The 90,595-nt window shown below is 72.4% G+C and carries 80 protein-coding genes, 2 tRNA genes, 2 pseudogenes and 1 riboswitch (1 of these 85 cut by a window edge); of the genes and pseudogenes, 52 read left to right on the forward strand and 32 right to left on the reverse strand.

Annotation, left to right across the window (positions count from 1 at the left end):
- Window positions 1-984, forward strand: the end of a protein-coding gene (gene ppc / locus ABZY33_RS09535) for a phosphoenolpyruvate carboxylase (RefSeq protein WP_356490944.1). Its footprint begins 1,755 nt before the window's first position; 984 of the gene's 2,739 nt are visible here — the last part of the coding sequence; its start codon lies beyond the left edge, outside the window; the stop codon is at window positions 982-984.
- Between the two features lie 13 nt (window positions 985-997).
- Here the strand turns inward: ppc and ABZY33_RS09540 are convergent, their stop codons facing one another.
- From ABZY33_RS09540 to ABZY33_RS09570, 7 genes and pseudogenes are all read right to left on the reverse strand, one after another.
- Window positions 998-1,456, reverse strand: a complete 459-nt coding sequence (locus ABZY33_RS09540) for a hypothetical protein (RefSeq protein ID WP_356490945.1) — start codon at window positions 1,454-1,456, stop codon at window positions 998-1,000.
- A 62-nt stretch (window positions 1,457-1,518) separates the two neighbouring features.
- Window positions 1,519-2,124, reverse strand: coding sequence for an aminoacyl-tRNA hydrolase (gene pth, locus ABZY33_RS09545; RefSeq protein WP_356490946.1), 606 nt, complete (start codon window positions 2,122-2,124; stop codon window positions 1,519-1,521).
- Window positions 2,125-2,208: 84 nt separating this feature from the next.
- Window positions 2,209-2,793: a 50S ribosomal protein L25/general stress protein Ctc gene (locus ABZY33_RS09550; protein WP_356490947.1), complete on the reverse strand. Its 585-nt coding sequence runs from the start codon at window positions 2,791-2,793 to the stop codon at window positions 2,209-2,211.
- Window positions 2,794-2,967: 174 nt separating this feature from the next.
- On the reverse strand, window positions 2,968-3,945 hold the full coding sequence (locus ABZY33_RS09555) for a ribose-phosphate diphosphokinase (protein ID WP_356490948.1): 978 nt from the start codon (window positions 3,943-3,945) through the stop codon (window positions 2,968-2,970).
- 120 nt (window positions 3,946-4,065) lie between these two features.
- Window positions 4,066-5,520, reverse strand: a complete 1,455-nt coding sequence (glmU, locus tag ABZY33_RS09560) for a bifunctional UDP-N-acetylglucosamine diphosphorylase/glucosamine-1-phosphate N-acetyltransferase GlmU (RefSeq protein ID WP_356490949.1) — start codon at window positions 5,518-5,520, stop codon at window positions 4,066-4,068.
- Between the two features lie 118 nt (window positions 5,521-5,638).
- A tRNA-Gln gene (locus ABZY33_RS09565) sits at window positions 5,639-5,709 on the reverse strand.
- 10 nt (window positions 5,710-5,719) lie between these two features.
- Window positions 5,720-5,962 (reverse strand): annotated as a pseudogene (locus ABZY33_RS09570) (hypothetical protein); the annotation flags it as partial.
- Between the two features lie 191 nt (window positions 5,963-6,153).
- On the opposite strand from ABZY33_RS09570, the gene ABZY33_RS09575 reads away from it, so the two are divergent.
- Entirely contained in the window at window positions 6,154-7,479 is a 1,326-nt protein-coding gene (locus ABZY33_RS09575; RefSeq protein WP_356490950.1) for a histidine kinase, read from the forward strand.
- Window positions 7,480-7,914: 435 nt separating this feature from the next.
- Here the strand turns inward: ABZY33_RS09575 and ABZY33_RS09580 are convergent, their stop codons facing one another.
- Both ABZY33_RS09580 and ABZY33_RS09585 read right to left on the reverse strand, forming a co-directional pair.
- Complete coding sequence (locus ABZY33_RS09580) at window positions 7,915-8,430, reverse strand: SUKH-3 domain-containing protein (protein ID WP_356490951.1); 516 nt, start codon at window positions 8,428-8,430, stop codon at window positions 7,915-7,917.
- Window positions 8,430-8,984 (reverse strand): YwqJ-related putative deaminase, encoded by a 555-nt coding sequence (locus ABZY33_RS09585; RefSeq protein WP_356490952.1) that lies wholly within the window; start codon window positions 8,982-8,984, stop codon window positions 8,430-8,432. The genes ABZY33_RS09580 and ABZY33_RS09585 overlap by 1 nt, the downstream gene beginning before the upstream one ends.
- A 267-nt stretch (window positions 8,985-9,251) precedes the next feature.
- Between ABZY33_RS09585 and ABZY33_RS09590 the strand changes: the two genes are divergently transcribed.
- The 4 genes from ABZY33_RS09590 to ABZY33_RS09605 all read left to right on the forward strand — a co-directional run bounded on the left by ABZY33_RS09590 (window position 9,252) and on the right by ABZY33_RS09605 (window position 15,113).
- The gene (locus ABZY33_RS09590) at window positions 9,252-10,247 is read left to right on the forward strand and encodes an SMI1/KNR4 family protein (protein WP_356490953.1); all 996 of its coding nucleotides are present in this window, start codon (window positions 9,252-9,254) and stop codon (window positions 10,245-10,247) included.
- Window positions 10,248-10,254: 7 nt separating this feature from the next.
- A complete protein-coding gene (locus ABZY33_RS09595; RefSeq protein ID WP_356490954.1) occupies window positions 10,255-13,032 on the forward strand; it encodes an SUKH-4 family immunity protein in 2,778 nt (925 codons plus the stop codon).
- A 78-nt stretch (window positions 13,033-13,110) separates the two neighbouring features.
- A complete protein-coding gene (locus tag ABZY33_RS09600; RefSeq protein ID WP_356490955.1) occupies window positions 13,111-14,097 on the forward strand; it encodes an LCP family protein in 987 nt (328 codons plus the stop codon).
- A 122-nt stretch (window positions 14,098-14,219) separates the two neighbouring features.
- The gene (locus ABZY33_RS09605) at window positions 14,220-15,113 is read left to right on the forward strand and encodes a cellulose-binding protein (protein WP_356490956.1); all 894 of its coding nucleotides are present in this window, start codon (window positions 14,220-14,222) and stop codon (window positions 15,111-15,113) included.
- A 19-nt stretch (window positions 15,114-15,132) separates the two neighbouring features.
- Here the strand turns inward: ABZY33_RS09605 and ABZY33_RS09610 are convergent, their stop codons facing one another.
- Window positions 15,133-15,558, reverse strand: coding sequence for a helix-turn-helix domain-containing protein (locus tag ABZY33_RS09610; RefSeq protein WP_356491017.1), 426 nt, complete (start codon window positions 15,556-15,558; stop codon window positions 15,133-15,135).
- A 107-nt stretch (window positions 15,559-15,665) separates the two neighbouring features.
- On the opposite strand from ABZY33_RS09610, the gene def reads away from it, so the two are divergent.
- Entirely contained in the window at window positions 15,666-16,265 is a 600-nt protein-coding gene (def, locus tag ABZY33_RS09615) for a peptide deformylase (protein WP_356490957.1), read from the forward strand.
- Window positions 16,266-16,296: 31 nt separating this feature from the next.
- Here the strand turns inward: def and ABZY33_RS09620 are convergent, their stop codons facing one another.
- Both ABZY33_RS09620 and ABZY33_RS09625 read right to left on the reverse strand, forming a co-directional pair.
- Window positions 16,297-17,907 carry a cation acetate symporter gene (locus ABZY33_RS09620; RefSeq protein ID WP_356491018.1) on the reverse strand — a complete coding sequence of 537 codons (1,611 nt, stop codon included), beginning with the start codon at window positions 17,905-17,907 and terminating at the stop codon, window positions 16,297-16,299.
- A 20-nt stretch (window positions 17,908-17,927) separates the two neighbouring features.
- A complete protein-coding gene (locus tag ABZY33_RS09625) occupies window positions 17,928-18,257 on the reverse strand; it encodes a DUF485 domain-containing protein (protein ID WP_356491019.1) in 330 nt (109 codons plus the stop codon).
- A gap of 496 nt (window positions 18,258-18,753) precedes the next feature.
- Between ABZY33_RS09625 and ABZY33_RS09630 the strand changes: the two genes are divergently transcribed.
- From ABZY33_RS09630 to ABZY33_RS09645, 4 genes are all read left to right on the forward strand, one after another.
- Window positions 18,754-19,542 (forward strand): ABC transporter ATP-binding protein, encoded by a 789-nt coding sequence (locus ABZY33_RS09630; RefSeq protein WP_356490958.1) that lies wholly within the window; start codon window positions 18,754-18,756, stop codon window positions 19,540-19,542.
- The gene (locus ABZY33_RS09635) at window positions 19,539-22,121 is read left to right on the forward strand and encodes an FtsX-like permease family protein (protein ID WP_356490959.1); all 2,583 of its coding nucleotides are present in this window, start codon (window positions 19,539-19,541) and stop codon (window positions 22,119-22,121) included. The genes ABZY33_RS09630 and ABZY33_RS09635 overlap by 4 nt, the downstream gene beginning before the upstream one ends.
- Window positions 22,122-22,689: 568 nt before the next feature.
- A complete protein-coding gene (gene mfd / locus ABZY33_RS09640; protein WP_356490960.1) occupies window positions 22,690-26,223 on the forward strand; it encodes a transcription-repair coupling factor in 3,534 nt (1,177 codons plus the stop codon).
- 167 nt (window positions 26,224-26,390) lie between these two features.
- A complete protein-coding gene (locus ABZY33_RS09645) occupies window positions 26,391-27,080 on the forward strand; it encodes an HNH endonuclease family protein (RefSeq protein WP_356491020.1) in 690 nt (229 codons plus the stop codon).
- 105 nt (window positions 27,081-27,185) lie between these two features.
- On the opposite strand, the gene ABZY33_RS09650 is transcribed toward ABZY33_RS09645, so the two are convergent.
- Window positions 27,186-28,007, reverse strand: a complete 822-nt coding sequence (locus ABZY33_RS09650; RefSeq protein WP_356490961.1) for a DUF4190 domain-containing protein — start codon at window positions 28,005-28,007, stop codon at window positions 27,186-27,188.
- 202 nt (window positions 28,008-28,209) lie between these two features.
- Here ABZY33_RS09650 and ABZY33_RS09655 point away from each other — a divergent pair, with 202 nt between their 5' ends.
- From ABZY33_RS09655 to ABZY33_RS09680, 6 genes are all read left to right on the forward strand, one after another.
- Complete coding sequence (locus ABZY33_RS09655; protein WP_356491021.1) at window positions 28,210-30,303, forward strand: N-6 DNA methylase; 2,094 nt, start codon at window positions 28,210-28,212, stop codon at window positions 30,301-30,303.
- Between the two features lie 100 nt (window positions 30,304-30,403).
- Window positions 30,404-31,033, forward strand: coding sequence for a hypothetical protein (locus ABZY33_RS09660; protein WP_356490962.1), 630 nt, complete (start codon window positions 30,404-30,406; stop codon window positions 31,031-31,033).
- A 65-nt stretch (window positions 31,034-31,098) separates the two neighbouring features.
- The gene (locus ABZY33_RS09665) at window positions 31,099-32,598 is read left to right on the forward strand and encodes a serine/threonine-protein kinase (protein WP_356491022.1); all 1,500 of its coding nucleotides are present in this window, start codon (window positions 31,099-31,101) and stop codon (window positions 32,596-32,598) included.
- 65 nt (window positions 32,599-32,663) lie between these two features.
- Complete coding sequence (locus ABZY33_RS09670; protein WP_356490963.1) at window positions 32,664-33,533, forward strand: glycoside hydrolase domain-containing protein; 870 nt, start codon at window positions 32,664-32,666, stop codon at window positions 33,531-33,533.
- Window positions 33,534-33,666: 133 nt separating this feature from the next.
- Window positions 33,667-34,344: a SurA N-terminal domain-containing protein gene (locus ABZY33_RS09675; protein WP_356490964.1), complete on the forward strand. Its 678-nt coding sequence runs from the start codon at window positions 33,667-33,669 to the stop codon at window positions 34,342-34,344.
- Between the two features lie 37 nt (window positions 34,345-34,381).
- Window positions 34,382-35,395, forward strand: a complete 1,014-nt coding sequence (locus ABZY33_RS09680; RefSeq protein WP_356490965.1) for a nucleoside triphosphate pyrophosphohydrolase — start codon at window positions 34,382-34,384, stop codon at window positions 35,393-35,395.
- 41 nt (window positions 35,396-35,436) lie between these two features.
- Here ABZY33_RS09680 and ABZY33_RS09685 read toward each other — a convergent pair whose 3' ends face one another.
- Window positions 35,437-36,675, reverse strand: a complete 1,239-nt coding sequence (locus tag ABZY33_RS09685; protein WP_356490966.1) for a cytochrome P450 — start codon at window positions 36,673-36,675, stop codon at window positions 35,437-35,439.
- A 179-nt stretch (window positions 36,676-36,854) separates the two neighbouring features.
- Between ABZY33_RS09685 and ABZY33_RS09690 the strand changes: the two genes are divergently transcribed.
- From ABZY33_RS09690 to ABZY33_RS09735, 10 genes are all read left to right on the forward strand, one after another.
- Window positions 36,855-37,412, forward strand: a complete 558-nt coding sequence (locus ABZY33_RS09690; RefSeq protein WP_356490967.1) for a recombinase family protein — start codon at window positions 36,855-36,857, stop codon at window positions 37,410-37,412.
- Window positions 37,413-37,451: 39 nt separating this feature from the next.
- The gene (locus ABZY33_RS09695; RefSeq protein ID WP_356490968.1) at window positions 37,452-38,834 is read left to right on the forward strand and encodes a transposase; all 1,383 of its coding nucleotides are present in this window, start codon (window positions 37,452-37,454) and stop codon (window positions 38,832-38,834) included.
- A 161-nt stretch (window positions 38,835-38,995) separates the two neighbouring features.
- Complete coding sequence (locus tag ABZY33_RS09700; RefSeq protein WP_356490969.1) at window positions 38,996-40,054, forward strand: transglycosylase family protein; 1,059 nt, start codon at window positions 38,996-38,998, stop codon at window positions 40,052-40,054.
- A gap of 181 nt (window positions 40,055-40,235) precedes the next feature.
- Window positions 40,236-40,381, forward strand: a riboswitch (cyclic di-AMP (ydaO/yuaA leader).
- Between the two features lie 4 nt (window positions 40,382-40,385).
- Window positions 40,386-41,093: a transglycosylase family protein gene (locus tag ABZY33_RS09705; RefSeq protein ID WP_356490970.1), complete on the forward strand. Its 708-nt coding sequence runs from the start codon at window positions 40,386-40,388 to the stop codon at window positions 41,091-41,093.
- A 261-nt stretch (window positions 41,094-41,354) separates the two neighbouring features.
- The gene (eno, locus tag ABZY33_RS09710) at window positions 41,355-42,635 is read left to right on the forward strand and encodes a phosphopyruvate hydratase (RefSeq protein WP_324772650.1); all 1,281 of its coding nucleotides are present in this window, start codon (window positions 41,355-41,357) and stop codon (window positions 42,633-42,635) included.
- A gap of 122 nt (window positions 42,636-42,757) precedes the next feature.
- Window positions 42,758-43,252 carry a septum formation initiator family protein gene (locus tag ABZY33_RS09715; RefSeq protein ID WP_356490971.1) on the forward strand — a complete coding sequence of 165 codons (495 nt, stop codon included), beginning with the start codon at window positions 42,758-42,760 and terminating at the stop codon, window positions 43,250-43,252.
- Window positions 43,253-43,311: 59 nt separating this feature from the next.
- Entirely contained in the window at window positions 43,312-43,842 is a 531-nt protein-coding gene (locus ABZY33_RS09720) for a DUF501 domain-containing protein (protein ID WP_356490972.1), read from the forward strand.
- A complete protein-coding gene (locus tag ABZY33_RS09725) occupies window positions 43,839-44,783 on the forward strand; it encodes a Ppx/GppA phosphatase family protein (RefSeq protein ID WP_356490973.1) in 945 nt (314 codons plus the stop codon). The genes ABZY33_RS09720 and ABZY33_RS09725 overlap by 4 nt, the downstream gene beginning before the upstream one ends.
- Window positions 44,784-45,210: 427 nt before the next feature.
- Complete coding sequence (locus ABZY33_RS09730) at window positions 45,211-46,620, forward strand: NAD(P)/FAD-dependent oxidoreductase (RefSeq protein ID WP_356490974.1); 1,410 nt, start codon at window positions 45,211-45,213, stop codon at window positions 46,618-46,620.
- Window positions 46,621-46,843: 223 nt separating this feature from the next.
- A complete protein-coding gene (locus tag ABZY33_RS09735; protein ID WP_356490975.1) occupies window positions 46,844-48,154 on the forward strand; it encodes a cyclopropane-fatty-acyl-phospholipid synthase family protein in 1,311 nt (436 codons plus the stop codon).
- 79 nt (window positions 48,155-48,233) lie between these two features.
- Here the strand turns inward: ABZY33_RS09735 and ABZY33_RS09740 are convergent, their stop codons facing one another.
- Complete coding sequence (locus ABZY33_RS09740; protein WP_356490976.1) at window positions 48,234-50,774, reverse strand: ABC transporter permease; 2,541 nt, start codon at window positions 50,772-50,774, stop codon at window positions 48,234-48,236.
- A gap of 133 nt (window positions 50,775-50,907) precedes the next feature.
- Window positions 50,908-51,678, reverse strand: a complete 771-nt coding sequence (locus ABZY33_RS09745) for an ABC transporter ATP-binding protein (protein ID WP_356490977.1) — start codon at window positions 51,676-51,678, stop codon at window positions 50,908-50,910.
- A gap of 375 nt (window positions 51,679-52,053) precedes the next feature.
- Between ABZY33_RS09745 and ABZY33_RS09750 the strand changes: the two genes are divergently transcribed.
- The 3 genes from ABZY33_RS09750 to ABZY33_RS09760 all read left to right on the forward strand — a co-directional run bounded on the left by ABZY33_RS09750 (window position 52,054) and on the right by ABZY33_RS09760 (window position 54,538).
- Window positions 52,054-52,136, forward strand: a tRNA-Leu gene (locus ABZY33_RS09750).
- A 188-nt stretch (window positions 52,137-52,324) separates the two neighbouring features.
- Window positions 52,325-53,500: a 4-hydroxybenzoate 3-monooxygenase gene (locus tag ABZY33_RS09755; RefSeq protein ID WP_356490978.1), complete on the forward strand. Its 1,176-nt coding sequence runs from the start codon at window positions 52,325-52,327 to the stop codon at window positions 53,498-53,500.
- A 144-nt stretch (window positions 53,501-53,644) separates the two neighbouring features.
- On the forward strand, window positions 53,645-54,538 hold the full coding sequence (locus ABZY33_RS09760; RefSeq protein WP_356490979.1) for a Bax inhibitor-1/YccA family protein: 894 nt from the start codon (window positions 53,645-53,647) through the stop codon (window positions 54,536-54,538).
- Window positions 54,539-54,609: 71 nt separating this feature from the next.
- Here ABZY33_RS09760 and ABZY33_RS09765 read toward each other — a convergent pair whose 3' ends face one another.
- Window positions 54,610-54,840, reverse strand: coding sequence for a DUF4287 domain-containing protein (locus tag ABZY33_RS09765; RefSeq protein ID WP_356490980.1), 231 nt, complete (start codon window positions 54,838-54,840; stop codon window positions 54,610-54,612).
- 87 nt (window positions 54,841-54,927) lie between these two features.
- On the opposite strand from ABZY33_RS09765, the gene ABZY33_RS09770 reads away from it, so the two are divergent.
- A complete protein-coding gene (locus ABZY33_RS09770) occupies window positions 54,928-55,239 on the forward strand; it encodes a hypothetical protein (RefSeq protein ID WP_356490981.1) in 312 nt (103 codons plus the stop codon).
- Window positions 55,240-55,322: 83 nt separating this feature from the next.
- Here the strand turns inward: ABZY33_RS09770 and ABZY33_RS09775 are convergent, their stop codons facing one another.
- From ABZY33_RS09775 to ABZY33_RS09785, 3 genes are all read right to left on the reverse strand, one after another.
- A complete protein-coding gene (locus tag ABZY33_RS09775) occupies window positions 55,323-56,150 on the reverse strand; it encodes a hypothetical protein (protein ID WP_356490982.1) in 828 nt (275 codons plus the stop codon).
- A 245-nt stretch (window positions 56,151-56,395) separates the two neighbouring features.
- A complete protein-coding gene (locus tag ABZY33_RS09780; RefSeq protein WP_356490983.1) occupies window positions 56,396-57,616 on the reverse strand; it encodes an acetyl-CoA C-acetyltransferase in 1,221 nt (406 codons plus the stop codon).
- 496 nt (window positions 57,617-58,112) lie between these two features.
- Window positions 58,113-59,153, reverse strand: a complete 1,041-nt coding sequence (locus ABZY33_RS09785; RefSeq protein ID WP_356490984.1) for an SGNH/GDSL hydrolase family protein — start codon at window positions 59,151-59,153, stop codon at window positions 58,113-58,115.
- 140 nt (window positions 59,154-59,293) lie between these two features.
- Here ABZY33_RS09785 and ABZY33_RS09790 point away from each other — a divergent pair, with 140 nt between their 5' ends.
- A complete protein-coding gene (locus ABZY33_RS09790; protein WP_356490985.1) occupies window positions 59,294-60,697 on the forward strand; it encodes a cystathionine beta-synthase in 1,404 nt (467 codons plus the stop codon).
- 286 nt (window positions 60,698-60,983) lie between these two features.
- Here ABZY33_RS09790 and ABZY33_RS09795 read toward each other — a convergent pair whose 3' ends face one another.
- Window positions 60,984-61,844, reverse strand: a complete 861-nt coding sequence (locus tag ABZY33_RS09795; protein ID WP_356490986.1) for a MurR/RpiR family transcriptional regulator — start codon at window positions 61,842-61,844, stop codon at window positions 60,984-60,986.
- A gap of 114 nt (window positions 61,845-61,958) precedes the next feature.
- Here ABZY33_RS09795 and ABZY33_RS09800 point away from each other — a divergent pair, with 114 nt between their 5' ends.
- Window positions 61,959-62,474: a hypothetical protein gene (locus ABZY33_RS09800; RefSeq protein WP_356490987.1), complete on the forward strand. Its 516-nt coding sequence runs from the start codon at window positions 61,959-61,961 to the stop codon at window positions 62,472-62,474.
- A 67-nt stretch (window positions 62,475-62,541) separates the two neighbouring features.
- Here the strand turns inward: ABZY33_RS09800 and ABZY33_RS09805 are convergent, their stop codons facing one another.
- Window positions 62,542-64,089 carry an aromatic amino acid ammonia-lyase gene (locus tag ABZY33_RS09805; protein WP_356491023.1) on the reverse strand — a complete coding sequence of 516 codons (1,548 nt, stop codon included), beginning with the start codon at window positions 64,087-64,089 and terminating at the stop codon, window positions 62,542-62,544.
- A 190-nt stretch (window positions 64,090-64,279) separates the two neighbouring features.
- Between ABZY33_RS09805 and ABZY33_RS09810 the strand changes: the two genes are divergently transcribed.
- The 7 genes and pseudogenes from ABZY33_RS09810 to ABZY33_RS09840 all read left to right on the forward strand — a co-directional run.
- Complete coding sequence (locus ABZY33_RS09810; RefSeq protein ID WP_356490988.1) at window positions 64,280-65,467, forward strand: ATP-binding cassette domain-containing protein; 1,188 nt, start codon at window positions 64,280-64,282, stop codon at window positions 65,465-65,467.
- On the forward strand, window positions 65,464-66,114 hold the full coding sequence (locus ABZY33_RS09815; protein ID WP_356490989.1) for an ABC transporter permease: 651 nt from the start codon (window positions 65,464-65,466) through the stop codon (window positions 66,112-66,114). The genes ABZY33_RS09810 and ABZY33_RS09815 overlap by 4 nt, the downstream gene beginning before the upstream one ends.
- A 5-nt stretch (window positions 66,115-66,119) precedes the next feature.
- Complete coding sequence (locus ABZY33_RS09820; protein WP_356490990.1) at window positions 66,120-66,797, forward strand: ABC transporter permease; 678 nt, start codon at window positions 66,120-66,122, stop codon at window positions 66,795-66,797.
- A gap of 11 nt (window positions 66,798-66,808) precedes the next feature.
- Window positions 66,809-67,753 (forward strand): ABC transporter substrate-binding protein, encoded by a 945-nt coding sequence (locus ABZY33_RS09825; RefSeq protein WP_356490991.1) that lies wholly within the window; start codon window positions 66,809-66,811, stop codon window positions 67,751-67,753.
- 10 nt (window positions 67,754-67,763) lie between these two features.
- Window positions 67,764-69,185, forward strand: a complete 1,422-nt coding sequence (locus ABZY33_RS09830; RefSeq protein ID WP_356490992.1) for a cytosine permease — start codon at window positions 67,764-67,766, stop codon at window positions 69,183-69,185.
- A gap of 57 nt (window positions 69,186-69,242) precedes the next feature.
- A complete protein-coding gene (locus tag ABZY33_RS09835; protein ID WP_356490993.1) occupies window positions 69,243-69,677 on the forward strand; it encodes a hypothetical protein in 435 nt (144 codons plus the stop codon).
- 30 nt (window positions 69,678-69,707) lie between these two features.
- A pseudogene (locus tag ABZY33_RS09840) lies at window positions 69,708-69,920 on the forward strand (transcriptional regulator); the annotation flags it as partial.
- 61 nt (window positions 69,921-69,981) lie between these two features.
- Here the strand turns inward: ABZY33_RS09840 and ABZY33_RS09845 are convergent.
- The 5 genes from ABZY33_RS09845 to ABZY33_RS09865 all read right to left on the reverse strand — a co-directional run bounded on the left by ABZY33_RS09845 (window position 69,982) and on the right by ABZY33_RS09865 (window position 73,716).
- Complete coding sequence (locus tag ABZY33_RS09845; RefSeq protein ID WP_356490994.1) at window positions 69,982-70,356, reverse strand: hypothetical protein; 375 nt, start codon at window positions 70,354-70,356, stop codon at window positions 69,982-69,984.
- Window positions 70,357-70,382: 26 nt separating this feature from the next.
- Window positions 70,383-70,940, reverse strand: a complete 558-nt coding sequence (locus ABZY33_RS09850; protein ID WP_356490995.1) for a roadblock/LC7 domain-containing protein — start codon at window positions 70,938-70,940, stop codon at window positions 70,383-70,385.
- Window positions 70,941-71,005: 65 nt separating this feature from the next.
- Complete coding sequence (locus ABZY33_RS09855) at window positions 71,006-71,767, reverse strand: transcriptional regulator (protein ID WP_356490996.1); 762 nt, start codon at window positions 71,765-71,767, stop codon at window positions 71,006-71,008.
- Window positions 71,764-72,177: a hypothetical protein gene (locus tag ABZY33_RS09860; RefSeq protein ID WP_356490997.1), complete on the reverse strand. Its 414-nt coding sequence runs from the start codon at window positions 72,175-72,177 to the stop codon at window positions 71,764-71,766. Before ABZY33_RS09860 ends, ABZY33_RS09855 begins: the two co-directional genes overlap by 4 nt.
- 171 nt (window positions 72,178-72,348) lie before the next feature.
- A complete protein-coding gene (locus ABZY33_RS09865; protein ID WP_356490998.1) occupies window positions 72,349-73,716 on the reverse strand; it encodes a diaminopimelate decarboxylase in 1,368 nt (455 codons plus the stop codon).
- A 113-nt stretch (window positions 73,717-73,829) separates the two neighbouring features.
- Between ABZY33_RS09865 and hutU the strand changes: the two genes are divergently transcribed.
- From hutU to hutI, 4 genes are all read left to right on the forward strand, one after another.
- Complete coding sequence (hutU, locus tag ABZY33_RS09870; protein ID WP_356490999.1) at window positions 73,830-75,488, forward strand: urocanate hydratase; 1,659 nt, start codon at window positions 73,830-73,832, stop codon at window positions 75,486-75,488.
- Between the two features lie 68 nt (window positions 75,489-75,556).
- Complete coding sequence (locus ABZY33_RS09875; protein ID WP_356491024.1) at window positions 75,557-76,768, forward strand: allantoate amidohydrolase; 1,212 nt, start codon at window positions 75,557-75,559, stop codon at window positions 76,766-76,768.
- Complete coding sequence (locus ABZY33_RS09880) at window positions 76,759-78,120, forward strand: formimidoylglutamate deiminase (protein ID WP_356491025.1); 1,362 nt, start codon at window positions 76,759-76,761, stop codon at window positions 78,118-78,120. Before ABZY33_RS09875 ends, ABZY33_RS09880 begins: the two co-directional genes overlap by 10 nt.
- Window positions 78,121-78,187: 67 nt before the next feature.
- Window positions 78,188-79,357 (forward strand): imidazolonepropionase, encoded by a 1,170-nt coding sequence (gene hutI, locus ABZY33_RS09885; protein WP_356491000.1) that lies wholly within the window; start codon window positions 78,188-78,190, stop codon window positions 79,355-79,357.
- Between the two features lie 11 nt (window positions 79,358-79,368).
- Here hutI and ABZY33_RS09890 read toward each other — a convergent pair whose 3' ends face one another.
- Entirely contained in the window at window positions 79,369-81,033 is a 1,665-nt protein-coding gene (locus tag ABZY33_RS09890) for a hypothetical protein (RefSeq protein ID WP_356491001.1), read from the reverse strand.
- Window positions 81,034-81,161: 128 nt separating this feature from the next.
- Between ABZY33_RS09890 and ABZY33_RS09895 the strand changes: the two genes are divergently transcribed.
- Window positions 81,162-81,383, forward strand: a complete 222-nt coding sequence (locus ABZY33_RS09895; RefSeq protein WP_356491002.1) for a hypothetical protein — start codon at window positions 81,162-81,164, stop codon at window positions 81,381-81,383.
- Window positions 81,384-81,401: 18 nt separating this feature from the next.
- Here ABZY33_RS09895 and ABZY33_RS09900 read toward each other — a convergent pair whose 3' ends face one another.
- From ABZY33_RS09900 to ABZY33_RS09910, 3 genes are all read right to left on the reverse strand, one after another.
- Window positions 81,402-81,809, reverse strand: coding sequence for a type II toxin-antitoxin system VapC family toxin (locus tag ABZY33_RS09900; protein WP_356491003.1), 408 nt, complete (start codon window positions 81,807-81,809; stop codon window positions 81,402-81,404).
- Window positions 81,806-82,102 carry a type II toxin-antitoxin system prevent-host-death family antitoxin gene (locus ABZY33_RS09905; RefSeq protein ID WP_356491004.1) on the reverse strand — a complete coding sequence of 99 codons (297 nt, stop codon included), beginning with the start codon at window positions 82,100-82,102 and terminating at the stop codon, window positions 81,806-81,808. Before ABZY33_RS09905 ends, ABZY33_RS09900 begins: the two co-directional genes overlap by 4 nt.
- Before the next feature lie 91 nt (window positions 82,103-82,193).
- Window positions 82,194-82,988 (reverse strand): SDR family oxidoreductase, encoded by a 795-nt coding sequence (locus ABZY33_RS09910; RefSeq protein WP_356491005.1) that lies wholly within the window; start codon window positions 82,986-82,988, stop codon window positions 82,194-82,196.
- Window positions 82,989-83,074: 86 nt separating this feature from the next.
- Between ABZY33_RS09910 and ABZY33_RS09915 the strand changes: the two genes are divergently transcribed.
- Entirely contained in the window at window positions 83,075-83,926 is an 852-nt protein-coding gene (locus ABZY33_RS09915; RefSeq protein ID WP_356491006.1) for a helix-turn-helix transcriptional regulator, read from the forward strand.
- A 73-nt stretch (window positions 83,927-83,999) separates the two neighbouring features.
- On the opposite strand, the gene ABZY33_RS09920 is transcribed toward ABZY33_RS09915, so the two are convergent.
- Window positions 84,000-84,899, reverse strand: coding sequence for an RNA polymerase sigma factor SigF (locus tag ABZY33_RS09920; RefSeq protein WP_356491026.1), 900 nt, complete (start codon window positions 84,897-84,899; stop codon window positions 84,000-84,002).
- 252 nt (window positions 84,900-85,151) lie between these two features.
- Between ABZY33_RS09920 and ABZY33_RS09925 the strand changes: the two genes are divergently transcribed.
- The 6 genes from ABZY33_RS09925 (at window position 85,152) to ABZY33_RS09950 (ending at window position 90,517) form a co-directional block, all read left to right on the forward strand.
- Window positions 85,152-85,523: an STAS domain-containing protein gene (locus ABZY33_RS09925; protein WP_356491007.1), complete on the forward strand. Its 372-nt coding sequence runs from the start codon at window positions 85,152-85,154 to the stop codon at window positions 85,521-85,523.
- Between the two features lie 200 nt (window positions 85,524-85,723).
- Entirely contained in the window at window positions 85,724-86,203 is a 480-nt protein-coding gene (locus ABZY33_RS09930; RefSeq protein ID WP_356491008.1) for an ATP-binding protein, read from the forward strand.
- A gap of 165 nt (window positions 86,204-86,368) precedes the next feature.
- Window positions 86,369-87,082, forward strand: a complete 714-nt coding sequence (locus tag ABZY33_RS09935) for an LPXTG cell wall anchor domain-containing protein (RefSeq protein WP_356491009.1) — start codon at window positions 86,369-86,371, stop codon at window positions 87,080-87,082.
- Between the two features lie 230 nt (window positions 87,083-87,312).
- Window positions 87,313-88,032 carry a hypothetical protein gene (locus tag ABZY33_RS09940; RefSeq protein ID WP_356491010.1) on the forward strand — a complete coding sequence of 240 codons (720 nt, stop codon included), beginning with the start codon at window positions 87,313-87,315 and terminating at the stop codon, window positions 88,030-88,032.
- Complete coding sequence (locus tag ABZY33_RS09945; protein ID WP_356491011.1) at window positions 88,029-89,147, forward strand: hypothetical protein; 1,119 nt, start codon at window positions 88,029-88,031, stop codon at window positions 89,145-89,147. Before ABZY33_RS09940 ends, ABZY33_RS09945 begins: the two co-directional genes overlap by 4 nt.
- Window positions 89,144-90,517: a hypothetical protein gene (locus ABZY33_RS09950; protein ID WP_356491012.1), complete on the forward strand. Its 1,374-nt coding sequence runs from the start codon at window positions 89,144-89,146 to the stop codon at window positions 90,515-90,517. The genes ABZY33_RS09945 and ABZY33_RS09950 overlap by 4 nt, the downstream gene beginning before the upstream one ends.
- The last annotated feature ends 78 nt before the right edge of the window (window positions 90,518-90,595 follow it).

Raw genomic sequence — 90,595 nt, forward strand, 5'->3', positions numbered from 1 at the left:
CGCCGGCTGCGCGACGTCGCCCACCGCTACGGCGTCCGGCTGCGCCTCTTCCACGGCCGCGGCGGCACCGTCGGCCGCGGCGGCGGCCCCTCGCACGACGCGATCCTCGCCCAGCCCTGGGGCACCCTGGAGGGCGAGATCAAGGTGACCGAGCAGGGCGAGGTCATCTCCGACAAGTACCTGGTGCCGTCGCTGGCCCGCGAGAACCTGGAGCTGACCGTCGCGGCCACCCTCCAGGCCTCCGCCCTGCACACCGCGCCGCGCCAGTCCGACGAGGCGCTGGCCCGCTGGGACGCCGCCATGGACGTGGTGAGCGACGCCGCGCACGCCGCGTACCGCAAGCTCGTCGAGGACCCGGACCTGCCGACGTACTTCGTCGCGTCGACCCCCGTGGACCAGCTCGCCGACCTGCACCTGGGCTCCCGGCCCTCCCGCCGCCCCGGCTCCGGCGTCTCCCTCGACGGCCTGCGCGCCATCCCGTGGGTCTTCGGCTGGACCCAGTCCCGGCAGATCGTCCCCGGCTGGTTCGGGGTGGGCTCCGGCCTCAAGGCACTGCGCGAGGCCGGCCTGGACTCCATGCTCGACGAGATGCACGAGCGCTGGCACTTCTTCCAGAACTTCATCTCGAACGTGGAGATGACGCTCGCCAAGACCGACCTGCGCATCGCCCGGCACTACGTCGACACGCTCGTCCCGGACAACCTCAAGCACGTCTTCACCGCCATCGAGGCCGAGCACGAGCTGACCGTCCGCGAGGTCCTGCGGGTCACCGGCGAGAGCGAACTGCTCGACGCCCACCCGGTGCTGAAGCAGACCTTCGACATCCGCGACGCCTACCTGGACCCGATCTCCTACCTCCAGGTCGCCCTGCTCAAGCGCCAGCGCGACGCGGCCGCCGCGGGCCAGGAGCCGGACCCGACCCTCGCCCGCGCCCTGCTGCTCACCGTCAACGGCGTGGCCGCCGGCCTGCGCAACACCGGCTGACCCGGCCGGACAGCTAGGCGCTGACGGCGACGAACGCCGCCGTCAGCAACGCGACACCGGCGCCTGACGTGATCCACGCCAGGCGCCGGTTCAGCATTCCGCCCGCGAGCACGATCGACGCGAGCAACAGCGCCCCGCCCAGCGGCATGAACGCCGTGAAGAACCCGGCCACCCCCGAACGCACGGCCTGCCGGCTGCCCGGCTTGACGACGACCGCGATGCGGGCGCCCTTCTTCACACCGACAGAGCGCCGCATCCACACGTCCGCGCCGTCCCGCGCCGACGCCAGCGGCCCGCTGCACCTGCTGCCCTCGCACCGCTGCACGAGCAGCTCACCGTGGGTTCGTCCCGTGGGGAACACCACGTGCTGCGCGGCGCCCCACGACGCCCAGAACCCCGCCACCACCAGGAGCAGGGCGATCACCGACGCCACGATCCGCCGGGAGACCGACGCCGCCACCGCTGAAGCCATGGCGGTGATCCTTGGCCATGGATACGCGTACGGTCAACTCCCCGGCCGAACCGGGAGAGTTGTCAGGAGTTGTACGCCGACTGCGCGCGCTCCAGGCCCTCCGTGACGAGCGCCTCCACCGCGTCGGCGGCGCGGTCCACGAAGTAGTCCAGCTCCTTGCGCTCCGCCGAGGAGAAGTCCTTCAGCACGAAGTCCGCGACCTGCATCCGCCCCGGCGGCCGCCCGATCCCGAACCGCACCCGGTGGTAGTCGGGCCCCATCGCCTTGGTCATCGACTTCAGCCCGTTGTGCCCGTTGTCGCCACCGCCCAGCTTCAGCCGCAGCACCCCGTAATCGATGTCCAGCTCGTCATGGACGGCCACGATGCGCTCGACGGGCACCTTGTAGAAGTCGCGCAGCGCCGTCACCGGACCACCGGAGACGTTCATGTACGACATCGGCTTCGCCAGGACCACCCGGCGGCCGGCCGGGCCGGGCGGACCGATCCGGCCCTCGACGACCTGGGCCTGCCCCTGCCCCTTCGCTGCACGCTTGAACTTGGCACCCATCCGCCGCGCCAGCAGATCGGCCACCATGAAACCGACGTTGTGCCGGTTCATCGCGTACTCGGGCCCGGGGTTGCCGAGCCCGGCGATCAGCCAGGGAGCGTTCTCGTCGGACATGCACATTCCTCCGCTAGAGGCCCACTAGAGACAGCTGTACGGGGTGGCGGACCGTGCCCACCACCCCGTACCAGGTCATACGGCGAATGCTCAGGCCTCCGCGGCGGCCTCGTCGGACTCGGCCGGGGCCTCCTCGGCCTGCGCGGACAGGACCTGGAGGACGACCGCGTCGGCGTCGGTGGCCAGCGTGGTACCGGCCGGCAGCTTGATGTCCTTGGCGTGGACGGCGTCACCGGAGTCGAGACCCTCGATGGAGACGGTGACCGACTCGGGGATGTGCGTGGCCTCGGTCTCGACGGAGAGCGTGTTCAGCACGTGCTCCAGCAGGTTGGCACCGGCGGCCAGCTCGCCCTCGGTCAGGACCGGAAGCTCGACGGTGACCTTCTCGCCGCTCTTCACGAGGAGCAGGTCGACGTGCTCGATGAAGCCCTTCAGCGGGTCGCGCTGCACGGCCTTCGGGATCGCCAGCTGGGTCTTGCCGTCCAGGGCGAGCGCCAGCAGGACGTTCGGGGTACGCAGGGCGAGCGACAGCTCGTGGCCCGGCAGCGTGACGTGGATCGGGTCACCACCGTGACCGTAGACGACACCGGGAACCTTGTTCTCGCGGCGAATGCGACGGGCGGCACCCTTGCCGAACTCCGAACGGGACTCGGCGGCCAGCTTGACCTCGGACATGCTCTTCAACTCCTCGTAGAACTGGGGAAACCAGAAAAGGTGGGTCACCCGGCCACGAACGGCCTGCTACGAAGAGCGCGTCGATAACGGATCGCCGTACAGAAAAGTACGGCCTCCCTCGCCGAGCAACTCGCGCAGTCTACTCGGCGGGGGAGGCCGCACCCAAATGGATCTTTACGCCTCGCCCTCGAAGAGGCTGGTGACGGAGCCGTCCTCGAAGACCTCACGCACCGCGGAGGCGATCGTCGGGGCGATCGACAGGACCGTGATCTTGTCGAGTTCCAGCTCGCTCGGGGTCGGCAGCGTGTTCGTGAAGACGAACTCGCTCACCTTCGAGTTCTTCAGCCGGTCCGCCGCCGGACCCGACAGCACACCGTGCGTCGCCGTCACGATGACGTCCTCCGCACCGTGCGCGAACAGCGCGTCCGCCGCAGCGCAGATGGTGCCACCCGTGTCGATCATGTCGTCGACCAGGACACAGACCCGGCCCTCCACGTCACCGACGACCTCGTGCACGGTCACCTGGTTGGCGACGTCCTTGTCCCGGCGCTTGTGCACGATCGCCAGCGGCGCACCCAGCCGGTCGCACCAGCGGTCGGCGACCCGCACCCGGCCCGCGTCGGGGGAGACCACGGTCAGCTTGGAGCGGTCCACCTTCGCGCCCACGTAGTCCGCCAGGATCGGCAGCGCGAACAGATGGTCCACCGGGCCGTCGAAGAAACCCTGGATCTGGTCGGTGTGCAGATCGACCGTGAGAATCCGGTCCGCGCCCGCGGTCGCCATCAGATCCGCGATCAGCCGCGCCGAGATCGGTTCACGTCCCCGGTGCTTCTTGTCCTGCCGCGCGTAACCGTAGAACGGCACGATGACGGTGATGGAGCGGGCCGACGCACGCTTCAGCGCGTCGATCATGATGAGCTGCTCCATGATCCACTTGTTGATCGGAGCCGTGTGGCTCTGGATCAGGAAGCAGTCGGCACCGCGAGCGGACTCCTGGTAGCGGACGTAGATCTCGCCATTGGCGAAATCGAAGGCCTTGGTCGGCACGATCCCGACACCCAGCTGGTGTGCGATCTCCTCGGCAAGCTCGGGGTGGGCACGGCCCGAGAAGAACATCATCTTCTTCTCGCCCTGCGTCTTGAGCCCGGTCACAGCACTAGTCTCCTCAGACGAGTTCGTCCGCCGCAGCTGCCCGCGCGTCCCTATAGCAGCGAGCCAGGCGAATCGTGAGCATCTATCACGGTACGCCGTGTCGGACGCACCTGTTTCCGGTCAGCCTTCGCTGCCCGGCTCCCGCGTGGTCGCCTCCGCCGCCTTCGCGGCCGCGCTCCCGGGCCGCTTGCGCGCCACCCAACCCTCGATATTCCGTTGCTGGCCCCGGGCCACGGCCAGCGAACCGGCGGGCACGTCCTTGGTGATGACCGAGCCGGCGGCGGTGTAGGCACCGTCCCCGACAGTGACAGGCGCCACAAACATGTTGTCCGAACCCGTCTTGCAGTGTGAGCCGACGGTCGTGTGGTGCTTCGCCTCACCGTCGTAGTTCACGAAGACACTCGCGGCCCCGATGTTGGTGAAGTCACCGATGGTCGCGTCGCCCACATACGACAGGTGCGGCACCTTCGTGCCCTCGCCGATCGAGGCGTTCTTCGTCTCGACGTACGTGCCGATCTTCGACTTCAGGCCGAGGCGCGTGCCGGGGCGCAGGTAGGCGAAGGGCCCGACGGACGCCTGCGCACCGATCTCGGCCTCGTAGGCGACCGCGTTGTCCACCCGGGCACCCGCGCCCACCGTGGTGTCGGTGAGCCGCGTGTTGGGGCCCACGACACAGCCCTCGCCCAGATGCGTCGCGCCGTGCAGCTGCGTACCCGGCAGGACCGTCGCGTCCCGGTCGAAGGTCACGGTGACGTCGATGAAGGTGGCGGCCGGGTCGACGACCGTGACGCCGCCGAGCATCGCGCGCTCCAGCAGACGGTCGTTCAGGATGCGGCGGGCCTCGGCGAGCTGGACGCGGTTGTTGATGCCGGCGATCTCGCGGTGGTCACCGGCCACGCAGGCGCCGACCCGGTGCCCGGCAGCCCGCAGGATGCCGAGCACGTCCGTCAGGTACTCCTCGCCCTGGCTGTTGTCCGTACGCACCTTCGTCAGCGCCTCGGCCAGCAGCCGCCCGTCGAACGCGAAGACACCCGAGTTGATCTCGGTGAGCGCGCGCTGCGCCTCGGTGGCGTCCTTGTGCTCGACGATCGCCGTGACGGCGCCGGAGCCGCTGTCGCGGACGATGCGGCCGTAGCCGGTGGCGTCGGGAACGTCGGCGGTCAGCACCGTCACCGCGTTCCCGTCGGCGGTGTGCGTGGCGGCCAGCACGGTGAGCGTCTCCCCGGTCAGCAACGGCGTGTCGCCGCAGACCACCACGACGGTGCCGTCCAGGGCGCCGTCCGGGGCGAGGGCCTCCAGGCCGATGCGGACCGCGTGCCCCGTGCCGTTCTGCTCGGCCTGCACGGCGGTACGGGCACCGGCGTCGACCTCGCTCAGGTGCGCGGCCACCTTCTCGCGCTCGTGCCCGACGACCACGACGAGCTGTTCGGGGTCCAACTCCCGGGAGGCGGCCAGCACATGGCCGACCAGCGAGCGGCCGCAGAGTTCGTGCAGGACTTTGGGGGTGGCCGACTTCATACGGGTGCCCTCGCCCGCTGCGAGAACGACGACGGCGGCCGGGCGGTTGGCGCTCACGGGTGTGCCCTTCGGCTTCGGATGCTTCTTGGGGGGTGGACATCCGCAGGATACCGGGGGGTCAGCGGGGTGAAACGGCTACGGGGCCCGACCGGTGACGGTCGGGCCCCGTGAGGTGCTCCCGAGGAAGGAATCGAACCCTCATTCAATGGACCAAAACCATTTGTCCTGCCATTAGACGACTCGGGAACATTGCGCCCTATGCCCGATTTCTGCCTTCGGTCGCGAGCGCCGCCCCTACTATGCCGTACCAAGACCCTTCGATGCGACGGTATGAGTCGGCGCTCTGGCGGTCACGGTCCACCCCCAGTAGGTCGAGCCCGGCGAGGAACAGGCGGATCACGTCTGGGGCGCTGTTGACGAACGTGACGTCCTCCCGGCGCGCGTGCGGCTTGTCCTGACGCTCCGCGTCCCGCAGCGCCCCGAGTCGGTGTACTTGCCGGTGTATGTGCCTGTGGTCTGTGTCATAGGCACAGCTTTCGGCGGGGCGCGGGCCGCGGGGGCGGAATCCCCTCTGTTCAGCAGTTCGCGCGATACCGGCGGGTTTCGCTTCTGTTCGATTGTGCGGAGTGGTGGGCGCCGGTACGTAAAACTCACCGGAAATCGGGCGGCGCCCGCCCGTAGGCTGGGGGTATGACCACGACGGGGGAAGTTCACCGAGCCGCGGCCGGGGGGCCGTGGTGGTGGGAGCGGTGGCGCGGTGCCGCGCTGGACGGGGGGCTCGCCGCGGCGAGCGCGGTGGAGTGTGCGTTCGAGGGGGTGCCGTTCGCGCACAAGGCCGGGCTGCCGGTCTGGATGGGGGTCGTCTTCGGGGTGCTGACCGGCGCGACGCTGCTGTTGCGGCGGCGCTGGCCGATCGCGGTCGTGCTGGTCTCCGTGGCGGTGACCCCGGCGCAGATGGGCATCATGCTCACCGTCGTCGGCCTGTACTCGCTGGCGGCGTCGGAGATGCCGCGGCGGATCATCGGGGCGCTGGCCGGCATGTCGTTCGTCGGGACGCTGATCGTGTCCGTGGTCCGGGCGCAGCAGGACATGGTGCACAGCGACCGGTTCCAGGTGGGTGGCTGGTTCGTGCCGTTCGTGGCGATTACCACGTCGCTGGGGGTGACGGCGCCGCCGTTGCTGCTCGGTCTGTACGTGGGGGCGCGGCGCCGGCTGATGGAGAGCCTGCGCGAGCGCAACGAGTCGCTGGAGCGGGAGCTGTCGCTGCTCGCGGAGCGGGCGGAGGAGCGGGCGGAGTGGGCCCGGGGTGAGGAGCGGACGCGGATCGCGCGCGAGATGCATGACGTGGTGGCGCACCGGGTGTCGTTGATGGTGGTGCACGCGGCGGCGTTGCAGGCGGTGGCCCGTAAGGACCCGGAGAAGGCGGTGCGCAACGCGGCGCTGGTGGGGGACATGGGGCGGCAGGCGCTGACGGAGCTGCGGGAGATGCTGGGTGTGCTGCGGGCCGGGGAGCCGGCGCCGGGGCGGGTGCCGGTCGTGGAGGCGTTGCCGCTGGCGGCGGTGGGGGCGGCGGCCGCGGCGGCGGCGTCCCGTGCGGAGGTGGAGGCGGGGGTGGTGGACGGGGGGCCGTCGCTGGCCGAGCTGGACGCGTTGGTCGGGCAGTCGCGGGAGGCCGGGATGGTGGTGGAGATGTCCGTGGAGGGGGAGGCGCGGGAGTATGGGGCGGCGGTGGAACAGACCGCTTACCGCGTGGTGCAGGAGGCCCTGACGAACGTGCACAAGCATGCGGCCGGGGCCAAGACGTATGTGCGGCTCGCGCATCGGGGGGTGGAGGTGGCGATGCAGGTGGAGAACGAGCCGCCGCCGGTGCCTGCGGCGGCTTCGGCGGGGTTGCCGTCCGGGGGGAACGGGTTGGTGGGGATGCGGGAGCGGGTGGCCGGGTTGGGTGGGGTTTTTGTGTCCGGGGCGACGGATGCGGGGGGTTTTCGGGTTTCGGCGGTGCTGCCGGCGGTTTAGGGGGGCGGGTCGGGGGGCCCGGGGTTGTGTCCGGTTACGCGGGTCCGGTTCGGCCTGGGCGGCTCGCGCAGTTCCCCGCGCCCCTGGGTAGTCGGTTGGCTGTCCCTCCGTGGGGCTTCTCGCGCAGTTCCCCGCGCCCCTGAAAGGCGCACTGCGTGCGCCCGCTTTTGGCTGCGGGCCGGTGGGGGCCGCTCGCGCCGTTCCCCGCGCCCCTGAGATGCGCACTTCGTGCTGCATCTCATCGGCGCCTCATGAGGTGCGGCCATGGGGCTGCGGCGGAGCCGCATGCCCCCCAGGGGCGCGGGGAACTGCGCGCTCAGCCGCGACGAGAGCCGCGCATGCGGGACGGGCGGGGCCCGGCAGACGCTGTGAGGGGCGCGGGGAACTGCGCGCTCAGCCCCCACCGGGCCGCGGCCGGGGCCCGAGACGGCCGGGTTACGGCGGTGGTTGGAGGCGGGGCGGGTGGACGCCGGTGATCAGGAGTTCCAGGGCCTGGTCGATACCGGGGCCGAGGTACCAGTCCCCGCTGTGGTCGAGGGCGTAGACCCGCCCCACCGTGTCGATGGCCAGCAGGGCCTCCGTCCCGGCCTCCGCCCCCAGCGGACAGACCTCCGTATCGAGCGCGCGACCGAGATCCCCCAGGGTGCGCGCCATGTGCAGCCCGTGCAGCGGATCGAGGTGCGGCTGGACGGGCGCGATCTGCCGGCCGGGCCCGGTCGGCGTGAGGTGCAGGCCGCCGAACTCCGCCCAGACCTCCACCGCCGCGGGAAACACGGCGTGCCGGTGACCGGCCGGGGAGACATGGGTGCGCAGCGCGTCCGCCCAGAACTCGGCCTGTTTGATGTCCCAGCGCCCGGGCTGCCAGCCGGCGGCGCGCAGCGCGGCGTCGACCGGCACCGTGAAGCGGGTGCTGGAGGTGCGGTCCACGGCGGGGGGATGCGGCGTCGGCATCAGGGCGCGGTCTCGCTCTCGGCTGTGTCTGCGGTGGGATCGACGACGCGCACCCCGAAGTGGGCGGTCAGCGCGGCGCAGGCCCGGCAGGGGCGGGCGAAGCCGCCGTGCAGCGGGTCGCCGTCCTCGCGGATGCGCCGGGTGGTCAGCTTGCCGTGTTTGAGTGCTTTGCGGGCCTCGCCCACCGTCATCGGCCGGCGCCGGGCGCGCTTGGACTTCTCGGTGCGTTCGGCGTCGCTCGCCCAGAGGTGGCGCGAGATGAGGATCGTCTCGGCGCACCGCCCGGTGAACCGGTCGCGCTGCGCGCTCGTCAGCGTGTCCAGGAAGTCCTGCACCAACGGGTGTAAGGCGGGCGCCGCTTCGCCGCGGGCGGCGGTCGAGGTGAGTGTGCTGCCGCGCACCCAGAGCGCGGCGGCGACGGCCGGCAGGATGCCGTCGCGACGGCCCCGCAGGACCGGGACGTCGGCGGAATCGGTGGCGCTCCAGCCGACGCGCGGGTCGTCGCCGGACGGCGCGTCCGTGGTGGCGGTGGTCTCTGCGGTGGCGCTGTGCATGTGGTGCTTCCCCTCCTGCAATCCCCCAGGTTGCCTGCACAGAGTGCCAAACGGGGCGGCCGGTGCGAAAGCCGGTACCCGCCGACACGCCCGATCGTCACGGGGTGGTGACACGGGGGTGACTGCTGGTCATGGAACCGGAGGCCCGGTGACCCGTGTCGTACAACCGCATAGGCTGTCGTCGTCCGCGATCGATACGTGTCACGACAGAGCACGAGTTCGGTGCGGAACCGGAACCCGTCAACAGCGCCGCAGGGGGCAACCGCCATGACGACAGGTCGGCTCGGGCAGCAGGCCGCGCCGCCGAACGCGGCGTACGCCGGGCAGGTAGTGAACTTCCCTGACCCGGTCCGCGCCGCCCGGCACCCCAGAGGGGTACGGGTGGACGGTGACGGTTACCCGGACTTCTCGGCGTACGCGCGGGCCGCGGCCGAGATCGCGGAACCGCCGGAGGGCTTCGGCGTCGACGAGCTGCGCCTGACGGACTACGTGTCGGCCAACGCGGCGCTGGCCGCGTCCGGGCACGAACTGTGGGACACCATCCCGGCGGTGGCGACGCCGCACGGCTGGACCTGGCACCACGTCCGCGGCTCGCGCCGTCTGGAGCTGGTCCCCGTCGAGGTGAAGGCGTTGCTGCGCCACCACGGCGGGATCGCGACGGCCGGCGTCGACCAGAACAAGCGCGGCACCCGCCCGCTCCAGGACACCCGGCCCGCGCACTTCGGGCTGCCGAAGTCGACGGTGGCGGTGAGCGAGCAGCAGGTGCTCGCGGTCGAGGAGGACCTCGGGTACCGGCTGCCCGGCGCCTACCGTTCGTTCCTGAAGGCGGGCGGCGGTTGCGCGCCGGTCGGGGCCGCGCTCGACGCGGAGCTGGGCCTCCTGGTCGACCAGCCGTTCTTCACGGTGCGCGACGAGGCCGCGGTGAACGACGTGGTCTACGTCAACAAGTGCCTGCGCGACCACCTCACCAAGGACTATCTCGCCGTCGGCTTCGTGCAGGGCGGCATCCTCGCCGTGAAGGTGCGGGGCGCGGCGACGGGGTCGGTCTGGTTCTGCGCGTACGACGACGCGCGGGACAGCGGTGAGACGGCCGGCTGGTCGGCCGCCGAGCGAGTGGAGCGGCTGCTGCTGTCGTGCGGCGATGACTTCGACGTGTTCCTGTCCCGGCTGGCGGGCAATCCGCCGGAGCTTGAGACGGTGGCGAACCTGATGGTGGACGGCGGCTTCGCGCGCGCCGTTCCGACCTACGCGGACGAGGGGTGAAGGTCCGATGGTGACGTTCGCGCAGGCGCAGGAGCGCGCCGAGGAATGGATCAACGGTGACGTGCCCGGCTACCAGCACCGGGAGGTGCGGGTCCGGGAGTTCGAGCTCGGCTTCGTGGTCTGGGCGGAGGACCGCGAGCCGGGGCCGGTCTCCGACGGCGGCCGCCAGCGGCTCGTGATCGCCCGGGACAGCGGCGAGGCCACGCTCTGGCCCTCGCTCCCGGTGGGCGAGGTGATCCGGCGCTACGAGGAGGAGTACGGGGTGCCGGAGGTTCCGGCCGAACCGGTCGCTCCGCGGGCGCCCGAGCGGGTGGACCTGAATCAGACGTCGTTCCTGCTCAGTCCGCCGGAGTGGTTGCAGGAGGCGGCGGACAAGCTGGGCATCCCGGACCACCGCGCCTCGTCTCCGACACCGGCCACCGCGGACCCCGCCGCCCCTTCGGCTCCGGCCGAGCCCGCGCGGGCCGCGGCCGCCGAACCGCTGGACTCCGTCCCGGGCCCGCCGGTGGGTGCGACGCCGTGGGCCGGTACGGACACGAACGGGGCGGGTGACGAGGAGGACCGCTCGGTGCCGCTGCCCGAGACGGTGTTCTCGCCGCCGCTCTCCGAGGAGATGCCGCCGCCCGGTGTCACCCCGGAGGCCAAGACCGCCCTGATCTCGGGCGGCAGCCGGCTCCCGCGCACGGAGCTGGCCCCCGCGCTGGACGAGCCCGCGTCCCCCGAGTACGGCTACCCGCAGTCCCCGGGCAGCCCCAACACGCCGCCTCCGCCCGCCGGTTCGCCGCCTCCGCCGCCCGGTGCGATGCCGCCGCCGGTCCCGGGTTCGGCCGTGCCGGGGACGCCGCCGCCGGGTGCGTCCCAGTACGGCTACCCGCAGGGCCCGGCTGGTTCCCCCACTCCGCCCCCGCCGCCTGCTCCCGGTGGGCCGGACTACGGCTACCCCCAGGGTCCGGGCAACCCCAACACGCCGCCCCCGCCCCCTGGTTCGACCCCTCCGCCCGCTCCCGGTGGGCCGGACTACGGCTACCCCCAGGGTCCGGGCAACTCCAACACGCCGCCCCCGCCCCCTGGTTCGACCCCGCCGCCTGCTCCCGGTGGGCCGGACTACGGCTACCCCCAGGGTCCGGGCAACCCCAACACGCCGCCCCCGCCCCCTGGTTCGACCCCTCCGCCCGCTCCCGGTGGGCCGGACCACGGCTTCCCGCAGAGCCCCGGCAGCAGCCCCAACACGCCGCCCCCGCCCGCCGGTCCGCCCCCTCCGCCGCCCGGTGCGATGCCGCCGCCGGGTTCGGCCGTGCCGGGGACGCCGCCGCCCGGTGGGTCGCAGTACGGGTACCCGCAGGGTCCGGGTGGCTCCCATACGCCGCCTCCGCCCGCGGGCGGTTACGTCCCGACGCAGTTGGTCTCCTCGCTCGGCCCGGACGGGCAGCCCCAGGTGCCGGGTGCGCCCGGCACCCCGCCGCCCCCCGGCGAGGGGGTGCACCACGCCGCGACCATGCTGGCGGGGCCCGCCGTCCCCGGCCCCGGCCCCGGCCCCGGTGGGCAGGTTCCGCCCCCGCCCGGGCCGCCCGGGCCGCCCGGTGCCCCGGGTGCTCCCGGCGCGCCGAAGCCGCCCGCCGCGCCCGCGCCGCCCGGCAGCACGCCCCCGCCCCCCGGCGGCGGTGTGCACCACGCCGCGACGATGCTCGCCGGACCGGGTTCGATGCCGCCCCCGCCGCCCGGCGCGATGCCGCCGCCGGTGCCCGGGCAGCAGGTGCCGGGCGGGCCCCCGCCGGGCGCGTACGGATATCCGCAGGGCGGTCAGCCGACCGTCGGCCCCGGGTATCAGGCCGTGCTGCGCTACCGCGCGCCCGACGGCTCCGAGCAGCAGCTCATCCGCCGCTCCGCGCCGGGCACGCCGCACCCGGAGTGGCAGATCTTCCACGAGCTGCGGGGCATGAACATCCCGGCGGACCAGGTCCTCGAACTCCACACGGAGCTGGAGTCCTGCGCGCTGCCGGGCGCCTACTGCGCGCGGATGATCAAGGAGCAGTGGCCGCAGGCGCGGATCACGTCGATCGCCCCGTACGGCACCGACCACGCCTCGCGCCAGCAGGGCATGCAGCAGCTCATCGCGCACCAGGGCGAGTTGCACCAGGTCGCCGACGGTCCGGCGAGGCCGGCCCCGGTGCGGGCGCCGCTGCCGCCCGCGCACCCCGCGCCGCCGGTCCCGCCGGAGGGCATCGCGCAGGAGCTGGCCGCCGCGTTCGGGCCGGGCGTGTTCCGGTTCGACCAGCGGGCCGTGTCGCGGCAGGGCGTGCCGGACATCGTCGCGCACACGCTGGTCGTGGCGGGGCTGCCCGCGGACTTCGGGCCGTTCTTCTGGGCGCAGGCCCAGCCGGGCCGCCCGGTGCCGACCCTGGCCGAGCTGGCGCAGGAGCGCGGGGTGCGGCCGGCACAGGACGCGGGCTCGTACCTGGTGATGGGCAGCGACTTCGGCAAGGCGCTCTGTGTCCAGTACGGGACGGCGCACATCGTGGCCGTCCCGGTGGAGGCGGACGCCGGACATACCGCCGGCGCTCCCGTGCCGCCGCAGTTCGTCAACAGCGGGCTGCCCGAGTTCGCCCGTTCGCTGGCGCTGCTCGGCCGGATGTGGCGGCTGCGCTTCGGGCTCAACCCGGAGCAGGCGGGCCGCTGGACGGTCGACTTCCAGGCCCAGCTGAACATGATCGACCCCGCGGCGCTCGGCTCGCCCGAGACCTGGTGGTCGGTGCTGCTTGAGCAGATGTGGGACGGCCTGCTGTAGCCGCGTAGCGGCGCCGTAGGGCGTGTGCACCGGGGCGCTCGACCTGCGGGACCGGCCGGGCGCCCTGATCATGCGCTCATGACGGGCACACGGACAGCGACCGGGGCGGCGGGGCGGCGCCGCTGGCCCCGGCGCGTCCTGGCGGTCCTGCTCCTGGTCCTCGTCCTGCTCGCCGGATACGGCACCGGCCTGTACTTCTGGGCGGATTCGCGGCTGCGCACCACAGAGGCGTTCGGGGCCGGCGGCGGCCGCCCGGCGGACGGCAAGGGCACGGACTGGCTGCTGGTCGGCTCCGACTCGCGCGCGGACCTGACCCCCGAACAGCGCAAGCAGCTGCACGTCGGCAACGACGAGGGGCTGAACACCGACACGATCATGATCCTGCACCACGGCGACAGCGGCCCATACCTCGTCTCGATCCCGCGCGACTCCTACGTCCCGATCCCGGGCCACGGCCGCAACAAGATCAACGCGGCGTACTCGCTGGGCGGCGCCCGGCTGCTCACCGCGACCGTCGAACAGGCGACGGGGCTGCGCCTCGACCACTACGCGGAGATCGACTTCCTGGGTCTGGTGGACGTCGTCGACGCGATCGGCGGCGTCACCCTCTGCGTACCGCGGGGCGGTCTGCACGACGCGAAGTCGGGCGCCGACTTCGACGCGGGCTGCCAGGCCATGGACGGGGTCCAGGCGTTGCAGTACGCGCGGGCCCGCTACTCCGACCCGCAGGGCGACCTGGGCCGGGTCAAGCGGCAGCGGCAGCTGCTCGACGCGATCGCCGGCAAGGCGCTCGGGCCCGGGGTGCTGGTCCCGCCGTGGAAGCTGGTCCCGTTCCTGCGCACCACGCTCGACGCCCTCACCGTCGACCCCGGGACCGGCGTCGGCGCGCTCGCCACGATGGGGACGAAGATGCGCTCGCTCGCGGGGACCACGACGGTGCCGGTGGCGAGCGAGCCGTACGTGCCCGGCGCCGGTGACGTGGTCGAGTGGGACCGCGGCGAGGCCAGGCGGCTCTTCGCCGCGCTGCGCGCCGATACGGCGATTCCGACTTTCGACGCCAATTGACGCATCCTTGACCGGGTGGGCCGGGCGGTGCGCCGAGTGTGTCGGTTTGTGGGAGCTTCCTCCCGGTCCACAAGGATGTGCGCCAATCGCGCAGAACGTCGCACGGGTGGAAGGGGTTCGAGATGAGCGGTGCAGGCGCATCGGCGTCGCCGTACGGTTTCGTCGTCGTACGAGGTCGTGGCTACCGGCCCGAGCAGGTGGAGGCCCGGGCCGCGCAGCTGTACGGGGACCTGGACGCGGCCCGGGAGCGGGTCGCGCGGCTGACCGCCCTCGCCGGTGAGACGGAGGCGGAGAGCGCGCGGCTGCGCGAGGTCGTCGCCCATCTCGCCCCGCAGACCTACGAGACGCTCGGCAAACGCGCGCAGTACCTCCTGGAGCTGGCCGAGGAGGAGGCCGCCGCTCTGCGGCACGCCGCGCTGAGCGAGGCCCGGGCCGAGACCGAGGCCGCCGAGGCCGCGGGCCGCGCGGCGCGCGACGACGCCCGGGCCCACGCCGACGAGGTGCGCGGCACGGCCGAGGAGTGGGCCACGGGCCGGGAGCGGCAGGCGCGGGAGCAGGCCGAGGAGGCGCGCTCGGCCGCGCGGCGCGACGCCCAGGAGGTGCGGGCGGCGGCCCTGGCCGTCCTGGACGAGACGCGCCGGCGCGGCGAGGCGGTCCTCGCCGAGCAGGCCGAGGAGCAGGCCGGGCGGGCCGAGGCGGCCCGGCGCGAGGCCGAGGAGCTGGCGGCGGCCGCCGCCGCGCGGGAGTCCGCCGCCGTCACCGCGGCCGAGGAGCGGCTGTCGGCCGCGGAGCGGGCGCTCGCCGAGGCGGGCGAGGCCGCCCGGCACCGGCAGGAGGACGCGCAGGACGCCGCCGCGGAGCTGCTCGCGCGGGCGCGGGCCGAGGCGGACGGCATCGGCCGGGAGGCGGCCCGGGTGGTGCGCGAGCACGACGAGACCCGCGACGAGCTGCGGGCCCACATGGAGCACGTGCGCACCTCGCTCGCCGCGCTGACCGGGCGGGTCACCGCGGAGTAACCCCTGCGGGTGCGGGGCGTCAGCGCTCCGGGCGCAGCCGCGCGGTCACGGTCACCGGGACGGCGCCCGCCGGGTGGTCGCGGCGGCGCTCGTAGGGCGCGAGCAGCTCCTGGATGCGGTCCGCGAGGCCGTCCGCCTCGTCCGGGGTCAGGTGCAGGCGGGCCGCCGCGGTCCGCTCCGCGGCGCGGACCGGCTGCCGCGGGTCGTCCCAGCGCAGCCGCCAGGGCCGCGCCCGGCCGCCGCTGTGCGAGGCCTCCTCGATGAGCCCGTGCCGGGCCAGCTGGCGCAGGTGGAACGAGCACAGCCCCGAGCTGTACCCGAGCCGGGCCGCCGCCTGCGTGGACGTGACGGTGCCGATGTCGGCGAGCAGGTCGAGCAGGGCGACGCGGACGGGGTGGTCGGGCAGCGGACGCCGGGCCCGGGGCGCCGCGTCCCCGGGCGCCACGGCCTCGTCCACTCCTTCGGTGGCTTCCTCTTCGATCACTTTGCAAAGGGTGCTACTTTGCAAAGGGTTCGGTCAAGTGACGGCGCGGGACGAGGGGTTGGCGGGCGATGGGCGAGGAGCTGCGGCCGGAGGCCGGGCGGGGCGCGGTGCGGCGCATCACGGAGGTCGGCGAGGAGATCCTGCGCCGCCGCTGCGCGCCGGTCCCGGACGCGCGGTTCGGCACGGCGGAGCTGGCGCGGCTGGTCGACGACATGTTCGCCACCAATCACGTCGCGCACGGGGCGGGGCTCGCGGCCAACCAGATCGACGTGGACCTCCAGCTGTTCGTGTGGGACATCGAGGACGACTGGGGCGTGCGCCACGTCGGCCACATCGCCAACCCGGTCCTGGACGAGGAGCCGCTCGCCGGGCGCCGGCTCGTCGAGGAGCTGGAGGGCTGCCTCTCGGTGCCCGGCCCGTACAAGGCGCTGGCCCGCGCCGACCACGCGGTCGTCCGCGGCCGGGACAAGGACGGGCGCGAGCTGGTCGTCGAGGGGCGGGGATACTTCGCGCGCTGCCTCCAGCACGAGACGGACCACCTGCACGGCCGCCTCTACCTCGACCGGCTCGGCAAGCGCGAGCGGCGGGACGCCCTGCGCGAGATGACGGAGCTGCGGGACGGCGTCCTCGCCCGCCGCGCGGCGACGGCGGCGCGGCCCGGCAAGTGACCCCCGCGGCGGGGCGCCCGGCCCCGCCGCCCTACGAGCCGGGACCCCGGCCCTGCCGCCCGCCGTTCTCCTGCCGGACGGCCCCCGCCAGGATCCACTCCTCCACCGCCTCGTACTGGCGGCGCTGCTCGTCGGCCCGGTGCGAGGGCGTCAGCACCGTGCCGAGCCAGCCGAAGAGGAAGCCGAGCGGGACGGAGACGAGGCCGGTCGTGGTGAACGGGAACCAGGTGAAGTCCCGGCCGGGGAAGGCCGCGGTGGGCGACCCCGAGACCAGGTTGGTGCCCGTCATCAGGACCAGGCACGCCGCCGAGCCGCCCAGCAGCGTCGCCATCAGGCCCGCCCGCGTGAACCGGCGCCAGAAGAGGCTGTAGACCAGGGCGGGGGCCAGCGCCGAGGCGCCCAGGCAGAAGGAGAGGGTGACCAGGGGCTGGAGGTTGCGGTGCTGGACCAGGGTGGCCAGCAGGATCGCCGGGGCGCCGACGGCGAGGGCCGCGATCCGCACGGTCCGCAGCTCGCCGCGGGCGGCCGGCTCCCGTCTGCGGTACGCGAAGACGTCGTGGGCCAGGGAGTTGGCGCAGGCGAGGATCATGCCGGCCACCGACGCGAGCAGCGTGAGGAACAGGGCCGTGGTGACCGTCGTGAAGAGCAGCGCCTCGGTCGTGGACGCCGTGGCGCCGAACGCGGCCCGCGCGCCCAGCAGATACGCCGTGTTGCCCTGCGCGTCCGCCGCGGTGATCGCCCGGCGGCCGAGCAGCGCCGTCGCGCCGATCGCGACGACGGAGACGATCAGGACGAAGGCGCCCGCCGACGCGACGGCCCAGGACATCGAGCGCCGTACCTGGCGGGCGTTGCGGGCGGTGTACATCCGCATCGTGACGTGGGGCAGGCAGGCCGCCCCGATCACCACCGTCAGCTGCGAACTGACCAGGTCCAGGCGGGGATGGGGGCCGCCCGCGAACTCCAGGCCCGGGCTGAGGTAGGCGCGGCCGGCGCCGCTCTGCCGGGCCGCCGCCGCGAGCAGCGCGCCCGGGTCCCAGTCGAAGCGGCGCAGGATCAGGGCCGCGACCACGGCGCCCGAGCCGAGCAGCATCACCATCTTCACGATCTGGATGACGGCGGTGCCCTTCATGCCGCCGATCGCCGCGTAGCTGATCATCAGGGCGCCGAGCGCCACGACGCAGCCGGTCTTGAACCCCTCGCTGGTGAACCCGAGCAGGAACGCCAGCAGGTCGCCCGCGCCCGCCAGTTGGACGAGCATGAGCGGCGTGAGGGCGGTCAGGGTGGTGGCACAGGCGGCGATCCGCACCGACCGGCCCGGCATCCGGCGCGCCAGCGCGTCGCCCATCGTGAAGCGGCCCGCGTTGCGCAGCGGTTCGGCGAGCAGGAACATCAGCAGCATCAGGCTGAGCGCGGTGCCCAGGGCGAGGACGACGCCGTCGTACCCCGACAGGGCGATGACGCCGCCGGTGCCGAGCACGGTCGCCGCCGAGATGTAGTCGCCCGCGATCGCCAGGCCGTTGCCGAGCGGCGAGAGCCGGCCGAGGCCCGTGTAGAACTCCTCCAGGTCGTCGCGGTCGGGCCCGGTCATGACGCAGAGCAGCAGCGTGACCGTGGCGGCGGCCGTGAACGCCACCAGCGACATCGCCTCGGCGGACGGGGCGCTCACCGGCCACCGCCGTCCGGGCGCCGGCCCCGGCGCCGCAGCCGGTGGGCGAGCGGGTCGACGCGCCGCCGCGCCGTGTACTCGTAGAGCAGCAACGCCACGCAGCCGACCGGGAGTTGGCACAGGCCGATCAGCAGTCCCGTGGAGAGGCCGCCGCGGGCCGAGCGGTTCACCACGGACGGGACGAACGCCGACAGGAGCAGGAAGGCGGTGAAGTAGCCGAGCGCGGTGAGGGCGGCGACACGGCGCTGCCACCGGTAGGCGGTGCGCAGCAGGATCAGTTCGTGGCTCGGGCCGTCCGGCGGGGGCAGGTCGGGGTGGCGGGGCAGGCGGTGGGGCCGGGAGCGGTGCGCCGGGGGGCGGTAGGCGTCCGAGGGGTGCGGCAACCCGTTCTCCTTGCGCTTCGGGCCCGCCGGGGACGGGCGGACCGCAGGGAGTGCGTGGGGAGCCGGAACGTTACTCGGAGGTAGGGGAGTCGGGCGAGGGTTTGCGCGAACCGATCAGCCGGTACGCCGCGCCGGATTTCCTTTCCCCCTGCACCGATCTCCGGTCCGCCGGCCGCGGGGGTGGAGACGGCCCGAGTCGACCCTGAGGAGGACCGCACCGACGGGGGGAGACCCCCTAGGGGGTCCTCCGTACTACGGACCGGGGGCGGTTCGTCCCGCCGGAGGAGGAGCGGTGCGGGGGTTCTTCCTACCGTCAGGGGGTGGGGTTTTCCCCCGGGAAAGACGGTGACTTCCACCAGCGCGCCCGGGGCCCCGCGTCACCAGACTTGAGCGTGCCGCGGACCACTGCGGATCCGCGTAACCGACATAGGAGAAAACCGTGACGACGGCTGTGAGCATTCCCAGGCACGGGGGCACTGGAGAACGGACGGCCGTTGCCGCGCGGGCGCGGCAGGTCGTGAAGGCGTACGGGGCCGGGGAGACCCGGGTCGTGGCGCTCGACCACGTCGACGTGGACATCGCCCGGGGCCACTTCACCGCGATCATGGGCCCCTCGGGCTCCGGCAAGTCGACGCTGATGCACTGCCTGGCCGGGCTCGACACCGTGACCTCCGGGCAGATCTTCCTCGACGACACCGAGATCACCGGGCTCAAGGACAAGAGACTCACGCAGCTGCGCCGCGACCGGATCGGGTTCATCTTCCAGTCGTTCAACCTGCTGCCCACCCTGAACGCCCTGGAGAACATCACCCTGCCGATGGACATCGCGGGCCGCAGGCCGGACCGGGCCTGGCTGCACCAGGTCGTGGAGACCGTCGGGCTCGCCGGGCGGCTCAAGCACCGGCCCACCCAGCTCTCCGGCGGCCAGCAGCAGCGCGTCGCCGTGGCCCGCGCGCTCGCCGCCCGGCCCGAGATCATCTTCGGCGACGAGCCCACCGGGAACCTGGACTCCCGGGCCGGCTCCGAGGTCCTCGGCTTCCTGCGCCGCTCCGTGGACGAACTCGGCCAGACGATCGTGATGGTCACGCACGACCCGGTCGCCGCCTCCTACGCCGACCGCGTCCTGTACCTGGCCGACGGCCGCATCGTCGACGAGATGCACCGCCCGACGGCCGACGCGGTCCTGGACCGGATGAAGGACTTCGACGCCCGGGGGCGCACCTCATGAGCGCCAACACCGTGCTGAAGACCTCGCTGCGCAACTTCGTCGCGCACAAGGGCCGCATGGCCCTCTCCGCGGTCGCCGTCCTCCTCTCGGTGGCCTTCGTCTGCGGGACGCTCGTGTTCACGGACACGATGGACAAGACGTTCGACAAGATCTTCACGGCGACCTCGGCCGACGTCACCGTCAGCCCGAAGGACGCCGGGACCGAGGGGACCGCCACCGGCCGCCCCGAGTCGCTGCCCGCCTCCGCGGTCGCCGCCGCCGGCAAGATCGACGGCGTCAAGTCGGCCGAGGGCGCGATCAGTTCGATGAACGTGACGGTCGTCGACTCCCACAACAAGAACATGGGTTCCGAGACCGGCGGGCCCACCATCGCGGGCAACTGGACCAGGAACGACCTGCGCACCATGGAGATCACCTCGGGCCACGCCCCGCGCGGGCCGACCGAGACCATGGTCGACTCGGACACGGCAGGCAAGCACCACCTGAAGCTCGGTGACGAGCTGCGCACCATCACCGCGATCGGTGACATCAAGGCGAAGATCGTCGGCATCGCCGCCTTCAAGGTCACCAACCCGGGCGCGGCCGTCGTCTACTTCGACACCGCCACCTCCCAGCGCGAACTCGTCGGCGCCACCAGCCGGTTCACCGCGATCAACCTCGTCGCCGACTCCGGCGTCAGCAACACCGAGCTGAAGGCGAAGGTCGCCGCGGCGCTCGACGGCCCGTACAAGATCCAGACGCAGAAGGAGGCCGCGGACGCCAACGCCTCCGACGTCTCCTCCTTCATGGACGTCATCAAGTACGCGCTGCTCGGCTTCGCCGGGATCGCGTTCCTCGTCGGCATCTTCCTGATCATCAACACGTTCTCGATGCTCGTCGCGCAACGGACCCGGGAGATCGGCCTGATGCGGGCCATCGGCTCCTCGCGCAAGCAGGTCAACCGCTCGGTCCTGGTCGAAGCGCTGCTGCTCGGCGTCGTCGGCTCCGTCGTCGGCGTCGGCGCCGGGGTCGGGCTCGCCATCGGGCTGATGAAGCTCATGTCGGCCGCGGGCATGGACCTGTCCACCGACGACCTCACCGTGAAGTGGACGACGCCCGCGATCGGGCTGCTGCTCGGCATCGTCGTCACCGTCCTCGCCGCCTACCTGCCCGCGCGCCGGGCCGGCAAGGTCTCCCCGATGGCGGCCCTGCGCGACGCGGGCACCCCCGCCGACGTCAAGGCGGGCGCCGTCCGCGCCGTCCTCGGCCTCGTCCTCACCGGCGGCGGCGGTTTCGCGCTCTACCTCGCCACCCAGGCCGACAAGGCGAGTCAGGGCTCCCTGTGGCTCGGCGTCGGCATCGTCGCCTCGCTCATCGGCTTCGTCGTCGTCGGCCCGCTCCTGGCCGGCCTCGTCGTCCGGGTGCTCAGCGCCGTCCTGCTGCGGTTCTTCGGCCCGGTCGGGCGGATGGCCGAGCGCAACGCGCTGCGCAACCCGCGCCGCACCGGCGCCACCGGCGCGGCCCTGATGATCGGCCTCGCCCTCGTCGCCTGCCTCTCGGTCGTCGGCTCCTCGATGGTCGCCTCGGCCACCGACCAGCTCGACAAGTCCGTCGGCGCCGACTTCATCGTCGAGCCCAGCAACGGCGGCATCACGCCGCAGGCGGCCGCCGCCCTGAAGAAGACCGCGGCGTCCGGGACCGTCGCCCACGTCACCGAGGTCAAGTTCGTCAAGACGACGGTGACCACCCCCTCCGGAAAGAAGCAGAAGGAGGAGCTGTCCGCCGCCAGCCCGTCCTACGCCCAGGATCTGCGGCGCGAGACCACCTCCGGGAAGCTGGCGGCGGCGTACGGGAAGAACGCGATGTCGGTCGGCTCCGAGTTCGCGAAGAAGAACCACGTCGGGGTCGGCTCCACGATGACCGTCGCCTTCGAGCACGGCCGCACGGCGAAGCTGCGGATCGCGGCGGTCACCTCCGACGACACCGTCTTCGACAAGGGCGCGATGTACATCAACATCGCGACCGCCGCCGCGAACCTGCCGGCGGACCGGGTCCCGCTGAACGGGATGATGTTCGCCAAGGCCGCCGACGGCAAGGCCGACCAGGCGTACGCGGCGCTCAAGAAGTCCGTCGCCGCCGACCCGACCGTCAAGGTCAAGGACCAGACCGACTACAAGGAGAGCCTCAAGGACCAGATCGGCCAGCTGCTCAACATGATCTACGGGCTTCTCGCCCTCGCGATCATCGTGGCCGTCCTCGGCGTGGTGAACACCCTGGCCCTGTCGGTCGTCGAGCGGACCCGGGAGATCGGCCTGATGCGGGCCATCGGCCTCTCCCGCCGCCAGCTGCGCCGCATGATCCGCCTGGAGTCGGTGGTCATCGCCCTCTTCGGCGCCCTGCTGGGCCTCGGGCTCGGCATGGGCTGGGGCGCCACGGCCCAGAAGCTGCTGGCCCTGGAGGGCCTCGGTGTCCTGGAGATCCCCTGGCCGACGATCATCGCGGTCTTCGTCGCCTCGGCCTTCGTGGGCCTGTTCGCGGCGCTGGTCCCGGCGTTCCGGGCGGGCCGGATGAACGTGCTGAACGCGATCGCGACGGACTAGCTCCGCAGGTTCAGCAGAAGACCCCGGGGCCGGGTGGCTCCGGGGTCCTCCGCTTCCCGCGCCGCCGACTGCGGGTGGTCCCTGGCTTCCCGCACCCCTGATGGGTTGTCGTTCACCCGCGGGCCGGTGGGGGCTGGTCGCGCCGTTCCCCGCGCCCCTGGGGGGCGCACTTCGTGCGGCCCCGTCTTCGGCTGCCGGGCCGGTGGGGCTTCTCGCGCAGTTCCCCGCGCCCCTGGAGCTTGCGGCTTCGCCGCAGCCTCATGGGGCCGATGAGATGGCGCACGCAGTGCGCATCTCAGGGGCGCGGGGAACTGCGCGAGCAACCACGATGGCGGGGGAGTCGAAGAACTGCCTAGGGGCGCGGGGAACTGAGCGACCGGCCACGGCGGTGTCGCACGGGACCGCCGGGCCGGTGGGGGCACCCCGGACGGGCCCGGGCAGCGAGGCGCCACCGTCCCTCGATCGGGCGACAGCCCCCCGCGCGACGTACCCTGGAGACCCCCGGCCCGTTCGACGTGTCGGGCCCTTCGCGTTGCCCACCCCGGACGGGAAAGGCCAAGCCCCACCCATGAGCCTGTACGGACTGCTCGACGCCGTCGTCAAGGACGCGGCCCTCACCGAAGCGGTGAAGGCCGCCGGCGACGGCAACCGCATGCACATCGACCTCGTGGGCCCGCCCGCGTCCCGGCCCTTCACCGTGGCCGCCCTCGCCCGGGAGGCGAAGCGGACCGTCCTGGCCGTCACCGCCACCGGCCGGGAGGCCGAGGACCTGACCGCCGCGCTGCGCTCGCTGCTGCCCGAGGACGAGGTGGTGGAGTTCCCGTCCTGGGAGACGCTGCCGCACGAGCGGCTCTCCCCGCGCTCGGACACCGTCGGCCGCCGCCTCGCCGTGCTGCGCCGCCTCGCGCACCCGCGCGCCGACGACCCCGAGACCGGCCCGGTCTCCGTCGTCGTCGCACCCGTCCGCTCGGTGCTCCAGCCGCAGGTCAAGGGGCTCGGTGACCTGGAGCCCGTCGCCCTGCGCAGCGGGCAGAGCGCCGACCTGAACCAGATCGTCGAGGCGCTGGCCGCCGCCGCGTACGCCCGGGTCGAACTGGTCGAGAAGCGCGGCGAGTTCGCCGTGCGCGGCGGCATCCTCGACGTCTTCCCGCCGACCGAGGAACACCCGCTGCGCGTCGAGTTCTGGGGCGACGACGTCGAGGAGATCCGCTACTTCAAGGTCGCCGACCAGCGCTCCCTGGAGATCGCCGAGCACGGCCTGTGGGCCCCGCCCTGCCGCGAGCTGCTGCTCACCGACGACGTACGGGCCCGGGCCGCCGACCTCGCCGCCCAGCACCCGGAGCTGGGCGAGCTGCTCGGCAAGATCGCCGAGGGCATCGCCGTCGAGGGCATGGAGTCCCTCGCGCCCGTCCTCGTCGACGACATGGAGCTGCTGCTCGACGTCCTGCCCAAGGGCGCGATGACGGTGGTCTGCGACCCCGAGCGGGTGCGCACCCGCGCCGCCGACCTCGTCGCCACCTCGCAGGAGTTCCTCCAGGCGTCCTGGGCCGCGTCCGCGACCGGCGGCGAGGCCCCCATCGACGTCGGCGCGGCCTCCCTGTGGGGGATCGCGGACGTCCGGGACCGGGCCCGCGAGCTGGGCATGATGTGGTGGTCGGTGTCGCCGTTCGCCGCCGACGCGGCGGGCTCGGACGCCGACACCCTCCAGCTCGGCATGCACGCCCCCGACACCTACCGGGGCGACACCGCGAAGGCGCTCGCCGACACCAAGGGCTGGCTCGCCGACGGCTGGCGCACCGTCTACGTCACCGAGGGCCACGGCCCGGCCGCCCGCACCGTCGAGGTGCTCGGCGGCGAGGGCATCGCGGCCCGCCTCGACAAGGAGCTCGCCACCCTCGCGCCCTCCGTCGTCCAGGTCTCCTGCGGCTGCCTCGAAGTCGGCTTCGTCCACCCGGAACTGAAGCTCGCCGTCCTCACCGAGACCGACCTGACCGGCCAGCGCACCGCCGGCAAGGACGGCCAGCGGATGCCCGCGCGGCGCCGCAAGACCATCGACCCGCTCACCCTCGAATCCGGCGACTACATCGTGCACGAGCAGCACGGCGTCGGCCGCTACATCGAGATGGTGCAGCGCACCGTGCAGGGCGCGACCCGCGAGTACCTCGTCGTCGAGTACGCCCCCGCCAAGCGCGGCCAGCCCGGCGACCGCCTCTACATCCCCACCGACCAGCTGGAGCAGATCACCAAGTACGTCGGCGGCGAGTCCCCGACCCTGCACCGCCTCGGCGGCGCCGACTGGACCAAGACGAAGGCGCGCGCCAAGAAGGCCGTCAAGGAGATCGCCGCCGACCTGATCAAGCTCTACAGCGCCCGCATGGCCGCCCCCGGCCACGCCTTCGGCGCGGACACGCCCTGGCAGCGGGAGCTGGAGGACGCGTTCCCCTACATCGAGACGCCTGACCAGCTCACCACGATCGCCGAGGTCAAGGAGGACATGGAGAAGACGGTCCCGATGGACCGGCTGATCTGCGGCGACGTCGGCTACGGCAAGACGGAGATCGCGGTGCGCGCCGCGTTCAAGGCGGTCCAGGACGGCAAGCAGGTCGCGGTCCTGGTCCCCACGACGCTCCTCGTGCAGCAGCACTTCGGCACGTTCTCCGAGCGGTACGCGCAGTTCCCGGTCAGCGTGAAGGCGCTCAGCCGCTTCCAGACGGAGACCGAGTCCAAGGCGACGCTCGAAGGGCTGCGCGACGGCTCCGTCGACCTCGTCATCGGCACGCACCGCCTCTTCTCCTCCGAGACCAGGTTCAAGGACCTCGGCCTGGTCATCGTCGACGAGGAACAGCGGTTCGGCGTCGAGCACAAGGAACAGCTGAAGAAGCTCCGCGCCAACGTGGACGTGCTGACCATGTCGGCCACCCCCATCCCCCGTACGCTCGAAATGGCCGTGACCGGCATCCGCGAGATGTCCACGATCACCACCCCGCCCGAGGAGCGCCACCCGGTCCTCACCTTCGTCGGCCCCTACGAGGAGAAGCAGATCGGCGCGGCCGTCCGGCGCGAGCTGCTCCGCGAGGGCCAGGTCTTCTACATCCACAACCGCGTCGAGTCCATCGACCGCGCGGCGGCCCGGCTGCGCGCCATCGTCCCCGAGGCCCGGATCGCGACGGCCCACGGCCAGATGTCCGAACAGGCCCTGGAACAGGTCGTGGTGGACTTCTGGGAGAAGAAGTTCGACGTCCTCGTCTCGACGACGATCGTCGAGTCCGGCATCGACATCTCGAACGCCAACACGCTCATCGTCGAGCGCGGCGACAACTTCGGTCTCTCCCAGCTCCACCAGCTGCGCGGCCGCGTCGGCCGCGGCCGTGAGCGCGGCTACGCCTACTTCCTCTACCCGCCGGAGAAGCCGCTCACCGAGACCGCCCACGAGCGCCTGGCCACCATCGCCCAGCACACGGAGATGGGCGCGGGCATGTACGTGGCGATGAAGGACCTGGAGATCCGCGGCGCGGGCAACCTGCTCGGCGGCGAGCAGTCCGGCCACATCGCCGGCGTCGGCTTCGACCTGTACGTGCGCATGGTCGGCGAGGCCGTCGCGGACTACCGGGCCTCCCTCGAAGGCGGCGTCCAGGAGGAGCCGCCCCTGGAGGTCAAGATCGAGCTGCCGGTCGACGCGCACGTCCCGCACGACTACGCGCCCGGCGAGCGGCTGCGCCTCCAGGCCTACCGGGCCATCGCCTCGGCGACCACGGAGGAGGACGTCAAGCAGGTCCGCGAGGAGCTGACCGACCGTTACGGCAAGCTCCCGGAGCCGGTCGAGAACCTCCTGATGGTCGCGGGCCTGCGGATGCTGGCGCGGGCGTGCGGCGTCGGCGAGATCGTGCTCCAGGGCGCCAACATCCGTTTCGCGCCGGTGGAGTTGCGCGAGTCGCAGGAGCTGCGCCTCAAGCGGCTCTACCCCGGCACGGTGATCAAGGCGGCCTCGCACCAGGTCCTCGTACCGCGCCCGAAGACGGCGAAGGTGGGCGGCAAGCCGCTGCTCGGGCGGGAGTTGCTGGCCTGGGTGGGCGAGTTCCTCACGTCGATCCTGGGGTCGTAGCGGCACGGCCCGCCCGCGCGGCGTCGCCCGGCCCGTCGGGGGTACTCGTCTCCCCGGGCCGGGCGACGCGTGATCCTGCCCGGATACGGTGAGCCGGGCCGGACACGAACAACAGGGGAGGTAGTGCCGTGCTGCGAGGCGCTGGGCGGGGGGCGGCCGCCGTACTGATGGCCGCCGTCGCCGTCACCGGATGCAAGGCCGAGATCGACCGGGCCGGTGAGTCGGGGCCCGAGCCGCAGGGGCAGGGCAAGGCGGGCAGCGCGCTCGCCGCCGTCGACGACCTGACGGTCAAGGGCCGCGCGCCCAAGACGGGGTACGCGCGGGAACGATTCGGCACGGCGTGGGCCGACACGGACTCCAACAGCTGCGACACCCGTGACGACATCCTCAAGCGCGACCTGAAGTCCGTGCGCTACTCCGGCGGGGACTGCAAGGTCGTCTCCGGCCGGCTCGACCCCGACCCCTACGGCGGCAAGGACCTCACCTTCACGCGCGGCCGCAGCAAGGTCGACATCGACCACCTCGTGGCGCTCTCCGATGCGTGGCAGAAGGGCGCGTTCCAGTGGCAGCCGGGCAAGCGCATCGCGTTCGCCAACGACCCGCTGAACCTGCTCGCCGTCGACGCGACCCCCAACCGCAGCAAGGGCGACGGGGACACGGCCACCTGGCTCCCGCCCAACAAGGACTTCCGCTGCACGTACGTCGCCGGGCAGGTCGCCGTGAAGAAGAAGTACGGGGTGTGGGTGACCGCCGCCGAACAGGCCGCGATGAAGAAGGTGCTCGGCACCTGCCCGGACCAGAAACTCCCGACGGGCGGCAGCCCGACGGCGGCGCCCTCGCGGTTCCACGCACGGTGACAGGACGGGACGGCACGGCGCCGGGCTGATCGGCGCGGGCCGCACGCAGGAGTGCGGTACGCGCCGTGAGCGCGTACCGCACCTGGGAGCCTTCTGGCGGGACGCCTACAGCTTCAGGTCCCACTGCGAGGCGTTGTACTCGAAGCTCGGGGTGACCTCGACGGTCAGGTTCTTCGCGTCGGCAGGGGCGTCGAAGGCGTAGACGACCGTCGCCTTCTTGCCGGGCAGGATCGTGCCGTCGAACCCGGTGCCGACCTTCTCGTCGAAGACCTGCTCGGCGTCGACGCCGTCCTTGCCGGCGCGGGCGTCGGCGGTGACCAGCGCGGAATCGAACTTCTTCTTGCTGTCGTTGGTGACCGTGACGGTCACCTTGTAGGCGTGCTTGCCCTTGCTGTGGCCCGCCGCGAACTCGCTGGGCGCGTAGGCCACCGCGTTCGACACCGTCACCGTCAGATCGTCGTCGTAGACCACGGAGTCCCCTGCCTCCAGGGCCTTGCCCGCGTCCGCCTTCTTGTCGTCCGTGCCCGTACCGGAGTCCTTCGCGTCCCCGGCCGCCTTCGGGTCCTTGGGCCGGGAGTCCGAGACCGACTTGTTGATCTCGTCGACCGCGTCGTCGACGGCCTTGAACGTCGTGTACGCCCCGAAGACCGCGAGGCCGAGGGAGACCAGCGCCAGGACCGCGCCGGCCAGCGCCACTCCCTTGTTCGTGGCCTCCCCGCGCTTGGCGCGGCCCCGGCCCGTCAGGCCCAGGATCAAGGCGACCACGCCGAGGATGCCGGCCAGCCAGAACAGGAACGGGACGAGGCCGGACAGCGCGCCGATGACACCGAGGATCAGCGCCGCCGTCCCCAGACCGTTCCGCGCGGCACGCTGCGGCGGCTGCGGCTGGAACGGCGGGTACGGGGACTGCTGCTGGGTCTGGGACATGGATTCCTCCGAGATGAGAGACGCCAACCTCCCCCCGGCTTTCCGTGTATCCGGCGGTTGGCTGCGTCAAGCACACCACAGCGTGTGAACCGAGTCAACCGTGTTCACGGGATGTGGTGATCGGCTGGCTGTGAACCGGGGTCTTATGTCGACGTCGGTAGAGTTGGGCGTACACACCGACGCCACGAGGGGAGCCGACGCGGTGCAGGAGAACGCGACAGAGGTGACGGCCGCCGGGATCGCCCGGCTCGCCGGGGTCGGCCGGGCCGCGGTCAGCAACTGGCGGCGGCGCCACGCCGACTTCCCCAAGCCCGTCGGCGGCACCGACACCAGCCCCTCCTTCGCGCTCACCGAGGTCGAGGAGTGGCTGCGCGCCCAGGGCAAGCTCGCCGAGGTCCCGCTGCGCGAGCGCGTGTGGCAACAGCTCGCCGGGCACCCCGCGGGCCCCGTCACCGCCCTGCTGCACGCCGGCAGCGCGCTGCTCCTCGTGCACGACCGGCCCACCGAGTGGCTCGCCCTGGCCGCGGCGGACGACGACGCCCTCGCCGAGCGGCTCCCCGCCGCCCTCGAAAGCGTCCTCACCCCCCGCTTCGGCCACCCCACCGAGCGCGCCCTGCCCACCCCCGCGCCGCGCCGCCTCCAGCCCTCCGTGCCCCTGATCCGCGGCGCCGCCGAACTCGCCGCGGAGCTGGGCGCCCGCGCCACCTTCGCCTTCCTCCTCGGCCGCCACCTCGACGCGAACCCGCGCCAGTACACGCTGACCCCGCCCGGCCCCGCGGAGCTGATGGCCGCCCTCGCCGGACCCGCCGCCACCGCCCTGGACCCGGCCTGCGGCACCGGCGCCCTGCTGCGCGCCGTGCGCGCCCTCGCCCCCCGCCCCGGACAGCGCCTCTACGGCCAGGACGCCACCGCGGAACTGGCCGCCCTGGCCGCGCTGCGCCTGGCCCTCGACGGCCGCGACGACCAGGCGGCCGCGCCCGCCATCCGCACCACCGCCGCCGACACCCTGCGCCACGACGCCCTCGGCGACGTCCGCGCCGACGTGGTCCTCGCCCACCCGCCGTTCAACGAGCGCGGCTGGGGCCACGACGAGCTGGCCTACGACCCGCGCTGGGAGTACGGCTTCCCGGCCCGCACCGAATCCGAACTGGCCTGGGTGCAGCACGCGTTGGCCCGCCTCAAGGACGGCGGTACCGCCGTGCTCCTGATGCCGCCCGCCGTCGCCTCCCGCCGCTCCGGCCGCCGCATCCGCGCCGACCTCCTGCGCCGCGGCGCCCTGCGCGCCGTGATCGCCCTGCCCGCGGGAGCCGTCCCGCCCAACAACATCCCGCTGCACCTGTGGGTCCTGCGCCGGCCCGCCGCGGCCGCCCCCGCCGCGCCCGAACTGCTGCTCGTCGACACGACCTCCCTGAGCGCCGCGGGCGACGTGCGGGAACAGCGGGCCTGGGCCGCCGTCCGGGACGCCGCGCTCGACGCCTGGCGCACCTTCGACCGCGCCGGGACGCTGACCGAGCGCCCCGGGCTCGCCCGCTCCGTGCCCGTCATCGAACTGCTCGACGACGAGGTCGACCTCGCCCCCGCCCGCCGGCTGCCGCCCCCGGCCGCCGCCGGCGGCGCCGCCGAACTGACCGCCGTGCGCGAGCAACTCACCGACACCCTGCGCCTGACCACGGACCGCACCCCGCAGGACGCGACCCCGGCCGCGTCCCCCGCGCGCTGGCCGCAGACCACGATCGGCGAACTCGCGCGCGCGGGCGCCCTCACCCTGCACTCCGCCGCCACGTCCGCCCCGGCGGGCCGCGCCGACGCCCACGCGCGCGTGGCGGTCCTCACCGACCACGACGTGCTCACCGGCTCCGCCCCCTCCGGCACTCCCACCGGCGGCGCCCCGGAAAGCGCACCCGTCCTGCTGGAGGCCGGGGACGTCGTCGTGCCGGTCGTCGGCGGCGGCGCCACCGCCCGCGTCGTCGACGAGGCCACCGCGGGCGCCGCCCTCGGCCGCGGCCTCGCCCTGCTCAGGCCCGACCCGGCCGCCCTCGACCCGTGGTTCCTCGCCGGCTTCCTGCGCGGCACCGCCAACAACCGCCAGGCCAGCAGCTACGCCTCCACGGCGACCCGGCTCGACGTGCGCCGCCTCCAGCTGCCCCGCCTGCCCCTGGCCGAACAGGCCGGATACGGCGCCAGGTTCCGCTCCCTCGCCGCCTTCGAGGAGGCGCTGCGCACCGCGGCCCGGCTCGGCGACCAGCTCGTGCAAGGACTGCACGACGGCCTCACCGACGGCGTCCTCGAACCGTAGCGAAGCGGAGTGGGCCCGACCCGGGGCCTGTTGTCGCCGCCGACCGATACGCTCAGCCCCGCAGGAGTTCGTACGCAGGCACCCACCAGCAGGAGCAGTCATGCACGGCCACGGCTACGCGCCCCCGCCCAGGCTCCCCTCGTCCGGAGCGCGGGCCGGCATGCGCGTGCTCTTCGTGGCCATCGCCGTGCTGACGGTCGGCTTCCTCGGGTTCGTGCCGATGCTGCGGCTCGCCCTGACCACCCGGAGCAAGGCCGACTGGCGGGTCTTCATAGCCGTGGCCGCCACCCAACTGGTGTGCTGGGCAGGTGTGTTCAGCGATCCGGGCGGCGAGGAGTTCACCACCTGGTACGGGAACGGGGCGATGGGCCTGATGCTCGTCAACCTCGCCGTCTCGGTCACGTACTACCTGGTCGCGGATGTCCGGCACGCCAACAGGACCCGGTTCGCCCCGGGCCCGGCCCGGTACGGCACGCCCCCCGCCCCGCAGCCCTACGGCTACCCCCAGCCCCAGCCCTACGCGCAGCCGCGCCCGCAGCCGCCCGCCCCGCCGCTGCACGCGCTGCCCACCCAGACCGCGGGCCCGGTGCCCACCCCCGCCCCCACTCCCGTCCCCGCCCCGCAGGCGACACCGCCGCAGAGCCGGCCCCCGCACCGCATCGACCAGGTCCGCGCCGAGCTGGACGAGCTGAGCGACTACCTCCGCAAGCGGGAGGACGGCGGCCGGTGACCACCCTGCCCCCTCTCCCGGCGAACGGCGGCCGCGGCGGCCGGGTCATCGCTGAGCGGTACGAACTGTCCACCCTCATCGGCCAGGGCGGCATGGGCCAGGTCTGGACGGCGTACGACCAGCGCCTGGACCGCCGCGTCGCCGTCAAACTCCTGCGCCCCGACCGCGTCGCCGGCGCCGAGGCCGACGAGCTGCGCCGCCGCTTCCTGCGCGAGTGCCGCGTCACCGCCCAGGTCGACCACCCGGGCCTGGTCACCGTGCACGACGCGGGCACCGCCGACACCGCAGACGGCGGCTCGTTCCTGTACCTCGTCATGCAGTACATCGACGGCTCCGACCTCGCCGACCACCTCGCCGAGCACGACCCCTACCCGTGGCCGTGGGCCGTCTCGGTCGCCGCCCAGCTGTGCGCCGTGCTCTCCGCCGTGCACGCCGTACCGATCGTCCACCGCGACCTCAAGCCGAGGAACGTGATGGTCAAGAAGGACGGCACCCTCACCGTCCTCGACCTCGGTGTCGCCTCCGTCATGGACACCGACACCACGCGCCTGACCCACACCGGCTCACCCATCGGCACACCCGCCTACATGGCGCCCGAACAGGCGATGGGCGGCGCCGTCGGCCCGTACACCGACCTGTACGCGCTCGGCGTGCTCCTCTTCGAACTGCTCAGCGGGGACGTCCCGTTCGCGGGCACCACCGCCCTCGGCATCCTCCACCGCCACCTCTACGAACCCCCGCTGCCGGTGCGCCGGCTGCGCCCCGAGGTCCCCGAAGCGCTGGAGAACCTCGTCCTGCGCCTGCTCGCCAAGGACCCCCAGCACCGCCCGGCCTCCGCGCAGCAGACGTACGAGGAGCTGCTCCCGCTGCTGCCCGCGCGCGGAGTCCCCAGCGGCCACCCGCTCGACCCGACCCGCCCGTTCCTGCGCCCGCACGCCCCCTGGCCCGACCGGGCCCGCACCCCCGCACCGCAGCCCGACGGCTCCGACGTGCAGGGCGAGCGGCCCGACGTGGCCCGCGCCGTCGACGACGTCAAACGCCTGCTCGGCGAGGGCCGCATCACCCAGGCCGTCGACATCCTCGGCGCGATCCTGCCCGCCGCGGCCGCCCAGCACGGCGAGCACTCACCCGTCGTACGCACCCTGCGCAAGCAGTACGCCGCCACGCTCATGGACGACGGCCAGTACCGCCGCGCCCTGCCCGAGCTGCGCCGCCTCGCCGACGAACGCGCGGCCGAGGCCGGCCACGCCGACCCGCAGTCGCTCCAGTTCCGCTACGAGGCGGCCCAGTGCCTGGAGGCGCTCGGCGAACCGGCCGCGGCGCTCGCCGAGTACCGCGCGCTGCTGCCGTACTACGAGAACCAGTACGCGACCACCGACCTGCGCCTGGCCCTCGACGTCCGCCGCCGTATCGGGCAGCTGCTGCTCGCCGTCGGCGACCGGGCGGCCGCGCACGAGACCCTGGCCCGCCTCCTGCACGACGCGGAGCGGCTGCACGGGCCCGGCCACCCGTTCCCGGCCGAGGTGCGCCGCACCCTCCAGTGGCTGGGGCAGGTCAGGGGCTGACCGGCTATCTTTCTAGCCGCAGACCACGACGATCATCGAGCACAGCACCCAGGGGTGGGGATCTCATGTCCGAAGCACACAAGTCCGAGACGGCGAGACCGGGCGGGCGGGGCAGCCACCGGCTCTCCAAGCGCAACCGCTACGTGGCCTGGGGAGCCGCCGGCGCCGTCGTCGCCGCGGGAGCCGCGTTCGCCGCGACCAGCGCCTCGGCGGCCACGACGTGGCCCGCGCAGAAGACCTTCACCGGCCGCGCCTTCGACACCTGCACCGCGCCGTCCGCCGCCGCGATGAAGGCCTGGCGCACCGGCTTCTACGGCGCCGCCGCCGTCTACATCGGCGGCAAGAACCGCGGCTGCGCCCAGCCCAACCTCACCAAACCCTGGGTCAAGACGGTCACCGCGCAGGGCTGGAAGCTGATCCCGCTCTACGTAGGCGCGCAGCCGCCCTGCCAGACCGGCACCAGGAACGAGAAGATGACCACGTCGAACGCGGCGTCCCTCGGCACCAAGGACGGCCAGGACGCCGTCGCCAAGGCCGCCGCGCTCGGCATGAAGACGGGCAGCGCGCTCTACCTCGACATGGAGCCGTACGACATCACGAACGCGTCCTGCAACAAGGCCGTGCTGAGCTACGTACGCGCCTTCGACAAGGTGCTGCGCGGCAAGATCTACCGGGCGGGCTACTACGGCTTCAGCAGCTCCAGCGCGGCCGCCGTCGCCACCGCCGCGGACCGCACCGACCTGCCGGGCAACCTCTGGTACGCCAAGTGGGACAAGGTCAACACGACCACCTCCGACTGGCCCTGGGCGAAGTCGCTCTACACCAACCACAGCCGCGCCCACCAGTACATGGTCAACAGCAAGGAGAAGCGGGGCGCCTACACGATCACCGTGGACCGCAACGCGTGGGACGCCCCGGTCGCCATCATCGGCTGACCCCGCGCGGGGTCCGAGTACCTCAACTCGCGGCGAATCGTTGTCGAATAGGTGGCCGAGCCAGCGGCCACCTCCTACCATCGATCACGGACTTTGTGCACCGACGCACAAACTCGCCGCAGGGAGGCTCACCTTGCACCGCCGCACCAGCAGCCGTCGCCGTACCGCGCTCGTCCTGTCCGCCACCGCCATCGCCGCGCTCCCCGCCCTCACCGCCTGCGGAAGCGGAGCGCACCCCGGCGCCGCGGCCGTGGTGGGCGGGCAGCGCATCACGGTCTCCCAACTGGAGACCCGGGTGAACGAGGTACGGGACGCGCAACAGGCCGCCACCAAGGACAGCGCCCAGTACGAAGAGGCCGTCGCCAAGACCGGCAGCCTCACGCGCAACACCTTGCACACCATGGTCCTCGACCGGGTGCTGCACCGCGCCGCCACCGACGCGGGCGTCACCGTCACCCGCAAAGAGATGCAGGACATGCGCGCCGGCATGGAACGACAGGCGGGCGGCGCCCAGAAGTTGGAGACCGCCTGGCTGGCCCAGTACAACGTCGCGCCCAAGCGGCTGACCGAGAGCCTGCGCACCGAGATCGAGGTGCAGAAGCTCGCGACCGTCCTGGGCGCCGACATGCAGACCCCGGACGGCCAGGCCGTCTTCTGGAAGGCCCTCGGCAAGGCCTCCAAGGACCTGAACGTCGACCTGAACCCGCGCTACGGCGCCTGGGACGTCACCCCCAGGAGCCGGCTCGTGGAGGCCAGGACCCCCTGGCTCAAGCAGGTCACGCAAGCGCCGGCCGAGACCCGGACCGCCTGACGCGGGCGGCGCCGGCGCCCTGGGTTACGTTCGGGTGGTGAACGATCGACAGGTGCACGGCACCACCAGCGACCCGACCGGCGGCGCGGGCCGCATCGTCCTGCTCACCACCAGCCACCGCGTCGCCCCCGGGCTGCTGTCCTGGCCGGCGTGGCAGGCCCTGCGCGGCGCCGACGCCGTCCTGTGCGCCGACGCCGCGCACCCGCAGCTGCCGTACCTGAAGGAGGCGGGCGTCGAGGTCACCGTCGCGGCGGCGCCGCTCGCCGCCCGCGACCTCGTCGAGCGCTGCGCCGACGGCGGCCGGGCCATCGTCGTCCTCGCCACCGCCGAGGGCGACCGGCGCCTCACCGACGGCCTGGCCGCCCTGGCCGGCTCCGGCCGCGAGCAGCTGCCCTCCCTCGAACTCCTCCCCGGCTCCTACGACCTGCCCGGCGCCCGCCTCCTCGACCTCGTCCAGGTCATGGACCGCATCCGCCGCGAGTGCCCCTGGTCGGTGCGGCGCACCCACGAGGACCTGGCGGCGTACGCCATCGAGGAGGCGTACGAGCTGGTCGAGGCGATCGAGACGCACGACCGCGCCGAGCTGCGCGAGGAACTGGGCGACGTCCTCCTCCAGGTCGTCTTCCACGCCCGCATCGCCGAGGAGGACACCGACGCGCCCTTCTCGGTGGACGACGTCGCGGGCGGCATCGTCGACAAGCTCATCCACCGCCACCCGCACGTCTTCGGCGACGAGAGCGCGGCCACGCCCGAGGAGGTGCGGGAGATCTGGCTGCGCCGCAAGGGCGAGGCCAAGCGCCGCGCCTCGGTCACGGACGGCGTGCCGGTGGGCCAGCCCGGGCTCGCCCTCGCGGCCAAGCTCGGCTCCCGCGTCCGCACGGCCGGCCTGGACGTCCCCCTCCCCACGGGCGCCGGCCTCGGCTACGAACTCCTGGCCCTGGCCCTGCGCGCCGAAGCGGCCGGCGAGGACCCCGAGGCGGCCCTGCGGGCGGCGGCCCGCGCGTACCGGGCGACGATCCGGGCGGTGGAGGGGCTGGACGAGGAGGGGTAGGGAGGACGGGGGCGTGGCCCGGTTCTCCGGGTACGCCCGTCTCAGCGGGCCGTGAACTCCACGGGGAGGCTCCGCAGCCCCCGCATGATGAGCCCGCCGCGCCAGCGCAGATCGGCGGGGTCGGCCGCGAGCCGAAGGTCGGGCAGCCGCCGCATCAGCGTCTCCAGAGCGGTGCGGCCTTCGAGCCGGGCAAGGGGGGCGCCGAGGCAGTAGTGGATGCCGTGGCCGTAGCCCAGGTGCTGATTGTCACGGCGTGAGAGGTCCAGGGTGTCGGGCTCGGTGAAGCGGGCGGGATCACGGTCCGCGGCGGCCAGCACCACCAGCACGGGGTCGCCCGCTGCGATGCGCTGCCCGCCGATGGAGAGCGGCTGCGTCGCATAGCGCCAGGTGGCGAGTTCGACCGGGCCGTCGAAGCGGAGCAGTTCCTCGATCCCCGCATCGAGCAGTTCGTGCTCGCCGCGCTCGAGAGACGCTTGGAGGACGGCCCGTTGCTCCGGGTGGTGCAAGAGCGTGTGGACACCGTTGCCGATGAGGTTGATGGTCGTCTCGAAACCAGCGAACAGCAGTACGAAACACATGGCGGCGGCTTCGTTCTCCGTGAGGTGCTCACCGTGGTCCGAGGCGCGAATGAGGCCCGAGATCAGGTCGTCACTGAGAGCGTCCCGTTTGCGGTGGATCAGCTCGGCCAAGTAGCCGCGCATCTTCTTCACGGACCGGGCGACTCCGCCGCGCGGTCCTCCGCCGTGCCGGATCATCATCCCCGCCCAGTCGCGGAAGTCGTCCTGGTCTTCGGCGGGGACGCCGAGCAGGTCGCAGATCGCGTAGATCGGGAGCGGGAACGCGAAGTCGTGGATCAGATCGGCCTCACCCGTGCTCGCGAAGCGGTCGATGAGTCCGTCGGTCAACTCCTGCACGCGCGGCGCGAACTGGGCGATGCGGCGCGGGGTGAACGCTTTGGAGACAAGCCGCCGCAGCCGCGTGTGGTCCGGCGGATCGATGTTGAGCAGATGGGTCATGAGGTTGGCGCTGCGCTCACCCGGGATGCCGGTACGGCTCTTGCCGTGGGCGTCTTCGGCGTGGTGAGCGGGGTTCTTCGACAGGCGGCCGTCCGCCAAGGCCTGTCGCGCGTCCGTATAGCGGGTCACGAGCCACGCCTCGACTCCGCTGGGGAGCTTCGTCCAGTGGACGGGTGAGTGCTCCCGGAGCCAGGCGTACGCCGGATACGGGTCGGTCGCGAACTCCCAGGTGAAGAGTTCGGGTGCGGTGTTCGGGACGTTCACCGGACGACCGTATCCGGAGGGGAGGCGGTGACGCCCACGGTGTCCTGACATAGGTGTCCGACCGGAAATCCCCGTTTCGACCGTGAATCCCGCAACTGGGCGTTACGTTCTCCCTGACGTGACACCGGCCCCGGAGCTGGCTAGAGCTCCGGGGCCTTGCCAGCCGTGAAGGGGCTGACGTGACCAACGCTACAAGCATGCCCACGCCCCCTGCCAGCCGTGGACAGAGGCCGACGCGCACGATCCGGGCAGCTCTCATGCTCCGGGTATCGACCCGCAGGCAAGCCGCGAAGTTCGGACTCGAAGCGCAGGAAGCCGCAGGGCGGGCGTACGTCGACAGGCAGCCAGGGTGGGTTCTCGCCGAGGACCTGATTTTCCGGGACGAAGGCGTGTCGGGCGCACTGATCGAGCGGCCCGGAATGCTGAGACTGGAACATGAGGCCCGGCAGGGGCGCGTCGATATGATCGTGGTCCACAGTTTCGATCGCATCGCACGCACCAGCCGGGCTTTCTGGGCATGGGTCTGGGCCATGGACGACCTCGGTGTCGCCTTCGTGTCGGTCAGCCAGGACGTCGACACCACCTCGGCGACGGGCCAGGAACACCTGCAGTTCCACGCCGCCGCGGCGGAGACCGAAGCGGAACTCATCCATGAGCGTATGCAGGGTGGCCGCCAGCGCAAGGCGCTCAGCGGTGGTTGGACCGGCGGGCCGCCTCCTTGGGGTTACGCCATCTAGGAGAAGGGAGGCCGGCGTTCTCGGCTTGTCGTCCACGAGGTGGAGGCCGGTGTCGCGCGCACCGCGGTGCACCTCGTCATCGACGAGGGGCTGACCGTTGCGGCGACGGCCCGGGCATTGAACGACCGTGCGCTCTTCGCCCGCAGCGGCCGACCATGGAGCGCGGCCAATCTCCACCGTCGGCTCACGTCGTCCTCCCTGCTCGACGGCGAGGTCGTCTTCCGGAACCCGGTAGGCGCCGGAAAAGGCGGAGCGAAGGTGGGGCCGGACGGGACGCCGCTGTACGGAGCCAGCGTCACCATCGTGGTGCCCCGCATCATCACGGAGGAGCGGGCCGCAGCTCTCGTCCGTGCCCTGGCGGCGAACGGCCACGCGGCGCACGCCGAGGCCGGTGACTACCCCCTCACCGGACGGATCCAAGGAGCATGTGGCCACCACTATGTGGGCGCTTATCGCGCTTATCCGAAGTCGAACGGCACCAGGTACTACCGCTGTTCCGGCGGCAACAACGGAAAGGGCGCGAGCACCGGGTGCGATGACCCGTACCTGGCTGCCGCAGGTATCGAAGCTGCGGTCCGGGAGGAGGTCGCGCAGACTCTGGCGGATGCTGGACTGATCGCAGCGATCGAGAAGCGCAAACCGCGGCTCCTTCCCGGGAGCGAAGCGCGACAGCGTGAGCGCGTGGCGGGCTTCGAGCGCACTCTCCATGAGAGGGAAGCGGCGATCGCCCGGGCGGCGAAGGATCTGTCCCGTGTCGAGGGGCTCGCCCAGGACGTGAGGGATGCGGTACTGCGCCAACTCGACGAAGACGTTCTGCGTGCGACTCGGATGCTGGCCACGGCGCGTGAGGTGCTGGCCGAGTACGAGGCCGCCGCGACCGCGGCGCGGACCGACCGGGAAGCGCTGGCGCTCGCGGCGGGCGGCGGTGCCATGTCGCTCGCGCAGTTGCAGCGGGTGTTCGAGTTGCTTGAGGTGAGGGCCAGGCCGCTTGAGCGGGTGCGGCAGCGGACCGGTGTCGGGTGCAAGGTGACGGACTGGCACCTTCAGACAGGCGTGCTCGTGCCCGATGACGTGACGGAGGCGCGATGGGAGGTGGTCGAGGAGGCGATGGCGGCCTTCTTCCCGAGGCGCCAGTTCGTCCGCGGGTCCGTTGATATCCGGACGCAGCTGAACGGCATTCTCCACCGGCTGCGCACGGGGTGCCTGTGGGACGAACTCCCTGCGCGATACGGCCCGCACGGGCAGATCAAGGACCGGCAGAACTCCTGGTTCAAGAGGGGGTTCTGGCCACCGCTCATGGACGTGCTGAACGCGAGAGGCGGTGGGTCAGAAGCCCGGCGAGAGGAGTCGGTCCCGGCACTGGAGGTCGTATACGAGATCAAGTCCGCTGGATGCAACCGTCCGAAAGACCTCCATGACTGACGCCCTGTCAGGATTGTGATGTTCACGTGATCTGCGCTGCATCGACTTGTGACAAGCGTTCGAGTCCCGCTACGTTCACCAGTCATCGCGACACAGGCACAACCGGCACCACTTCCGCCACTCATGTCGCGTGCCGCATCAGTCTCGCGAAAGGCAACCGCATGCTCTCCGGGAACGGTCGACACCGTCGCCCCCGTCAGGCCCCTGCTCTCGTCGTCGCCGCCGGGGTCACCGGCAGCGCCATCGCGATCCCGCTGCTCGCGGCGACCAGCGCGAGCGCCGCCTCCACCACCACCTGGGACAAGCTCGCCGAGTGCGAGTCCGGCGGCCAGTGGAGCCTGGACGCGGGCAACGGCTACTACGGCGGGTTCCAGTTCTCCCAGGAGATGTGGGAGCGCTACGGCGGGCTCGACTTCGCCCCGCGCGCCGACGACGCCAGCCGTTCGCAGCAGATCGCCGTCGCCGAGAAGGCGCTCGCCGCCAAGGGGCCGAGCGCCTGGCCGAGTTGTTCGGTCGTCGCGGGCCTCACGCAGGGTGACGACACGGCTGATGTCGACCCGGGAGTCAGCGCCTCCCCGCAGCCGTCCGGTACGTCCGGTTCGGCGGACTCCGGTGACCCCGCCGGCTCCTCGGACACCGCGGGAGAGAAGAATCACGCGGAACGCGGCGCCGGCACGTCGGGCGTTTCCGCCACCCCGGACGCCTCGGACGCGGCCGGAGGCACCGCCTCCGACGCCCCGTCGGCCGACGCCTCCGACGGCACGGCCGGTGACGCGGCTGGTGACGGAGCGAGCGACGAGCCGGATTCCACCGCGACGGGCCGGGCGGCGGACGGCACGGAAGACAAGGCGGACAAGACAGACAAGGCGGACAAGGGTGACGGGTCGGGGCAGTCCGGCTCCACGGGCTCCGGCTCTGCGGACTCCGAGCCCTCCGCGGACGCCGACGAGGCCGGCCGCCACCGCGGCGACCGCGCCTCGGACGACGCCTCCGCCTCCCGTCAGGGTGACGGGCGTCACGCCTCGCGCGAGGAGCAGCGCGCCGACGGGACGTACACGGTCCGCTCCGGCGACAACTTGTGGGACATCGCGGAGGCTCACGACGTGCGGGGCGGGTCGGATGCGCTCTACGACCTGAACAAGAAGACGGTCGGTTCCGACCCCGACCTCATCCTTCCTGGTCAGAGTCTGGATCTTGGTCTCGAAACGGTGGAAAAGTAGCGGGAGTTCAGGGGTGGTTGAGGCTCGTATGTCCAGTTATGCGTGAGTGAGACATGAGTCTCAAAGACCCTGATCGTCTTTGAAATCGGGCGGATCGACTGCTTACGGTCGTGACCGCTCGCCACAGCGGGCCCCGACGGACGTCACGCCGAATCCTGCCGACGTCCGTACGGGAACAGTCGACGCGTCAGCGCCGTAGGCAGGAGCGGGGGACCCAAGGTAAGTGCCGGGCAACCGGCTTGGGGTCAAGCCGCGCACAGGATGCGCGCCGGACACTCACTGGTCCGAACCCGACAGCTCACCTCGTAGGCGTCGGTGAGGGGATCTCTTCATGCTGTTCTCCAGCAAGGGCAAGCACCGTCGCCCGTCCAAGGCCGTCCGTGTCGCCACGCTCGCCGGTGTCACCGGTGCCGCCGTCGCCGTTCCGCTGATGGGTGCCACCGGCGCCTCCGCCGCCTCCACCTCCGAGTGGGACCAGGTCGCGGCCTGCGAGTCCGGCGGCAACTGGTCGATCAACACGGGCAACGGCTACTACGGCGGCCTGCAGTTCTCGTCCTCGACCTGGGCCGCGTACGGCGGCACCTCCTACGCCTCCTCCGCCGACCAGGCGTCCAAGGCGCAGCAGATATCCGTCGCCGAGAAGGTGCTGGCCGCGCAGGGCAAGGGTGCCTGGCCGAGCTGTGGCGTGGGCCTGTCCGGCGCCGACACCAGCAACTCCGCTCCGGCCGAGTCGTCGCAGCAGTCGCAGCCGCAGCAGCAGGAGCGCTCCGACTCCTCCACGACGACCCGCTCGCAGCAGCGTGAGCAGCCGCAGCAGCAGGCGCAGCCGCAGCAGCAGACGCCGAAGAAGACCGTCACCACCCCGACCGGCAAGAAGGTCGAGAAGGGTGACGGCGAGTACAAGGTGAAGACCGGCGACACGCTCAGCAAGATCGCCGAGGCGCACGGGACCAGCTGGCAGAAGGTGTTCAAGCTCAACAAGGACATCATCAGCGACGCCAACCTGATCTACCCGGACCAGCAGCTGCACCTCAAGTAGGAGAACCCCGCGCAGGGGCGGGCACCGGCGTCGGCGGACGCCGGACCCCACCGCGCCGCCCCTGATGGGCCGCTCTCGCCGGCGACCCCCGTCCTGGTCTCCGGGACGGGGGTCGCCGTCTTTGTTCCGTTTGGAAACATTTCGCTGTCGGCGTTGTCCACGAGACGGTCGGTCGGCTGGCCGATGCCCCGGAGCCGGTTACGCTCAGGGGTGCGGGCCAGCCGCCCGCACTGTTGTGTCACATCCCAGAAGGAGATGCTCGTGCCGTCCATCGACGTCGTCGTAGCCCGGGAAATCCTGGACTCCCGAGGCAACCCCACGGTCGAGGTCGAGGTCGGCCTCGACGACGGCAGCACGGGTCGTGCTGCTGTTCCGTCCGGTGCCTCCACCGGTGCCTTCGAGGCCATCGAACTCCGTGACGGTGACCCCAACCGTTACCAGGGCAAGGGCGTCGAGAAGGCCGTCCTCGCCGTCATCGAGCAGATCGGCCCGGAGCTCGTCGGCTACGACGCCACCGAGCAGCGCCTGATCGACCAGGCGATGTTCGACCTGGACGCGACCGACAACAAGGGCTCGCTCGGCGCCAACGCGATCCTGGGCGTCTCCCTGGCCGTCGCACACGCCGCGTCCGAGGCCAGCGACCTGCCGCTCTTCCGCTACCTCGGCGGTCCGAACGCGCACCTGCTGCCCGTCCCGATGATGAACATCCTGAACGGCGGGTCGCACGCCGACTCGAACGTCGACATCCAGGAGTTCATGATCGCCCCGATCGGCGCGGAGTCCTTCTCCGAGGCGCTGCGCTGGGGCACCGAGGTCTACCACACCCTCAAGAAGGTGCTGAAGACCAAGGGTCTGTCCACCGGCCTCGGCGACGAGGGCGGCTTCGCCCCGAACCTGGAGTCGAACCGCGCGGCGCTCGACCTCATCCTGGAGGCGATCAAGGAGGCCGGTTACATCCCCGGCCAGCAGGTCGCGCTCGCGCTGGACGTCGCCGCCTCCGAGTTCTACAAGGACGGCAAGTACCAGTTCGAGGGCAAGGAGCGCTCCGCCGCCGAGATGACCGAGTACTACGAGGAGCTCGTCTCCGCGTACCCGCTCGTCTCCATCGAGGACCCGCTGTACGAGGACGACTGGGCCGGCTGGAACACCATCACCGAGCGCCTCGGCGACAAGGTGCAGCTCGTCGGTGACGACCTGTTCGTCACCAACCCCGAGCGCCTGGCGCGCGGCATCGAGGAGAACTCGGCCAACGCCCTGCTCGTCAAGGTCAACCAGATCGGTTCGCTGACCGAGACCCTGGACGCCGTCGAGCTGGCCCAGCGCAACGGCTTCAAGTGCATGATGTCGCACCGCTCCGGCGAGACCGAGGACGTGACGATCGCGGACCTCGCCGTCGCCACGAACTGCGGCCAGATCAAGACCGGCGCCCCGGCCCGCTCCGAGCGCGTCGCCAAGTACAACCAGCTGCTGCGCATCGAGGAGATCCTCGACGACGCCGCGGTCTACGCCGGCCGCAGCGCGTTCCCCCGCTTCAAGGGCTGACCTGCCCCGGGACGTCTTCCGGCGCCGTAGTTCCGTACGTCCTCGCACTCGGTCCCGTACCGTGTGCGAGGACGTACGCACGCAGGCAGCCAGACGGGACCGGAACGGGGAGGCGACAGGCGATGCCGGGAAAGCTCCGCAGCAGGGGCCGTGACGACTCGGCCCGCTTCTCCACGGCCACCCGGCTGCGCGTGCTCGGCGAGCAGACCGCCGAGCGGGTCTACCGCTCGCAGAACAAGCGCCAGGCGCGCCGCTCGCGCCTCACCGGCCGGGCGGCGCTGCTCGCGCTCGTCGTGTGCACGCTCGTGGTCGCCCTCGCCTACCCGATGCGGCAGTACGTCTCCCAGCGCGGTGAGATCGCCGACCAGCAGCGCCAGCAGCAGGAAGCCAAGGACCGGGTCGACCGGCTCCGCGACGAGAAGGCGCGCTGGCAGGACGACTCCTACGCCGAGCAGCGCATCCGCGAGCGCCTGCACATGGTGATGCCGGGGGAGACCGGGTACGTGGTGCCCGATCCGCGCTCCGCCCAGGGCGGCCGGGCCGAGCAGGGCGAGGCCGACCGCCCCTGGTACTCCAACGTGTGGGACGGCGTCGACAAGGCCGACCGCGCGGACTGAGCCCCGCACCCGCCCCGCACCGCTCCACCGCTCCGCACCCACCGAAGTGAAAGACAGGCATGGAAACGCCCCCGCCCCAGACCGAGCCCACCGCGCCCACGGACGCCGACATCCACGCGTTCCAGGAGCAGCTCGGCCGCCCGCCGCGCGGCCTGCGGGCTATCGCGCACCGCTGCCCCTGCGGCAACCCGGACGTCGTCGAGACGGCGCCGCGTCTGGAGGACGGCACGCCGTTCCCGACGACGTACTACCTGACGTGCCCGCGCGCGGCCTCGGCCATCGGCACCCTTGAGGCCAACGGCGTCATGAAGGAGATGACGGAGCGGCTCGCGACCGACCCGGAGCTGGCCCGTCGGTACCGGGCCGCGCACGAGGACTACCTCGCCCGCCGCGACGCCATCGAGGTCCTGGAGAACTTTCCCAGCGCCGGCGGGATGCCGGACCGCGTGAAGTGCCTGCACGTGCTCGTGGCGCACTCGCTGGCGGCGGGCCCCGGGGTCAACCCGCTCGGCGACGAGGCGATCGCGCTGCTGCCCGAGTGGTGGAAGAAGGGCGCCTGCGTGTCCGCGGCCCCGGAGGTGGCCGAGTGACCCGGGTCGCCGCCATCGACTGCGGTACGAACTCGATCCGGCTGCTCGTCGCGGACGCCGACCCGCGCACCGGTGAACTGATCGATCTGGACCGGCGGATGACGATCGTCCGGCTCGGCCAGGGCGTGGACCGCACGGGGCGGCTCGCCCCCGAGGCACTGGAGCGCACGTTCGCGGCCTGCCGCGAGTACGCCCAGGTGATCAAGGAGCACGGCGCGCAGCGGATCCGCTTCGTCGCCACGTCGGCCTCCCGGGACGCCTCGAACCGGGACGAGTTCGTGGCGGGCGTACGGGAGATCCTCGGCGTCGAGCCCGAGGTGATCAGCGGCGACCAGGAGGCGGCCTTCTCCTTCACCGGCGCGACGAAGGAGCTGGAGGGCCGCGCCGACCTGGAGCGGCCCTACCTGGTCGTGGACATCGGCGGCGGCTCGACCGAGTTCGTGGTCGGCGACGAGGACGTGCGCGCGGCGCTCTCCGTCGACATCGGCTGCGTACGGATGACCGAGCGGCACCTCGTCGCGGAGGACGGCACGGTCACCGATCCGCCGTCCGCCGCGCAGATCGAGGCGGTCCGCCGGGACATCGCCGCGGCCCTGGACCGGGTGGAGCGGCAGGTGCCGCTCACGGGCGCCCGGACGCTCGTCGGGCTCGCCGGCTCGGTGACGACGGTGGCGGCGCTCGCGCTCGGCCTCAAGGAGTACGACTGGGCCGCGATCCACCACTCCCGTATCCCCTACGAGAAGGTCGTGGAGCTGACCGACTGGCTCCTGGCGTCCACGCACGACCAGCGCGCCCTGAAGCCGGTGATCCACCCCGGCCGGGTCGATGTCATCGCCTCCGGCGCCCTCGTACTGCGGATGATCATGGAGCGGGTTGGCGCGCGCGAGGTGGTCGTCAGCGAGCACGACATTCTGGACGGAATCGGCTGGTCCGTCGCCTGACCGCGAGGGGCCCCGAAGATCTCGCCTGAGCGTGTCGCGTACCGTCTGAGCACGGTCTCAGGGGGTCGCGACACGGCCGGGAACCACCCCGCCGGGAAAGTTCGTGAAGTTCTTCACAAGGAATTCGGTCCCGTTGGGCGAGGATTGCCCGCCCGGAGCCCGTTCGGGGCCGCCCACCGGCTCGTACGGGAGGTGTCCGCGGGGTTTCCGGAGCGTTGCGAGGCGTGGGCGTCCCGGGGTGGTCCAGTGCTTGCGGAGGCTCACCGTGGCTGCTCAAGAGGGGTGAGCAACGACCGGCAGCCGATCGTGGTTCCCCGCGCGGGCCATGACATGGGTCACGTGGGCGGCGAAGTGTAGCAGAGGCGCCGCCCGACCTTGTGAAGGGGCGCACGAGCACCCCCCTCCAGACGGGTGGATACTCGATGGCATGAGCACCACGGAGCGTCCCAGGATCCTCATTGTCGGGGGTGGGTACGTAGGCCTGTACGCGGCGCGACGCATCCTGAAGAAGATGCGTTACGCGGAAGCGACCGTTACGGTCGTCGACCCGCGCTCGTACATGACGTACCAGCCCTTCCTCCCCGAGACCGCCGCCGGCAGCATCTCGCCGCGCAACGTCGTCGTCCCGCTGCGACGCGCTGTGCCGGGCGCCGAGATTCTCACCGGCCGCGTGACCACCATCGACCAGGACCGCAAGGTCGCCACGGTCGCCCCGCTCGTCGGCGAGGCGTACGAGGTGCCCTTCGACTACCTGGTGATCGCGCTCGGCGCGGTCTCCCGCACCTTCCCGACGCCGGGCCTCGCCGAGGTCGGCATCGGTATGAAGGGCGTCGAGGAGGCCATCGGGCTGCGCAACCACGTGCTCGAGCAGCTCGACAAGGCCGAGTCCACGACGGACGAGGAGATCCGCCGCAAGGCGCTCACCTTCGTCTTCGTCGGTGGCGGCTTCGCGGGCGCCGAGACGATCGGTGAGGTCGAGGACCTGGCGCGCGACGCGGCCAAGTTCTACAAGAACGTGAAGCGCGAGGACATGCGCTTCATCCTGGTCGACGCCGCCGACAAGGTGCTGCCCGAGGTCGGTCCGGAGCTGGGCGTCTACGGGCGCAAGCACCTGGAGTCCCGCGGCATCGAGGTCTACCTCTCCACCACGATGCCCTCCTGCGTCGACGGCCACGTGGTGCTGAGCAACGGCCTGGAGGCCGACTCCAACACGGTCGTGTGGACCGCGGGCGTCAAGCCCAACCCGGCGCTCGCCCGCTTCGGTCTCCCGCTCGGCCCGCGCGGCCACGTGGACACCAGCGAGAAGCTCCAGGTCCAGGGCACCGACTACATCTGGGCCGCGGGCGACAACGCCCAGGTCCCGGACCTCGTCGGCCGCAAGAACGGCAACCCGAACGCCTGGTGCCCGCCCAACGCCCAGCACGCCATGCGGCAGGCCAAGGTCCTCGGCGACAACGTGGTCTCCGGCATGCGGGGCTTCCCGCAGCGGAACTACGAGCACTCCAACAAGGGTGCGGTCGCCGGTCTCGGCCTCCACAAGGGCGTCGCGATGATCGTCATGGGCAAGATGAAGATCAAGCTCAAGGGCCGGCTCGCCTGGTACATGCACCGCGGCTACCACGGCATGGCCATGCCGACGTACAACCGCAAGATCCGGGTGATCGCCGAGTGGACGATCAACATGTTCCAGAAGCGCGACATCACCGCGCTCGGCGCCCTGGAGACTCCGCGCGAGGAGTTCTACGAGGCCGCCAAGCCGGCTCCGGCGCCCAAGCCGGCCGCCGAGAAGGCGCCCGAGAAGAGCGACAAGGTCGGGGAGAAGGCCAAGGCCTCCTGACCTCGGGGTAGTTCCGAGCAGTAAGCAGCCCGAAGGGGCCACTCGCCATCCGTGGTGCGAGTGGCCCCTTCGGCGTTCCCGGGCGCACGCCGGGCGGAATGTGTGTGGCGTCTACAAGTATTTTGCCCTTCCGTAACGCAGTAACGGGACTGCGGAATGCGCCCCTCGGTGTTTACGTGGTGTGGGACCGGTCCGGGATCCCCGTGTCATGGAGGTGTGCGCCATGCAGGACGCCGCACAGCGGCTGCAGAACATCGCCGAGCGGCTGCTCGGCGCCGAACTCCCGGTGCGCCTGCGCGCCTGGGACGGTTCGCAGGCCGGCCCCCCGGGCGCCCCCGTGCTCGTCGTGCGCAGCCGCCGCGCCCTGCGCCGCCTGCTGTGGAAGCCGGGCGAGCTGGGCCTGGCCCGCGCCTGGGTCGCCGGTGAACTGGACGTCGAGGGCGACCTCTACGCGGCCCTCGACGTGATGGCCGGGCTGATCTGGGAGCGGGACCCCGACGCGGAGGGCGGCGGCAGAAGCCTCGCCAGGGCGCTGCGGGACCCCGAGGTCCGCTCCGCCGCCGGGGAGCTGGTCAAGCTCGCCGGGCCGTTCCCGCCCCCCGCCCCGCCGGCCGAGGAGACGCGCCGCACCGGCCGCCTCCACCTGCACACCAGGGGCAGCGACAAGCGGGCCATCAGCCACCACTACGACGTCGGCAACGACTTCTACGAACTGGTCCTCGGCCCGTCGATGGTCTACTCGTGCGCGTACTGGGAATCCCCCGGCGCCACCCTCGAATCCGCCCAGCACGACAAGCTCTCCCTGGTCGCCCGCAAGCTGGCCCTCGAACCCGGGATGCGCCTGCTCGACGTCGGCTGCGGCTGGGGCTCCATGGCCATCCACGCCGCCCGCGAGCACGGCGTGAGCGTCGTCGGCGTCACCCTCTCCCAGGAGCAGGCCGCCTACGCCCGCAAGCGCGTCGCCGAGGAAGGGCTCACCGACCGCGTCGAGATCCGCGTCCAGGACTACCGCGACGTGCGCGACGGCCCCTACGACGCGATCTCCTCCATCGGGATGGCCGAGCACGTCGGCTCCGCGCGCTACCTGGAGTACGCCGGCGACCTGCACGCCCTGCTCAAGCCCGGCGGGCGGCTGCTCAACCACCAGATCGCCCGGCGGCCGCAGGCGGACGAGACGGCCTACGAGGTCGACGCGTTCATCGACGCCTACGTCTTCCCCGACGGGGAGCTGGCACCGGTCGGCACCACCACGAGCCTGCTGGAGCGGGCCGGCTTCGAGGTCCGGGACGTCGAGGCGATCCGCGAGCACTACGCGCTCACGCTGCGTCAGTGGGTGCGCAACCTGGAGGCCCGCTGGGCGGAGTCCCTGCGGATGGTCAGCCCCGGCCGGGCCCGCGTCTGGCGCCTGTACATGGCCGCTTCCGCGCTGAGCTTCGAGCGCAACCGCATCGGCGTCAACCAGATCCTCGCGGTGAAGACCCCGGAGAGCGGAGCATCGGGGATGCCACTGCGGGCGCGCACCTGGAACGGCTAGTTCTGCCCGGTCGCGCGACCGGGGCGGGGAAGTGACGATCCGTCACCTCCCCGCCCCGGTCGCGTAGCGGGCCCTGTCCCTACTCGGCCTTGATGGCCGAGAGCATGTTCAGGCGGGCGGCGCGGCGGGCCGGCCACAGGGCCGCCAGGATGCCGACGACCGCGGCGAGCGCGAGGAAGACGCCCATCCGGCCCCAGGGCAGGATCAGTTCGTACGTCGCCATGGTCTTGCCGATGAGCTGTCCCGCGGCCCAGCCGAAGAAGACGCCGAGGCCGATGCCGAGCACGCCGCCGAAGAGCGAGATCACCAGGGACTCCAGGCGGACCATGCGCTTGATGCCCTTGCGGTCGATGCCGATGGCGCGGAGCATCCCGATCTCCTGCTGCCGCTCGAAGACCGACATCGCCAGGGTGTTGATGACGCCCAGCACGGCGACGATGACCGCCATGGCGAGCAGGCCGTAAAGCATGTTCAGCATCAGCGTGAACATCTGGGCCACCTCGTTGGAGATGTCCTGGCGGTCCTGGATCTTGATGGCCGGATTCTCGCCGAGGGCCTTGGTGAGCTTGGCCTTGGCGGCGTCGGAGGCGCCGCCGTCCATCTTCAGCATGACCTGCATGTCCGAGACGCCGTCGGTCAGGTGCGGGTCGAGGGTGGGGGTGTCGACCATGATGCCGCGGATCATCTCGTTGGCCTCGTAGACGCCGGCCACCGTCAGCCGCTGCTTCTTGCCGTCCTCGTAGGTGACGGTGAAGAGCGAGCCGGCCTTCCAGCGGTGGTCCCGCGCGGTCTTGTCGTCGACGACGACCCGCGTGCCGCCGACGGTGAACGAGCCGTCCTTCAGGGGGAGTTCGGCGAGCTGGTCGAGCGCCTTGCCGTTGACGCCGGTCAGGTCCTCACCGGAGCCGTCGATCCGCGACGGGGAGTTGGACAGGCCGCTGACGGCGGTGACGCCCGGGGTCTTCTCGACGGTCTCGCTGACGTCGGGCGAGAGGGTGTTCCCGTTCGCCATCGAGACGACGTAGTCCGCCTTGATGGAGTCGGCGGCCATCTTGTCGATCGCCGACTGCACGCTGCCCGCGATCACCGTCAGGCCCGTGATCAGGGTCAGGCCGATCATCAGCGCCGAGGCGGTGGCGGCGGTGCGGCGCGGATTGCGCACGGAGTTCAGCCGGGCCAGCTTCCCGGAGATGCCGAAGGCGCGCAGCAGCGGGGCCGCGGCGGCGATCAGCGGGCGGGAGAGCAGCGGCGTGAGGATGAAGACGCCGATGACGAGCAGCGCGGCGCCGAGCGCCATCGGGGGCTGGCCCGCGTCGCCCTTCATGGTCGTCGCGGCGAGCACGGCGGCGACGCCGGCGGCCGAGACGAGCGAGCCGAGCGTGTTGCGCAGGATCAGGGACTTGGCGGTCGGCGCGGCGTGCACCGCGTTCATCGCGGCGACCGGCGGGATCTTCGCGGCGCGGCGGCCCGGCAGCCAGGCGGCCAGCATCGTGATGACGACGCCGACGACGAGCGCGGAGACGACCGTGCCGGTGGAGACGACCAGCGGCCCGTCGGGGATGATCGCGCCCGTGCCGTTCATCAGGGAGCGCATGCCCGCGCCGATCCCGATGCCGACGGCCAGTCCGGTGACGGCGGCGACGGCGCCCACGACGAGGGCTTCGAGGAGCACCGAGCGCGTGACCTGGCGGCGGGAGGCGCCGACGGCGCGCATCAGGGCCAGTTCCTTGGTGCGCTGGGCGACCAGCATGGTGAAGGTGTTGGCGATGATGAAGATGCCGACGAAGAGCGAGACACCGGCGAAGCCCAGCAGCAGCTGCTTCATCGAACTCATCGACGTGGAGATCATCTCCGCCTGGTCGTCGGCGAGCTGCTGACCCGTCTGCGTCTCGGCCGCGTCCTTGCCGAGCGTCTTGTCGAGCGCGGCGCGCAGCTGGTCCTGGCTGGTGCCCGCGGCGGCCCGTACGTCGATCTCGTCGTAGGCGCCCGGCCGGTGGAAGAGCGTCTGCGCGGTCGCGGTGTCGAAGAGGGCGAGGGAGCCGCCGGCCGTCACGTTCCCGTCGTCGGTGGTGAAGACGCCGGTGAGGGTCGGGGTGAGGACGGGGCCGTCGACGGACATGCGGACCTGGTCGCCGACCTTGTACCCGGCGCGCTCGGCGGTCTCGGAGTCCAGGGCGACCTGGTTCTTCCCGTGCGGGGCGGTGCCGTCCTTGAGCGGGTAGCGCGGGTCCGGGTCCTGCGCGGAGCCCCAGTAGTTGCCGCCCTTGGTGGAGAAGCCGTTGCCGACCAGCCCGCCGTCCTGGTCGGCGACGGCGGCGTACCCGCCCACCACGCCGTACGCGGAGGCGGCGCCCGGCACGGCGCGCGCCTTCTTCAAGGTGGCGTCGGTCAGCTTGGTCTCCTTGCCGACCTTGTCGGCGTCACCCTCGACGAAGCCGGGGGTCAGTGCCACGTCGACGTGGTCGAAGCCCTTGGACGACGACTTCTCCAGGGCGGAGGAGATGGTGTTGGTGAAGACGAGGGTGCCGGAGACGAAGGCGACGCCGAGCATGACGGCGAGCACCGTCATCAGCAGGCGGGCCTTGTGCGCGAAGACGTTGCGCAGGGCGGTTCGGAACATGGGTTTCTGCCAGTCCAGGGTTCGGCGGGGTGCCCCCGGCCTGTTCGCCGTAGGGGCTGCTGTCTCGTGGGCGGGTGCGCGTGCGTCGTGGTCGCTCGCGCCGCTCCCCGCGCCCCTTCGGGGCGCGGCGGCGTCAGCTGGTGCGGCCCTTGGCGTCGAACCGCTTCATGCGGTCCAGGACCGAGTCCGCGGTCGGCCCGTGCACCTCGTCCACGATGCGGCCGTCGGCCAGGAAGACGACGCGGTCCGCGTAGGCCGCGGCCACCGGGTCGTGCGTGACCATGACGACGGTCTGGCCCAGCTCCCGCACGGAGTTGCGCAGGAAGCCGAGGACCTCCGCGCCGGAGCGGGAGTCCAGGTTCCCGGTGGGCTCGTCACCGAAGATGATCTCGGGCCGCGAGGCCAGCGCGCGGGCGACCGCGACCCGCTGCTGCTGGCCGCCGGAGAGCTGCGCGGGCCGGTGCCGCAGGCGGTCGGCGAGGCCGACCATCTGGATGACGTTCTCCAGCCACTGCTTGTCGGGCTTGCGGCCCGCGATGTCCATGGGGAGCGTGATGTTCTCCAGGGCGGTCAGCGTCGGCAGCAGGTTGAACGCCTGGAAGATGAACCCGATCTTGTCCCGGCGCAACTTGGTGAGCTGCTTGTCCTTCAGGGAGCCCAGCTCCGTCTCACCGATGCGGACCGAGCCGGACGAGAAGGTGTCGAGCCCCGCCACGCAGTGCATCAGCGTCGACTTGCCGGAGCCCGAGGGGCCCATGATCGCGGTGAACTCGGCCTGCCGGAACTCGATGGAGACCCGGTCGAGCGCGACCACCTGGGTCTCGTCCTGTCCGTAGACCTTGGACAGCTCCGTGGCGCGGGCCGCCACCGTGGTGGTCCGGCCGGCGAGAGGGGTGGTGGTCACGGGGGTGCTCCTGACGGGACGACTGCTGGGGGACGTTCCCATCGTCGCGGCCGATCGGGCGCGTGGAGTCAGCCGCAGTTCCCGTTCCGAGGGGCGACTTCGGTCGCACCGGGCCGGCCCGTGTCATACCTGGGTATGACACGCACCCCTGAGAGAGCGCACCCCCGGCCGGACCCGGACAGGAGGTGAAATTCCGTCAATCCGCAGAAACCGGCGCGGCCACCGGGAAGGGCCTCCGGCAAGTGCGTATGGCCACTGTCGTGTGCTGATGCACCCTCAGACGTCAATAAAATAAGACAACATAGAGCTGTAGCTCCGCTGATCGGGGGAGGCCGCCGGATAGGCTCGGACGGTCGATGCGGAGCCCCACAGCCTGCCCGGATGGTGGAATGCAGACACGGCGAGCTTAAACCTCGCTGCCCTTCGCGGGCGTACCGGTTCAAGTCCGGTTCCGGGCACCTCCGATTCACTTCTTCGCACCCCTTTCCCCCCTTTTCCCTCGCGACCCTTCACTTCCTCACGGTCGCGGGGTGCCGCGCGCTGCCCGCACCCCCATTGACACCCGCCCGGCGGGGGCGGAGGATCCCGGCGAGGCTGCCGTGAACGAAAGTTCACCAGGCGAACGCCGGGGAGTGGGAGGGACCGTATGCGCACCACCGTCGGGATCATCGGAGCCGGTCCGGCCGGGTTGCTCCTGGCCAGGCTGTTGCAGAACGCCGGGATCGCGGCGGTCGTCCTGGAGAGCCGGGACCGGGAGTACGTCGAGCGCCGCCAGCGCGCCGGGATCCTGGAACAGGGCACCGTCGACGTCCTGCGCGCCGCCGGCGTCGGAGCGCGCCTGGACCGCGAGGGCCTGACGCACGACGGCATCGAGCTGCGCTTCGACCGGCGCCGCCACCGCGTCGACCTCCCGGCCCTGACCGGCGGCCGGTCCGTCACGGTCTACGCCCAGACCGAGGTCTGCAAGGACCTCATCGCGGCCCGCCTCACCGACGGCGCCCCGCTCCTCTTCGGGGCCGAGGCGCTCGCCGTGGAAGGCGCCGGGACGGAGCGCCCGCGCGTCCGCTACCGCCACCAGCGCCGCGAATCCGTCCTGGAGTGCGACTACGTCGTGGGCTGCGACGGATTCTGGGGCGTGGCCCGCGCGGCGATGCCCCCGGCGCTCACCCGGACGTACGAGCGGACGTACCCCTTCGCCTGGCTCGGCATCCTCGCCGACGTCGCCCCCTCCCACGACGAGCTGGTCTACGCCCACAGCGACCGCGGCTTCGCCCTGCTGTCCATGCGCTCGCCCTCCGTCACGCGCGCGTACCTGCAAGTCCCCGAGGGCACGGACGCGGGCGACTGGACCCACGGACAGATCTGGGACGAGCTCGACCGCCGCCTGGAGGTCGACGACCCCGCCTGGCGGCTGGCCCGCGGTCCCGTCACCGCCACCTCCGTCACCCCGATGCGCAGCTACGTCCACGAACCCATGCGGCACGGCCGCCTCTTCCTCGCGGGCGACGCGGCGCACATCGTCCCGCCGACCGGCGCCAAGGGCCTCAACCTCGCCGTCGGCGACGTCGTCACCTTCGCCCGCGCCCTCACCACGTACACGCGCACCGGCGAGACGGCGCTCCTCGACGGCTACTCCGCCGCCTGCCTGCGCCGCGTCTGGCAGGCCGAGCGCTTCTCTTACGCGATGACGACCCTGCTGCACCGCGCGCCCGACGCCACCCCCTTCGACGACCGCATCCAGCTCGCCGGGCTGGACCGCGTGACCACGTCGCGGGCGGCCGAGACCGACCTCGCCGAGGCGTACACGGGTTTTCCCTTCTGACCTGCCTCCGGGCGGAACACCGGGCGTACTCCGTACGTTGCCGGTAACAGGGTGAGAAAGATCCTCCCTGAGCACTAGGGCCGGATCTTTGCCAGCCCATTACTCTTGTGGCAAGGCCATACACGGTGGCCATGGAGGAGTGAAATGAGGAGCAGCAACCCGGTCTTCTCGCGACGGGGGTTCAGCCGCGACAACGGCTACGCGCAGTTCCACGCGCAGCAGCCGCAGGCCGGGGGCCCCGCGGTCGGCACGCAGGCCAACCCGTACGGCCAGGCGCCCGCCGGCAACCCGTACGCGCAGAACCCCTACGCCCAGCAGGACCAGTACGGCGCTCCGCAGGCGCCCGCCACCACCGGCCGCATGACGATGGACGACGTCATCATGCGCACGGCCACCACCCTCGGTGTCCTGATCGTCACCGCGGCGCTCGCCTGGGCGCTGCTTCCGGTGGACGACGCCCACCTCACCACGTCGTACGGCATCGCGATCGGCTCCGGCCTCGTCGCGATGGTGCTCGGCTTCGTCCAGGCCTTCAAGCGCAAGGCGTCCCCGCCGCTGATCCTGGCGTACGCGGCGCTGGAGGGTGTCTTCCTCGGCGTCCTGTCGAGCGTCGTCGACAACTACATCGCGAGCGGCGCGGCCATGCAGGCCGTGCTCGGCACGATGGCGGTCTTCGCGGCCGTCCTCATCGCCTACAAGGCGGGCTGGATCCGCGTCAACCGCCGCTTCTACGGCTTCGTCATGGCCGCCGCGATGGGCTTCGTCCTGCTCATGGCGGTGAACCTGCTCTTCGCCGTCTTCGGCGGCGGTGACGGCCTCGGCTTCCGCAGCGGCGGCCTCGGCATCCTCTTCGGCGTCATCGGCATCCTGCTCGGCGCGTGCTTCCTGGCCCTGGACTTCAAGCAGGTCGAGGACGGCATCGCGTACGGTGCCCCGAAGGACGAGGCGTGGCTCGCCGCCTTCGGTCTGACCATGACGCTGGTCTGGATCTACATGGAGTTCCTGCGGCTCATCGCGATCCTGCAGGGCAACGACTAGCGACCGGCCCCGGCCGATCGTGAAGGGCCCGCGCACCTCCGGGTGCGCGGGCCCTTTCGCGTCGGGCGGACCTAGCCGAACCGGCGCGCCGCGCGCCGCAGGTCGTACTCGTGGATGATCGCCTTGGCGTGGCCGTACGCGAGATCGTGCTCCCCGCGGAGCCAGCTGACCTTCTCTTCGAAGCGCAGAAAACACGGTCCGTCTTCGACGGTGCGCAGCCAGTCGGCGACTTCACGACCGGTGCAGTGGGGGATGCGAGCCAGCAGATTGCGGTGGGTCTCCGCGGAGAAGACGTGGGACATCGGCGCCTCCGGAACGCTTCGATGCGACCTGTCGTTCACGTCACCGTGCCTGAGCGCCGGACGCTTGTAAACAGCTACAGTCGCCGGGTGCTTGATACGACACCATTGACCGCCGCGGTGGAGCAGTTCGCGGACCGGCTGCGGGCCGCACCGCAGAGCCGGCTGCAGCGGGGCGCGGCCGCTGAGGCCCTGGGCCTGGCCCGGGAGCTGTCCGCGCGGGCCCAGCGGCTGGAGGATCCGGAGGCCGCCGTGCGGGAGATGCCGGACGCGGGGATGTTCGCCGCCGCGGACCAGGTGACGGTCGCGGCGCGGGATCTGGCGGTGGTCCTGCCCGGCCCGCAGGCACTGGCCGACGCGGTCGAGCTGGTCGAGGCGGCCATGAAGCGGGCGGGTGTCTGAAGCCTTCCGCGGCGCGCGGAGCGGGAGCCCGGGGCCCGGGTGCGGGGCGTACGGCCCCGCGCGGGCGTCAGGGCGTCAGGGTGTCACGCCGACGCTATGACCCGGTCCGCCAGGATGTACACGTTGTCCCCGGCGCACTCGAAGGTCAGCGCGTAGGCGCCGGAGACCCCGGACCCGCCGAGCAGCACCGGCGTGTCCCCGTCCCGCAGCGCCGCGGCCAGCTGTTCCGCCGTCTCACGGTGGCCCGGGGTCATGCACAGCGTCGTACCGTCGGCGAAGACGTAGACGTCGAGCGTGCCCAGCGGGCCGGGACGGACGTCGCAGAGCGCCGTGCGCGTGTGCGCCAGCTCCTCCAGAGCCGCCACCGTCCGCTCGTGGTCACTGGTGACCGGCGACTGCACCGGGACGAAGTCCGGGTGCGAGGGGTGCCGGCGCCGGGCCGCGGTCAGCTCGGGCGACTCACCGGGAGCGATCCCGGTGACGGCGTCCTTGGGGAGGAACTCGTCCTCCGGCTCCAGGGCCGCCGACTCGACGAGCGGCTCCAGACCGGCGAAGTCGGCCTGCCGCGGCAGGAAGAACTCCTCGCTCAGCGCGCCCCCGCCGGCCAGGAACGGCGGCAGGTCCGAGGTGTCACGCGCCTCCTGCGCGGCCCAGAACGCCCGCGCCTCCGCCAGCTCCCGCTCCCGCTCCTCGGCGAGGGCGTCGGCGACGGCGACCCGTATGGCGTCCGCGTCGGTCGTGGTGCGCGCCGCGGGCACACCGGGGCGCGCGGCGGTGGCGCGGCCGCGTGCCACTTCCTCGCGCAGGTCCGCGATCTGCCGGCGCAGGCCCCGGACGTTGTGCAGGGTGGCGGCGCCGACGGCCGTGGCAGCGGCCGAGGCGAGCAGCAAAGCAAGAGGGATGGCGCTCACTGACGTACTCCCGGTTCCAAGTCGACCCCCGACTTCCTACATCAGCTTGAAGCCTGGACGAACCGGCTGTCAGTGCATTACGTCACGAATTGGACAGGTCTTTTGGCTGGGCGTTTAGGCCTCATATAGGCCGGGTACGGGCCTGACCTGCGAAAAGGGCTCTCCCCCGAGATGTACGTCACATCCTGGGGGAGATTGGATCACGATTGCATGACCGGATTCAGGTCATGCCCGGCCCGCCGCGGTCAGCTCAGGCGCTCGATGACCATCGCCATGCCCTGGCCGCCGCCGACGCACATCGTCTCCAGGCCGAACTGCTTGTCGTGGAACTGCAGGCTGTTGATGAGCGTGCCCGTGATGCGCGCGCCGGTCATGCCGAAGGGGTGGCCCACGGCGATGGCGCCGCCGTTCACGTTCAGCTTGTCCTCGTCGATGCCGAGGTCGCGGGCGGACGGGATGACCTGGGCGGCGAACGCCTCGTTGATCTCGAACAGGTCGATGTCGGAGACACCGAGCCCGGCGCGCTTCAGCGCCTGCTTGCTGGCCTCCACCGGGCCGAGGCCCATGATCTCGGGGGAGAGACCGGAGACGCCGGTCGACACCACGCGGGCGAGCGGGGTCAGGCCCAGCTCGCGGGCCTTGGTGTCGGACATGATCACGAGGGCGGCGGCGCCGTCGTTCAGCGGGCAGCAGTTGCCGGCCGTGACCAGGCCGTCGGGGCGGAAGACGGGCTTGAGGCCGGCGACGCCCTCCAGGGTGACGCCGGCGCGCGGACCGTCGTCCTTGCTGACGACGGTTCCGTCCGGGGTGGTGACCGGGGTGATCTCGCGCTCCCAGAAGCCGTTCTTGATGGCTTCCTCGGCACGGTTCTGCGAGCGCACGCCGAAGGCGTCCATGTCCGCGCGGGTGACGCCCTTGAGGCGGGCCAGGTTCTCGGCGGTCTGCCCCATCGCGATGTACGCGTCCGGCACCAGGCCGTCCTCGCGCGGGTCGTGCCAGGAGGTGCCCTCCTGCTGGGCGACGGCCGCGGTGCGGGCCTCGGCCTCGGCGAAGAACGGGTTGCGGGTGTCGGGCAGGGAGTCGGAGTTCCCCTTGGCGAAGCGCGACACCATCTCGACGCCCGCCGAGATGAAGACGTCGCCCTCGCCCGCCTTGATGGCGTGCAGGGCCATGCGCGTCGTCTGCAGGGACGACGAGCAGTACCGGGTGACGGTGCAGCCGGGGAGGTGGTCCATGCCCATCTGCACGGCCACGATGCGGCCCAGGTTGTTGCCCTGCTCGCCGCCGGGCAGGCCGCAGCCGAGCATGAGGTCGTCGATGTCGCGCGGGTCCAGCTCCGGGACCTTGGCGAGAGCGGTCTGGATGATCGTCGCGGTCAGGTCGTCCGCGCGCAGGTCCTTCAGAGAGCCCTTGAAAGCGCGGCCGATGGGGGAGCGGGCGGCTGAGACGATTACGGCTTCGGGCATCACGGCTCCAGGGGGTGTGCGGCGAATGCAGGACCGCTTGGGAAGTTACCCGTACGTATCGCTCGGGTCACCGGTGTGGGTGTGTGACGCCTGACGCATTTTTCTAAGCGCTTGCTCAGCGCTTTGCGGGGGGGCGGGTTCCGGGCAGGGTTCCTTTCGTGCGGAGTCGTTCGCCCGGGCCGCCTCGGTGACCGCCGCGGGGCTCCGCCCCGGACCCCGCTCCTCAATCGCCGGAGGGGCTTGAGGAGGGGGCTTCGGCGGTTGTCGCGGGCTCTGCCCCGGGCCCGCGTTCCTCGATCGCGGGAGGGCCTTGAGGAGGGCGCCTCGGTGACTGTCGCGGGGCTCTGCCCCGGACCCCGCTCCTCAATCGCCGGAGGGGCTTGAGTTGGGGGTTTCGGTGGTCGTCGCGGGGCTCTGGCCCGGGTCCGCGTTCCTCGATCGCGGGAGGGGCTTGCGAGGGGCGCCGCGGAGGGGCTTGGGTTGGCGGTTTCGCATGTCAGTGCGGGGCCGCCGAGCGGGGAGTGTCGTGGGCCGGGGACGGGTCCTGGGACGGGGTGCGGCGGCGGCGGCGCCGTTTCATCAGCGCCCACGGGCCGCGCGGACCCGTCGGCATCGCCGCCGTCACCTCCGTACCGCCCTCCTCGACCGCCTTCGCCGCCGCCCGCGCCACCGGCAGGAAACCCTCCGCCCGGTCCACGTCGGGCCGCTCCTCGTCCGGCCAGACGCCCAGCGCCGCACAGAGCGTCGGCAGCACCGCCATCGCCGCCGTCTGATACCCCTCCGCCGAAGGGTGGTAGTTGTCCGGGCCGAACAGCTCCCGCGGGTTCGCCGCGAACTCCGGGCCCAGCAGATCGCCCAGCGACACCGTCCGCCCGCCCTGCTCCACCGTGCCGATCGTCTGCGCCGCCGCCAGCTGCCGCGAGGCACGCCGCGCCAGCCAGCGCAGCGGCTGCTGCACCGGCTCGACCGAACCCAGGTCCGGACAGGTCCCCACCACCACCTCCGCACCCGCCGTACGCAACCGCCGCACCGCCGACGAGAGGTGCCGCACGGACTTGGTCGCGGGGATGCGGTGCGTCACATCGTTCGCGCCGATCATGATCACGCAGACGTCCGGCCGCCAGCCGGGATCGGCGAGGACCAGCGCCACCTGCCGGTCCAGATCGTCCGACATGGCGCCGGGCAGCGCCACGTTGCGCAACTGCACCGGACGCTCCGCCACCGCCGCGAGCCCCGAGGCGAGCAGCGCCCCCGGCGTCTGCCGCGCCCGGTGCACCCCCTGCCCCGCCGCAGTGGAGTCGCCCAGCATCGCGAACCGCACCGCCTCCGGCTCCGTACCGCCGTACGCCCTGCCGTACAGGCCGTCGGCCGAGGGGAGGTGGACCGGCGCGGTGCCGTGGTTGCCCACCTGGCGCCGCGCGAACTGCACCTCCGCCAGCACCACCCCGACCGCGGCCGCCCCGAGCAACCCGATCCCGCCCCCGCCGTACGCCGCGCCCGCGGCGATCCGCCGTGCCACCCTTGCCCTGCTCGACATCGTCCGCGGCCACCTCTTTCGCTATTACGGCTCACTGTGTCCTTGCCCCGTAAGCACCGTCGGTCAATCGCAACGGCAGATGAAGGGCCGGTGCGCGGCATACGCTGGCCGCAACCCTTTGTAGGAGACCCGGAGACAACGTGCAGATCCACGACTCGATGATCAGCCTCGTCGGCAACACCCCGCTGGTGAGGCTCAACAAGGTGACCGAAGGGCTTCAGGCGACCGTCCTGGCCAAGGTCGAGTACTTCAACCCCGGCGGTTCCGTGAAGGACCGCATCGCGCTGCGCATGATCGAGGCGGCCGAGAAGAGCGGGGCGCTCCGGCCCGGGGGCACCATCGTGGAGCCCACCAGCGGCAACACCGGTGTCGGGCTCGCCATCGTGGCGCAGCAGAAGGGGTACAAGTGCATCTTCGTGTGCCCCGACAAGGTCTCCACGGACAAGATCAACGTGCTGCGCGCGTACGGCGCCGAGGTCGTCGTCTGCCCGACCGCGGTCGACCCGGAGCACCCGGACTCGTACTACAACGTCTCCGACCGGCTGGTCCGTGAGACGCCGGACGCCTGGAAGCCGGACCAGTACAGCAACCCGGAGAACCCGGCCTCGCACTACCACTCCACCGGCCCCGAGCTGTGGGACCAGACGGACGGACGCATCACGCACTTCGTCACCGGGGTCGGCACGGGCGGCACCATCTCCGGCACCGGCCGGTACCTGAAGGACGCCAGCGACGGCCGCGTGCGGGTCATCGGCGCCGACCCCGAGGGCTCGGTCTACTCCGGCGGCTCGGGCCGCCCCTACCTCGTCGAGGGCGTCGGCGAGGACTTCTGGCCGACCGCCTACGACCGCGAGGTCGCCGACGAGATCGTCGCCGTCTCCGACAAGGACTCCTTCCAGATGACCCGCCGCCTCGCCAAGGAGGAGGGCCTGCTGGTCGGCGGCTCCTGCGGGATGGCGGTCGTGGCGGCGCTGCGGGTGGCGGAGCGGCTGGGGCCGGACGACATCGTGGTGGTGCTGCTGCCGGACAGCGGGCGGGGGTATCTCAGTAAAATCTTCAACGATGAGTGGATGGCCGACTACGGTTTCCTCGAGGACTCCGGGCCCAGCGCCCGCGTCGGCGACGTCCTGAAGGACAAGGACGGCGGTTCACTGCCCGAACTCGTGCACATGCACCCGGAGGAGACGGTCGGTCAGGCCATCGAGGTGCTGCGGGAGTACGGCGTCTCGCAGATGCCCGTGGTCAAGCGGGGCGCCGGGCACCCGGACGTGATGGCCGCCGAGGTTGTCGGCTCGGTCGTGGAGCGGGAACTGCTCGACGCGCTCTTCACCCAGCGGGCCTCGCTGGGCGACCCGCTGGACAAGCACATGTCGGCGCCGCTGCCGCACGTCGGCTCCGGTGAGCCGGTGGCGGATCTGATGGCCGTGCTCGGCTCGGCGGACGCCGCGATCGTGCTGGTCGAGGGGAAGCCGACGGGTGTGGTGAGCCGTCAGGACCTGCTGGCGTTCCTGGCGAAGGCCAGCGGGAAGCAGCCGCGCGCGTAGCTCCCGTTCCGGGGTTTGCGAAAACGGTACGGGCGCGTCACATGCGCGCAGCACCGGCTTAACACGCGCCCGGCACAGTGGTGGATGTCGTCAGGGGCGGGAGCGGCTCCCCGGTCCGGGCGGCAGTGAACGGCGTCGAGGAATCTCCGGAGCGGCTCCCGGGTCTCCATGGACGCCTTGGGCGTGGCACCCGGTTCGGCCCGGTGTCGCGTCCCTCGCGGGGACCGCCGTCGTCCCGCCCCCCTTCACGGGGGTGCGGCGGTCCCCGCGCAATCTTTTTCGCGGCTCACTCCACGAACAGGCCGCGCTCCGCCGCCCGTACGTCGAACTCCTCCAGGCGGGCCTGGGCCTGCGGGAGGCCGTCGCACATCGCTTCCAGCAGGACGCGGCCGAGCAGCATGGGCGCGCAGGCCGTGTCGAAGGCGAGTCCGGTGCCGACGGCCGCCGGCAGCAGCAGGTCCGAGTGTTTGGCGACGGGGGCGAAGGCGGAGTCGGCGACGGAGACCACGGTGAGGCCGGCCGTTCTGGCGTAGGCGAGGGCGTCGACGACCTCGCGCGGGTGGCGGGGCAGGGCGAAGCAGAGCAGGGTCGTGGCGCCCGCGCGGACGGCCGCGTCGACGCGGTCGGCGAGCATCGTGCCGCCCTCGTCGAGGAGGCGGACGTCGGGGTGGACCTTGGCCGCGAAGTAGGAGAAGCCGTAGGCCTGGGAGGCGGCCGCGCGCAGGCCGAGGACGAGGAGGGGCTGGGAGGCGGCGAGGAGGCGGCCCGCGCGTTCGACCGGCTCGGGGTCGGCGAGGAGGTCGGCGAGGTGGCGCAGGTTGGCGATCTCGGCCTCGACGGCCTGCTGGTACTCGTTGGCCGCGGTGGGGGCGGCCGGTTCGGCGGGGGCGACCTCGCGCAGGTGGCGGCGGAGCGCCGGGTAGCCGTCGAAGCCGAGGGCGACGGCGAAGCGGGTGACGGAGGGCTGGCTGACGCCGGCCAGGTCGGCCAGCTCCACGGAGGAGAGGAACGGCACGTCGGCCGCGCGGCGCACCATGCAGTGGGCGATGCGCCGCTGCGTGGGGGTGAGGCGGTGGTTCTCGAAGAGGTGCTGGAGGCGGGTGGCGGGGCTGTGGCCCCCGGTGCCGTTCGTCGTGTGCTCGCTCATGTCTCCCCGTCCGTGCCCGGCCGCTCATTCAATCTGTCATGGCTGTGCATGATTTTATTCAGGCCGGGGGCGGGGGCGCCAGGGGTCGCACGGGGGCGTTGCTACCTTGCGCGGATGGGTCTTTTCGACAGGTTGACCGGCACCCGGCGTCCCGACGACGGGGTCGTGCCCCGGGCCGCGGCGGAGGTGCGCGCGGCGCTGCTCGCCCTGGGCGGGCCCGAGGAGCCGTGGACGGTAGGGGCCGCCACCCCGCAGCAGCGGGCCGATCTGGTCGCCGAGTGGCGGGTGCGAGAGCCGGCCTGGCAGGAGTTCTTCCGCAGCCGCCACGTCGACCGGACCGTACGGATCCGGCTGCGGCTGGTGCCGGACGAGCGCGAGGTCCGGGCGCTGACCGAGCAGTGGGAGGTCACCTGGCTCGACGGGACCCCGCGGTTCGCGCGGTCCCGGGAGTACGGCAGGGGGCCGTCGCGCACGGTGAGCAAGCGGTGGTCGTACGGTCGCGGGGCGGACGGTGAGCGGCACTGGGAGGAGACGTTCTCCTTTGACACCGGGCGGATGACGGAGCCGGTGCGGGACGCCGTGCTGGCGGCGGGCTGGACGTGGCGCGGGGTGGTGTTCGGCAAGCTCTGACCCCGGGAGGCGGGCGGCGGTCGCAGGGACCGTCGGCGCCGCGGCGGGGCGGGACGGGCTCGGGGTGTCATTCCGTGAAGTGATCGAGGAGCGCCGCCGCTCGGGCCACGTCCTGGGTGAGCGGGCGGTCCGTCAGGGCCGGTTCCAGGGCGGCGTCGGCCAGGGCGAAGGCGCGGCCCACCGGCAGGGACGGGTCGGGGCGGTGGTCGCGCAGGCGCAGGGCCCGGACCGCGGCGACCAGTTCGCAGCCGACGACCTGACGGTAGGCCGCGCACAGGCGCAGGGTCTGGCGGGCCGCGAGGGACGCGAAACTGGCCTGTTCCTCGACGCCGCGGGAGAGGACCGCGTGGCCCAGGGAGGCGGGGGCCGCGAAGGCGCGCAGGTCGCCGAGGGCGGCGCCGGCCGCGTACTCCAGGATCATCACGCCGGAGGCGCCCGGTTCGCCGTCGGCGAGGAAGGGGCGCAGGCGGGTGTAGGCCGGTTCGTTGAGGGTGGACAGGCGGGACGTCGAGAGGCGGGCGACCTGGGTGACCGAGAGACGGAAGTGGTCCAGGGCCAGGGCGAGTTGGGCCAGGTAGAAGCCGCCGTGGTGGTAGGCGGTCATGTCCTCGGGCGAGATGAGCGGGTTCTCCGCGGCCGCGTTGATCTCGACGGTGAGGACCGCTTCGAGGGCGTCGGCCGCGTCCTGCGCCGGGCCGTGGATCTGGGGTACGCAGCGCAGGCCGTACGGGTCCTGGATGCGGCCGAGCGGTGGGGTGGGCCGGTCGGGGGCGCCGAGGTGGGCGCGCATCCGGGCGGCCACGTCGTAGGAGCCCTTGTGGTGGCGGGCCTCGTGGACGGGGAGCGCGTAGGCCTCGTAGGAGCCGTCGACGGCCAACAGGCTGAGGGCGGCGACGAGTTGGGTCGCGGTGAGCAGGGCGCGCAGTTCGTGCAGGGCGAGGGCGGACTGGCCGAGGGTGAGGGCGTTGCTGGAGATCAGGGCGAGCGCGTCGTTGTTGTCGAGCGGCTGGGCGTCCGGGGCGGTGCCTTTGCCGCGCCAGGGGTGTTCGCCGGCCAGGGCCAGGCCCATCTGGGCGAGGGCGGCGATGTCGCCGGTGCCGACCGAGCCGTGTTCGTTGACGGCGGGGTGCGCGCCGTTCTCCAGCGCCTCGCACAGGGCGGTCACGACGGTGGGGCGCAGGCCGGCGCCGCCGGCGAGCAGCTGGTTGGCGCGGACGGCGAGCATCGCGCGGACCTCGCGCTCGGGCAGTTCGTCGCCGATCGCGCCGGCGTGGCTGCGCAGCAGGCGCAGGCCGTGGTCGGCGGCGGCCTCCGTGGGCACGTCCTCGCTGCGGTTGGCGCCGACGCCGGTGGAGCGGCCGTAGACGCGGCCCCAGGCGGCGATCTCGCGGGCCGCGTTCCAGGACTCCTCGACGCGCTTCATGGCGTCGGTGCCGGGGACAGGGCGGGCGGTGGCGTCGGCGAGGCGGACGACGTCGGTGACCGGGAGGCCGTGGCCGTCGAGGACGACGACGGGGGGTGGTGTCGGGACCGAGGGTGTGGGCGGGGTCGGTTCCGTCGCCGTCGGGTCTGCCGGTCCGGGCCGGGTCGAGTTCGCCGGGGTCGGGCCCACCATCTTGGACGTCACGCGCCATTCCTCCTCGAACCGTAGTAAATCGCCCTTGACGGGGCGGCCGCGTCTCACATTTCGGGCAGCCCGAGGGGATTTGCCGGTGATTTAAGCGGGGCCATTGACAAGTTATTCACGCACCAAGAACTCTGCATGACGATATGCAGACCGGGCAAGAGGACTCCAGAGGCGCTCCATGATCCAGTTCGAAGCGGTCCACAAGCGGTTCCCGAACGGCACGACGGCGGTGCACGACCTCACCCTCTCCATGCCCGAAGGAGGCGTGACCGTCTTCGTCGGCTCCTCCGGCTGCGGCAAGACGACGAGCCTGCGGATGATCAACCGGATGGTCGACCCCACCTCGGGCACCATCCGGGTCGGCGGCCGCGACGTCCTCGACCAGGACGCCGCCGAGCTGCGGCGCTCCATCGGCTACGTCATCCAGCAGGCCGGCCTCTTCCCGCACCGCACCGTCCTGGACAACGTCGCGACCGTGCCGCTGCTGCTCGGCTGGGGCCGCAAGAAGGCCCGGGCCGCCGCCGGTGACCTCCTGGAGCGGGTCGGGCTTGCGGCCGAGATGGGCCGCCGCTACCCGCACCAGCTCTCCGGCGGCCAGCAGCAGCGGGTCGGCGTGGCGCGCGCCCTCGCCGCGGATCCGCCGGTGCTGCTCATGGACGAGCCGTTCGGCGCGGTGGACCCTGTCGTCCGCGCCCAGCTCCAGGACGAACTGCTGCGGCTGCAGAAGGAGTTGAACAAGACCATCGTCTTCGTCACGCACGACATCGACGAGGCGGTGCGGCTCGGCGACCGGATAGCCGTCTTCCGCGAAGGCGGGCACCTGGTGCAGTGCGCGGCCCCCGCGGAGCTGCTGGCCCGGCCCGTCGACGGGTTCGTGGCCGACTTCCTCGGCGCCGAGCGGGGGCTGAAGCTGCTGTCGCTGAGCGCGCTGGCCGGCGTACCGCAGGCGCCCGTGCCGGACGGGGCCCCCTGGGAGCTGGTGCTCGACGCGGCCCGCAAGCCGCTGCACTGGCGGGACCGGGACAGCGGGGCCGAGGCGCCTGTGCGGGCGCTGCGGGACGGGGATTCGCTGCTCTCCGCGTTGAACGAGTCCGTCGCGTCGCCCGCCGGGCTTGTGGCCCGCGTCGATGCGGAGGGGGTTTTCACGGGGGTCTCGTCCCGGGACGACATCCATGTGCGGGCGGGGGCCGCGCATGCCTCAGCCCTGTCGGGCGCACCGACACGGGGCTCCGCCCCGGACCCCGCTGCCTCTCGTCCGACGGCGGGGCTGGGAAGGGGCGGATCGGCACCCGAAGCCGTGGCCGGGACCCCGCCGGCGCCGGACGGGCCGGAAGGCGTCGGGCCGGACGGACGTGACACCGTATGAGCTTCGACTGGTCCTGGGTCGGCGAGCACACCTCCGACCTCACCACCCTCGCCCTCTCCCACCTCCAAGCCGCCCTCACCGCCGTCCTGTTCGGCCTGTTGATCTCCCTGCCGCTCGCCGTCCTCGCCCACCGCGTGCGGCCCCTGCGCGGCTTCCTCCTCGGGATGTCGAACGTCCTGTTCACCATCCCCTCCATCGCCGTCTTCGTCCTGCTGCTGCCGGTCTCCGGGCTCACCCGCACCACCACCGTCACCGGCCTGACGATCTACACCCTCGTGGTCCTGCTGCGGAACACCGTCGAGGGCCTCGACTCCGTACCGCAGAAGACGAAGGAAGCCGCGAAGGCCATGGGGACGCGGCCGCTGCGCACCCTGCTCACCGTCGAACTGCCGCTGGCGCTCCCGGTGATCATGGCGGGCGTGCGGATCGCGACCGTCATGTCCATCTCGCTCGTCTCCGTGGCCACGTACATCGGCGACGGCGGTCTGGGCCAGCTGTTCACCGACGGGTTCCAGCGCAACTTCCCGACGCCGGTGATCGTGGGCGTCGTCCTGACGCTGCTGCTCGCTCTCGTCGCGGACGCGGCTCTCGTCGGCGTACAGCGGCTGCTCACGCCCTGGACCCGCACCCGGACCCGGAAGGGCTGACCGCCATGTACGAACTCTTCAAGAACCTGGGCTCCTGGCTGGTCAGCGGCGAGCAGTGGGCCGGGTCCGACGGGATCGGGCACCGGCTCGCCGAGCACCTCCAGTACTCGCTGATCGCCACGCTCGTCGCCGCCGCCATCGCCCTGCCCGTGGGGCTGCTCATCGGGCACACCGGCCGCGGCGCGTTCGTCGCCATCAACCTCTCCTCGTTCGGGCGGGCACTGCCCACCGTGGGCCTCGTGGTGCTCGTCTTCCTGGCCAGCGGGCTGTCGATGTGGCCCGTCTACATCGCGCTCGTCGCGCTCGCCGTGCCGTCCATCGTGACCAACACCTACGCGGGGATGACCGCCGTCGACCCGGAGGTGAAGGACGCCGCGCGCGGCCAGGGCATGCGCGGCCACCAGGTCCTCCTCCAGGTCGAGCTGCCGCTCGCGCTGCCGCTGATCATGACGGGGCTGCGGCTCGCGCTGATCCAGGTCGTGGCGACCGCCACCATCGCCGCGTACGTCTCCTTCGGCGGACTCGGCCGCTACGTCTTCGACGGGCTCGCCCAGCGGGACCTCGTGCAGGTGCTCGGCGGCGCCGTCCTCGTCGCGGTGGTCGCCGTCGTCCTCGACCTGGCCCTGTCGGGGTTGCAGCGTCTCCTCTTCCGTCACCGTCCCGCCGCGCTCAAGTCCGCCTAGGAGCACCCAAGATGACCCACCTCAACCGACGTGCCGTCCTCGGCGGCCTGGCCGCCGCGGCCTCCGTCCCCGCGCTCGCCGCCTGCTCCAGCGGCATCACCTCCCTCGACGGGGGCGGCTCGGGCGGCTCCGGCGGCGGCTCCAGCAAGGGCGGCGTCACCATCGGCACCGCCAACTTCACCGAGAACCAGGTCCTCGGCCACCTCTACGCCGCCGCGCTCGGAGCCGCCGGTGTGAAGACGAGCGTGCGCCCGAACCTCGGCACCCGCGAGATCCTCATCCCCGCCCTCAAGGGCGGCGACATCGACCTGCTCCCCGAGTACCAGGGCGCCCTGCTGCACTACCTCGACCCCAAAGCCGACGCGACCGAGGAGGGCGCGATGCAGAACGCCCTCGCCATGGCGCTCCCGGCCGGCCTTCAGATCCTCCCGTACGGGACGGCGGAGGACTCGGACGCGTTCGTCGTCACCCGCGAGACCGCCGCGAAGTACCGCCTCACGTCGCTCGCCGACCTCGCGAAGCACAACGGCAAGCTCGTCATCGGTGCCGCGCCCGAGGTCAAGAAGCGGCAGGTGGGGGCCGTGGGCCTGCAGGACGTGTACGGCGTGGAGTTCAAGGAGTTCAAGTCCCTCGACTCCTCCGGGCCGCTGGTCAAAGGCGCCCTGCGGAAGGGCGACGTCGACGTGGCGAACCTGTTCACCACCGACACCGACATCGCCGCCAACCACTGGGTCGTCCTCACCGACCCCAAGAACCTGGTCCCCGGCCAGCACGTCGTCCCGCTGATCGCCGACCGCAAGGCCGACTCCACCGTCCGCAAGGCGCTCGCCCGGCTCGGCAACGTCCTCACCACCGAACAGCTGACCGAGCTGAACCGGCTCGTCGACAAAGACAAGAAGGACCCCGAGGACGTCGCGAACGACTACGCGCGCCAGCACGGGCTGAGCAAGAAGTAGAGGTCAACGCATGGCAGCGGTAGTGGAGAAGCACTCCATCGACGTCGTCCCGGACAGCGAGCGGCACGGGCGCGCCTTCAACCAGTTCACGCTCTGGGTCGGCGCGAACCTGCACATCACGGCCGTCGTCACCGGCGCGCTCGCCGTGGTCTTCGGAGGGGACGTGGTCTGGTCGCTGGCCGGCCTCGTCCTCGGCAACCTGCTCGGCGGCGCCGTCATGGCGCTGCACTCGGCGCAGGGCCCCAAGCTCGGCCTGCCCCAGATGATCCAGTCGCGGGCCCAGTTCGGCGTGAAGGGCGCCGTCGTACCGCTGCTCCTCGTGATCCTCATGTACGTCGGCTTCTTCGCCAGCGGCAGCGTCCTCGCCGGAGAGGCGACCGCCCAGCTGACGCACACCGGCGACACGACCGGCATCATCCTGTTCGCGCTGGTCACCGCTGTCCTGGCGGCGGTCGGCTACCGCGTCATCCACGTCCTGGGCCGGGTCGCCAGCGTCATCTGCGCGCTCGCCTTCGTCTATCTCGGCATCCGGCTCCTGGACCGCGTCGACCTCGGCGAGCTGCTGGGCGACGCGCACTTCTCGCTGCCGATGTTCCTGCTCGCCGTCTCGCTGTCGGCCTCCTGGCAGCTGGCGTTCGGCCCGTACGTCGCCGACTACTCGCGCTATCTGCCGCGCGACACCAGCGCCCGGGCCACGTTCTGGTGGACGCTGTCCGGCTCGGCGCTCGGCTCGCAGTGGTCGATGACGTTCGGGGTGCTGGTCGCGGCGAGCGCGGGCGAGGCGTTCCTCGACAACCAGGTCGGCTACGTCGTCTCGCTCGGCGGCGCGGGCGCCGCGGCTTCCGTCCTCTACTTCGTCATCGCGCTCGGCAAACTCACCGTCAACGTCCTGAACACCTACGGCGGCTTCATGGCGATGGTGACCGGCGTGAGCGGCTTCCGCGGCCAGCGCGTCCTGTCGCAGCGCGGCCGGAGCCTGTACATCGCCGTCATCTCGGTCGCGGGCACGGCCGTCGCCCTGGCCGGCAAGGACAGCTTCCTCTCCTCGTTCAAGGACTTCCTGCTGTTCCTGCTGACGTTCTTCACGCCGTGGAGCGCCATCAACCTGGTCGACTACTACCTGATCGCGCGCGAGCGCTACGACATCCCGGCCCTCTTCGACCCGCAGGGCCGCTACGGCGCCTGGCGGTGGAAGGCGCTCGTGGTCTATGCCGTGGGACTGGTCGCCCAGTTCCCGTTCCTGGCCACCTCCTTCTACACGGGCCCGCTCGTCGGCCCGCTCGGCGGCGCCGACGTCTCCTGGATCGCCGGGCTCGTCGTCCCGGCCGCGCTGTACTGGCTGCTCGCCCGCCGCGACACCGCGCACGTGCCGGAGGCGACGATCCTGCCCGCGCCGCATGCCGAACCGGCGGCCTCGGGGGCGGCCTCCTGACAAGAGGGGGGTTAGCCCCACTGCCCCGCGGGCCGCGGCTCCGTACCGTGATCCGGTATGGAAGCCCGCCAACAGGCACGTGACGCCGAACTCAAGAAGGAACTCGACGCCACCCTGCACGCCCGCAGGGAACTCGGCGAAGAGTACGAGACCGCGCTCGTCGACTCGTTTCTCGACAAGGTCGAGCAGCGCCTGGACTCCGCCGTGGACCGGAGGGTGCGCCGGAACCTCGCCGAGCAGCAGATGGTCGTCGCCCGCGACGCGCGCGGCGGCCGCGGCCCGGGGGAGGGGTGGGGCGAGCGCTTCGGCTTCGCCGTCGTCACCCTCGTCCTCGCCATCCCGCTCTCCGCGATCGCCGTGGTCAACGCGCACCTGCCCGGGCTGCTGATCGCCTGGGGCGGCATCGTCGGCGTCAACGCGCTGCACGCGGGGGTCTGGGGCCCGCGCGCCGGCAAGCGCCGCGAGCGCGGCGACACCGACTGGGAGGAGTAGCCAGGCTTGCCCGGCCACGGCCGCCGTCGCGTGCCGGGGCTGCGCCGCGAGGAGGTCGCCCGGCCCGTCCGGACCCACCGCGCGGCGGCCGCCCGGACCCCGGCGCGGCTGCGGCACCCGGTCGCGGGTGAACTCACCGTTCCCTACGCGGCGTTGACGGTGGCGGGCGAGAGCGGTCAGGCCCTGGTGGTGTACACGCCCGAACCCGGCTCGGTCACCGAGGAGCGGCTGCGGCTGCTGGGCGGGCCGGGCCGGGAAGGGCGGCGCCGCGCCCGGAGGGGCGTGACGCCGCTGACCGGGCGGCTCACACGTCGAGGTCGGCCTCGATCTGCCGCAGCTGGTGGCGGGCCATCGCCAGGTTGGCGCGCGCGGAGTCCAGGACGAGGTACAGGAACAGACCGCTGCCGCCGCGGCCCTTCAGGAGGCGGATCAGGTGGTACTGGGTGCCGAGCGTGATGAGGATGTCCTCGATCTCGTCCTTCAGGCCGAGGTGTTCCATGGTGCGCAGCTTGGCGCGGACGACGTCGGTGTTGCCCGCCGCGGCGACCTCCAGGTCGAAGCTCTTGGAGCCGCCGATGGTGCCGAGGGCCATGCCGCTGTTGTAGTCGACGAGGGCCGCGGCGCTCGCCCCCTCGATGGAGGCGACGGCGTCCTTGAGCGCGGTCTCGGTGTTGGCCATGGTGGTGGGTCCTTTCCTGCGCGGCCTCAACGGGCCGTCCGGGGTTGCAATCTGGGCTCGGGAAGCTCGGGAAGCTCGGTCTTGGGCGTGCGGACGGGCAGTCCGCTGTCGGTGGCGGGCGGCGGCGCGGGCACGGCGGGCGGGACCGTGGGGCGGGCCGGCGCCGGGCGGGCCCGGGACCGGCCGCGCGGGCGGGACGGCGGATCAAGGGCGGCGGCCGCCTCGACGAGTTCGCCGATCCGGGTACCGGAGCGGCGGCCCTCCAGGTGCAGCCGCCCCACGTTGATCCGGTCCTCGGCGAGCAGGGTCAGGACCGCGCTCTCCCCGGCCGCGTACGTGGCGACGTACCCCTGCGTGCCGCGGACCAGGAGTTCCCGGAAGCCGCCCTGCCCGGTGGCGTCCGCGAGGCGCTGGGCCACGCCGAGCGCGGCGGCGGTCAGCGCGGCCACGCCCTCGGGCTCGACGCCGGGGGCGTCCCGGGCGAGCACGAGCCCGTCGACGCTGGCCGCGAGCGCCCCGGTGACCTGGGGGACCCGGATTCTCAGCCGCTGCAGTTCGCCGAGGACTTCGGCCTCGTCGGCCATCGGCGGTCTCCTTCCGGAAGGGTCGGACGGTGCGGAGCCGGGCCGGCCGGTGCGGCGCAGGCGCTTCACAGGGCCTCCAGCGCGGCACGCAGCCGGCGCAGCAGCGCCACATCGGGGTCCTCGACGACGGCGTGCGCCATCCACTCCGGCACCGGGAAGGCGGGCTGGGGCGGCGCGGTGGTCACCAGGCCGCCCGCGGCGAGCCGGCGCAGGTCGACCAGGGTGTGGAAGGCGGGCCGGCCCAGGGTGAGCGCGATCTGCGAGGCGGTGCGCGCGCCGTCGACCAGCTCCAGGACGCGGCGTCTGCGGGCCGGGACGGGCAGTTCGCGGTCGGTGGCCCGGGTCAGCGGCGCCGTGTCGGTGTCCGGCTCGGGCCAGATCCGCTGGAGCAGTTCGCGGCGGCGCCGGGTCTCGCGCTCGACCGCGGCGACCGGCACCGGCCGCACCGCGCCGAACCAGTGCGAGACCCCGTACCGGAAGCGGGTCGGGCCGCTGCTCGGCGCGAGGGTGAAGTAGGCGGCGTCGAACACCGCGCTCAGGTGGCAGAGTTCGAGCGCGCCGTCCGAGAGGCGGCCCTGTTCCACCAGGTAGCGGCCGACGCGCCGGCCGGCCCCGGCCCGGTCCACCGCCTCCCACCACCCGTCGGCCTGGAGCGCGCCGCCCGCTGTGAGCAGCACGTCCATGCCGGGAGTCGCGGGCGACTCGGCGTGCACGACGCACCCGTCGGCCAGGTAGAGCGTGCCGTGTTCGCGGATCAGCGCCCCGGTGGCGCGTTCGTCGGCGAGCCGGCCGAGCATCGGCGAGGCGCTCGCGGGCGCGGCGTTCATCCCAGGACCAGCCGCTCGGATATGTCGGCGAGCCGCAGCCGGGCCAGCGCGAGGTTGCCCTCGTCCCGGTCGAGCCACAGGTGCAGGAAGACGCTGCTGTCGAAGCTGGTGCGGACGAACCGCAGCAGGTGGTAGCCGTCGCGGTTGGTGACGATGACGTCCTCGACGGGCGGCGCCTTGTCGGCGGCGGACCCCGGCGACCAGTCGCTGCCCTCGGCCGGGGCGAACGCCCGGTGCTCGGCGGCGAGCCGGGCCAGTTCGGCGGCCTCGGCGGCGGTGGCCTCGTGGTCCCCGTTGGGCGAGTCCCCCACGGTGCCCAGGGCGAGACCGCTGGTCCAGTCGACGACAGAGGCGCCGCGCGCCCCCGGCAGCCGCATGGCCTCAAGGAGGCACTCGTCGATTCCGGGCACGCCTGAAACTCCCCACCTGATCATCACACCGTGCAAAGCTGGGCTTGTGTGACGAAGAAGCTACGCACCGTGCGGCGACCTGGTGAGCGTTCTGGCATTTTCCCGTGGAACATGCGGAAGATGGCTAGAATCCGCCGGCCCCCGCACAGCGCGGGGGCCGGCGCCGTCGGCTCAGAGGCCGAGCAAGGCCGACGGCCGGTCGCCGCCCGACTCCGCGACGATCTCCTCGACCGACTGCCGCGCGCGCACGGTCGCGAACCGTACGGAGGTGCCGGTGCCGGTGTCGGCGCCGCCGCTCGCGGTGAAGCCGTAGACCGCGGGCCGGGCCAGCGAGTTGTACGAGTAGTGCTGCGCGAAGTAGTACGCGCCGGTGTCCAGCGCGGCGGCGACGTCACCGGCTTCGAGCAGCGGCAGCGCCTGGTTCTCGGCGAGCAGGTCACCGGAGAAGCAGGCCGGGCCCGCCACGTCCTGGGCGACGGCCGGGCCGCTCTTGGGCCGCCCCTGCGCGTCGTACGCGGCGATCCGCAGCGGCCAGGACGCGGGCGCGTACACGGTCCGCGTCGCGACCTGAACTCCCGCGTGCGTCACGGCGATCGGGCGGCCGCCGCTCTCCTTGGCGTACTCGACGCGCGCGAGGATCGTGCCGTGCTTGGCGAGCAGGGACCGGCCGAACTCGGTGACCAGGCCGTAGCGGCCGTCGAAGAGGCCGGGGACGGTGGCGGCGAGCAGCCGCGCGTACGTGGCGTAGTCCGGACTCTCCTCGTCCGAGGCGAAGTTGACGGGCAGGCCGCCGCCGATGTCGAGCGTGTCGATCTGCCGGCGGCCCGCCGCCCGGTTGATCTCCTCGGCCAGTTCGTAGGCGGCCCGCACGCCTTGCGCCATCAGCTCCAGCGGCACGCCCTGCGAGCCGGAGTGCGTGTGCAGCCGGGTCAGCCACGGCCGGTCCAGGTAGGCCCGGACGACCCAGGCGCGGGCGCCCTCGTCGCGCAGCGCCACCCCGAACTTGGAGGTGGCGGTCGCGGTGGACAGGGCGCCGATGGAGCCCGCGCCGAGCTGCGGGTTGACCCGGACGCCGAGGGGTGAGCACGTGGGCGCGGAGGCGACCAGCGCGTCGAGGCGGGCCAGCTCCTGCGGGTTGTCGGCGTTGACCGCGATGCCCAGGGCGAGGGCCTCGCGCAGTTCGGCGCCGGTCTTGGCGGGGGAGTCCAGGACGGTGCGGGCCGGTGGCACCCCGGCCGCGCGGGCCAGGGCCAGCTCGCCGGGGCTCGCCACCTCGGCCCCGATGCCGGCCTCGTGCAGCAGGCGCAGCACCGGCACGAGCGGGGTCGCCTTCACCGCGAAGGCGTGCAGGACCTCGGTGCCGGGCGCGGTGACCGCGTCGAACGCGGCGTGCAGCGCGGCGGCGGAGGCGCGGATGCCGGTGACGTCGAGCAGCCCGGCGACGGGCGCGTCTGGACCGACGAGTCCGTGTGCGACCGCGGCGCGTACGGCCTGGTCACGGCGGGTGGAGCGGGCGGTGGAAGCGTCACGGGATGCCATGTGGTCCAGACAACCACCCGGAGCACGTCCCTGGGAATGTATTGACTAGTTCTATTCAGATCGCGAGTATGTGAATAACCGCATCACGATGGAGCACCCTCAGGAGGCCGCCGATGTCAGGACCCCGCCCCGTACGAGCCCCGCGCGGCACCGAGCTGACCACGCTCGGCTGGCAGCAGGAAGGCGCCCTGCGGATGCTCATGAACAACCTCGACGCCGAGGTCGCGGAGCACCCCGACAAGCTGGTCGTCTACGGGGGCACGGGCAAGGCGGCCCGGTCCTGGGAGGCGTTCGACGCGATCGTGCGCACGCTCAAGACGCTGAAGTCCGACGAGACGCTCCTCGTCCAGTCCGGCAAGCCGGTCGGCGTACTGCGCACCAGCGAGTGGGCGCCGCGCGTGCTCCTCGCCAACTCCAACCTGGTCGGCGACTGGGCCAACTGGGAGGAGTTCCGCAAGCTGGAGGCCGCGGGCCTGACCATGTACGGCCAGATGACGGCCGGTTCGTGGATCTACATCGGCTCGCAGGGCATCGTCCAGGGCACCTACGAGACCTTCGGCGCGGTCGCCCGCAAGAAGTTCGGCGGCACCCTCGCCGGGACGATCACCCTCACCGCGGGCGTCGGCGGCATGGGCGGTGCCCAGCCGCTCGCCGTCACCATGAACGAGGGTGTCGCCCTCTGTGTCGACGTCGACGAGACCCGCATCGACCGCCGCATCGGCACCCGCTACCTCGACGTCAAGGCCGACAACCTCGACCACGCCCTCGAACTCGCCGTCCAGGCCCGCGACGAGCGCCGCGCCCTGTCCATCGGCGTCGTCGGCAACGCCGCCGAGGTCTTCCCCGAGCTGCTGCGCCGCGAGGCCCCGATCGACATCGTCACGGACCAGACCTCCGCCCACGACCCGCTCGCCTACCTGCCCGTCGGCATCGCGGTGGCGGACTGGGACAAGGAGCGCGAGGCCGACCCGGCGGGCTTCACGGACAAGGCCCGGCACTCGATGCGGCTGCACGTCGAGGCCATGATCGGCTTCCTGGACCGCGGCGCCGAGGTCTTCGACTACGGCAACTCCATCCGCGACGAGGCCCGCAAGGCCGGCTGCGAACGCGCCTTCGACTTCCCCGGCTTCGTCCCGGCGCACATCCGCCCGCTCTTCGAGGAGGGCCTCGGCCCGTTCCGCTGGGCCGCCCTCTCCGGTGACCCGGAGGACATCGCCAAGACGGACAAGGCGATCAAGGAGCTGTTCCCGGACAACACACACCTGCACCGCTGGCTCGACATGGCCGCCGAGCGCATCTCCTTCGAGGGCCTGCCCGCCCGCATCTGCTGGCTCGGCTACGGCGAACGCCACCTGGCCGGCCTGAAGTTCAACGAGATGGTGGCGTCCGGCGAACTCTCCGCCCCCGTCGTCATCGGCCGCGACCACCTCGACTCCGGCTCGGTGGCCTCCCCGTACCGCGAGACCGAGGCCATGAAGGACGGCTCCGACGCGATCGCCGACTGGCCGCTGCTGAACGCCCTGGTCAACACGGCCTCCGGCGCCTCCTGGGTCTCCCTGCACCACGGCGGCGGCGTCGGCATGGGCCGCTCCATCCACGCGGGCCAGGTCTGCGTGGCGGACGGCACCGAACTGGCCGCCCAGAAGATCGAGCGCGTGCTCACCAACGACCCGGCGTTGGGCGTGATCCGGCACGTGGACGCGGGGTACGACCACGCGGTCGAGGTCGCGGCGGAGCGCGGGGTGCGGGTTCCGATGCGGGAGGGCGAGTGACCGGCGTTCCGCCCGCCGTGGCTGGTCGCGCGGTTCCCCGCGCCCCGGGCGGCGCCGACTTCCTGGCCATGTGGGAGGAGCTGCGGCCCATCGGGCGTCACCCGGAGACGAACGGCTACCGCCGCCACGCCTGGACCGGCGCCGACGCCGACTGCCGCGCGTGGTTCAAGGCCCAGGCCGAATCCCGCGGCCTGACCTACGAACTGGACCGCAACGGCAACCAGTGGGCCTGGCTCGGCGACCCGCAGGCGGGCGACGCGGTCGTCACCGGCTCCCACCTGGACTCGGTCCCCGACGGCGGCGCGTTCGACGGCCCCCTCGGCGTGGTCTCCTCCTTCGCGGCCCTGGACGAACTCCGCCACCGGGGAGCGGAGTTCACCAAGCCGCTGGCCATCACCAACTTCGGCGACGAGGAGGGCGCCCGCTTCGGCCTGGCCTGCGTGGGCTCCCGCCTCACCGGCGGCCACCTGACCCGCGAGCAGGCGTACGCCCTCACCGACGCCGACGGCACCACGCTGCCGCAGGCCATGGAGCGCGCCGGGTACGACCCCGAGACGATCGGCCCGGACCCCGAACGGCTGGCCCGCATCGGCGCGTTCGTCGAGCTCCACGTCGAACAGGGCCGCGCGCTCGACCTGTCCGGGGACGCGGTCGGCATCGCCAGCGCCATCTGGCCGCACGGCCGCTGGCGCTTCGACTTCCACGGCGAGGCCAACCACGCCGGCACCACCCGCCTGGCCGACCGCCGCGACCCGATGCTGCCGTACGCGCAGACGGTCCTCGCGGCCCGCACGCAGGCCCGGCTCGCGGGCGCGGTCGCCACCTTCGGCAAGATCGCGGTCGAGCCGAACGGCGTCAACGCCATCCCGTCCCTGGTCCGCGGCTGGCTCGACTCGCGCGCGGCCGACCAGGGTGCCCTGGACCGCACGGTCACGGCCATCGAGAAGGCGGCCCGCGAGTACGCCGACGCGCACGGCATCGACGTGACACTGACCCGGGAGTCCTTCACCCCGGTCGTCGACTTCGACCACGCGCTGCGCGACGAACTCGCCCGCATCCTCGGCACGAAGGCGGCCGCGGCCGACCTGACCGTCCCCGTCCTGGGGACCGGCGCGGGACACGACGCGGGAATCCTCGCCTCGTCCGTCCCCACCGCCATGCTGTTCGTACGCAACCCGACCGGCGTCTCGCACTCCCCGGCCGAGACCGCCGCCGAGGACGACTGCCTGGCGGGCGTGCGCGCACTGGCCGACGTACTGGAAGGGCTGGCCTGCAAGTGACGACGTACTGGCTGGAACACGCCTGGCTCGACCCCGTGGTGGAGCCGGGCGTGGTGGTGGACGTGTCCGACGCGGACGGCACCGGCACGATCCGGGACGTCCGCACGGACGTCCCGGTGCCCCCGCCGGGCGCCGTCGTCCTGCGCGGCCTCACCCTGCCCGGCCTCGCCAACGCGCACAGCCACGCCTTCCACCGGGCGCTGCGCGCCACGGTCCAGGTCGGCTCGGGCACCTTCTGGACCTGGCGCGAGACCATGTACTCGGTGGCCGACCGGCTCACCCCGGACACGTACCACGCGCTCGCGCGGGCGGTGTACGCGGAGATGGCGCTGGCCGGCATCACGGCCGTCGGCGAGTTCCACTACCTCCATCACGCCCCGGGCGGCACCCCCTACGCCGACCCGAACGCGATGGGGGAGGCGCTGATCGCCGCCGCCGACGAGGCGGGCATCCGCATCACCCTCCTCGACACGGCGTACGTCTCCGCCGCCATCGGAGACAAGCACAGCGGCAAGGCCCCCGACCGCCACCAGCAGCGCTTCTCCGACGGCACGACCCAGGCCTGGGCCGAGCGCGCGTCCCTGCTCAAGGAGCGCCCGCACGCCAGGATCGGCGCGGCCGTCCACTCCGTGCGCGCGGTCCCGGCCGCGCAGCTCGCGACGGTCGCGCAGTGGGCGGCCGAACGCCGGGCCCCGCTGCACGTCCACCTCTCCGAGCAGACCGCGGAGAACGAGGCGTGCCAGGCGGTCCACGGCTGCACCCCCACCCAGCTCCTGGCCGACCACGGGGTGCTGGGCGCCCGCACCACCGGCGTCCACAACACCCACCTCACCCCGGCGGACATCGCGCTGATCGGCGGCTCCGGCACCGGCACCTGCATGTGCCCGACGACGGAACGCGACCTCGCCGACGGCATCGGCCCGGCGGTGGCCCTGCAACAGGCGGGCTCCCCGCTCTCCCTCGGCTCCGACAGCCACGCCGTGATCGACCCGTTCGAGGAGGCGCGCGCGATGGAGCTGAACGAGCGGCTGCGCTCGCGCACCCGGGGCCACTGGACGGCGGCGGCGCTGCTGCGCGCGGCCACGGTAGACGGCCACGCCGCGCTCGGCTGGCCGGGCGCGGGCGTCCTGGAGAGCGGCGCGGTGGCGGACCTGGTGACGGTGCGGCTCGACTCGGTCCGCACGGCGGGCGCGCCGCCGCGCCTGGGCGCGGAGACGGCGGTGTTCGCGGCGAGCGCGGCGGATGTGACGGACGTGATCGCGGGAGGCCGCGAGATCGTCCGCGACGGCGCGCACACGCGGGTCGGTGACGTGGCGCAGGCGCTGTCGGCGGCGATCGCGGCGCTGCACTGACCCGGGGCCCCGGCCCAGGACGAGCCGTTCAGGCGAATCGACCCGCATCCGGCGACGGAGAGGAACCATGACCACCACGGCCATCACCCACATCGGCACCCTGGTCACCAACAACCCGGAACTCGGCGACGGCCCGCTCGGCCGGATCGATGACGCCGCACTCGTCATCGACGGCGACAAGATCGCCTGGGCGGGCCCGGCGAAGAACGTACCGGCGACGGACGAGGCCCACGACGCGGCCGGCCGCGCGGTGATCCCCGGCTTCGTCGACAGCCACTCCCACCTGCTGTTCGCGGGCGACCGCACGGCCGAGTTCAACGCCCGCATGGAGGGCCGCGCCTACTCCGCGGGCGGTATCCGTACGACGGTGGCGGCCACCCGCGCCGCGACCGACGCCGCTCTGGAGGCGAACCTCACCCACTACCTCGCGGAGGCGCTGCGCCAGGGCACGACCACCTTCGAGACGAAGTCCGGGTACGGCCTGACGACCGAGGACGAGTCCCGCGCCCTGCGGATCGCGGCGGCCCACACGGACGAGGTCACCTACCTCGGCGCCCACATCGTCTCCCCGGACTTCGCCGACGACCCGGCCGCGTACGTGGAGCTGGTCACCGGCGAGATGCTGGACGCCTGCGCACCGCACGCCCGCTGGATCGACGTGTTCTGCGAGAAGGGCGCCTTCGACGGCGACCAGGCACGGGCCATCCTGACGGCCGGCAAGGCCCGGGGCCTGCACCCGCGCATCCACGCCAACCAGCTCTCCTACGGGCCCGGCGTCCAGCTCGCCGTCGAACTCGACGCGGCCAGCGCGGACCACTGCACACACCTGACGGACGCGGACGTCGACGCCCTGGCCCACAGCGACACGGTCGCCACGCTGCTGCCCGGCGCCGAGTTCTCCACCCGCGCCCAGTGGCCGGACGCCCGCCGCCTCCTGGACGCGGGCGCCACGGTCGCGCTCTCCACGGACTGCAACCCGGGCTCGTCCTTCACCTCGTCCGTCCCGTTCTGCATCGCCCTCGCGGTACGGGACATGGGCATGACCCCCGACGAGGCCCTCTGGTCCGCCACGGCGGGCGGCGCGCAGGCACTGCGCCGCACGGACATCGGCCACCTCGCCCCCGGCGCCCGAGCGGACCTCACCCTCCTGGCCGCCCCCAGCCACGTCCACCTGGCATACCGCCCGGGCGTCCCGCTGGTGTCACAGGTGTGGCGGGGAGGGGTGCGTGCTGTCTGACGCAGCGGACGTCACAGCTTGTATGCGAGCAAGACCTTCCGGACCTTCGGGAGTGTGCTGCCGTGCAGCACCAATCTGAACACCTTGTCGTCCAGGGCTGTCAGCACGTCGGTCAGCCGGTTCGCCGCGTGCAGCTCGGCGACACAGAGCTGGAAGAATCGTGCCGCCGCCTCCTCCTGCTGCCGGGAGTAGTCGCTGCGCGGCTCGAACAGGGCGATGAGGAGGAAACTCAAGTCCTGCGCGGAGAGCACGTCGGCCGCCGTGAGTACGAATTCGCGTACCTGTGACACGTCGGTCTCGGCGAGGGCGAGGTCGCCCCAGGGCGGAACGGAGCGGCCCTTGCCCAGGAGTTCGCGACTGTGATCGACCAGCGTGCGGCAACAGGCGTGAGCCAGCCCGGTGTTCCCCCGCTTGATCAGGTGGGGGACGACCGCGATCAACATGCCGCCACTGAGCGACGCGGGCCGCGCTCGGCGCATGACCCGCACCAGGGCCCCGTCGTCCGGGTCGAGCAAGTCGAAGACCTCCGCCGCGACGTCTGCGGAGCGCACTCCGGTGAGGAGGTTCTCCGGCACCTCGTCCCGCATGCGGTAGAACAGGCCCTGGGGCCTCTTCGGCGGCTCCCAGTGCCGGTGCAACGTGACGAGGTCCCTAGGGGGCATCACCGCGCAGGCCCCGTCGACGACGCACCTCAGAGCTGACGGCGTACCTCTACGGCGCCGGGGGTCCCGCCGCGCCTTGACGCTCATGAGCCCTGTGCCGAAGGCGGCAACCACCTCCACGGTCCGGGTGTGCGCGACCTCTTCGGCCAGCCGGTTACGCCGGATCACGTCACCGCGCCCGTCGAGCCAGGTCACCAGGTCGATCAGGTCTTCCACCGACCGCCCCTGCGCCGCTTCGGTCAACTCGCGGCCCGCCTCCTGGGCCCCGCCTGCTTCCCACAGCACAACGAGCCGCTCTTTGAGCGCGGTCAATGGCAGTGCACCGGGCACATCGCTCTCGCGCGCGGCCAGCTCCTCCTCCATCTCCCTGACCCGTCGCTCGAGGTCCTCGCACCTGCGCTCCGCGTCCGCGCGCAATGCGGTCGCCTCCACCAGATCGGCCCGCAACCGGGCTACCTCTTCGGCGAGCCCTGTGCGCTCGTGCTCGCTGCCGACGGCGTCCTCCTCGCGCCGCACCCGTAGCGCGACCTCGTCCCGCCAGTCCTCCTGGATCTGCGTCAGCTCTCCCTGGACGGCGCGGATCTCCTCTTCCCGCCGCTCCAACAACACGTGCAATGCCTCTTGCTGCCGCGCGAGCCGATCGACCTCGCGCTGCGAGCGCTCCATCTCCGTCCGCAGTGTCTCCAGTTCGTACGCGGCGGGATCGGTCTCCTTCACCGCGGCGAGCCGCAACTGGTCTATGCGCTTGCGTACTTCGGGCTTCAGCCGCGTCCCGCGTCGCTGTTCGACCTCCCGCACGAGACGGTCGACGAAGTCGAGCGGTGCCACCTTCTTGCCGCGCAGGAAGCGAGAGACGGTGGACTTGTCCCGGTGGATCCGCACGGCGTACGCGTTCTGCGAGACCCCCAGGCCGTTGAACAGCTCGGTCAACGCGTTGCCCAGCGCGACAACCTCGGCGACGTCACCCCGCTCGACCGCACCCGAATCGCGAGGTGAGGGCAGTGCCGTGGACACGAGGGGCCTCCCTGGGGCGTTGTCCTGAAAACGGCAACAGTTGCCGCTGTCGCAACATAACGCCCGCCACGGACAGTCGAGTTCCCCGAGCCGGCCTCCGGCTCACCGAAGGAAGGAACCGCACCACCGTGGCAAGCCCCTGGACGAACCTGGCCACCGGCGCGCGCTGGATCCAACGTGTCCTCATCGTCCTCCTCGCCCTGCTCCCTCTCCTCGTCGTGACGCTGGCCTACGTCCCCGCGCTCGCCTTGCTGCCGTTCTTCCCGGCGGCAGGGGAACGGACCCGGGACATGGTCCGTCAACTCACGACGTGGACGCGTACGGCGCTGATCGCCAGCCGTAACCGCTGAACGGCCTCGCGCCGACGGTCAGGAGGGGGCACCGGGTGACTCGACGGGCAGCCCCCGCTCCAGCGCCGCGCCAGCCAACCGCTTGTCGTAGGTGACGAACGCCGTCAGAGCGTGTTCCAGGTACTCGGCACTGGCCAAGTGGATCGCGTCGAGGCTGCGCAGATGCGGTAGAGGGAACATCCCGGCGGCCCGCAACACGGGATCGGTGACCCGAATCCGCAACAGTCTGTCCAGCAGCTCCTCCGCCGCGTCGCCCACTTCGGGCTCGGCACCCACGCGCACCAGCACCCGGAACACCTCCGTCTGCGAGAGCGCCGACGTCACATGCCCTTCTGTGGCGCGCGCCGAGAGGAACGTACGCAGCGCGCCGGTCTCGGCCTCCGGCACGAGGAGCTTCAGCAGTGCGCAGGAATCGAGGTAGATCACCGGTCCTCTTCCTCGCGCATCTTGAGGAGAACCTCGGACAGTTTGGCCGGAGCATCCGGCCGGGCGGGCAAGGGCTGCCAGTCCCCGAGGCCGGGTGCGGACGCCGCGTTGCCAGGATCCACCGTCCCTGTGCGCACGAGGTCTTCCATGACGCGCTGCTCCGGGGCCGGCGGCCCGAGAACAGCGATCAGGCGTCCGTTGCGAGTGATCTCCACCCGCTCGCCCGCCGCCACGCGGTCGATGAGCTCGCTGGCGTGCTGCTGCAGCTGCCCGAGGGGCACGCGTGTGGTCATGACCTCACGCTACGAGGACCGTGCGGCGCTTTCCATAAACGTGCGGTGCTTTCACCCGGCCGAGTCGGGGCCGCCCCGGCACGCACAGGGCTCACGCCCACATCCCGCCGTCGACCCGCAGGACCGTCCCCGTGACGTAGGAGGCGCGGTCGCTCAGCAGCCAGGCGGCGGCCTGGGCGATCTCGCGGGGGTCGGCGGCGCGGCCCAGTGGGGTCTGGGAGTTGAGGTGGTCGAGGGTGCCGGGCGCGCGGTCGTCCCAGGCGCGCAGCATCTCCGTGAGCGTGGTGCCGGGCGCGACGGCGTTGACGCGGATGTTCTCCGGCCCGTACGTGACGGCGGCGGACGCGGTGAGGCTGTTGACCGCCCGCTTCGCCGCGCCGTAGGCGGGCAGCGCCGGGTTGGCCAGCAGGCTGCCGACGCTGGAGGTGTTCACGATGGCGCCGCGTCCGGCCGTGGCGCGGATGGCGGCGACCTGCGCCCGCATCGCGAGCCACGGGCCCTTGAGGTTCACCGCGGTCACGGCGTCGAAGTCGGCCTCCGACAGCGTGTCCATCGGGCCGGGCGGCTGCCCCGTCGCACCGTTGTTGAAAGCCACGTCGAGCCGGCCGTACCGCTCCACGGCCCGCTGGACGGCGGCCCGGACGCTGTCCCCGTCGGCGAGGTCGCACACGACGTGGTCCGCGGTGCCGCCCGCCGCCCTGATCTCCGCGGCGACGGCCTCCAGCTGGCTCTCGGTGCGGGCCGCGAGCAGCACCCGGGCACCCTCCTCGGCGAAGAGGCGGGCGGCGGCCGCGCCGATGCCGCGCCCGGCACCGCTGACGAAGGCGACCTTGCCGGCGAGCAGGCCGGACGGGGAAGAAGCGAAAGCGCTCGGTGTGTGGTCCATGCCGCCGAGCCTGTGCCCGGCGGCCCGGCCCATCCAGGCACCGGCGGTACCTGGATGCACGCCCGCCACCCCCGCACACTGGACCGGTGAACCGACGACACCTCGCGGAGTTCCTGCGCAACCGGCGCGAACGCATCACCCCCGCCGACGCGGGCCTGCCCGCGGGACCGCGCCGCCGTACCCCGGGCCTGCGCCGCGAGGAGGTGGCACAGCTCGCGTACATCTCGACCGAGTACTACACGCGCCTGGAGCAGGCCCGCGCCCCGCACCCGTCGCGCGAGGTGCTCGCCCAGCTCGCCCGCGCCCTGCGCCTGTCGGACGTGGAGCGCGACCACCTCCACCACCTGGCCGGCACCCCGCCGGGCCCCGCCTCCGGCCCCTCGCGCGAGGTCCGGCAGAGCATCGTCGACCTGCTGGAGCGGCTGCCGATGTCGGCGGCCCTGGTGCTGTCGGCGACGTACGAGGTCATCGCCTGGAACGCGCTGGCCGCCGCCCTGATGGAGGATTTCTCGCGCCTCGGCCGCCGGGACCGCAACCTCGTGCGCCGGGCGTTCCTCGGCCCGCACCAGGAGAGCGGACGGCTGTACGGGGTCACGGACGCGGACGCGTTCTTCCGGACCTCGGTCCAGCATCTGCGGGCCACGGCCGCGCGCTACCCGGACGATCCGGAGGTGCGGTCCCTGGTCGGCGAACTGCTCACCGGCAGCGCGGAGTTCGCCCGTCTGTGGGCCGACCACGAGGTGGCGGCGCGGCCCACCCTGTGCAAGACCTTCGAGCACCCCGTGGTCGGTCGCCTCGCGGTCACCTGCGACGTCCTGGACATCACCGACCGCGACCAGCGGGTGGTCATCTACACGGCCGCACCGGGCTCCGCGGCGGAGGAAGCCCTGCGCCTGCTGTCGGTCATCGGCACGCAGCGCATGGACGTACCGGGCTGACGGGCGCGGCCGGCAGAGCAGAGCCCGCCCGTGGCCGGCGTGGGCCGCGGGCGGGCTCGCGAAGGCGGGGGGGCTACTCCTCGACCGTCAGCCCCTTGCGCAGCTTGACGAGCGTGCGCGAGAGCAGCCGGGACACGTGCATCTGCGAGATGCCCAACTCCTCGCCGATCTCGGACTGCGTCATATTGGCGACGAAGCGCAGCGAGAGGATCTTGCGGTCCCGCGGCGGAAGCGAGGCGATCATCGGCTTCAGGGACTCGACGTACTCGATGCCTTCGAGGCCGTGGTCCTCGTAGCCGATCCGGTCCGCGAGCGCGCCCTCGGAGTCGTCCTCCTCGGGCTGGGCGTCGAGCGAACTGGCGGTGTACGCGTTCGACGCCGCCATCCCCTCGACGACCTCCTCGTTCGACAGGCCCAGGCGCGCGGCGAGCTCGGCCACCGTGGGGGCCCGGTCGAGCTGCTGGGCGAGCTCGTCGCCCGCCTTGGCGAGGTCGAGACGGAGTTCCTGAAGGCGCCGGGGGACCCGCACCGACCAGGAGGTGTCGCGGAAGAAGCGCTTGATCTCACCGACGATGGTTGGCATCGCGAAGGTGGGGAACTCGACGCCACGGCTCAGCTCGAAGCGGTCGATGGCCTTGATCAGGCCGATGGTCCCGACCTGGATGATGTCCTCCATCGGCTCGCTGCGGGAGCGGAACCGGGAGGCCGCGAACTTGACCAGGGCGAGGTTGAGTTCGACCAGCGTGTTGCGGACGTAAGAATATTCGTGGGTGCCCTCTTCGAGGGCCTCGAGACGCTGGAAGAGCGTCTTGGAAAGGGCGCGGGCGTCGACCGCCCCCACCTCGGCGAACGGCGGGATCTCCGGGAGCCCGTCAAGTCCTGCCAGAGCGTCGGACTCGAGGTCGGAGCGGCGGTCCGGTGTGGGTGTCGACGTCGCCAGGTCAGTACGCGACTCGTCGAGCCGGGGTGACATGATGTCCTCCATCGTTCTCGGCATATGGCTGCCGATGCCAATACGTGCACCTTCGGGAGTGCGGCGCCTCCAAAGCCGACGAGTTCGTGTTCCGTCCTTACTAGGCCTACCCGGTTTCGTCGCCGCGTCGCAAGTGCGCTATAACCCTAAATGTCCGTTTCTCGGGGGTTGTTCGGGTACCGGGGGGCGCGGAGAAGGCGTAATGTTCGAGGGCGTCAATCGGCACGTCGAAGGCAGCGAGAGAGAGACGTCATGGACCGCGGGACAGTCGGCAGCGCGCATCGGGGCCGGCTTCTGGTCGAGGTACGGCATGAGGGCTCCAGTGCCGTCGTCACCCCGGTGGGTGAGCTGGATCACCACACCGCCGATCTGCTGCGCGAGCCCTTGGAAGAATGCCTGGTCAGCGGGGTTTCCCGGCTGGTGGTGGACTGCACGCGCCTCGAGTTCTGCGACTCGACGGGGCTGAACGTGCTGCTCGGTGCCCGGCTCAAGGCCGAGGCCGCGGGCGGCGGGGTCCACCTGGCCGGAATGCAGCCGGTGGTGGCCCGCGTCTTCGAGATCACCGGCGCGGATGCCGTCTTTACGGTGCATGAATCCCTCGCGGCGGCGCTCGCGGCGGAGTGAGCGGATGACCCCGCGCCTTCGGGCTGGAGAAGTTACGCTCCAGTTGTCTCCCTGTGATCGAGGCGTTATCGGCGTCACAGGGTCCGCACCGAATCGATGGGTGTTCTCGTCGTTCGGCCGGGCAGGAGACACCCGACCGGCCCTGCAACCCTGAGTCCTGAAGTGAAGCTGAATTGGTAAATCGGTGAGGTGAAGTGCTGATGAGCGCCACCCGGCCTTACTCGCCGGGCGACCACGGCCCCGAGTCGGGCGACGTCCCGGCTCCCGGCGGCCGTCAGGTCCGCACGCTGAGCCTCGCTGGGGCGAGCGGCATCGTGCCGCTGGCCCGCGACTTCTCCCGCGAAGCGCTGCACGAGTGGGGGTGGCTGCCCGCCCCGAGCCCCGACCTGCGCGCCGCCGCGGAGGATGTGCTGCTCGTCGTCTCCGAGCTGGTCACCAACGCCTGCCTGCACGCCGAGGGCCCGGACATGCTGACGGTCTCCCTCGACAACAAGGTGCTGCGCGTGGAGGTCGCCGACCACGGTGCCGGGCAGCCCGAGCCGCGCACCCCGCACCGCGCCGGGCGCCCCGGCGGCCACGGCATGTTCATCGTCGAGCGCCTCTGCCTCGACTGGGGCGTCACGCGCACGCCCGGGGTCGCGGGCAAGACCGTCTGGGCGGAGCTGGGCACCCCCGGCTGAGCCGTCCCGGCCGGTCCCGGCTGCTTCCCGCCCGCCGCCGAAGAGCACGCCGGATCGTCTCCGATCCGGCGTGCTCTTTGTCTTCCCTCGGCAAGGGCCCCGGCGTACCTTGAGCCCCCGCATCTGATGAACCGTCAGCAACGGTCGGTCTGAAGGGATTCCGAGGTGTCGTACCGGACGTACCCGAAACGAACCGCCGCGTACGCGCTCAGCGCGGCACTGGCCGGCTCCGCGGTGCTGATGGCGGCCCCCGCGGCCCACGCCACGGTGCAGAACGTCAACTACCAGTGCAAGACGCCGATCGGGAACAAGAGTGCCGTCTCCCCGATCGACATGAAGAGCGTCCGCAGCGGTGGCGGCTACAAGATCACCATGTCGTTCCAGAAGGGCGTCTCCTCCAGCCCGGTCGAGCTGGGCAAGGGCGCGATGAACCCCAGCGCGGTGATCAGGCTGGGCGGCGTGGAGAGCGGCACCCTCGCGGTCTCGGGCCCGGCCAACGCGGCGGCCATCCCCGCCAACAGCCCCATCAGGATCAGCGATCTCTCCGGCACGTACACGCCGAAGAAGAGCGGCAAGGTGACGTTCACCGCCGGCGTGCTCACCATCAAGGCGCTCGGTACGACGACGACGTGCACACCGGCCAGGACTCCCGATCCGTCGCTGGAGCTGGACGTGACGGCGGCGGGCGGTTCCGGCGGCGGGTCCGGGTCCAGTGGCGGGGGCGGGCCCCGGTCCGGCTCCTCCGGGAGCGGGCAGCTGCCGCAGACCGGGCCGCAGGACTCGACGGTCGCGCTCGGCATGTTGGGCGGCACGGTGCTTCTTGCCGGGGCGGGGGGAGCGCTGTGGCTGAATCGGCGGCATCAGGGGGCGGCCCGTTAGGGGGCTCGGGCCGCGGGCGCGCAGCGATGATGTCGCACTCGGCCGCGACCGTGCGGCCCCTTCCACGTCCGGGCCACGGGGCTCCGTCCCGGACCCCGCTCCGCAATCGCCGGAGGGGCTTGAGGACGGGCGTCGCTCGGCGGGGGCTGGCGGTGGGTGTCCTTCTGGTGGTGGGAGGTGTGCTGGGGGGTGGTGTCGGGGGTGCCGCGTCGGCGCGGTGGTCGCTCGCGGTGAGCGGCTCGCGGCCGTACATCTATGCCGAGGGCGCCCCCGGCAGCGTCCTGGAGGACACGGTGGCCGTCAGCAATCCGACCGCCGGGGCCGTGCGGATCACGCTGCGCGGCAGCGGTGCCCGGATCACGTTCGCCGCGGCGTCCGTGCGGGTCCCGGCCCGCACCCGCGCGGAGGTCCCCTTCGCGCTCACCGTCCCGGCGGGCGCGTCCCCGGGCGAGCGCACCGGCGCGATCGTGGCGGAGGGCGGCGGCCGCACCGCCCGGGTCGGCGTGCACCTGCGGGTCAGCGGCCCCGCCCTGGCGGCGCTCACCGTCGAGCACGTGCGGATCGTCGCCGGGGACCGGATCACGTACGAGGTCGTGAACCGGGGCAACACGACCCTCACGCCCCGCCTCGCGGTCACGGCCGACGGCGTCCTCGGCACCGTCCTGGACCGCAAGGCGCGGACCCTGCCGGTGCGGCTGCCGCCCGGCCGCCGGGCCGCCCTCAGCGAACCCTGGCGCGACGCCCCGGCGCTCGACGCCGTCGACGTGCGGGTGACGGTGACGGCGGGCGGCGGCGCGCGGGACACGGCGACGGCGAGCGCCCGGTTCGTGCCACGGGGGCCCCTCGGCGGCGGCCTCGCCGCGCTCGCGGCGGCCGGCTGGGCCGCCCACCGCCTCGTCCGCCGCCGGCGGGGCCGTCCGAGCACCGGCGACCCAAGGAGCGCGTCATGACCCGCAGCGCACCGGCCACGCGGCTGCTGACCGTCCTCGCCCTGGTGGCCGCGCTCCTCGTGGGCACGGCGCCGTGGTCCGCGGCGGCCGCGGACACCCCCACCGTCACCCTCTCCGCGGCCCAGGCCGGCACCGGCGGCTCGGTCACCGTCAAGGGCGCCGGCTGGGGGCCAAGGGCGCTGCTGATGCTGCTGGTCTGCGGGCGCTCCAGCCCCGCGCGCGGCGTCATCGGCGGCACCAACTCCTGCGCCAACGCCGACGGCCGCGCCGTCACCACCGACACCCGCGGCGCGTTCAGCAGGAAGCTGCCGGTCGCCGAGCCGCCGGTGCCCTGCCCCTGCGTCGTCCACGTGGCGGCCGTGACCGGCGGCGCGAAGGCCCGCGCGGACGCCGTGCTGAAGGTCGCCGGTCATCCGGTGGCGGCCCTGCCCGCCGCGTCCGGCACGGGACAGCTGGCCATGGTCACCGACACCCGTCTCGACGGGTCGAGCGGCGTCCTCACCTGGTTCGGCGCCCCGCCCGCGCGGACGTTCACCTTCACCGTGGGCAACACCGGCCCGGCCCCCGTCAAGGACCCGGTCTTCCAGGTCGGCACCGCGCACGGAGTGTTCGCGCCCGTGTACGAGGAGCGGCAGTGGCGCGGCACCGTCCGGCCCGGCCGCAAGGCGCGGATCGAGCTTCCCGTGGAGCTGGACGCCGGCGCCCACGGCGGCTACCTGGTCTCGCTGAAGTACGGCGGGAAGGTCCTGGCCGAGCAGCCCTGGGGCGTCGGCCGCCCCTGGGGCGTCACCCTCTTCTGGATCCTGCTCTGCGTCGTCGTCCCGGCCGCCGTCTTCCGGGCCGGGATGGCGGTCGTGGACCGGCTGCGGCCGCGCGCGAAGTACGCCCAGGGCCGCCACCGCGGCGCCCAGCACCTGGCCGACCGCACCGTGCGCCTGCCGAAGGCGCGCCTGCCGCAGCGGGCGGCGCCCGCGCCCGGCCACGACGGCGCGGACACCGCCGCCACTCCGACGACCCTGCCCTGGTTCGCTCCGGACGCCGGTCCGGGCGGGCCCGCGGCCGGTCAGCTCTCCGCACCGTCCGACACCAGCCAGACGACGAAGGGAAACACGTGAGAAGGCAACGGAGAGCCGGTGCGGCCGGCTGTGCCCTGATCCTGTCCGGAGCGGGCCTGTGGCTGGCCGCCGCCGGGCCGGCGCACGCGGCCGCGTCCTCGTTCGCGACGGAGTGCGTCCCGCCGCCCATATCCGGACTGCCCCCGGTCGAGGGCACCACGGTGGCCGACATCACGGCCCCGGCGACGGCCAGGGTCGGCGACGAGATCGACGTCGTGTGGAAGACCACCCAGGCCGCCTCGAAGAACCCGGACGTCCTCGATCTCGACGCCGACACCGTGCAGCCCACGGGCACGGTCAAGGTCGGCGGCGCGCAGAGCGGTGACCTCAAGGTGCAGGGTCCCCGGAAGAACCCGGCGATCCCGAAGAACAGTCCGATGGTGCTGTCCGACATGACCGGCAAGCTGAAGCTGACCGTGGCCGGGGACGTGACGCTGACCCCGGACGCGTACACCATCAACGTCAACAAGCCGATCTCCACCGACACCAAGTGCACGCCCAAGGCGACGGTCGAGCCGGCGGTGACCATCAAGGTCACGGACGGAGCGGGCACGAGCACCGGCGGCACCGGCGCCGGGGGCGCGGCGGCGGGCGGCACGGACACCGGAGGAGCCGCGGGCGGCTCGGCCACCGGCGGCACCGGCACGGGCGGCACCGGCACCGGCGGGACCACGACGGCCGGTGACAGCGGTGGCGGCACCGGCGGCGGCGGTGGCCGGAGTGACTTCACCGGCAAGGAGGTGTCGGTCCCGTACGCCTGCAAGACTCCCATCGGTGACAAGAACGCCACGTCCCCGGTGCAGATCAACGCCAAGAAGGACGGCGGCGCCTACGCCCTCACCGTCCAGTTCAAGAAGGCCGTCATGGACAGCCCCGCCGACATCCCGGCCGACTCGGTCCGACCGACGATGGCGGTGAAGCTGGGCGGCGCCGACAAGGGCACCGTGAAGGTCGAGGGCCCGGCCAACAAGGAACCCATCAAGTCCGGCGACCCGATGACGATCCCGGACCTGACGGGCACCTACAAGCCGGGCGCCGACGGGAAGTCGACCCTGTCGCCGGGGGTCCTCACGGTGCAGGCGCTGGGCACGACCACCACCTGTACGCCGACGAAGACGGAGGTCTCCCTGGAGATCGACACGAAGGCGGTGGAGGGCGGCGCGACCGGCGGCACGGGCTCGGGCTCCGCTTCCGGCGCGGCGGGCGGCTCGGCGGGCGGTTCCTCGGCGACGGGCGGCGGCCTCGCCGAGACGGGCGCCTCGAACGACGGCGCCCTGCGCGCCCTCGGCCTGGTGGCCGGCACGGTGATCCTGCTGGGCGGCGCGGTCTTCACGTTCCTGCCCGGGCGCCGGGCGGCGCGCGGCAGGTGACCTGCCCGGTACGGGCGAAGGGAGCTTCAACGGCAGCGACTACTACCTGAAGACCGCCACCGAGATGCGCGCGCTCTT

The organism is Streptomyces sp. NPDC006552, assembly GCF_040611655.1.
In the GTDB taxonomy this organism is placed as follows: Bacteria; Actinomycetota; Actinomycetes; order Streptomycetales; family Streptomycetaceae; genus Streptomyces.

Coding starts and splice junctions, on each gene's coding strand:
- ABZY33_RS09540 (WP_356490945.1), bottom strand. CDS start 1,456: ATGGCTTCAGCGGTGGCGGCGTCGGTCTCCCGGCGGATCGTGGCGTCG.
- pth (WP_356490946.1), bottom strand. CDS start 2,124: ATGTGCATGTCCGACGAGAACGCTCCCTGGCTGATCGCCGGGCTCGGC.
- ABZY33_RS09550 (WP_356490947.1), bottom strand. CDS start 2,793: ATGTCCGAGGTCAAGCTGGCCGCCGAGTCCCGTTCGGAGTTCGGCAAG.
- ABZY33_RS09575 (WP_356490950.1), top strand. CDS start 6,154: ATGACCACGACGGGGGAAGTTCACCGAGCCGCGGCCGGGGGGCCGTGG.
- ABZY33_RS09580 (WP_356490951.1), bottom strand. CDS start 8,430: ATGCCGACGCCGCATCCCCCCGCCGTGGACCGCACCTCCAGCACCCGC.
- ABZY33_RS09585 (WP_356490952.1), bottom strand. CDS start 8,984: ATGCACAGCGCCACCGCAGAGACCACCGCCACCACGGACGCGCCGTCC.
- ABZY33_RS09590 (WP_356490953.1), top strand. CDS start 9,252: ATGACGACAGGTCGGCTCGGGCAGCAGGCCGCGCCGCCGAACGCGGCG.
- ABZY33_RS09595 (WP_356490954.1), top strand. CDS start 10,255: ATGGTGACGTTCGCGCAGGCGCAGGAGCGCGCCGAGGAATGGATCAAC.
- ABZY33_RS09600 (WP_356490955.1), top strand. CDS start 13,111: ATGACGGGCACACGGACAGCGACCGGGGCGGCGGGGCGGCGCCGCTGG.
- ABZY33_RS09605 (WP_356490956.1), top strand. CDS start 14,220: ATGAGCGGTGCAGGCGCATCGGCGTCGCCGTACGGTTTCGTCGTCGTA.
- def (WP_356490957.1), top strand. CDS start 15,666: ATGGGCGAGGAGCTGCGGCCGGAGGCCGGGCGGGGCGCGGTGCGGCGC.
- ABZY33_RS09620 (WP_356491018.1), bottom strand. CDS start 17,907: ATGTCGCTGGTGGCGTTCACGGCCGCCGCCACGGTCACGCTGCTGCTC.
- ABZY33_RS09635 (WP_356490959.1), top strand. CDS start 19,539: ATGAGCGCCAACACCGTGCTGAAGACCTCGCTGCGCAACTTCGTCGCG.
- mfd (WP_356490960.1), top strand. CDS start 22,690: ATGAGCCTGTACGGACTGCTCGACGCCGTCGTCAAGGACGCGGCCCTC.
- ABZY33_RS09645 (WP_356491020.1), top strand. CDS start 26,391: ATGGCCGCCGTCGCCGTCACCGGATGCAAGGCCGAGATCGACCGGGCC.
- ABZY33_RS09650 (WP_356490961.1), bottom strand. CDS start 28,007: ATGTCCCAGACCCAGCAGCAGTCCCCGTACCCGCCGTTCCAGCCGCAG.
- ABZY33_RS09660 (WP_356490962.1), top strand. CDS start 30,404: ATGCACGGCCACGGCTACGCGCCCCCGCCCAGGCTCCCCTCGTCCGGA.
- ABZY33_RS09670 (WP_356490963.1), top strand. CDS start 32,664: ATGTCCGAAGCACACAAGTCCGAGACGGCGAGACCGGGCGGGCGGGGC.
- ABZY33_RS09700 (WP_356490969.1), top strand. CDS start 38,996: ATGCTCTCCGGGAACGGTCGACACCGTCGCCCCCGTCAGGCCCCTGCT.
- ABZY33_RS09705 (WP_356490970.1), top strand. CDS start 40,386: ATGCTGTTCTCCAGCAAGGGCAAGCACCGTCGCCCGTCCAAGGCCGTC.
- ABZY33_RS09715 (WP_356490971.1), top strand. CDS start 42,758: ATGCCGGGAAAGCTCCGCAGCAGGGGCCGTGACGACTCGGCCCGCTTC.
- ABZY33_RS09720 (WP_356490972.1), top strand. CDS start 43,312: ATGGAAACGCCCCCGCCCCAGACCGAGCCCACCGCGCCCACGGACGCC.
- ABZY33_RS09730 (WP_356490974.1), top strand. CDS start 45,211: ATGAGCACCACGGAGCGTCCCAGGATCCTCATTGTCGGGGGTGGGTAC.
- ABZY33_RS09735 (WP_356490975.1), top strand. CDS start 46,844: ATGCAGGACGCCGCACAGCGGCTGCAGAACATCGCCGAGCGGCTGCTC.
- ABZY33_RS09740 (WP_356490976.1), bottom strand. CDS start 50,774: ATGTTCCGAACCGCCCTGCGCAACGTCTTCGCGCACAAGGCCCGCCTG.
- ABZY33_RS09755 (WP_356490978.1), top strand. CDS start 52,325: ATGCGCACCACCGTCGGGATCATCGGAGCCGGTCCGGCCGGGTTGCTC.
- ABZY33_RS09760 (WP_356490979.1), top strand. CDS start 53,645: ATGAGGAGCAGCAACCCGGTCTTCTCGCGACGGGGGTTCAGCCGCGAC.
- ABZY33_RS09765 (WP_356490980.1), bottom strand. CDS start 54,840: ATGTCCCACGTCTTCTCCGCGGAGACCCACCGCAATCTGCTGGCTCGC.
- ABZY33_RS09780 (WP_356490983.1), bottom strand. CDS start 57,616: ATGCCCGAAGCCGTAATCGTCTCAGCCGCCCGCTCCCCCATCGGCCGC.
- ABZY33_RS09785 (WP_356490984.1), bottom strand. CDS start 59,153: ATGTCGAGCAGGGCAAGGGTGGCACGGCGGATCGCCGCGGGCGCGGCG.
- ABZY33_RS09795 (WP_356490986.1), bottom strand. CDS start 61,844: ATGAGCGAGCACACGACGAACGGCACCGGGGGCCACAGCCCCGCCACC.
- ABZY33_RS09800 (WP_356490987.1), top strand. CDS start 61,959: ATGGGTCTTTTCGACAGGTTGACCGGCACCCGGCGTCCCGACGACGGG.
- ABZY33_RS09805 (WP_356491023.1), bottom strand. CDS start 64,089: ATGGTGGGCCCGACCCCGGCGAACTCGACCCGGCCCGGACCGGCAGAC.
- ABZY33_RS09810 (WP_356490988.1), top strand. CDS start 64,280: ATGATCCAGTTCGAAGCGGTCCACAAGCGGTTCCCGAACGGCACGACG.
- ABZY33_RS09815 (WP_356490989.1), top strand. CDS start 65,464: ATGAGCTTCGACTGGTCCTGGGTCGGCGAGCACACCTCCGACCTCACC.
- ABZY33_RS09820 (WP_356490990.1), top strand. CDS start 66,120: ATGTACGAACTCTTCAAGAACCTGGGCTCCTGGCTGGTCAGCGGCGAG.
- ABZY33_RS09825 (WP_356490991.1), top strand. CDS start 66,809: ATGACCCACCTCAACCGACGTGCCGTCCTCGGCGGCCTGGCCGCCGCG.
- ABZY33_RS09830 (WP_356490992.1), top strand. CDS start 67,764: ATGGCAGCGGTAGTGGAGAAGCACTCCATCGACGTCGTCCCGGACAGC.
- ABZY33_RS09835 (WP_356490993.1), top strand. CDS start 69,243: ATGGAAGCCCGCCAACAGGCACGTGACGCCGAACTCAAGAAGGAACTC.
- ABZY33_RS09845 (WP_356490994.1), bottom strand. CDS start 70,356: ATGGCCAACACCGAGACCGCGCTCAAGGACGCCGTCGCCTCCATCGAG.
- ABZY33_RS09850 (WP_356490995.1), bottom strand. CDS start 70,940: ATGGCCGACGAGGCCGAAGTCCTCGGCGAACTGCAGCGGCTGAGAATC.
- ABZY33_RS09855 (WP_356490996.1), bottom strand. CDS start 71,767: ATGAACGCCGCGCCCGCGAGCGCCTCGCCGATGCTCGGCCGGCTCGCC.
- ABZY33_RS09865 (WP_356490998.1), bottom strand. CDS start 73,716: ATGGCATCCCGTGACGCTTCCACCGCCCGCTCCACCCGCCGTGACCAG.
- hutU (WP_356490999.1), top strand. CDS start 73,830: ATGTCAGGACCCCGCCCCGTACGAGCCCCGCGCGGCACCGAGCTGACC.
- ABZY33_RS09875 (WP_356491024.1), top strand. CDS start 75,557: ATGTGGGAGGAGCTGCGGCCCATCGGGCGTCACCCGGAGACGAACGGC.
- hutI (WP_356491000.1), top strand. CDS start 78,188: ATGACCACCACGGCCATCACCCACATCGGCACCCTGGTCACCAACAAC.
- ABZY33_RS09905 (WP_356491004.1), bottom strand. CDS start 82,102: ATGACCACACGCGTGCCCCTCGGGCAGCTGCAGCAGCACGCCAGCGAG.
- ABZY33_RS09910 (WP_356491005.1), bottom strand. CDS start 82,988: ATGGACCACACACCGAGCGCTTTCGCTTCTTCCCCGTCCGGCCTGCTC.
- ABZY33_RS09920 (WP_356491026.1), bottom strand. CDS start 84,899: ATGTCACCCCGGCTCGACGAGTCGCGTACTGACCTGGCGACGTCGACA.
- ABZY33_RS09925 (WP_356491007.1), top strand. CDS start 85,152: ATGGACCGCGGGACAGTCGGCAGCGCGCATCGGGGCCGGCTTCTGGTC.
- ABZY33_RS09930 (WP_356491008.1), top strand. CDS start 85,724: ATGAGCGCCACCCGGCCTTACTCGCCGGGCGACCACGGCCCCGAGTCG.
- ABZY33_RS09945 (WP_356491011.1), top strand. CDS start 88,029: ATGACCCGCAGCGCACCGGCCACGCGGCTGCTGACCGTCCTCGCCCTG.